The sequence below is a fragment of the Vineibacter terrae genome (assembly GCF_008039615.1).
In the GTDB taxonomy this organism is placed as follows: domain Bacteria; phylum Pseudomonadota; class Alphaproteobacteria; order Reyranellales; family Reyranellaceae; genus Vineibacter; species Vineibacter terrae.
In genome coordinates, this window is record NZ_VDUZ01000003.1 from 112183 (window position 1) to 224138 (window position 111956).

103 protein-coding genes (2 of these 103 only partly in view) are annotated in these 111956 nt (G+C 68.6%); 50 read left to right on the forward strand and 53 right to left on the reverse strand.

All coding sequences use genetic code 11. The features are described 5' to 3' along the window. The 3 genes from FHP25_RS03600 to FHP25_RS03610 form a co-directional block, all read right to left on the reverse strand. On the reverse strand, positions 1 to 141 hold the 5' end (the start) of the coding sequence (locus tag FHP25_RS03600) for a flavin-containing monooxygenase (protein WP_147845531.1). 1380 nt of this gene lie to the left of the window's left edge; the window shows 141 of its 1521 coding nt (coding positions 1-141); its start codon is at positions 139 to 141; its stop codon lies off the left edge, out of view. Between the two features lie 137 nt (positions 142 to 278). Continuing rightward, positions 279 to 1700: an amidase gene (locus FHP25_RS03605; protein WP_147845532.1), complete on the reverse strand. Its 1422-nt coding sequence runs from the start codon at positions 1698 to 1700 to the stop codon at positions 279 to 281. Between the two features lie 22 nt (positions 1701 to 1722). Beyond that, entirely contained in the window at positions 1723 to 2916 is a 1194-nt protein-coding gene (locus FHP25_RS03610; protein ID WP_147845533.1) for a fumarylacetoacetate hydrolase family protein, read from the reverse strand. A gap of 75 nt (positions 2917 to 2991) precedes the next feature. On the opposite strand from FHP25_RS03610, the gene FHP25_RS03615 reads away from it, so the two are divergent. The 4 genes from FHP25_RS03615 to FHP25_RS03630 all read left to right on the forward strand — a co-directional run bounded on the left by FHP25_RS03615 (position 2992) and on the right by FHP25_RS03630 (position 8319). Continuing rightward, on the forward strand, positions 2992 to 3933 hold the full coding sequence (locus tag FHP25_RS03615; protein WP_147845534.1) for a dihydrodipicolinate synthase family protein: 942 nt from the start codon (positions 2992 to 2994) through the stop codon (positions 3931 to 3933). A gap of 394 nt (positions 3934 to 4327) precedes the next feature. Next, on the forward strand, positions 4328 to 4852 hold the full coding sequence (locus FHP25_RS03620) for a GNAT family N-acetyltransferase (RefSeq protein WP_147845535.1): 525 nt from the start codon (positions 4328 to 4330) through the stop codon (positions 4850 to 4852). Between the two features lie 225 nt (positions 4853 to 5077). Further along, positions 5078 to 6148, forward strand: a complete 1071-nt coding sequence (locus FHP25_RS03625; RefSeq protein WP_147845536.1) for a glycosyltransferase family 4 protein — start codon at positions 5078 to 5080, stop codon at positions 6146 to 6148. Continuing rightward, positions 6145 to 8319: an amylo-alpha-1,6-glucosidase gene (locus FHP25_RS03630; protein ID WP_147845537.1), complete on the forward strand. Its 2175-nt coding sequence runs from the start codon at positions 6145 to 6147 to the stop codon at positions 8317 to 8319. The genes FHP25_RS03625 and FHP25_RS03630 overlap by 4 nt, the downstream gene beginning before the upstream one ends. A gap of 239 nt (positions 8320 to 8558) precedes the next feature. On the opposite strand, the gene FHP25_RS03635 is transcribed toward FHP25_RS03630, so the two are convergent. Continuing rightward, positions 8559 to 10109, reverse strand: coding sequence for an acyl-CoA synthetase (locus FHP25_RS03635; RefSeq protein WP_147845678.1), 1551 nt, complete (start codon positions 10107 to 10109; stop codon positions 8559 to 8561). A gap of 126 nt (positions 10110 to 10235) precedes the next feature. Between FHP25_RS03635 and FHP25_RS03640 the strand changes: the two genes are divergently transcribed. After that, positions 10236 to 10457, forward strand: coding sequence for a DUF3185 domain-containing protein (locus FHP25_RS03640; RefSeq protein WP_147845538.1), 222 nt, complete (start codon positions 10236 to 10238; stop codon positions 10455 to 10457). 149 nt (positions 10458 to 10606) lie between these two features. Here the strand turns inward: FHP25_RS03640 and FHP25_RS03645 are convergent, their stop codons facing one another. The 4 genes from FHP25_RS03645 to FHP25_RS03660 form a co-directional block, all read right to left on the reverse strand. Then, the gene (locus tag FHP25_RS03645; protein ID WP_147845539.1) at positions 10607 to 12163 is read right to left on the reverse strand and encodes an acyl-CoA synthetase; all 1557 of its coding nucleotides are present in this window, start codon (positions 12161 to 12163) and stop codon (positions 10607 to 10609) included. A 52-nt stretch (positions 12164 to 12215) separates the two neighbouring features. Beyond that, positions 12216 to 13646, reverse strand: coding sequence for an MFS transporter (locus tag FHP25_RS03650; RefSeq protein WP_147845540.1), 1431 nt, complete (start codon positions 13644 to 13646; stop codon positions 12216 to 12218). A 137-nt stretch (positions 13647 to 13783) separates the two neighbouring features. Beyond that, positions 13784 to 14560: an alpha/beta fold hydrolase gene (locus tag FHP25_RS03655; RefSeq protein WP_178133256.1), complete on the reverse strand. Its 777-nt coding sequence runs from the start codon at positions 14558 to 14560 to the stop codon at positions 13784 to 13786. A 22-nt stretch (positions 14561 to 14582) separates the two neighbouring features. Then, positions 14583 to 16187, reverse strand: a complete 1605-nt coding sequence (locus tag FHP25_RS03660; RefSeq protein ID WP_178133257.1) for an FAD-dependent monooxygenase — start codon at positions 16185 to 16187, stop codon at positions 14583 to 14585. A gap of 102 nt (positions 16188 to 16289) precedes the next feature. Here FHP25_RS03660 and FHP25_RS03665 point away from each other — a divergent pair, with 102 nt between their 5' ends. From FHP25_RS03665 to FHP25_RS03685, 5 genes are all read left to right on the forward strand, one after another. Then, positions 16290 to 17207 (forward strand): LysR family transcriptional regulator, encoded by a 918-nt coding sequence (locus FHP25_RS03665; protein WP_147845543.1) that lies wholly within the window; start codon positions 16290 to 16292, stop codon positions 17205 to 17207. A 177-nt stretch (positions 17208 to 17384) separates the two neighbouring features. After that, positions 17385 to 18614, forward strand: coding sequence for a cytochrome P450 (locus tag FHP25_RS03670; RefSeq protein WP_147845544.1), 1230 nt, complete (start codon positions 17385 to 17387; stop codon positions 18612 to 18614). Positions 18615 to 18739: 125 nt separating this feature from the next. Further along, entirely contained in the window at positions 18740 to 19756 is a 1017-nt protein-coding gene (locus FHP25_RS03675) for an asparaginase (RefSeq protein WP_231712194.1), read from the forward strand. Further along, entirely contained in the window at positions 19732 to 21072 is a 1341-nt protein-coding gene (locus FHP25_RS03680; protein ID WP_147845545.1) for a class I SAM-dependent RNA methyltransferase, read from the forward strand. Before FHP25_RS03675 ends, FHP25_RS03680 begins: the two co-directional genes overlap by 25 nt. Positions 21073 to 21193: 121 nt before the next feature. Beyond that, complete coding sequence (locus tag FHP25_RS03685; RefSeq protein ID WP_147845546.1) at positions 21194 to 21964, forward strand: SDR family NAD(P)-dependent oxidoreductase; 771 nt, start codon at positions 21194 to 21196, stop codon at positions 21962 to 21964. 143 nt (positions 21965 to 22107) lie between these two features. On the opposite strand, the gene FHP25_RS03690 is transcribed toward FHP25_RS03685, so the two are convergent. Next, positions 22108 to 23196 carry a DegT/DnrJ/EryC1/StrS family aminotransferase gene (locus FHP25_RS03690; protein WP_178133258.1) on the reverse strand — a complete coding sequence of 363 codons (1089 nt, stop codon included), beginning with the start codon at positions 23194 to 23196 and terminating at the stop codon, positions 22108 to 22110. A gap of 157 nt (positions 23197 to 23353) precedes the next feature. On the opposite strand from FHP25_RS03690, the gene FHP25_RS03695 reads away from it, so the two are divergent. Further along, positions 23354 to 24373 carry an NADP-dependent oxidoreductase gene (locus tag FHP25_RS03695; protein WP_178133259.1) on the forward strand — a complete coding sequence of 340 codons (1020 nt, stop codon included), beginning with the start codon at positions 23354 to 23356 and terminating at the stop codon, positions 24371 to 24373. Continuing rightward, positions 24370 to 25548 carry an acyl-CoA dehydrogenase family protein gene (locus FHP25_RS03700; protein ID WP_178133260.1) on the forward strand — a complete coding sequence of 393 codons (1179 nt, stop codon included), beginning with the start codon at positions 24370 to 24372 and terminating at the stop codon, positions 25546 to 25548. Before FHP25_RS03695 ends, FHP25_RS03700 begins: the two co-directional genes overlap by 4 nt. Positions 25549 to 25787: 239 nt before the next feature. Here FHP25_RS03700 and FHP25_RS03710 read toward each other — a convergent pair whose 3' ends face one another. Beyond that, positions 25788 to 26705 carry a hypothetical protein gene (locus FHP25_RS03710; protein WP_147845551.1) on the reverse strand — a complete coding sequence of 306 codons (918 nt, stop codon included), beginning with the start codon at positions 26703 to 26705 and terminating at the stop codon, positions 25788 to 25790. 194 nt (positions 26706 to 26899) lie between these two features. Between FHP25_RS03710 and FHP25_RS03715 the strand changes: the two genes are divergently transcribed. The 3 genes from FHP25_RS03715 to FHP25_RS03725 all read left to right on the forward strand — a co-directional run bounded on the left by FHP25_RS03715 (position 26900) and on the right by FHP25_RS03725 (position 28783). Further along, positions 26900 to 27370 (forward strand): hypothetical protein, encoded by a 471-nt coding sequence (locus tag FHP25_RS03715; protein WP_147845552.1) that lies wholly within the window; start codon positions 26900 to 26902, stop codon positions 27368 to 27370. 91 nt (positions 27371 to 27461) lie between these two features. Next, positions 27462 to 28331, forward strand: coding sequence for an alpha/beta fold hydrolase (locus FHP25_RS03720; RefSeq protein WP_147845553.1), 870 nt, complete (start codon positions 27462 to 27464; stop codon positions 28329 to 28331). Positions 28332 to 28378: 47 nt separating this feature from the next. Beyond that, entirely contained in the window at positions 28379 to 28783 is a 405-nt protein-coding gene (locus tag FHP25_RS03725; RefSeq protein WP_147845554.1) for a hypothetical protein, read from the forward strand. 140 nt (positions 28784 to 28923) lie between these two features. On the opposite strand, the gene FHP25_RS03730 is transcribed toward FHP25_RS03725, so the two are convergent. Together FHP25_RS03730 and recG are read right to left on the reverse strand one after the other, a co-directional pair. Next, entirely contained in the window at positions 28924 to 29910 is a 987-nt protein-coding gene (locus tag FHP25_RS03730; protein WP_147845555.1) for a diacylglycerol/lipid kinase family protein, read from the reverse strand. 19 nt (positions 29911 to 29929) lie between these two features. Beyond that, entirely contained in the window at positions 29930 to 32011 is a 2082-nt protein-coding gene (gene recG, locus FHP25_RS03735; RefSeq protein WP_147845556.1) for an ATP-dependent DNA helicase RecG, read from the reverse strand. Positions 32012 to 32146: 135 nt separating this feature from the next. Between recG and FHP25_RS03740 the strand changes: the two genes are divergently transcribed. The 5 genes from FHP25_RS03740 (at position 32147) to FHP25_RS03760 (ending at position 39551) form a co-directional block, all read left to right on the forward strand. Next, positions 32147 to 32422: a succinate dehydrogenase assembly factor 2 gene (locus FHP25_RS03740; RefSeq protein ID WP_147845557.1), complete on the forward strand. Its 276-nt coding sequence runs from the start codon at positions 32147 to 32149 to the stop codon at positions 32420 to 32422. A 250-nt stretch (positions 32423 to 32672) separates the two neighbouring features. After that, entirely contained in the window at positions 32673 to 36365 is a 3693-nt protein-coding gene (gene mfd / locus FHP25_RS03745) for a transcription-repair coupling factor (RefSeq protein ID WP_231712195.1), read from the forward strand. Between the two features lie 307 nt (positions 36366 to 36672). Beyond that, complete coding sequence (locus FHP25_RS03750; protein ID WP_178133261.1) at positions 36673 to 37908, forward strand: MFS transporter; 1236 nt, start codon at positions 36673 to 36675, stop codon at positions 37906 to 37908. Between the two features lie 60 nt (positions 37909 to 37968). Continuing rightward, entirely contained in the window at positions 37969 to 38619 is a 651-nt protein-coding gene (locus tag FHP25_RS03755; protein ID WP_178133262.1) for a nitroreductase family protein, read from the forward strand. A gap of 2 nt (positions 38620 to 38621) precedes the next feature. After that, the gene (locus FHP25_RS03760) at positions 38622 to 39551 is read left to right on the forward strand and encodes an SMP-30/gluconolactonase/LRE family protein (RefSeq protein WP_147845560.1); all 930 of its coding nucleotides are present in this window, start codon (positions 38622 to 38624) and stop codon (positions 39549 to 39551) included. Between the two features lie 325 nt (positions 39552 to 39876). Here FHP25_RS03760 and FHP25_RS03765 read toward each other — a convergent pair whose 3' ends face one another. The 5 genes from FHP25_RS03765 to FHP25_RS03785 all read right to left on the reverse strand — a co-directional run bounded on the left by FHP25_RS03765 (position 39877) and on the right by FHP25_RS03785 (position 45614). After that, positions 39877 to 40914, reverse strand: a complete 1038-nt coding sequence (locus FHP25_RS03765) for an LLM class F420-dependent oxidoreductase (protein ID WP_147845561.1) — start codon at positions 40912 to 40914, stop codon at positions 39877 to 39879. Between the two features lie 94 nt (positions 40915 to 41008). Further along, a complete protein-coding gene (locus FHP25_RS03770; protein WP_147845562.1) occupies positions 41009 to 41425 on the reverse strand; it encodes a UPF0158 family protein in 417 nt (138 codons plus the stop codon). A gap of 54 nt (positions 41426 to 41479) precedes the next feature. Next, positions 41480 to 42679, reverse strand: coding sequence for an adenylate/guanylate cyclase domain-containing protein (locus FHP25_RS03775; protein ID WP_218578155.1), 1200 nt, complete (start codon positions 42677 to 42679; stop codon positions 41480 to 41482). After that, positions 42669 to 44240, reverse strand: coding sequence for an MDR family MFS transporter (locus FHP25_RS03780; RefSeq protein WP_147845564.1), 1572 nt, complete (start codon positions 44238 to 44240; stop codon positions 42669 to 42671). Before FHP25_RS03780 ends, FHP25_RS03775 begins: the two co-directional genes overlap by 11 nt. Before the next feature lie 177 nt (positions 44241 to 44417). Continuing rightward, positions 44418 to 45614, reverse strand: coding sequence for an HlyD family secretion protein (locus FHP25_RS03785; protein WP_231712196.1), 1197 nt, complete (start codon positions 45612 to 45614; stop codon positions 44418 to 44420). 160 nt (positions 45615 to 45774) lie between these two features. Here FHP25_RS03785 and FHP25_RS03790 point away from each other — a divergent pair, with 160 nt between their 5' ends. After that, entirely contained in the window at positions 45775 to 46692 is a 918-nt protein-coding gene (locus tag FHP25_RS03790) for a LysR family transcriptional regulator (RefSeq protein ID WP_147845566.1), read from the forward strand. 42 nt (positions 46693 to 46734) lie between these two features. On the opposite strand, the gene FHP25_RS03795 is transcribed toward FHP25_RS03790, so the two are convergent. From FHP25_RS03795 to FHP25_RS03805, 3 genes are read right to left on the reverse strand one after another with little or no spacing between them, the layout of a single operon-like run. Then, positions 46735 to 47514, reverse strand: a complete 780-nt coding sequence (locus FHP25_RS03795; protein WP_147845567.1) for a glycosyltransferase family 2 protein — start codon at positions 47512 to 47514, stop codon at positions 46735 to 46737. Further along, entirely contained in the window at positions 47511 to 48446 is a 936-nt protein-coding gene (locus FHP25_RS03800) for a Gfo/Idh/MocA family protein (protein WP_178133263.1), read from the reverse strand. Before FHP25_RS03800 ends, FHP25_RS03795 begins: the two co-directional genes overlap by 4 nt. Beyond that, positions 48443 to 49000 (reverse strand): dTDP-4-dehydrorhamnose 3,5-epimerase family protein, encoded by a 558-nt coding sequence (locus tag FHP25_RS03805; RefSeq protein WP_178133264.1) that lies wholly within the window; start codon positions 48998 to 49000, stop codon positions 48443 to 48445. The genes FHP25_RS03800 and FHP25_RS03805 overlap by 4 nt, the downstream gene beginning before the upstream one ends. Positions 49001 to 49582: 582 nt before the next feature. Here FHP25_RS03805 and FHP25_RS03810 point away from each other — a divergent pair. Beyond that, a complete protein-coding gene (locus FHP25_RS03810) occupies positions 49583 to 50221 on the forward strand; it encodes a hypothetical protein (protein WP_147845570.1) in 639 nt (212 codons plus the stop codon). Between the two features lie 9 nt (positions 50222 to 50230). Here FHP25_RS03810 and FHP25_RS03815 read toward each other — a convergent pair whose 3' ends face one another. Then, entirely contained in the window at positions 50231 to 51394 is a 1164-nt protein-coding gene (locus tag FHP25_RS03815) for an alpha-D-ribose 1-methylphosphonate 5-triphosphate diphosphatase (protein WP_147845571.1), read from the reverse strand. Positions 51395 to 51486: 92 nt separating this feature from the next. After that, positions 51487 to 52644, reverse strand: coding sequence for an LLM class flavin-dependent oxidoreductase (locus tag FHP25_RS03820; RefSeq protein WP_178133265.1), 1158 nt, complete (start codon positions 52642 to 52644; stop codon positions 51487 to 51489). Positions 52645 to 53077: 433 nt separating this feature from the next. Here FHP25_RS03820 and FHP25_RS03825 point away from each other — a divergent pair, with 433 nt between their 5' ends. Together FHP25_RS03825 and FHP25_RS03830 are read left to right on the forward strand one after the other, a co-directional pair. After that, the gene (locus tag FHP25_RS03825) at positions 53078 to 53323 is read left to right on the forward strand and encodes a DUF3311 domain-containing protein (RefSeq protein ID WP_147845573.1); all 246 of its coding nucleotides are present in this window, start codon (positions 53078 to 53080) and stop codon (positions 53321 to 53323) included. 4 nt (positions 53324 to 53327) lie between these two features. Next, complete coding sequence (locus FHP25_RS03830; protein ID WP_147845574.1) at positions 53328 to 53810, forward strand: PAS domain-containing protein; 483 nt, start codon at positions 53328 to 53330, stop codon at positions 53808 to 53810. A gap of 150 nt (positions 53811 to 53960) precedes the next feature. Here the strand turns inward: FHP25_RS03830 and FHP25_RS03835 are convergent, their stop codons facing one another. Together FHP25_RS03835 and FHP25_RS03840 are read right to left on the reverse strand one after the other, a co-directional pair. Continuing rightward, positions 53961 to 54725 (reverse strand): Crp/Fnr family transcriptional regulator, encoded by a 765-nt coding sequence (locus tag FHP25_RS03835; RefSeq protein ID WP_178133266.1) that lies wholly within the window; start codon positions 54723 to 54725, stop codon positions 53961 to 53963. Between the two features lie 154 nt (positions 54726 to 54879). Continuing rightward, the gene (locus FHP25_RS03840; RefSeq protein WP_218578157.1) at positions 54880 to 55785 is read right to left on the reverse strand and encodes a TerC family protein; all 906 of its coding nucleotides are present in this window, start codon (positions 55783 to 55785) and stop codon (positions 54880 to 54882) included. A gap of 378 nt (positions 55786 to 56163) precedes the next feature. Here FHP25_RS03840 and FHP25_RS03845 point away from each other — a divergent pair, with 378 nt between their 5' ends. After that, positions 56164 to 57480 carry a hypothetical protein gene (locus tag FHP25_RS03845; RefSeq protein WP_178133267.1) on the forward strand — a complete coding sequence of 439 codons (1317 nt, stop codon included), beginning with the start codon at positions 56164 to 56166 and terminating at the stop codon, positions 57478 to 57480. A gap of 36 nt (positions 57481 to 57516) precedes the next feature. On the opposite strand, the gene FHP25_RS03850 is transcribed toward FHP25_RS03845, so the two are convergent. The 5 genes from FHP25_RS03850 to FHP25_RS03870 form a co-directional block, all read right to left on the reverse strand. Continuing rightward, on the reverse strand, positions 57517 to 58062 hold the full coding sequence (locus FHP25_RS03850; RefSeq protein ID WP_178133268.1) for an MFS transporter: 546 nt from the start codon (positions 58060 to 58062) through the stop codon (positions 57517 to 57519). A 107-nt stretch (positions 58063 to 58169) separates the two neighbouring features. Beyond that, on the reverse strand, positions 58170 to 59510 hold the full coding sequence (locus FHP25_RS03855) for an MFS transporter (protein WP_218578158.1): 1341 nt from the start codon (positions 59508 to 59510) through the stop codon (positions 58170 to 58172). A 54-nt stretch (positions 59511 to 59564) separates the two neighbouring features. Next, positions 59565 to 59966: a response regulator transcription factor gene (locus FHP25_RS03860; protein WP_147845580.1), complete on the reverse strand. Its 402-nt coding sequence runs from the start codon at positions 59964 to 59966 to the stop codon at positions 59565 to 59567. Between the two features lie 83 nt (positions 59967 to 60049). After that, positions 60050 to 60676, reverse strand: a complete 627-nt coding sequence (locus FHP25_RS03865; protein ID WP_147845581.1) for a response regulator transcription factor — start codon at positions 60674 to 60676, stop codon at positions 60050 to 60052. After that, complete coding sequence (locus FHP25_RS03870; RefSeq protein WP_147845582.1) at positions 60673 to 63159, reverse strand: sensor histidine kinase; 2487 nt, start codon at positions 63157 to 63159, stop codon at positions 60673 to 60675. The genes FHP25_RS03865 and FHP25_RS03870 overlap by 4 nt, the downstream gene beginning before the upstream one ends. 12 nt (positions 63160 to 63171) lie before the next feature. On the opposite strand from FHP25_RS03870, the gene FHP25_RS03875 reads away from it, so the two are divergent. The 7 genes from FHP25_RS03875 (at position 63172) to FHP25_RS40635 (ending at position 71148) form a co-directional block, all read left to right on the forward strand. Next, entirely contained in the window at positions 63172 to 64191 is a 1020-nt protein-coding gene (locus FHP25_RS03875; RefSeq protein ID WP_178133269.1) for an AraC family transcriptional regulator, read from the forward strand. Continuing rightward, positions 64184 to 64837, forward strand: a complete 654-nt coding sequence (locus tag FHP25_RS03880; RefSeq protein ID WP_147845584.1) for a hypothetical protein — start codon at positions 64184 to 64186, stop codon at positions 64835 to 64837. The genes FHP25_RS03875 and FHP25_RS03880 overlap by 8 nt, the downstream gene beginning before the upstream one ends. A 4-nt stretch (positions 64838 to 64841) precedes the next feature. Beyond that, positions 64842 to 65699 carry a Na+-dependent transporter gene (locus FHP25_RS03885; protein ID WP_147845585.1) on the forward strand — a complete coding sequence of 286 codons (858 nt, stop codon included), beginning with the start codon at positions 64842 to 64844 and terminating at the stop codon, positions 65697 to 65699. A gap of 352 nt (positions 65700 to 66051) precedes the next feature. After that, a complete protein-coding gene (locus FHP25_RS03890) occupies positions 66052 to 68160 on the forward strand; it encodes an adenylate/guanylate cyclase domain-containing protein (RefSeq protein ID WP_178133270.1) in 2109 nt (702 codons plus the stop codon). Positions 68161 to 68231: 71 nt separating this feature from the next. Then, positions 68232 to 69704, forward strand: a complete 1473-nt coding sequence (locus tag FHP25_RS03895; protein ID WP_218578159.1) for a DUF2252 domain-containing protein — start codon at positions 68232 to 68234, stop codon at positions 69702 to 69704. A gap of 95 nt (positions 69705 to 69799) precedes the next feature. Further along, positions 69800 to 70498 (forward strand): hypothetical protein, encoded by a 699-nt coding sequence (locus tag FHP25_RS40630; protein WP_178133271.1) that lies wholly within the window; start codon positions 69800 to 69802, stop codon positions 70496 to 70498. A gap of 152 nt (positions 70499 to 70650) precedes the next feature. Beyond that, positions 70651 to 71148: an L-2-amino-thiazoline-4-carboxylic acid hydrolase gene (locus FHP25_RS40635; RefSeq protein WP_178133272.1), complete on the forward strand. Its 498-nt coding sequence runs from the start codon at positions 70651 to 70653 to the stop codon at positions 71146 to 71148. 412 nt (positions 71149 to 71560) lie between these two features. Here the strand turns inward: FHP25_RS40635 and FHP25_RS03905 are convergent, their stop codons facing one another. Continuing rightward, a complete protein-coding gene (locus FHP25_RS03905; RefSeq protein ID WP_147845588.1) occupies positions 71561 to 72451 on the reverse strand; it encodes a TauD/TfdA dioxygenase family protein in 891 nt (296 codons plus the stop codon). 520 nt (positions 72452 to 72971) lie between these two features. Here FHP25_RS03905 and FHP25_RS42220 point away from each other — a divergent pair. Together FHP25_RS42220 and FHP25_RS03910 are read left to right on the forward strand one after the other, a co-directional pair. Further along, positions 72972 to 73103: a hypothetical protein gene (locus FHP25_RS42220; protein ID WP_269434377.1), complete on the forward strand. Its 132-nt coding sequence runs from the start codon at positions 72972 to 72974 to the stop codon at positions 73101 to 73103. 315 nt (positions 73104 to 73418) lie between these two features. Beyond that, entirely contained in the window at positions 73419 to 74399 is a 981-nt protein-coding gene (locus tag FHP25_RS03910) for a Bug family tripartite tricarboxylate transporter substrate binding protein (RefSeq protein WP_147845589.1), read from the forward strand. A gap of 133 nt (positions 74400 to 74532) precedes the next feature. On the opposite strand, the gene FHP25_RS03915 is transcribed toward FHP25_RS03910, so the two are convergent. The 8 genes from FHP25_RS03915 to FHP25_RS42225 all read right to left on the reverse strand — a co-directional run bounded on the left by FHP25_RS03915 (position 74533) and on the right by FHP25_RS42225 (position 82307). Then, positions 74533 to 75438, reverse strand: coding sequence for an SDR family oxidoreductase (locus tag FHP25_RS03915; RefSeq protein ID WP_147845590.1), 906 nt, complete (start codon positions 75436 to 75438; stop codon positions 74533 to 74535). 140 nt (positions 75439 to 75578) lie between these two features. Beyond that, positions 75579 to 76166: an adenylate/guanylate cyclase domain-containing protein gene (locus tag FHP25_RS03920; RefSeq protein ID WP_269434378.1), complete on the reverse strand. Its 588-nt coding sequence runs from the start codon at positions 76164 to 76166 to the stop codon at positions 75579 to 75581. A gap of 458 nt (positions 76167 to 76624) precedes the next feature. Continuing rightward, positions 76625 to 76933, reverse strand: a complete 309-nt coding sequence (locus FHP25_RS41720) for a TauD/TfdA dioxygenase family protein (RefSeq protein ID WP_147845592.1) — start codon at positions 76931 to 76933, stop codon at positions 76625 to 76627. A gap of 155 nt (positions 76934 to 77088) precedes the next feature. Then, complete coding sequence (locus FHP25_RS03930; protein ID WP_178133273.1) at positions 77089 to 78102, reverse strand: hypothetical protein; 1014 nt, start codon at positions 78100 to 78102, stop codon at positions 77089 to 77091. Between the two features lie 471 nt (positions 78103 to 78573). Next, entirely contained in the window at positions 78574 to 79911 is a 1338-nt protein-coding gene (locus FHP25_RS03935) for an ABC transporter substrate-binding protein (protein ID WP_147845594.1), read from the reverse strand. A gap of 160 nt (positions 79912 to 80071) precedes the next feature. Continuing rightward, positions 80072 to 80950: a carbohydrate ABC transporter permease gene (locus FHP25_RS03940; protein WP_147845595.1), complete on the reverse strand. Its 879-nt coding sequence runs from the start codon at positions 80948 to 80950 to the stop codon at positions 80072 to 80074. Continuing rightward, on the reverse strand, positions 80943 to 81890 hold the full coding sequence (locus FHP25_RS03945) for a carbohydrate ABC transporter permease (RefSeq protein ID WP_147845596.1): 948 nt from the start codon (positions 81888 to 81890) through the stop codon (positions 80943 to 80945). Before FHP25_RS03945 ends, FHP25_RS03940 begins: the two co-directional genes overlap by 8 nt. Positions 81891 to 82175: 285 nt before the next feature. Then, positions 82176 to 82307, reverse strand: a complete 132-nt coding sequence (locus tag FHP25_RS42225; RefSeq protein ID WP_269434379.1) for a hypothetical protein — start codon at positions 82305 to 82307, stop codon at positions 82176 to 82178. On the opposite strand from FHP25_RS42225, the gene FHP25_RS03950 reads away from it, so the two are divergent. Both FHP25_RS03950 and FHP25_RS40640 read left to right on the forward strand, forming a co-directional pair. Beyond that, the gene (locus FHP25_RS03950; protein ID WP_147845597.1) at positions 82306 to 83589 is read left to right on the forward strand and encodes an amidohydrolase family protein; all 1284 of its coding nucleotides are present in this window, start codon (positions 82306 to 82308) and stop codon (positions 83587 to 83589) included. The genes FHP25_RS42225 and FHP25_RS03950 overlap by 2 nt on opposite strands. A gap of 443 nt (positions 83590 to 84032) precedes the next feature. Continuing rightward, positions 84033 to 84191 carry a hypothetical protein gene (locus FHP25_RS40640; protein ID WP_178133274.1) on the forward strand — a complete coding sequence of 53 codons (159 nt, stop codon included), beginning with the start codon at positions 84033 to 84035 and terminating at the stop codon, positions 84189 to 84191. Between the two features lie 34 nt (positions 84192 to 84225). On the opposite strand, the gene uraH is transcribed toward FHP25_RS40640, so the two are convergent. The 3 genes from uraH to FHP25_RS03965 form a co-directional block, all read right to left on the reverse strand. Further along, on the reverse strand, positions 84226 to 84588 hold the full coding sequence (gene uraH / locus FHP25_RS03955) for a hydroxyisourate hydrolase (protein ID WP_147845598.1): 363 nt from the start codon (positions 84586 to 84588) through the stop codon (positions 84226 to 84228). Between the two features lie 15 nt (positions 84589 to 84603). Then, complete coding sequence (locus tag FHP25_RS03960) at positions 84604 to 88116, reverse strand: indolepyruvate ferredoxin oxidoreductase family protein (RefSeq protein ID WP_147845599.1); 3513 nt, start codon at positions 88114 to 88116, stop codon at positions 84604 to 84606. Between the two features lie 318 nt (positions 88117 to 88434). Further along, the gene (locus tag FHP25_RS03965; RefSeq protein ID WP_147845600.1) at positions 88435 to 88860 is read right to left on the reverse strand and encodes a hypothetical protein; all 426 of its coding nucleotides are present in this window, start codon (positions 88858 to 88860) and stop codon (positions 88435 to 88437) included. A 145-nt stretch (positions 88861 to 89005) separates the two neighbouring features. Between FHP25_RS03965 and FHP25_RS03970 the strand changes: the two genes are divergently transcribed. Further along, the gene (locus FHP25_RS03970) at positions 89006 to 90529 is read left to right on the forward strand and encodes a M81 family metallopeptidase (protein ID WP_147845601.1); all 1524 of its coding nucleotides are present in this window, start codon (positions 89006 to 89008) and stop codon (positions 90527 to 90529) included. An 18-nt stretch (positions 90530 to 90547) separates the two neighbouring features. After that, complete coding sequence (locus tag FHP25_RS03975; protein ID WP_147845602.1) at positions 90548 to 91183, forward strand: phosphohydrolase; 636 nt, start codon at positions 90548 to 90550, stop codon at positions 91181 to 91183. Positions 91184 to 91188: 5 nt separating this feature from the next. Here FHP25_RS03975 and FHP25_RS03980 read toward each other — a convergent pair whose 3' ends face one another. From FHP25_RS03980 to FHP25_RS03990, 3 genes are read right to left on the reverse strand one after another with little or no spacing between them, the layout of a single operon-like run. Further along, entirely contained in the window at positions 91189 to 91962 is a 774-nt protein-coding gene (locus tag FHP25_RS03980; RefSeq protein WP_147845603.1) for a VOC family protein, read from the reverse strand. Between the two features lie 22 nt (positions 91963 to 91984). Next, positions 91985 to 92515, reverse strand: a complete 531-nt coding sequence (locus FHP25_RS03985) for a hypothetical protein (protein WP_147845604.1) — start codon at positions 92513 to 92515, stop codon at positions 91985 to 91987. A gap of 41 nt (positions 92516 to 92556) precedes the next feature. Beyond that, complete coding sequence (locus tag FHP25_RS03990) at positions 92557 to 93234, reverse strand: TetR/AcrR family transcriptional regulator (RefSeq protein ID WP_178133275.1); 678 nt, start codon at positions 93232 to 93234, stop codon at positions 92557 to 92559. 183 nt (positions 93235 to 93417) lie between these two features. Between FHP25_RS03990 and FHP25_RS03995 the strand changes: the two genes are divergently transcribed. The 5 genes from FHP25_RS03995 to FHP25_RS04015 all read left to right on the forward strand — a co-directional run bounded on the left by FHP25_RS03995 (position 93418) and on the right by FHP25_RS04015 (position 98662). Continuing rightward, positions 93418 to 94533: an acyl-CoA dehydrogenase family protein gene (locus FHP25_RS03995; protein ID WP_147845606.1), complete on the forward strand. Its 1116-nt coding sequence runs from the start codon at positions 93418 to 93420 to the stop codon at positions 94531 to 94533. A gap of 10 nt (positions 94534 to 94543) precedes the next feature. After that, positions 94544 to 95764 carry an acyl-CoA dehydrogenase family protein gene (locus FHP25_RS04000; protein WP_147845607.1) on the forward strand — a complete coding sequence of 407 codons (1221 nt, stop codon included), beginning with the start codon at positions 94544 to 94546 and terminating at the stop codon, positions 95762 to 95764. 41 nt (positions 95765 to 95805) lie between these two features. Next, the gene (locus FHP25_RS04005) at positions 95806 to 96630 is read left to right on the forward strand and encodes an SDR family NAD(P)-dependent oxidoreductase (RefSeq protein WP_147845608.1); all 825 of its coding nucleotides are present in this window, start codon (positions 95806 to 95808) and stop codon (positions 96628 to 96630) included. A 211-nt stretch (positions 96631 to 96841) separates the two neighbouring features. Beyond that, positions 96842 to 97798 (forward strand): Bug family tripartite tricarboxylate transporter substrate binding protein, encoded by a 957-nt coding sequence (locus tag FHP25_RS04010; protein ID WP_218578160.1) that lies wholly within the window; start codon positions 96842 to 96844, stop codon positions 97796 to 97798. A 90-nt stretch (positions 97799 to 97888) separates the two neighbouring features. After that, positions 97889 to 98662 carry an IclR family transcriptional regulator gene (locus FHP25_RS04015; protein ID WP_147845609.1) on the forward strand — a complete coding sequence of 258 codons (774 nt, stop codon included), beginning with the start codon at positions 97889 to 97891 and terminating at the stop codon, positions 98660 to 98662. Positions 98663 to 98728: 66 nt separating this feature from the next. Here the strand turns inward: FHP25_RS04015 and FHP25_RS04020 are convergent, their stop codons facing one another. The 4 genes from FHP25_RS04020 to hisI form a co-directional block, all read right to left on the reverse strand. Continuing rightward, the gene (locus FHP25_RS04020; RefSeq protein WP_147845610.1) at positions 98729 to 99751 is read right to left on the reverse strand and encodes a TRAP transporter substrate-binding protein; all 1023 of its coding nucleotides are present in this window, start codon (positions 99749 to 99751) and stop codon (positions 98729 to 98731) included. 18 nt (positions 99752 to 99769) lie between these two features. After that, positions 99770 to 101059 carry a TRAP transporter large permease gene (locus tag FHP25_RS04025; protein ID WP_147845611.1) on the reverse strand — a complete coding sequence of 430 codons (1290 nt, stop codon included), beginning with the start codon at positions 101057 to 101059 and terminating at the stop codon, positions 99770 to 99772. Further along, positions 101056 to 101565: a TRAP transporter small permease gene (locus tag FHP25_RS04030; RefSeq protein WP_147845612.1), complete on the reverse strand. Its 510-nt coding sequence runs from the start codon at positions 101563 to 101565 to the stop codon at positions 101056 to 101058. The genes FHP25_RS04025 and FHP25_RS04030 overlap by 4 nt, the downstream gene beginning before the upstream one ends. 137 nt (positions 101566 to 101702) lie before the next feature. Further along, a complete protein-coding gene (hisI, locus tag FHP25_RS04035) occupies positions 101703 to 102122 on the reverse strand; it encodes a phosphoribosyl-AMP cyclohydrolase (protein WP_147845613.1) in 420 nt (139 codons plus the stop codon). 69 nt (positions 102123 to 102191) lie between these two features. On the opposite strand from hisI, the gene FHP25_RS04040 reads away from it, so the two are divergent. Together FHP25_RS04040 and FHP25_RS04045 are read left to right on the forward strand one after the other, a co-directional pair. After that, entirely contained in the window at positions 102192 to 102533 is a 342-nt protein-coding gene (locus FHP25_RS04040) for a hypothetical protein (RefSeq protein WP_147845614.1), read from the forward strand. Between the two features lie 7 nt (positions 102534 to 102540). Then, a complete protein-coding gene (locus FHP25_RS04045) occupies positions 102541 to 103044 on the forward strand; it encodes a Fur family transcriptional regulator (RefSeq protein ID WP_147845615.1) in 504 nt (167 codons plus the stop codon). A 98-nt stretch (positions 103045 to 103142) separates the two neighbouring features. Here FHP25_RS04045 and sseA read toward each other — a convergent pair whose 3' ends face one another. From sseA to FHP25_RS04070, 5 genes are all read right to left on the reverse strand, one after another. Continuing rightward, on the reverse strand, positions 103143 to 104000 hold the full coding sequence (sseA, locus tag FHP25_RS04050; RefSeq protein WP_147845616.1) for a 3-mercaptopyruvate sulfurtransferase: 858 nt from the start codon (positions 103998 to 104000) through the stop codon (positions 103143 to 103145). Between the two features lie 31 nt (positions 104001 to 104031). Next, positions 104032 to 104736 (reverse strand): alanyl-tRNA editing protein, encoded by a 705-nt coding sequence (locus FHP25_RS04055; protein WP_147845617.1) that lies wholly within the window; start codon positions 104734 to 104736, stop codon positions 104032 to 104034. Between the two features lie 5 nt (positions 104737 to 104741). Further along, on the reverse strand, positions 104742 to 105743 hold the full coding sequence (locus tag FHP25_RS04060) for a cysteine synthase A (RefSeq protein WP_147845683.1): 1002 nt from the start codon (positions 105741 to 105743) through the stop codon (positions 104742 to 104744). Between the two features lie 86 nt (positions 105744 to 105829). Further along, the gene (locus FHP25_RS04065) at positions 105830 to 106768 is read right to left on the reverse strand and encodes a ribokinase (protein WP_147845684.1); all 939 of its coding nucleotides are present in this window, start codon (positions 106766 to 106768) and stop codon (positions 105830 to 105832) included. Positions 106769 to 106773: 5 nt separating this feature from the next. Beyond that, positions 106774 to 107385 (reverse strand): NUDIX domain-containing protein, encoded by a 612-nt coding sequence (locus FHP25_RS04070; protein ID WP_147845618.1) that lies wholly within the window; start codon positions 107383 to 107385, stop codon positions 106774 to 106776. Positions 107386 to 107892: 507 nt separating this feature from the next. Between FHP25_RS04070 and FHP25_RS04075 the strand changes: the two genes are divergently transcribed. The 5 genes from FHP25_RS04075 to FHP25_RS04095 form a co-directional block, all read left to right on the forward strand. Further along, entirely contained in the window at positions 107893 to 108702 is an 810-nt protein-coding gene (locus FHP25_RS04075) for an ABC transporter substrate-binding protein (RefSeq protein ID WP_178133277.1), read from the forward strand. Positions 108703 to 108778: 76 nt separating this feature from the next. After that, positions 108779 to 109684: a dihydrodipicolinate synthase family protein gene (locus FHP25_RS04080; protein ID WP_147845620.1), complete on the forward strand. Its 906-nt coding sequence runs from the start codon at positions 108779 to 108781 to the stop codon at positions 109682 to 109684. A gap of 336 nt (positions 109685 to 110020) precedes the next feature. Then, a complete protein-coding gene (locus tag FHP25_RS04085) occupies positions 110021 to 110737 on the forward strand; it encodes an amino acid ABC transporter permease (RefSeq protein WP_147845621.1) in 717 nt (238 codons plus the stop codon). Between the two features lie 7 nt (positions 110738 to 110744). Beyond that, positions 110745 to 111560, forward strand: a complete 816-nt coding sequence (locus tag FHP25_RS04090) for an amino acid ABC transporter ATP-binding protein (protein ID WP_147845622.1) — start codon at positions 110745 to 110747, stop codon at positions 111558 to 111560. Further along, positions 111557 to 111956, forward strand: the 5' portion of a protein-coding gene (locus FHP25_RS04095) for an NAD(P)-binding domain-containing protein (protein WP_147845623.1). Its footprint extends 377 nt past the window's final position; the window shows 400 of its 777 coding nt (coding positions 1-400); its start codon is at positions 111557 to 111559; the stop codon falls past the right edge of the window. Before FHP25_RS04090 ends, FHP25_RS04095 begins: the two co-directional genes overlap by 4 nt.

Below are 111956 nucleotides of genomic sequence, written 5' to 3' on the forward strand. Positions count from 1 at the left end.
GGGACGCTGCGTCGCGAGGTGATAAGCGGCGCCGATGCCGGAGATGCCGGCGCCCACGATCACGACATCGAAATGCTCGGTCGCCGGACCGTCAGCGGCGTCGGCGCGGGCTGCCTGGGGCAGGGTCACTGTGTCGGGCATCGTCGCTCCCGTCCGTCAAAAGTAATCAATGAAAACGTTGGACGGCAGTGTAGTCGCCATCGTGATCCTGTCGAACCATCAAACGTCGCACTTCTGTCGTGCGAGGTGTCAAGTTCGCCTGGCGGAACAAGTGTCTGTCACAGCGCCGGCCAGCGCTGCATCCAGGCCTCGCTCGCCTCGTAGAGCGCGCCCAGGCGGATCACCGAGGCGTCGTCGCGGAAGCGGCCGACGATGTGCAGGCCGATCGGCAGGCCGTCGCTGCCGAAGCCGCAGCACAGGCTCATGGCCGGATGGCCGGTGATGTTGAACGGCATGGTGTAGGGGAAGAGGTTGCTGCGCAACTCGCCCACGACCTGTCCGTCGATGGTGATCGGGTCGAACAGGTCCTGGTCGATCGGTAGCGCCGTGCGCGTCAGGGTGGGTGTCACGAACCAGTCATGGGTCTCGAGCCAGCCCTGGATGCGACGGAAGATCTCGGCGCGCGTGAACATCGCCTTCTGGTAGTCGATGGCGCTCCAGTCCGCCGCCGACTGGACCTGCCGCACCAGAGACGGGGTCATCTGGTTGCCGTTCTTGGCGATCATGTCGGCAAACCGCGCGCGCCACGTGACGTGGTTGATCACGCGCCAGACCGGCTCCATCGGCGGCAGCGCCTCGCCCAGCTCGACCAGCTCGGCGCCCAGCGCGCGCAGCCGCTGCAGCGCCGCCTCGAACGCGGTCCGCACGTCCTGCGACACGACGGTGTTGCCCAGCGTCAGCGACCACAGGATGCGCTTGCCCTTCAGGTCGCCCTCGGGCCGGGCGGCGGCGACGTAGTCCTGCGCCGCCACGCCGATCGACCAGGGATCGCTGGCATGCGGCCCGGCCATCGCCTGCATCTGCAGCGCCGTGTCCATCACCGTGCGGGAGATCGGCGTGACATAGGTGTAGTTGCCGAACGCGTCCTGCACCTGGCTGTGCGGGATGGTGCCCAGGGTCGGCTTGATGCCGACCAGGCCGTTGCAGGCCGCCGGGATGCGCGTCGAGCCGCCGCCGTCGGTGGCGATGCCCACCGGTCCGAGGCCGGCCGCGACCGCCGCCGCCGCGCCACCGCTGGAGCCGCCGCAGCTGCGCGTCTGGTCCCAGGCGTTGCCGGAGCGGCCGAACAGCGGCGCATCGGTCAAGGCCTTGTGGCCGAACTCGGGCGTGGTGGTCTTGCCGATCAGGATGCCGCCCGCCGCCTTCATGCGCGCCGCCGCCACGGCATCCTCGGTGGGGACGTTGTCCTTGTAGAGCAGGGAGCCGAACGTGGTGCGCACGCCGGCCGTGTTGACGAGATCCTTCACGCCATAGGGCACGCCGTGCAGGACGCCCAGCGGCTCGTCCTTCATGACGGCGTCCTCGGCGCGCTGCGCCGCTGCCAGCGCCTGGTCGTGGCAGATCGTGATAAAGGCATTGAGCCTGGGCTGCAGCCGCTCGATGCGCGCCAGCACCGTCTTGGTGACCTCGACGGGCGAGACCTCCTTGCCTGCGATTTTGTCCCGCAGGTCTTGCGCCGAGAGCTGCCAGAGTTCCGTCATCGCCGTTGCCTTTCTTTCGTTGTCACAGCAGCCCGCGGGCCGCGAGGTTCTGCATCAGCGCGCCGGTGCCGAACGTCCATGGCGGGATGGCGTCGCAGCGATTGACCCGGTTCATCAGGGTGCCCAGCTTGGGCGAGCGGATCACGACATGGTCGCCCAGCACATGCGTGAAGCCGGCGCCGCCGGGCGTGCGCGGCTGGCTGGGCGCGAACAGCGTGCCGGTGTAGAGCACCATGCCGTCCGGATACTGATGGTGCTGGCCCATGGCTTGCTGCACCAGCTCGGTGGGGTCGCGGCTGATCTGGCCCAGATCGCTGCGGCCCTTGAGGTGGAACTGGTCCGGCCCCAGCACGTCGAGCTGCACCTCGGCCTTGCGCACATCGTCGATCGAGAACGTCGCGTCGAACAGCCGGATGAAGGGGCCGACGGCAGAGGAGGCGTTGTTGTCCTTGGCCTTGCCCAGCAGCAGGGCGGAGCGGCCTTCCATGTCGCGCAGGTTGACGTCGTTGCCCAGGGTCGCGCCGACGATCTGGCCCTGCGCGTTGACCACCAGCACCACCTCCGGCTCGGGGTTGCTCCAGTCCGAATCGGCACGCACGCCGACTTCGACGCCATAGCCCACCGAGGCCATCGGCGGCGCCTTGGTGAAGATCTCGGCATGCGGGCCGATGCCGACCTCCAGATAGGGCGACCACAGTCCCTTCTTGATCAGGGTCTGCTTGAGCTGCTCGGCTTGCGGCGAGCCGGGCTTCACGCGCGCGATGTCGGCGCCGACCGCGGCGCTCAGCTCCCGGCGCACGCCGTCGGCACGCGCCGGATCGCCCTTGGCCTGTTCTTCGATCAGGCGCTCCAGCAGGCTGACCGCGAAGGTCACGCCGGCCGCCTTCACCGCCTGCAGGTCGATCGGCGCCAGCAGCCAGGGCAGGGCGGTGTCGCGGGCGTCAGCCGTGGTGTTGGCCACGATATCGTCGAGCGCGCCCAGCCGCTCGCCGGCGCCGCCGCGCACCTTCGTTGCCGGGTCGGCGAGGTTGAGCAGGGCCGACGTGGTCGGCGCCACATGCGTGATGTCGAACACGCCGTCGGCGCGGATCGCAACGACGCTGGGCCCGCCGATGTCGCCGCCCCGTCCCGGCCGCCAGACGCGGCCGATCAGCGTGCCCGCCGTGCCGTCATCCGGCAGGATGGGATAGTCTTGCCAGATATGGGCGTCGGTCATGGGTTTCCTCCGGTGGCGGCACTGGACGGGTTGCCGCGTTCGTGGCATCCAGCGATGAGCCGTGCAGGAGATACCATGCCCCAGGCTCGCATCAAGGGCGTGCTTTCGCCCGTCGTCACGCCGTTCAAGGCCGATCTCAGCCCCGACACGGGCCGGTTCATCGCCCATTGCAAGTGGCTGGTCAGCCAGGACTGCGGGCTGGCGGTCTTCGGCACCAACAGCGAGGCCAACTCGATGGCCGCCGAGGAGCGCATGGACCTGCTCGAGGCGCTGGTGGCCGCGGGTGTCGATCCGGCGCGCATGATGCCCGGCACCGGCGCCTGCTCGCTGACCGAGACCGTGAAGGTGACGGCGCATGCCACCCGGCTGGGCGCCTCGGGCGTGCTGATGCTGCCGCCGTTCTACTACAAGGGCGTCAGCGACGAGGGCCTGTTCCGGCACTTCTCCGAGGTCGTGCAGCGGGTCGGCGACGCGCGCCTGCGCATCTATCTCTACCACATCCCGCCGGTCGCCCAGGTGCCGATCACGCATGCCCTGGTCGAGCGCCTGCTGAAGGCCTATCCGCAGCAGATCGCCGGCATGAAGGACAGCTCCGACGACTGGCCGCACACCAGGAGCATGATCGACGCCTTCGCCAAGGACGGCTTCGACGTGTTCTCGGGCAACGAGAAGCCGCTGGTCGACAACGTGACATCCGGCGGCGTCGGCTGCATCAGCGCCACGGCCAACATCAATCCCGGCGCGATCGCCGAGACCTTCCGCGCCGTCGGCTCGCCGCAGGCGGCGGCGCTGCAGAAGAAGATCAACGACGTGCGCGCCGTCATGCAGGGCTATGTCATGATCCCGGCGATGAAGCATGTCATCGCTCATTACGGCGCTGACCCGGCCTGGAACAAGGTGCGTCCGCCGCTGATCGAGGTCAGCGAGGCGCAGGGCCGGGAGTCGGTCAGCAAGCTCGACGCCCTGGGCTTCACCATGCCCGGCCTGCGCCAGGCCATGGCGCAGGCCGCGGAGTGAGAGGGAGCGCCTCTCGCCGCTGTCGCGGGCTACGGTGTTCACACATCTTCACTGTCATCCCGAGCGCCAGCGAGGGATCTCCCGCGAAAGGCACACGGTGCGCCATTCGCAGGAGATCCCTCGCTGGTGCTCGGGATGACGATCCTAATTTTCCGGGACGCAAGCTTTTTGTAGCCGCCGCGGGGCGAGGGGCATGACGATTGACGCGCCGAGCCTGCGCCTGTATAGAAGCCGCCATGAGCAATCGCTGCCACGCGTGTTGGTATTTTACGTCGCTCCCATAGGGCGGCGCCGATTGGTCATGACCACAGGATGCCGCCGCGGTCCGGCGGCATCATCGTTTTAGAGAAGGGCCTCCGGCCCGCGGCAGAGGAAGCTGCGAGAGGAGAGCCTGATGTTGCACACCACAGAAAGCACGATCGAAGCGTGGCCGCCGGCCGCGCTTGATATCCGCATCCGCACGGCGGCGATGCGCGATTACGGCGAGCTGTGCGGCCTGTTCGACGAGCTGGATGCGCTGCACCGCGCAGCTCGGCCGGAGATGTTCCAGGCGTTCGACGGGCCGGCACGCTCGCAGGAGCAGGTCGCCAGGCTGCTGTCCGATCGCGAATCCACCATCCTGGTGGCGGGCGCCGCCGACGGCCTGGCCGGCCTCGCGGTGCTGCTGACCCGGCCGCCATCGGCATTCGCCGGCGCCGCGCCGCGCCACGTGATCGAGCTCGACAACCTCGTGGTGCGCGAGGCCTGCCGCGGCCGCCGGGTCGGGCGCCGCCTGCTGTCGGCCGCCGTCGAATGGGCACGCCAGCGCCGCGCCACCCATGTCGAGGTGGCCGTGCACGAGTTCAACACCGACGCCATCCGCTTCTACGCTGCGTTCGGCTTCGCGCCGTCCGTCGAGCGCATGATGCTGGCGGTATAGCGTTGCTGTCGTCGGGGCCGGACCACTGGCATTGCGAGTCACCGTCATCCCGAGCGCAGCGAGGGATCTCCCGTGAATGGCGCACCGTGCGTCTCGCGGGAGATCCCTCGCTGCGCTTGGGATGACGGGTGCTGCGCCTGGGAAACCGCAAGGAGCAGCGGCCTTGAAACTGTCTCCGCGCTGGCCCAGATTTCAACGGTTCTGTCTGCGACATCGGGCGAGGCCATGCGAATTGCGCAGATCGCTCCTTTGTACGAAGCGGTGCCGCCGGCGCTCTATGGCGGCACCGAACGCATCGTGGCCCATCTGGCCGATGCGCTGGTCGAGCTCGGTCACGACGTGACGCTGTTCGCAAGCCGCGAGGCGCGCACGAAGGCGACGCTGGTGCCGATGCGCGATCAGGCGATCCGTCTCGATCCGAGCCCGCTGAAGTCGGACCTCGCCGCTCATCTCAGCATGCTGCACGAAGTTCGCCGGCGCGAGGACCTGTTCGACATCCTGCACTTCCACATCGACCTGCTGCATTTTCCGTTCTTCGAGCACCTGGCCGAGCGCACCGTGACCACCTTGCATGGCCGGCTCGATCTGAAGGACCTGCCGGCGGCCTATCGCCGCTGGCCGCGCTATCCGCTGGTGTCGATCTCGGAGCAGCAGCGCGAGCCGCTGCCTTTCGGCAACTGGACCGCGACCATCCAGCACGGCCTGCCGCCTGATCTCTATCAGCCGCCGGAGCCGTCGCAGCGCGGCTATCTCGCGTTCCTGGGCCGCATCTCGCCCGAGAAGCGGCCCGACCGGGCCATTGCGCTCGCGCGTCGCGCCGGCCTGCCGCTCAGGATCGCCGCCAAGGTCGACGCGGTCGATCGCGCCTATTTCCGCGAGACGATCGCGCCGCTGATCGATCAGCCCGGCATCGACTTCATCGGCGAGATCAGCGATGCGCAGAAGGCCGACTTCCTGGGCAATGCCCGGGCGCTGCTGTTTCCGATCGACTGGCCGGAACCTTTCGGGCTGGTGATGATCGAGGCCATGGCGTGCGGCACACCGGTGATCGCCTGGAAGGGCGGGGCGGTGACGGAGGTTGTCGACCACGGCGCCACCGGCTTCGTGGTGGCGTCCGAGGATGAGGCGATCGACGCCGTGCGTCGCCTGGACATGCTCGATCGGCGCGCCATCCGCCGCGTGTTCGAGCGGCGGTTCTCGTCGCAGGCGATGGCAGGCAAATACCTGGCGCTCTACCAGCGGTTGGCGGGCCAGGACGATCTCGACCACCCGATCATGCAGATAGCGGGCGAATGACGGAACAGGTGCTTGCTCCCGATACCGGCGCGAGCGATGGGTTGCCACCGCTCGAGGCGGTGCCGGCCCCGCGCGGCGCGGCCCATCACTTCGCGCTGAAGCATGGCGATACCTTCCTGGTGACCGATGCCTTCGGTGACATCCGCGGCGCCGGCGACGGCCTGTTCCGCGATGATACGCGCGTGCTGTCGCGCTTCGACCTGACCCTGGCCGGCCAGCCGCCGTCGCTGCTGGGCGCCGCGGTCAGCGAGGACAACGTCTTCTTCACCTCGCATGTCACCAACCGCCCGCTGCCGCCGCTGGGCGGGCGCTCGATCCCCGAAGGCGTCATCCATATCGAGCGCGCGCGCTTCCTCTGGCAGGAGCGGCTGTACGAGCGGCTGGCGGTGTCGAACTACAGCGATTTCGACACCACCGTTCCGCTCACCATCGGCTTCACCGCGGATTTCCGCGACATGTTCGAGGTGCGCGGCAGTTCGCGGCCGATGCGCGGCGATATCGCGCCGCCGCAGGTCGGCGGTGATTCGGTGCTGCTGCGCTACGAAGGGCTGGACGACCTCGTGCGCACCTCGGTGATCGCCTTTTCCGCGGCGCCGCAGAAGCTGACCGCGGGCCGCGCCGATTTCATGATCGCGGTGCGCAAGCACGATTGTGTCGAGCTCTATATCGAGGTCGGCCGCGACCGGCCGGCGCTGCCCGGGCGTGCGCGCTTCCGGGCCGCTGCAGCGCGCGCCCGCTTCAGCATGCGCGCCGGGCGCCGGCGCGGCGGGCGGCTGCGCAGCTCGGGACGGCTGTTCAACAACTGGATCGACAAGTCGCGCGCCGACCTTGCGTTGCTGACGACGGAGCTGCCGACCGGCCCGTATCCCTATGCCGGGATTCCGTGGTTCTCGACGCCGTTCGGCCGCGACGCGATCGTCACCGCGCTGCAGACCGTGTGGCTCGATCCGGCGTTGGCGCGCGGCGTGCTCACCTTCCTGTCGCAGAACCAGGCCTACGAGACCTCGCAGTTCCAGGATTCGGCGCCCGGCAAGATCATGCACGAGACGCGCAAGGGCGAGATGACCGCGCTGGGCGAGCTGCCGTTCCGCAAGTACTACGGCGGCGTCGACACCACGCCGCTCTTCGTCATGCTGGCCGGCGCCTATGCCACGCGCACCGCCGATCTTGCCTTCATCGATCAGCTCTGGCCCAGCCTGGAGGCGGCCATGGGCTGGATCGAGGACCAGAGCGGCGCCAACGGCCATGGCTTCCTCGATTACGCGCGCGGCGCCGAGACCGGCCTTGCCAACCAGGGCTGGAAGGACAGCAGCGACTCGATCTTCCATGCCGATGGCCGCACGCCCGACGGTCCGATCGCGCTGGTCGAGGTGCAGGGCTATGTCTACGCCGCGCTGCGCGCGATGGCCGACCTGGCGCGCCGTCGCAACGAGCTGGAGTCGGCGGCGCATTGGCTGGCGCGCGCGCAGGCGCTGCGGACGGCGGTGGAGGACCGGTTCTGGATGCCGGAGCTGGGCTTCTACGGCCTGGCGACGGACGGGCATGGTGAGCTGTGCCGGGTGCGGGCCTCCAATGCCGGGCACCTGCTCTTCGTTGGGCTGCCGAGCGACGACCGCGCCGCGCGCGTGGCCGAGCAGCTCATGTCGGCGCCGTTCAATACCGGCTGGGGCGTCCGCACGCTGGCGCATGGCGCGGCGCGCTTCAACCCGATGTCCTATCACAACGGCTCGGTGTGGCCGCACGATACCGCCATCTGCGCCGCCGGCCTGGCGCGCTATGGCCATCGCCGGGGCGTGGTGCGCCTGCTGAGCGAGGCGTTCGAGGCCGCGGTGCATTTCGGCATGCGCCTGCCGGAGCTGTTCTGCGGCTTCCCGCGCTCGCCCGGCGAGTCGCCGATCGCCTATCCCGTCGCCTGCCTGCCGCAGGCCTGGTCGTCGGGAGCGGTGTTCATGATCCTGCAGGCATGCCTGGGACTGCAGATCGATGCCTGGCGCCGCGAGATCCATATCGACCGCCCGTCGCTGCCCATCGGCATCGACCGGATGGCGCTGCAGGGCCTGGCCGTGGGCGACGCGCGCATCGACCTGGTCTTCCAGAGAGTGGGCGAGCGCGTCGTCGTCTTCAGCGAGGGCGGCGACCAGGACTCGGTGCGCATCCTCAGCCGGATTTGAAGTTCATGTCGTCCTGAGCGCAGCGAAGGACCTTGCGGTGGTTGGTGCGGGTTAACGACAGTCCTGGTGACGGCTGGGACCGCGCCGCTCCAGCGGCGCTCTTCTCTGAAGTTTGTCCATGAGCGTCGCTGGAGCGACGCGGTCCGACCCGTCATAATCGGCACCAGTGTCCGCACCAACCACCGCAAGGTCCTTCGCTGCGCTCAGGACGACATGAAGCACAATAGGGGCGAAAGCAGTCACGTGATCGCCGGCGCTGACGTCCCGACGAACTGCGTGCGCAGCTCGCGCTTGAGCACCTTGCCGGTGGCGTTGCGTGGCAGCGCCTCGACGAATTCCACCGTCTGCGGCACCTTGAATTTCGCCAGCCGCGCCAGGCAATGGGTGACGACGTCGGGCTCGCTCAGCGTCTCGCCGGGCTTGATGACGATCACCGCCTTGCCGACCTCGCCCCAGCGGTCGCTGGGCACGCCGATCACGGCGGCGTCGGCGACCTGCGGCAATTGGAAGATCACGTTCTCGACCTCGGCCGGATAGACGTTCTCGCCGCCCGAGATGTACATGTCCTTCCAGCGGTCGACGATGTAGACGAAGCCTTCGTCGTCCCGGCGCGCGGCGTCGCCGGTCTTCAGCCAGCCGTCGACGAATGCCTTGCGGGTCGCATCGGGGTTGTTCCAGTAGCCCGGCGTGATGTTGGGGCCGCGGGTCCACAACTCGCCGATCGCGCCCCGCGGCACGTCGCGCCCGGCCTCGTCGACGATGCGCAGCTCGGTATGCATGAACGGCTTGCCAGCCGAGCCCACCTTGCGGATGGCATCGGCCGCGTCCAGCATCGACGTGCCGGGGCTGGTCTCGGTCATGCCGTAGCCCTGCACCAGCGGCACGCCGCGCGCCGCCCAGGCCTCGAGGATGGCGAGCGCGCAGGGTGCGCCGCCGACGCCCGCCATCTGCAGGCGTGAGAAGTCGGCGTCCTGGAACTTCGGGTGCTGCATCATGAACTGGTAGGGGGCTGGCACGGCGAAGAAATGCGTGATGCCCAGCGCCTCGTCGCAGATGTGATCCAGCGCCGCGCCGGGCTCGAAGGCGCGCATGATCAGGATCGCGCCGCCGGCATGCAGCACCGGGTTGGCGTAGCAGTTCAGCCCGCCGGTATGGAACAGCGGCAGGACCACGAGCTGCACCGTGGCGGGCGAGATCATGGCCGGGATGCCGAGGTTCACCACGTTCCAGAACGTCATGCCGTGGGTGATGATCGCGCCCTTGGGATGACCCGTGGTGCCCGACGTGTACATGATGGTGCTGGTATCGTCGTGCGTCAGCGGCACCAGCGTCGGCGCCGGGCTGGCGGCCATGACGGCGCGCTCGTAGCTGCTGTCGGCGCGGTCGATGTCGATCTCTAGCAGGTGCGGGATGGTGCATTGCGCCTGCAGCGCCTGGGCCTGCGCCTTGAAGCTGGAGTCGTGGATCAGCACCTTGGGGGCGCAGTCGCCCAGGATGTAGGTCAGCTCCGGCACGGTCAGCCGCCAGTTGAGCGGCACCATCACGCTGCCGATCCGCCCGCAGGCGAATTGCAGCTCGAAATATTCCGGGCAGTTCGGTGCCAGCAGCGCCACCCGGTCGGTCTTGCCGACGCCGTTGGTCTGCAGGTGGGCGGCCAGCCGGCGGGCGCGCTCGTCGAGCTGGCGATAAGTGAGCTTGCGGCCGGTGTGCAGGTCATGGATCGCCAGCCCGGCCGGGCGACGGTCGGCGTGATGTGTGATCCAGTCGTAGTAGGGGATGGTCGCGGTCATGGTCACGGCTGCGGGGTGGTCAGGTCACCGAGAGTAGGCGGATTATGGTGCTGACGGAACCTTCGTCAGCGCCGGGCGTTGGACCGAGCGGCGGCTGATGACGCCATGGCATGACAGAGGAGCCCCATGCGCCCATTGCTCATTCTCGGCATTGTGCTGGTGGTCGCCGGCATCATCGCGCTGGTCGTGCCCTATATCGTCTTCACCGACACCAGGCAGGTGATCGATCTCGGCCCGCTGTCGGTCGAGGCCAAGGAGCAGCGCGTCATCCCGATCCCGGCCATCGCCGGCATCGCGTCGGTGGTCGCCGGCCTGGCCTGCCTGTTCATGGCCCGCCGCCGGGCATGATCCGGCATCATCTCAACGCGCTGTCATTACAACGTGCTGTCATCCCGAGCGCAGCGAGGGATCTCCTGCGAATGGCGCATCGTGCGTCTCACGCAGGAGATCCCTCGCTGCGCTCGGGATGACGGGTCGTTCGCCCGAACGACAGGCCCCTAGTTCACCCGCTTCTCGTAGCCCTTCCAGAACGGCTCGCGCAGCTCGCGCTTGAGCACCTTGCCGGCGCCGGACAACGGCAGCGAGGTATCGCGGAACTCGACCGAGCGCGGGCATTTGTAGCCGGCGATCTGGGTCCGGCAGTGCGCGATCACCGCTTCCGCCGTGAGGTTGGCGCCGCTGCGCGGCACGACGACGGCGTGGATGGTCTCGCCCCATTTGGGGTCGGGGATGCCGATCACGGCCACCTCGGCGACGCCCGGCATCAGCGAGATCGCATTCTCGACCTCGGCCGAATAGACGTTCTCGCCGCCCGAGATGATCATGTCCTTGAGGCGGTCGACGATGAAGACGAAGCCCTCGTCGTCCATGTAGGCGGCATCGCCGCTGTAGTACCAGCCGTCCTTGAGCACGGCCGCCGTCTCCTGGGGCTTGTTCCAGTAGCCCAGCATGATCATCGGCCCCTTGGCGGCGACCTCGCCGGCGGTGCCGCGCGGCACCTCCTGGCGGTTCTCGTCGACGATCTTCAGCTCGGCCGTATGCGCCGCCAGCCCGCACGACTTGATGCGGCCGGCATAGGGTCCTTCGAGCGTCGTGTAGCGCGGCGGCAGCAGGGTCAGGATCGGTGCCGCTTCGGTCATGCCGTAGGCATGGATGAACTGGCAGCCGGGGAAGACCTGCAGGGCCTTGCGCAGCACGCCTTCAGGCATCGGCGAGGCGCCGTAGAGGATGTATTTGAGGCTGGAGACGTCGAAGTCCGCCACCTTGGGATGGTTGGCCAGCATGTTGATCATGGTCGGCACGTACTGGCCGTGCGTCACCTTTTCCTGCGCGATGGTCTGCAGGCAGTCGGTGGCGTCGAAGCGCGGCACGAAAGCGTGGAAGCCGCCGCAGGCCGTGACGCCGAAGGTCGAGGCGCCGTCGGCGAGATGGAACATCGGGCCGGAATGGATGTAGGTCGTATCGTGATCGAAGTACAAGCCGGCGATGGCGTTCATCGCGTTCCACACCAGGTTGTTGTGGCTCAGCATCACGCCTTTCGACTTGCCGGTCGTGCCGCCGGTATAGAACAGCCCGGCCAGCGCCTCGCCGCCGGCGCCGGCATCCGCGATCGCCGGCGCGGCCGCGAGATCCTCGTAGGGCCGCATGCCGGCGGGCGGCGCATCATCGTCGAGGTAGTAGACCGCCGTCACCGTCGGCATGTGGCCGGCCAGCGCCTCGGCATGGGCCTTCATGGCGCCGTCGATGAACAGCAGCCGCGAGCCTGAATCCTCGAGGATGTACTGTACCTCCGGCGTCGCCAGCCGGGTGTTGACGGGCACCATGGCAGCGCCGATCCACGGGATGGCGTACATCAGCTCGAAATAGCGGTCGCTGTTGAGCGCCAGGATCGCGATCCGGTCGCCAGGCTGCACGCCCGCTGCCTTCAGGCCGCCGGCGATCCGCGCCACGCGCTCGACGGTCTGCGACCATATCCGCCGCCGTCCCCGGAACACCGTGGACTTCTCCTTGGGCCGGATCTGGCCCGCACGCCGCAACCCCTGTGTCAGATACATCGCCTGTCCTATCTGCGTTCCACTCCCCGGATATGGAGTTGCGTTTGGCGGCTCACGTCAAGGACGTTCGCGCGGGAACGGCTTGCTGGGCGGAAGCCTTGTCCGCCTCCGGCGGCGCGTCGGTGAGCGCCAGCGCCTTGCCGTGGGTCTCGACGCCCAGGAACGTGAAGGCCAGCCCCAGCAGCAGCCCGCAGCCGGCCAGGAACAGGAAGGCGGGCATCACGGCGTCGGCCGTGGCCCTGGGCGACACGAAATTGCCGGTGCCGGCGATCAGCGCCAGGCACAGCGGGCCGGCGATCTTGCCGACGCCGTTGGCGGCCTGGGCCAGGCCGACGCCGCGGGCCGCGAGGCGCACCGGGAAGATCTCGGCCGAGTAGGGGCCGATGTTCGAGAAGCCGCCGTCGAAGAACAGGGCGCCCAGCACGATCATGATCATGAACAGCGGCCAGCCGGCCGCGAACTGGTCATGGAAGAGGGCGGCGGCGCCCAGGGTCACGGCGATGCCGTAGCCCATGATCTCGCCGCTGCGCCGCCGGCCGATGCGCAGCGGCATCACCGTGAACAGGACGCGGCCCAGGATGCCGCTCAGGCTGACATAGACGAAGAGATGCGCCGCCTCCTTGGGCGCCAGTCCGAGCAGCAGGGCGACGATCGTCGGTCCCCACAGGAAGACGCCGTAGTTCGCCGTGCTGGCGCTGAACCAGACCAGCAGCGTCAGCCACAGCCGGCGCGGGTCGGCCAGCAGGTCGCGGAAGCTGGCCGAGGCGGGTGAGGCGGGCGGCGGGGCCGGCAGCGGCAGCGACTCGATGGGCAGGCCGAAGAAGCGCGCCGTCGTGGCGCGCGCTTCGGCGATACGGCCGCGCGACACCAGCCAGCGCACGGATTCGGGCATGATGAGGACGATCGCGATCGCCGGCAGGATGGGGATGAAGCCCAGCGCCGCCAGGCCGCGCCAGCCCAGCACCTGCAGCAGCGCCGCCGCCGACAGCGAGGCCGCCAGGATGCCGAACGAGACCGGGATCACGGCGGCGCTGGTGATCAGCGTGCGATGGCGCGTGGGCGTGTATTCGACGATCAGCGGCATGCCGACGGCCGCCGCGGCGCCGACGCCGAAGCCGACCACGAAGCGCAGGACCGAGAACAGCACCCAGGCGCCGTCGGGCACGAAGGCCACCGAGCCCGAGGCGACGGCGCAGAGCAGCACGCCGGCGACCAGCAGCTTCTTGCGGCCCCAGATATCGGCCAGGGCGCCCCAGCACAGCGCGCCCACGATGGCGCCGATGCCGGCGCTCATCAGCATGATCGACGACTGGCCGAAGGTGAGCTGCCATTGCGGCGCCAGCACCACCACGAGGAAGCCGACGATGAAGAAATCGAAGAAGTCGAAGATCGTGGTCGCGATGCCCAGGCCCAGGCTCACCCAATAGCGCCAGTTCAGTGGGGCTTCGTCGTAGATCGAGACCAGGTCCTTGGTTCCGGACATTGTTTCCTCCCTTCATTTCATGCGGACCGCGGGCGTCCACGCCCGCATCGGCGTGCCCGCGCCGACGTTTCGCTCTCCGCTTCGCTACGCGCGAATGCGGGCGTGGACGCCCGCGGTCCGAATGGCAGCTCCCTCGCTCAGCCCGACAGAAACCTGAGCACGGCTTGCGCCACCGCCGCCGGGTCCTGGATCGTGCCGACATGGCCGATGCCGGGGATCGTCACGGCCTGGGCGCCGGCGATGTCGCTTGCCAGCGCCAAGGTGTGGGCCGGCGGGATCAGCCGGTCCTCGGCCGCCGCCAGGACCAGGGTGGGGGCGCGGATCGCGGCGAGGTCGATCGCCACGGGATGGCGCATCAGCGCGGCGCGGCGGGCCTTCTGGGCCTCATCGCGCGTGCTGCCGGCGAAGATGGCGGCCACTTCGGGATGCGCCTGCTGATAAGGTGCGGTGAAGAACCAGGCCGCGATGCGGCCGGCGCTCGCCGGCAGCCCGGCGCGCAGGGCCGCGATGGCCTGCATCGCCTCGGGATTGAGCGCTGCCAGGTTGGCCCCGACCCGGAAGGTGCTGCTCAGCACCAGCCGGTCGACCTTGTCGGAATGCCGGGCGGCCAGGACCTGCGCGATGGCGCCGCCGAGCGACGTGCCGAAGACGTGGGCGCGGGCATGGCCCAGGCCTTCGATCACGCCGGCGACGTCGTCGGCGAGGTCGAGCAGGGAGTATTCCTGCGGCGGGTTGCGGGTGCGGCCGGAATCGCGCTGGTCGCAGGCGATCACCGTCGCATGCGGCGCCAGCAGCGGCGCGAACGCATCGAACATCGCATGGTCGGCCTCGGCGCCGTGCAGCAGCACCAGCGGCGGCCCGCTGCCGGTCTGCGCATAGGCGGTCTCCGTGCCGTTGGCCTGCACGACCTGCATCACGTTCTCCTTGTGAGAAGCGCTATCGCAACAGCGCCTGCAGCGCGTTGCCGAGCTCCTTGGCGGGATCCGACGGCAGCCATGGCATGCGCCAGGCGACATGGCCGTCGGGCCGCACCAGCGCGGCGCCGCGCAATCCCATCTGGAAGCCGTCGGCGGGATCGGCCGTCGGCAGCATGTGCAGGCCCAGCGGCTGCTTCAGTGATCTGGCCACGCTCCTGCCGGCCTCGAGCCATTCCTGGCCGAGCGGCCCGGCGACGACGGCGAAGTCACGGTCGAACCAGTCGAGCGTCGATTGCTGGCGCGCGAGGTCGAGCCACAGATGCGGGAAGCGGCCGCCGGGCCGGTCGCTGGGCGTGTAGACACGCGTGTCGTGTCCCGTGCGCACCGTGCCGTCGGCGATCACCGCGCCCTGCTCGTAGGAGAAGCCCAGCGCCTGGCCGATGCTGTGCAGGTGCTTGTCCATGTCGTTGATCCAGAAGCGGATGCGGTCGGGGGTGCCCGAGCGGATCGCGTCCTCCGTGAGCGGAAAGCGGCGCATGTTGCCGGTGCTGAAATCGGCATTGGATTCGGCGACCGGGCGGCGCTCCAGGTCGTAGCTGTCCAGCAGCCGCTCCGATGCCAGGCCCTTGAGCACATAGGCCAGCTTCCAGGCGAGGTTGTGCGCGTCCTGCACGCCCGAATTGAGGCCGAACCCGCCGGTGGGCGGGAAGCGGTGGGCGGCATCGCCCACCAGGAAGATGCGGCCGCGCCGGAACGATGCGGCGACCTGCCGTGTCATGCGCCACACCGAGCGGTTCAGCAGCGTCACCTCGAGGTCCGGCACGCCGGTCTGGGCCCGGATGATCTGGATGATCTCGGCATCGCTCCAGGGGCGCGGACGCTCATCGGTGGCGCCGCCCACCGGCAGCAGGGTCAGCCAGCGGTCACGCCCGTTGGTGTTGAGGATGGTCGAGGCGACGGTGTGCGGATCCTGCGGGATGACGCGGTAGCCCGCCGCCTCGCGTGCCAGCGGGAAGCGGGACAGGTCGCCGCGCCAGTATTCGTTGCAGATCGTGGCCATGTTGGCGGGGCCGACCATATCGATGCCGGCGGAACGCCGTGTCGCGCTGCCGGCGCCATCGGCGGCGATGAGGTAGCGGGCACGCCATGTCGTGGTCTCGCCCGACGCAGCGCGGGTCGTCGCCTCGATGCCATCCTCTGTCTGCGTGAACGATTGGAACTCGGTCGAGAACAGCACCCGCGCATGCCGCGACGCCTTGACGACGCGGTAGATCTCCTCCTCGACGGCGTCCTGCGCCACCAGGCTCTTCCAGGCCGGGGTCTGGCCCAGGTTCGGCTCGGGCCGCGTGCGGCCGATCTCGCGTCCGGCCACGCTCTCCACGAAGACGAACATGTCGGACTTGTCCTGCAGGCCGCGAGCGCGGATCGCGTCCTCGATCCCCCATTGCCGGAAGATCTCCATCGTGCGCACCCAGCAGCCGCGCGACTTGGGATGATCGGTGGTGGTGGCGCTCTTCTCGACGACGGCGCAGTCGATGCCGAAGCGATCCAGCAGCAGCGCCATGGCCAGTCCGACCGGGCCCCCACCGACGATGAGCACCGATGTCGTGTTGGCTTCCGTCATGCGTTTCCCCATTGCTTGTTGGCCCTGAGCCTGCAGTGGCGCCTTCCATCTAGCAAATATATGTTTGATATCCTTTCCATCTCGCTTTGAGATAGGTAGCGCATGGATCTGCGGCAGCTTCGCTACTTCGTCGCCATCGCCGAGCGCGGCAGCTTCAGCGCCGCGGCGAGCGCGCTCAATGTCGCGCAGTCGGCGCTCAGCCGGCACATGAAGGCGCTCGAGCAGGAGATGGGCGGACTGCTCTTCGAGCGCGGCCGGCACGGCATCGCGATCAGCGAATCGGGAAAGATCCTGCTCGACCGCGCACGCTACATGCTGGGCGAGATCGACAACATCCGGGCCGAGGTCTCGCTGGAGAACCGCGAGCCTGGCGGCACGGTGCGGCTGGCAGCGCCGTCGACCCTGGCCGACATTCTCTTCGCGCCGCTGGCGCAGCACGTCGCGCGCCGCTTTCCGCGCGTGCGGGTGCAGTTCAGCGAAGGACTGACCGAGGAGCTGTGCGGGCGCGTGCTGCGCGGCGCGCTCGATCTGGCGCTGGTGACGACGCCGCAGCGCAACGAGCATCTCGACTATGTCGAGCTGTTCACGGAAGGGGTCTACCTGATCGGCGCGCCGGATGATCCGCGCATGCGCACGCGCAGCTTCACGCCCGGCGCCGTGGCGGCGCTGCCGCTGATCCTGCCGCTCAGCGAGGTCGGGCGCGCGCTGCTGCCCGAGCGCCCGGCCTGCGCCTTCCGGGTCGACAACATGATTCCGCTGAAGCAGATGGTGATGGCCGGCCTCGGCTACGGCTTCCTGCCGTATTCCGGCATCCACCAGGAGCTGGCCGCCGGCACCCTGGCCGCCGTCGAGATCCCGTGGATCCGTGCCCGGCGCGTGCTGGCGCTGCCGCGCGACCGGCCCACCAGCCGCGCCACCCGCGAGATGGTCGCCGCCATCAAGGCCGTCAGCGCCACCCTCATCGCCGACGGCCGCATCCGGTGCGTGACAAGTCGACCCATCTCCCCGCGAAAGCGCTAGGGTGCATCTTTCCACCCTCGGAAAATCAGGACTGTCATCCCGAGCGCAGCGAGGGATGACGGTCTTGATTCCAGCCTGTGCGAAAGGAAGGCAGAGTTTCGATACAATTGTGTATCGAACTGCTTGGCGTGGCGGCCGGGTTCCGCTAGGGTGTGGCAAACTCGCGGAGGAAGTGCGATGCCCGATACCCTGACGACGGCGCCGCAGGCGCCCGTGTTCAATCCGCTGGATCCGGCCTTCATCGCCGATCCGTATCCCACGTACCGCTACCTGCGCGAGACGGCGCCGGTGTTCCGCACGCCGCTGGGGATGTGCATCGCCAGCCGCTACACCGACATCGCCCTGGTGCTGCGCGACAAGCGGTTCGGCAAGGCCTATGCCGCGGGCATCGTGCGCCGCTACGGCGAGCAGGGGCTGCAGGAGCGCGCCTTCGCCAATCTCGGCGCCACGATGCTGGTGCTGGATCCGCCCGACCACACCCGCCTGCGCGGTCTTGTGACCAAGGCGTTCACGGCCCGCCGCGTCGAGGAGATGCGCCCGCGCATCGCGGCCCTGATCGATTCCCTGATCGACCGCGTCCACGACCAGGGCAGGATGGATGTCATCTGGGACTTCGCCCACCGCCTGCCGGTGATCGTGATCTGCGACATGCTGGGCATCCCCGAGGAGGAGCGCGGCCAGTTCCTTGACCAATCCTACGTCAATGGCCGGCTGATCGATCCCGTGCCGATGAGCCGTCAGGAGATCGACGACTCCAACAAGCGCACCGAGGAGTCCGATGCCTATTTCGACAAGCTCTTCGAGCGCCGCCGGCGCGAGCCGGGCGACGACCTGACGACGCTGCTGGTGCAGGCCGAGGAGGCGGGCGACCGGCTGTCGCCCCTGGAGCTGCGCGCCAATGTCAGCCTGCTGTTCGCTGCCGGCCATGAAACCACCGCCAACCTGATCGGCAACGGCCTGCTGGCGCTGCATCGCAACCCCGAGCAGTGGCAGAAGCTCAGGGATGATCCGTCGCTGGCGGTCGGCGCCGTGGAGGAGCTGCTGCGCTACGATTCCTCGGTGCAGATGACCAGCCGCGTCGCGCACGAGGACCTCGAGCTGGGCGGCTTCCCGGTCAAGAAGGGCGAGCAGGTGGTGTGCCTGCTGGGCGGCGCCAACCGCGACCCGGCGATCTACAGCGATCCCGAGCGGCTCGACATCACGCGCCAGAACGTCCGGCCGCTGTCCTTCGGCGGCGGCATCCATCACTGCCTGGGCGCCCAGCTGGCGCGGCTCGAGGGCGAGCTGGCGTTCAAGGCGCTGGTCACGCGCCTGCCCGATCTGCGCCTGCCCGGGATCGACGCGCCGCAATGGCGCCCCAGCTTCACCCTGCGCGGCCTGAAGACGCTGCCGGCCGCGTGGGGGTGACGACAAGGGACTTGCGGCCGACCGCTTAGTCCGTCATGTCGAGCGCAGCGAGGCACCTCCCGGGAACGGCGTTCCTGTTCGCAGGAGATTCCTCGCTGCGCTCGCAATGACGGAAGGGAAAAGGCGTGAGCAGCGACAAGCCGATCGTCATCGAGGTGACGCGCGGCGCCATGATCGAGAGCCGGCATGTCGGCGCTGGCGCCGTCATGAAGATCGACGGCACGGTGGCGGCGTCATGGGGTGACATCGACTCGCCCGTCATGGCGCGGTCGGCGATCAAGCCGCTGCAGGCGATCCCGCTGGTCGAGAGCGGCGCCGCCGAGCGCTTCAGCCTTTCCGACATGCACCTGTCGCTGGCCTGCGCCTCGCACAACGGCGAGCCGCGCCATGTCGAGGCCGTGCGGGCGTGGCTGTCCCGGGTCGGGCTGTCCGAGGCTGACCTCGAATGCGGCGCCCATGCGCCGGGCCGGCTGCCGGTCTACGAAGCCTTCCTGCGCAGCGGCGCCGCGCTGACGGCGGCCTTCAACAACTGCTCGGGCAAGCACACCGGCTTTCTCACGACGGCGGTCCACAAGGGCGAGCCGACGCACGGCTATATCCGGCGCGATCATCCCGTGCAGCAGCGCCTGCTGGGCGTCTACGAGCAGCTGGCGCAATGCGATCTGTCGCGCGCGCCGATGGGCACGGACGGCTGCGGCATCCCCACCATCGGCGTGCCGCTGCGGCACATGGCGCTGGCGATGGCCAACATGGCCAACCCGGCCCGCCTGCCGGAAGCACGTGTCACGGCGATCCGGCGCATCCGCGCTGCCATGAACGCCGAGCCGTTCTACATGGCCGGCACCGGCCGCTTCTGCACCCGCATCAACGGCACGCTGGCCGGCGTGGCCCAGATCAAGACAGGCGCCGAGGGCGTCTATTGCGCCATGCTGCCGACCCTGGGGCTGGGCGTGGCGCTCAAGATCTGGGACGGCACGGCGCGCGCGTCGGAAGTGGCGCTGGCCGCCATCCTGCGCCATCTGGGCGTGCTGTCCGATGCCCAGTTCGATGCGGCGGTGACGCCGCCGGTCCTCAACGTCGTCGGCCTCAAGGTCGGCGACATCCGTCCGGCCGCCTCATGGCTCGGCGCCGCCAGCCGGTAGCGCGCACGCCGCGCCGGGCCGCCGCGGCGGCCGCGCCATCGGCGCCGATCACGGTGACGGTGGACGCGGTCGGTCCCGGCGGCACGGGGCGCGCGAGCGCGGATGTCGACGGCACGCCGCGCACGCTGTCGATTCCCTATGTGCTGGCCGGCGAGACGGTCGAGGTCCGCGCCCTGCGGTCGCGGGGTGAGCGGCTCGATACCGAGCTGGTGCGGATCCTGGCGCCAGCGCCGCAGCGGCAGCCTCCGGCGTGCCGGCATTTCGGCGCCTGTGGCGGCTGTGCTGTCCAGCACTGGCCCGACGACGCCTACGCCGCCTGGAAGGCCGAGGCGCCTGTTTCGGCATTGCGCCACCGCGGCATCACGGCGCAGCAGGTCCTGCCGCTGGTGCGCACCGGGCCCGCAACCCGGCGGCGCGCCGATATCGCTCTCAGGCGCACGGCCGACGGGGTGCGCGCCGGCTTCGCGCGTCGGGCGTCGCACGACATCGTCGATCTCGCCGAATGCCCGGTGCTGATGCCGGCCCTGGTTGCCCTGGTGCCGCCGCTGCGCACGCTGCTGGCGGCGGTGCTGCCGCGCGCCGCCGCCGCCGAGGCTGTCGTCAACTGGACGGATACCGGCGCCGATGTGCTGCTGGTCCCCGAGGACCGGCTGCCGCTGGATCTCGACCGCCGCATGGCCCTGGCCGCGTTTGCCGAGGCCACCGATGCGGCGCGCGTCGCGTGGGGCGGCCGGCGCTCGGCCGAGGTGGTGGCCGCCAGGCGCGCGCCGCGCCTGCGGCTGGGAGCCGTCGATATCGAGCCGCCGCCGGGGGCGTTCCTGCAGGCCAGCCTGGCCAGCGAAGCCGCGCTGCAGGAAGCGGTCCGCGACTGGCTGGGTCCGGCGATGCGTGTCGTGGACCTCTATGGCGGTGTCGGCACCCTGTCGCTGGGCCTCGTGCCGCAACGGCGCGTGACCGTCGTCGAGGGCGACCGTGCCGCGGTCGCCGCCGTCGAGGCCGGCCTGCGCAAGGCGGCGCTGAGCGGCGTCGCGGCGGCGCAGATGCGCGACCTGGCGCGTGACCCGCTGCCGGCCGAGGAGCTGAATGCCTTCGATGCCGCTGTCTTCGACCCGCCGCGCGCCGGCGCCGCGGCGCAGGCGGCCGAGCTGGCGCGCAGCGGCGTGCCGACCGTGATCGCGGTGTCCTGCGATCCCGTGAGCTTCGCGCGCGACGCCCAGATGCTGGTGGGTGGCGGCTACCGGCTGGAGCGTCTCATGCCTGTCGACCAGTTCCTGTGGTCCCCGCACGTCGAGCTCGCCGCCCTGTTCCGGCGATAGCGCCTCCTCGCCCCGCTGCCGCGGGGCGAACCCCAGCCTGCGCGATCGCCCCACCCCCGTGACATTCCCGCGCCACCCCGATAGATCAGTCAGGGTTCAGGATCACGCGTGGAGGGCAGCGATGTCGATGTTCGATCTGACAGGCAAGGTGGCGGTTGTGACCGGCGGCAGCCGCGGCATCGGCCGCTCCATCTGCGAGCAGATGGCGGCGCATGGCGCGAAGGTCGTGGTGTCCAGCCGCAAGCTGCCGGCCTGCGAGGAGGTCGTCGCCGGCATCAAGGCCAAGGGCGGTCAGGCGGTGGCGGTGGCCGCCAACATCTCCGACAAGACGCAGCTGGAGAACCTGGTCGCCGAGTCGCGCAAGGCCTATGGCCGCATCGACATCCTGGTCTGCAACGCCGCGGCCAACCCGTATTTCGGCCCCCTGACGGGCCTGAAGGACGACGTCTTCCACAAGATCATGCAGAACAATGTGCTCAGCAATCTGTGGCTGATGAACGCGGTCGGCCCGGAGATGGCGGAGCGGCGCGACGGCGCCGTCATCATCGTGTCCTCGATCGGCGCCCTGGTCGGCTCGGCCCATATCGCCGCCTACAACATGTCCAAGGCGGCCGACCTGTCGCTGGTGAAGTCGCTGGCCATGGAGTGGGGCAAGCACAACATCCGCATCAACGCCATCGCGCCCGGCCTGATCAAGACCGACTTCGCCCGTGCCTTGTGGGACAACCCGCAGATCCGCTCGGCGCAGGAGAACAAGGCGGCGCTCAAGCGCATCGGCGAGCCCGATGACATCGGCGGCGTCGCCGTCTTCCTGGCCTCGAAGGCGGGCGCTTTCGTCTGCGGCCAGGTGATCATCGCCGACGGCGGCGTGATCGGCTCAGGCGCGGAATAGCGCGAAGCCTCCTCCCCAGCGCAGCTGGGGAGGAGCCCGAAGGGCGGAGGGGAGGCGACGTGGTCTCTGTGACGAAGATCCCGTCGGTTCCCCCTCCGGCCTTCGGCCACCTCCCCCAACTTGCGTTGGGGGAGGCAACGCCCTCACGCGCCATAGAAATCGGCGATGGCGGCGCAGATGACGTCGACCTCCGCGATCGACAAGGTGGGGTGGATCGGCAGGCAGACACCGTGGTCCCAGCCATAGGTTGCATTGGGGAACGCGGCGTCGTCGGCCGGCGGCGCGCCGGCATGCGCGGCAAGGCCGGGCTGGCGATGCATGGGATAGAAGAACGACCGTGTCTCGACGCCGGCGGCCTCGAGGTGCGCCATCAGCGCGCGCACGTTCTGGGCCATCAGCACGCAGCGGAACGGCACATGCCCAGCATGCGGCGCCGCGCCCAGCACCCGCACCTGCGGCACGCCGGCGAGATGGTCGCGGTAGCGGCGCCACAGCCTTGCCTTGCGGCTGATCACCATGTCGAGCCGCGCCAGCTGGGCCAGCCCGATGGCGCATTGCAGGTCGGTCATGCGGAAGTTGTAGCCCACCGCCTCGTGGATGAAGGAGCCGCGCTGCAGGCGCCCCTGGTTGCGCAGCAGCCGCAGCCGCTCGTGCACGGCCGGATCGCGGCATGCGACGTAGCCGCCTTCGCCCGTCGTGATCGTCTTGTCGGCGAAGAACGAGAAGCAGCCGACGTCACCCAGGCTGCCGACATGGTGGTTCCCGAACGTGACGCCGATGCCCTGCGCGGCGTCCTCGATCACGGCCAGCTTATGCCGGCGCGCGAACTCAAGGACCGCCGTCATGTCGCAGGCGGTGCCGAACAGGTGCACCGGCATGATGGCGCGCGTGCGCGGCGACAGATGCTGGCCGGCCCGGCCCATGTCGATCTGGAACGTCTGGTCCTCGACATCGACGAAGACCGGCGCCGCGCCCACCATCAGCACCGCGGTGGCCGACCCGATGAACGTGGTGTCGGGCACCAGCACTTCATCGCCGGGGCCGATGCCCAGCGCCATCAGGCCCAGGGCCAGCGCCAGCGTGCCGTTGGGCGCCAGCACGCCATGGGTTGATCCGATCAGGCCGTTGAGCTTCTCGCAGAACGCCTGGGCGTGCCTGCCCTCGGTGATCCAGCCATCGCGCATGACATCGATGACAGCATCGATCTCGGCCTCGCCCAGCCACGGACGCACTTGCGTGATGCGCCTTGGTTCATCCGAAATGGTCGGTGCGGAAATATCAATAGCGTGAATAATGTCGGTCATTCATTCGACGTTAGCTGCAAAGCCGGTGCAGGTCTTGGTCGGTTCCCGTGATCAAGTGGTGACGCCGGCAACCATGAGGACAGCCATGCAGAACAGCCGACATGTCGTTCTCGCCCGCCAGCCGCAGGGGCAGCCCGTGCCGGCGGACTTCGCCGTGCAGGCCCGCACCTTGCCGGACCTGCCGGCGGGCCGCGTGCGGGTGGAGGTCCTCTACGCCACGGCCAATCCGGGGAGCCGCAACCGGCTGTCGGGGCAGGCGTCGTACGCCCGCGGCATGGCGCTGGGCGAGACCATGGAGGGGCCCGCCGTCGGCCGGATCGTGCAGTCGCGCAATCCCGATTTCCAGGCCGGCGAGCTGGTGTCGGGGCCGTTCGGCTGGGCGGAGCATGTCCAGGTGAGCGGCCGCGGCCTGCGCCGCGTGCCTGCCGACACACCCTCGGTCAGCGCCTGGGCCGGGATCCTCAGCATCCCCGGCCTCACCGGCTATTTCGGCCTGCGCGACACCGGCGCGGCCAAGGCAGGAGAGACCGTCCTGATATCGTCGGCGGCCGGGCCGGTCGGCGCGACGGCCGGGCAGATCGCGCGCCTAATGGGGTGCCGGGTCATCGGCATCGCATCAGGGGCGCAGAAGCTGCGATGGCTGCGCGAGGTCGCGGGCTTCGACGCGGTCGTCGATCGTGCCGGCGCCGCCACGGCCGACGACCTGGCGGCGCGCATCGCCGCTGCGGCACCCGACGGCGTCGATCTCTACTTCGACAATGTCGGCGGCCCGCTGCTCGATGCCGCGATCGCCAACCTGCGGCTCAAGGGCCGGATCGTGATCTCCGGCCAGATCTCCGACTACAACACCGCGCCGGAGCAGCGCTACGGCACGCGCCGGGTCGATTCGTTCATCAGCAAGCGGCTGCGCATGGAAGGCCTGGTGGTGTTCGATTTCGCCGACCGCTTCGACGAAGCCACGACGGCCATGACCGGCTGGATCCGCGACGGCCGGCTGAAGTTCAAGGAGCACATCGTCGACGGCCTGGAGGCGCTGCCCGCGCTGTTCTGCGCCCAGATGCGCGGCGAGATCTTCGGCCGGGCGCTGGCCCGGCTGGCGTCGTGACGGCCTCGGCGGCCGCGCCGGGCGGCCATCCCGTGCTCGATGCCCTGAACGACGTCCTGCCGGGGATCGCGGCGCGCGCCGAGGAGATCGAGCGCGCGCGGCAGCTGCCGGCGGAGATCGCCCGCATGCTGATCGAGACTGGCGTCTTCAAGCTGTGCGTGCCGGCGGCGCTGGGCGGGCATGAGGCGCATCCGCTGGTGCTGATGCGCGCCATCGAGGCGGCGTCGAGCGCCGACGGCTCGACCGGCTGGAACGTGATGATCGGCGCCACGTCGGGCACGACCGCGGCCTATCTCGCGCCCGACGCGGCGCAGCTGATTCACGGCGACGCCAAGGCCGTGACCGGTGGCATCTTCGCGCCGCGCGGCAAGGCGGTGCGCGACGGCGACAGCTGGCGCGTGTCGGGCCATTGGCAATGGGCCAGCGGCAACAGCCATTGCCGCTGGATGAAGGCGGGCTGCGTCGCGTGGGAGGAGGGCAGGCCGCGCATGGTGCGCGAGGGCGTGCCCGAGGTGCTGACCGTCTACGTGCCGCGCGAGCGCATCACGTTCGATGACAACTGGCATACGTCCGGGCTGTGCGGCACCGGCTCGTGCGACATGCGCATCGACGACGTTGTCGTGCCGGCATCGCACGCCGTGTCGTTGACCCGCGACAGGCCGCGCATCGATGGCCCTCTCTACCGCTTTCCGGTGTTCGGCCTGCTCGCCCTGGGCTGCGGCGCGGTCGCGCTGGGCATCGCGCGCGGCGCCATCGAGGATCTGCGCACCCTGGCCGGCGCCAAGGTGCCGGCGCTCAGCCGTCGGCCGCTGGCCGAGCGCGCCGGCACGCAAAGCGATATCGCGCGCGCCGAGGCGCTGGTGCGCGCGGCCCGTGCCTTCGTGGTCGAGGCCATCACCGTGGCCTGGGAGCAGGCGGCGCGCGGCACCGGGATCGGCGTCGAGGACCGCATGGCGCTGCGCCTGGCCGCCACGCACGCGACCGAGGCGGCGGCGAAGGCGGTCGACATCTGCTACACCCTGGCTGGCGGCACGTCGGTCTATCGCGCCAGCTCCCTGCAGCGCCGCTTCCGCGACGTGCACGTCGTGACCCAGCACATGATGGTGGCGCCGCCCAGCTACGAGCTGGCCGGCCGCGTCCTGGTCCGCCTGCCCACCGACGCCTCGATGTTGTGAGCCCATCCTTCCCTGCCGGGCTCTACGGTATTCACGTCATCCCGAGCGCAGCGAGCGGCCGGCGCCACCTCGATGCCGTCGACCAGATCACGCCCGAGTTCGCAGGCGTCTATCGCCGCTCCCACGCTTGCCCGATGCGCACGATCCCGCCGGGGCTGCAGCACCGGGCCCGCGGACACGCGGCCTTGGGCCAGCGCACCTCTTCGCCCGTCAACGCGTTCCGGCGGGAGTCCATCACCTCATGAGCTGAGCGTCACCAATTGATGCGCGAAGTCCTTCTGATCCGACGTGGGCACCAGGCTGGTGCTGCTGGAGGAGAGGACCTGAGCATAGATGGCGTAGATGACGGAGGCGTTGAGCGCGATCGCAGGCACGCTCGTTGGCAGCTTCTGGGTGGCGATGGCCTTCACCGCGTCGTCCGCCGTATGACCATGATTGATGTTCCACAGCGCATAGGCGACGGAGGCAGGATAATCGTAGCCGCACATGCTCTCGATCACCGCCTGATTGACGTCCGCCCCGACCAGCACCGGCGAGATGTTGCTGGCATTGCCGGTGTCGGCGATATCGTCGATGAATTTCGTGAGCGCCAGCTTGTAGCTGGCATAGGCATCGACGTTGAACTGCGATCCCGCGGTGAAGGTATCGCCAATGCTGGCGATATCGGCGGCGAGCGCCGAGCCCTCGTTGAATCCCAGCGAGGAGACGTTGGCGTAGAGCGCCGCGCCGTTCACCTCTACGTTGGCGGCGAACTCCGAGATGCTCGAGCTTGCCGAGGCGCTGGCGCTGGCGAAGGCCAGGACGATGCGGAATCCGTACCCGCCATAAAGGTTCGCCACCACGCCGTTGGGATCGAACTGCGATTGGTCGGTCATCGGCAGCGCGCTGTAGTAGATGTACTCGTAGACAAAGAACTGAAGTGTGGCAGAGGCCTTCGCCTGGAAGTAGGTGGAATAGCCCAGGCTCGCCGCCAGCGACGCGTTCAGGGAGTACACGTTGATCTGCTGGTTCTGGTAGTTGCCCCCCGAGGGCGGCGGGAACACGAGTCCCGTCGGATTGCGCACGCCATAGGAGCTCAGCGGCGAAAGCTCGGCCGGCATGGGAAGTTGCCATGGCGCCTGACTCGGTGACAGCAGAGGCAGCAGACTGACGGACATCTTTACCTCGATGGGACAGAGCGCGAAATCCCGCTTGCCGCGGACGAGGCGGCATACTGTTTCCCGTCCCTCAGCGAGCGAGGCTGGCAGCATCCCATCGTCAAGGTTGAGTCGACAAGAAAAATCGCATAGCGTATTCAAAAATATGATGACGACAGTGCCGTGCTGGAGTCAGGCCGATATGGGGAGGGGCAATGTGCGGCGGCTTCGACGTGACGCGCAGCGGATGGGTCAACAGCTGGAGCGGCCATACGACGAACTGCTATTACTGCTGTGTCGCCTACCTGCTCAACATGACGACGGAGGCGCTATTCAGGCGCAGCCAGATCATGCAGGAGGACTCCGGCACGCTGCGTGATGTCAACCTGCTGTTCGCAGAGGCGCTTTCGCCCCGTGACGCGGCGAAGGTTGTCTCGCATACATTCTTTGCGCCCGATCTTGAGGGTCAGATCGGCGTCTTCATGCGCAGCCTCACCTTCGGCGACGCTGTTGGCTTCGGCTACACCCGCCCCGATGGCACGGGGCATATGGTGGTTGTCAGTCGGCATGACCTGAACGGACACAACATCTACTTCGACGTCCAGAACAGCACGATGCCCGAGCTCTTCCCGCCCGAAGGCGGCGACTTCGTTCAGGCTACCCTCTTCTACAAGTCCCATCCCTGACGCACCGTCGGCCATAGACAGCATGCCCCGACCGGACCGCTCGCATTGGGTATGCTAAGCCTGTCCGGCCACTTGCTGCCAAGGAGTGCCCATGTTCGAAGGCTTTCAGAGCCAGACGATCGATGTCGGCGAGACCATGATCAACGCCCTGGTCGGCGGCGCGGGCGCGCCGCTGCTGCTGCTGCACGGCTATCCCCAGACGCATGTGATGTGGCACCGCATCGCGCCGGCGCTGGCCGAGCGCTTCACGGTCGTGGCCACCGACCTGCGCGGCTATGGCGACAGCGGCGTGCCGGCGTCGAGCGACGATCATTTCAGCTTCTCCAAGCGCGCCACCGCGGCCGACCAGGTGAAGGTGATGGAACGGCTCGGGCATCGCCGGTTCATGGTTGCAGGCCACGACCGCGGCGCGCGCGTCACGCACCGGCTGGTGCTCGACTGGCCTGACCGCGTCAGCCGGGCCGCGGTGCTCGACATCGTGCCCACGCCGCATGTCTTCGCCCATGTCGACAAGACGCTGGCCACGGCCTACTGGCACTGGTTCTTCCTGATCCAGAAAGCCGACCTGCCCGAGCGCATGATCGGCGCCGACCCGGACTTCTACCTGCAGCGCCTGCTGGGCGGGCTCACCCAGACCGAGGCGATCACCGCCGAGGCCTTCGCCGAGTACCGCCGCTGCTTTGCGCAGGAGGCGCGCATCCACGCCACCTGCGAGGACTACCGCGCCGGCGCCAGCATCGACCTCGAGCACCATGCAGCCGACCACGGCCGCAAGATCACCTGCCCGCTGCTGGTGCTGTGGGGCGCCAGCAGTGGCGTCGGACGCATGTACAAGCCGCTCGAGGTGTGGCGCGGCTGGGCTGACGACGTCAGCGGCCAGGCCGTGCCGGGCGGCCATTTCCTGCCCGAGGAGGCGCCGCGCGAGACGCTGGATGCCATGCTGGCGTTCTTCGGGCAGTGAGGGGCAAGACCGCAAGAACCGCTGCGCGAGGCTTGAGGGAGAGGGCGATGAAGAAGACCTGGACCGAGAAGCTGAACGCGCCGGCGCGGCATCAGGTCAAGCCGGTGCCGATCGACATCGCCGGCATGAAGAAGGGCGAGATCATGCTGGTGCCGACACCGCACATGATCGATGCCTTCATCCGCGCCATCCCGCCCGGCGCCAGCATGGATGTGAGGACGCTGCGCCATAAGCTGGCGCGGCGCTTCAAGGCGGAGGTGGCCTGCCCGATCACGACAGGCTTCCACCTGCGCACCGTGGCCGAGGCGGCCTGCGAAGCCCTGCAGCAGGGCGCCGCCATGGACACCATCACACCGTTCTGGCGCGTGCTCGACGCCGACACGCCCACCACCCGCAAGCTCGCCTGCGGCCCCGGCTTCGTGACCGCCCAGCGCACGAAGGAGGGGATATGAAGCGTGGTGGCAACCCGTCCCCCCTTCGTCATCCCGAGCGTAGCGAGGGATCTCCCGCGGAGGACGCACGGTGCGCCATGCGCGGGAGATCCCTCGCTGCGCTCGGGATGACGGTGCATTCCCGGGACAATAGGGCTGGATCAGCCGCCGTTGTCGGCGCCGCGCACGAAGGTGATCTCGGGCCCGGCGTCGAGCCGCAGCGGCCGGCCGGCCTCGAGGTCGAACATCTCGCCGTCGAGCACGAAGCCGCCGGTCATGTCGATCTCGACATGCGCGGCGTTGACGCTGTGATAGCCGTTGGCGGGCGTCAGATCGGGCGTCGTGCGGCCGCTGAGCGCCGACAGCAGCACGCGCGAGAAGCGGCGCGGCTTGGCCGTCACCGTGGTCAAGCGAATCGGGCCCGGGCCGCTCCCCCAGAACGGCGACAGGCCCAGGATCAGGCGCTCCATGGTGGTGACGGCGATCGCGATGTAGTCGCGGCGCGGCTCCGCCACCGCGTCATGCGTGATGCCGGCCGACACCGGCTTGATCGGGTTGCGGCCCAGCAGTAGCGGGCCTGCAAGGCTCAGCAGGCCGGCGAGCGGCCCGGCGGCATCGCGCATGCCCAGCCGGTTGACCGAGCGGCGGCTGATCATCGTGCCCTGGTGGACGCCGGCGCCGCCGCCGAACAGGCCGTAGGCGGGGCGGTTCTTGTTGGGGCGATGCACGGCGATCAGGCGGCGCGGCACGCGCCCTTCGTTCAGCCGGCCGGCGCGGACACGCGCCAGCACCGCCGCCAGCTCCTTGGCTGGCCTGCGCGCCACGCCGATGTCGTAGCCGATCATGTTGGTGGTGCCGCCCGGCAGCACCGCCAGCAGCGGCATCTTCTGGAAGATGCGCTCGTTGAGCATCAGGCTGAAGACGTGCTGCAGCGTGCCGTCGCCGCCGGCGATCGCCAGCACCTCCACGCCCAGGGCAGCGAACTCGCGCAGCGCCTCGACGGCCTCGGCCTGGCCCAGCGTCTCGCGCGCCACCACGCCGGGCGACTGCACGATCAGGTTCCGCAGGTCGGTCAGGTTGGCGCGGTTGCGGCCGCTCTTGCGGTTGATCAGGACGCCGACAGGGAGGGCGGACGGGGCGAGGGACATGGCGCCCTTTGCCTTGTTGTCAGCCGGAGCGCAAGGTGCGAACCGCCGCGTCGCGCGCGAACAGGTAGAGCAGGATGCGCAGCGCCTCGCCGCGCGGCGAGGCCAGCGTCGGGTCGCGCTCGACGATCAGCCGGGCATCGTCGCGCGCCGCCTGCAGCAGCTCGCCATGCAGCGACAGGTCGGCCAGGCGCATCTCCGGCAGGCCGCTCTGGCGCGTGCCCAGCAGCTCGCCGGCGCCGCGCAGCTTCAGATCCTCCTCGGCGATGCGAAAGCCGTCCTCGGTCTCGCGCATGATCGCCAGCCGCGCCCGCGCCGTCTCGCCCAGCGGCGTGGCGTAGAGCAGCAGGCAGGTCGAGGCCTCGCTGCCGCGCCCGACACGGCCGCGCAGCTGGTGCAGCTGCGCCAGGCCGAAGCGCTCGGCATGCTCGATCACCATGATGGTGGCGGCCGGCACGTCGACGCCGACCTCGATCACCGTGGTCGCCACCAGGATCTGCGCCCGACCCTCGGCGAACGCCGCCATCGCCGCGTCGCGCTCGGCGCCCTTCATCTGGCCGTGCACCAGCGCCACCTTGCCCGGGAACTGGCGGGCCAGCAGGGCGTGCCGCTCCTCGGCGGCGGCGAGGTCGCTGATCTCCGACTCGGCGATCAGCGGGCATACCCAGTAGACGCGGGCGCCGGCCGCCAGCCGGCGGCCGATTCCCGCCACCACCTCGTCGAGGCGGTCGAGCCCGATGGTGCGCGTGTCGATGGGCTTGCGGCCGGCCGGCTTCTCGGTCAGCTTCGACGTGTCGAGGTCGCCGTAGAACGCCAGCATCAGCGTGCGCGGGATCGGCGTCGCGGTCATGGCCAGCAGGTCCACGGCCTCGCCCTTGGCGGCCAGCGCCAGGCGCTGCTCGACGCCGAAGCGGTGCTGCTCGTCGATCACCGTCAGCGCCAGGTCGCGGAACACCACGTCGTCCTGCACCAGGGCATGGGTGCCCACCACGAGGCTGACGCTGCCGTCCTCGAGCCCGGCCAGCATCTCGCGCTTGCGCTTGGCGGTGTCGCGGCCGGTGAGCAGGGCCAGGCGCGCGCCTGCTGCCTCGGCCAGCGGCGCCATGGTCGCGTGATGCTGGCGCGCCAGCAGTTCGGTCGGCGCCATCAGCGCCGCCTGCGCGCCGGCCTCGACGGCATTCAGCATCGCCATCAGCGCCACGATCGTCTTGCCGCTGCCGACATCGCCCTGCAGCAGGCGCGCCATGCGCTGCGGCGTGGCCATGTCGGCCACGATCTCGCCGACCGCCGCCTGCTGGCTCGCTGTCAGCGTGAAGGGCAGGGCGGCGGTTACCTTGGCGCGCAGCCGGCCGTCGCCCCGCACGGACCGCCCCTGGGCCGTGCGCGTATGGTTGCGCACCAGCGTGATGGCGAGCTGGCTGGCCAGCAGCTCGTCGAAGGCCAGCCGCTGCCGCGCCGGTGTCGATTTGTGCAGCTCCTCCTCGGACTGCGGATGGTGCGCCGCCTTCAGCGCCGTCAGCCAGTCGGTCCAGCCCTGGCGCTTCTGCCACGCCGGGTCGAGCCATTCCGGCAGCGCCGGCGTCCGCTCCAATGCCGCCTCGATCGCCTTGCCCAGCGGCCGCGGCGAAAGGCCGGCGGTGAGGCCGTAGATGGGCTCGACCCGCGCCAGCTTGTCGCGCTCGCCTAGCGTCACGACATGGTCGGGATGGGTGATCTGCGGCTGGCCGTTGTAGAGCTCGATGCGGCCGCTCACCACGCGCTGCTGGCCGATCGGCAGCAGGCCCTGGATCCAGGCGGTGCGGGCGTGGAAGAACACCAGCGACAGGCTGCCGGTGTCGTCCTCGCACCAGACGCGGTAGGGCTGGCGCGGCGTGCGCGGCGCGGCGTGCTCGCGCACCGTCACCGTGATCGTGGCCACCGAGCCCGGCCGCGCCTCGGCGATGGTCGGCGCATAGCGCCGGTCGACGACGCCGTAGGGCAGGTGCCAGAGCAGGTCCACGACATGCGGCCCCGTCAGCTTGGTGACGAGGCGGCTCAGCTTGTCGCCGATGCCGGGCAGCGCGGTCGGGGCTGCGAACAGCGGGTTGAGGATCGGCGGACGCATCAGGATTCGCGCGTCATTTCAAGTTGTTGAAGGCGCATCGGTCCTTTATACCGCAGCCCTTGCGCGATCCCAGCCCGGGCCGCGGGGGATATCCTCCGGCCCTGGCGGGAGGGCGTCGATTCGGCCGGGAATGACATGTCACGCGACCAAGACAATCCGCTTGCCGTTCGCCGCCGGCGGCTGCTCTATCGCAGCGAGCATCGCGGCAACAAGGAGAACGACATCCTGCTCGGCCAGTTCGCGCGCGCGCACGTGATGGAATTCACCGCCGCCCAGCTCGACCAGTACGAGGCGCTGCTCGAGGAAAGCGACAACGACATTTTCGACTGGGCCGCCGGCAAGCAGGCCGTGCCGCCCGGGAAGGATACGCCCGTGCTGCGCCTGGTGCTGGCGTTCAAGGTCCGGTTCTGATGAGCATGACATTCGCCCAACGAGCATACCCTCGCCCCGCGGCAGCGGGGAGAGGGAGGGGCCCATCGTGCGCAGCACGATGGGAGGGTGAGGGGTACGGACGATCGGCCCCGATGCTTGCAGGATCCGCGCGATCGCCGGCTTTCAGTTGCAAAGGGCAGGGTGTGTCCGTTCGTACCCCTCACCTTCCCATCGCTGCGCGATGGGCCCCTTCCTCTCCCCGCGGCCGCGGGGAGAGGAGCGTGCGCCCATGACCCGCCTCGGCGACACGCTGGCGCGCATCCATGCGCGGCAGGCGCGCTGGAAGGTGTTCGGCGCCCCCGAGGGCGCCGACGCGCTGATCCTGGCCGAGCTGGCGCGCGGCTCGGGCGGACAGGACATCCTGCACGTCGTGCGCGACGGACACCGCCTGGAGCGCCTGCAGGAGGCGCTGCGCTTCTTCGCGCCCGAGCGCGAGGTGCTGGTGTTCCCGGCCTGGGACTGCCTGCCCTATGACCGCCAGTCGCCGCATCCCGACATCGTCGGCGAGCGGCTGGACACGCTCACCCGCCTGGCGGCGCCCAAGCCGGCGGCTTCGCCGGCACGCATCGTGCTGGCCTCGGTCGGCGCGCTGGTGCAGCGCGTGCCGCGGCGCGCCGGCTATGCCGATATCGGCTTCGCGCTCAAGGTTGGCGCCACGCTCGATCTCGACGCGCTGCAGCGCTTCCTCGCCGACAACGGCTATGGCCGCGGCGAGACCGTGATGGAGCCGGGCGAGTATGCCGTGCGCGGCGGCCTGGTCGACCTGTTCCCGCCCGGCGCCGGCGAGCCGCTGCGGCTCGACCTGTTCGGCGACACGCTGGAGGCGATCCGCACCTTCGACCCGATGTCGCAGCGCTCCACCGGCAGCCGCGAGCAGGTGGTGCTGAAGCCGGTGAGCGAGATCGTGCTGACGCCCGGGGCGATCGAGCGCTTCCGGGCCGGCTACCGCGAGCTGTTCGGCAATGTCGCCGGCCACGACACGCTCTACGAGGCGGTCTCGGCCGGGCAGCGGCATGCCGGCATGGAGCACTGGCTGCCGCTGTTCCATGACGGGCTGGACACATTCTTCGACTACATGCCGGGTGCGCTGGTGAGCCTGGACCAGCAGGCCGACGAGGCCCGCGACGCGCGCCTGGAGCTGATCCGCGACTACTACCAGGCGCGCCAGACGATGGACGCCAAGGGCAGCAAGGGCGGCTTCGCCGGCGCCGCCGACTACCGCCCGGTGCCGCCCGAGCGCCTCTACCTCGACGCCAAGGAATGGCGCCACCACCTGGCCGACCGCACCGTGGTCGAGCTGTCGAGCTTCGATGCGCCCCTTGAACCCTCTCCGCCCGCGCAGCGGGGGGAGAGGGGGGACCCGCGCGCAGCGCGGGTGGGTGAGGTGGGTGTTCGAGCCGGTGATGATGTGGGGGGCGACAACGCGGTTGTGCCGCCACCCACCTCACCCTCCCATCGCGCTGACGCGCGACGGGCCCCTCCCTCTCCCCCCGCTGACGCGGGCGGAGAGGGGAGATCCATCGATCTCGCGGGCCGGCGCCACGAGGGCTTCGCCGCCGCGCGCAAGGCGCAGAACGTGAACCTGTTCGACGCCGTCGCCCGGCACATCGCCGACGCCCATGGCGCCGGCCGCCGGGTGATGGTGGCCGGCTTCACCGACGGCTCGGTCGAACGTCTGCGCACCCTGCTGCGCGACCACGGCGTGGCGGCGCCGACATTGGCGCCGGACTACCGCACGGCGCAGGTCCTGCCGCCGGGCGCGGTCGGCATGATCGTGCTGCCGATCGAGAGCGGCTTCGTCCTCGGCGACCTGGAGATCATCGGCGAGGAGGACATCCTCGGCGACCGCCTGGTGCGGCCCAAGCCCAAGCGCCGCCCGTCGGAACGCTTCATCGCCGAGGCCTCGGCGCTGGCCGAGGGCGATCTCGTCGTGCACCGCGAGCATGGCATCGGCCGCTACGAAGGGCTGGTGACGATCGAGGTCGGCGGCGCCAGGCACGACTGCCTGCGGCTGGTGTACGAGGGCGGTGACAAGCTGTTCGTGCCGGTCGAGAACATCGACGTGCTGAGCCGCTACGGCTCGGCTGACGGTCCCGTGCTGCTGGACCGCCTCGGCGGCGCCGGCTGGCAGGCGCGCTCGGCGCGCATGAAGCAGCGCATCCGCGACATGGCGGAGAAGCTGATCAAGATCGCGGCCGAGCGGGCGCTGAAGCAGGGCGACCTCATGGCGCCGCCGGACGGCATGTTCGAGGAGTTCTGCGCCCGTTTTCCCTACGACGAGACCGACGACCAGCTCTCGGCCATCAGCGACGTGCTGGAGGACCTGGCCTCGGGCAAGCCGATGGACCGGCTGGTGTGCGGCGATGTCGGCTTCGGCAAGACCGAGGTGGCGCTGCGTGCCGCCTTCGTCGCGGCCATGACCGGCAAGCAGGTCGCGGTCGTGGTGCCGACCACCCTGCTGGCGCGCCAGCACCATCGCACCTTCGTCGAGCGCTTCGCGGGCCTGCCGGTGCGCATCGGCCGCCTGTCGCGGCTGGTGCCGGCCAAGGAGGCGGCCGAGACGAAGAAGGCGCTCAAGGCCGGCACGGTCGACATCGTGGTCGGCACGCATGCGCTGCTGGGCAAGAGCATCGAGTTCAGCGACCTGGGCCTGCTGATCGTCGACGAGGAGCAGCATTTCGGCGTCTCGCACAAGGAGCGGCTGAAGGAGCTGCGCGCCGACGTCCACGTGCTGACGCTCACCGCGACGCCGATCCCGCGCACCCTGCAGCTGGCGCTGACCGGCGTGCGCGACATGAGCCTGATCGCCACGCCGCCGGTCGACCGCCTGGCGGTGCGCACCTTCGTCACCGAGGTCGATCCCGTCTCCATCCGCGAGGCGCTGCTGCGCGAGCAGTATCGCGGCGGCCAGAGCTTCTATGTCTGCCCGCGCATCGAGGATCTCGACGGCGTGGCGGCGAGCCTGCGCGAGCTGGTGCCCGAGATCCGCCTCACCATGGCTCATGGCCGCCTGGCGCCGACGGCGCTGGAGGACACCATGCAGGCCTTCGTCGACGGCAAGTACGACCTGCTGCTGTCGACCAACATCGTCGAGAGCGGGCTCGACATCCGCAACGCCAACACCCTGGTCATCCACCGCGCCGACATGTTCGGCCTGTCGCAGCTCTACCAGCTGCGCGGCCGGGTGGGGCGTGCCAAGGTGCGCGCCTATTGCTATCTGACGGTGCCGCCGGGCAAGGCGTTGAACGAGACCGCGGCCAAGCGGCTGGAGGTGATGCAGACGCTCGATACCCTGGGCGCCGGCTTCCAGCTCGCCAGCCACGACCTCGACATCCGCGGCGCCGGCAACCTGCTGGGCGACGAGCAGTCCGGCCATATCCGCGAGGTCGGCATCGAGCTCTACCAGCAGCTGCTGGAGGAGGCGGTCGAGGCGGCGCGCGGCCAGGCGCGCGAGGCGGCGCGGCACGCGGCCGACTGGTCGCCGCAGATCAACCTTGGGCTGCCGGTGCTGATCCCCGAGGACTACGTCGCCGACCTCAGCGTGCGGCTGGCGCTCTACCGGCGCATCGGCAACATCCGCGATGCCGCCGAGATCGACTCCCTGGCGGCCGAGCTGGTGGACCGCTTCGGCCCGGTCCCGCCCGAGGTCGAGAACCTGATGCGCACCGTCGAGCTCAAGCTGCTGTGCCGCGCCGCCGGTGTCGAGAAGATCGATGCCGGTCCCAAGGGCATCGTCTTCGCGCTGCGCGACAACACCTTCGCGCGCCCCGACCGGCTGATCGACTACATCCAGCGGCGCGCGCCGGTGGTGAAGGTGCGCCCCGACCAGAAGCTGGTGCTGCTGCGCGCCTGGGAGGACGACCGCAAGCGTCTGGCCGGCGTCAAGACCATCGTCGGCGAGCTGGCCAAGCTCGCGGCGTAGCGGGATGTCGGCGGCAGCCACGCTGGAGGCACACCATGCCGTGGCGCGTCATGTGCCGCCGCGGAAGCCGGTGAACAGCGCTGACCTGCGGCCGTCGGCGCGACCATGACGATGACTGGCGCGTTGAAGGGCATGGTTCGATCAGCGCCGTAACATCGGCCCCATTTCCATGTCACCTTCCAGCAGCGGGCGGCGTCGACGCCGCCGCCGCAGCAGCAGCAGCAGGACTGCCATCGACCCGGCACGCCTTGCCTGGCGGAAAGACAGCCATGAGATCGGCGTTGGACAAGAGGGATCGGAGGCTGTCGTGACGAAGCGTTCATTCAGCACCTCAGCTTTCAACGTCACCGCCATCCTCTCGTTTTGTCAGGTTGCGAACCTGATCGCGCTGATGACCTTTCCGTCGGTGCTGCCGGCCGTGACCGCAGAGTGGCATCTCAGCAGCAGTGAAGCAGGCTGGATCGGCGGCATCTACTTTGCCGGCTATGCTGCCGCGGTCCCGTTTCTGTCCAGGAGCACCGACCGTATCGACGGGAGATGGATCGTGGGAGGCTCGTCCCTGCTGGGGGCGGCCGTCAGCTTCGCCTTCAGCGCTATTGCCGACGGGTTCTGGGCAGCTCTGGTGTTTCGATTTCTCGGTGGCGCGGCGCTCGCCGGCGTCGCAATGCCCGGTCTGGTGCTTCTTGCGCAGCACGTCGAGGGGCCTCGGCAGCAACGCTGTGTTTCGGTCTATTCGTCCAGCTATGCGCTCGGAAGCGCTGCTTCATTTCTTGTTGCCGGCGTCGTCGATGCGATGTTCGGCTGGCGCGCCGTGTTCGTTGCCGGCGGCCTCGGCCCTCTTCTTGCCGTCGTCGCTGTGGCTTGCTTGCCGCGGAGCTCTTCACACCCGTCATCCGTCGCCGAGCAGGGCGTGGTCGTTCCTGCGATCAGAAACCGCGCCTTCATGGCTTATGTCGTCGCCTTCGCCGGCAACACCTGGGAAGTATTCGGCATTCGCGTGTGGTTCGTTGCCTGTCTTGCTTGGACGTTACGCGTCCCGGGCAACAAGCTGGATTTGCCGAACCTGGCGCTGATCTCCGGATTGGCAGCGCTGATGGGCGTTCCGGCCAGCATCCTGGTCGCCGAGCTGGCCACGAGATGGCAGCGCCCGCATGTGATTGCGGCAACGTGCCTTGCGTCGGGAGTCGTGTGCCTTGCATTGGCGGCGACCGCAGGAGGGCCGATCATCCTCGTGCTGGTGCTTCTTATCCTGCTGCAGATCTCGAGCTTCGCGGATGTGGGAGCGCTTGGTGTCGGGGCTGTCAGCTCGGTGGACCCTCGACGGCGCGGGGCAGCGCTGGCGATCTACTCTCTCGCAGGGTACACGACCGGCCTCGCCGGTTCGGTCATGTTCGGATTCTGCCTTGACTGGTTCGGCGGGGCTGACAGTCGCAGCGGATGGGCCGCGGCGTTCACGGTCCTGGCGCTTGGTCCCGTCGTGACGGGGACGGTGCTGTGGCGGGTGCGCAAAAAAGATGACGCGGCGCTGCGCGATGCAGCCTAGCGGTGGTCGGTGAACCCTGCTTAGCTTCGCGCGACGATGCCCGTGCGCAGGAGGAACGCGATGCCCGAGGCCGGCCCCGAGACCAGCGACGTCTTCGAGATCATGCACAGCACGCGGGCGATGCGCCGGCTGCGCCCGGACCCGGTGCCCGACGAGCTGATCCGCAAGATCCTGATCGCGGGCATCTCTGCCGCCAACGGTGGCAACGCGCAGAAATGGCGCTTCCTGGTGGTCAAGGATCCGAAGGTCAAGAAGGCGGTGCAGGTGCTCTACAAGCGCGCCTACGACGAGGTGATCGGGCCGCGCTACGCCAGCGGCGAGCTGCCGCCGGGCGTGGATCGCGAGCGCTATGCGCGCCAGCACCGCGCGGTCGAGCACCTGACCGAGCATTTCCACGAGGCGCCGGTCTGGATCGTGGCCTGCCTTGAGGATGGCCTGACGCCCAACCGCTGGGCCGGCGCCTCGGTCTATCCCGCGGTGCAGAACATGCTGCTGGCGGCGCGTGCGCTGGGCCTGGGCTCGACCCTGACCACGCGTCATCTGCTGCACGAGAAGGAAGCGGAAGCCGCGCTGGGCCTGCCGCGGGGCGTGCACTCCTACGCCATCCTGCCGATCGGCTATCCGATGGGCAGGTTCGGCCCGGTGGGCCGGGCGGCGCTGTCGGAGGTCGTGTTCGAGGAGCGGTGGGGGCAGCCCTACCGCGGGGAGTAGGGATGTACGCGCCACCCAAGCCCGTGCCGGCATCCGTCTTCGCGCGCCTGCCGGACGCTTTCCGCAAGCCGCGCCGCACGGCATGGGCCGACGCCAATGCCGCCGGCGCCGCGCTCGATTGCTTCCTGGAGGGGCCCAGCTTCGATCGCGCCGGCAACCTCTATGTCACCGACATCCCGTTCGGCCGCATCTTTCGCGTCTCGCCGGCCGGCGACTGGACCCTGGTCACCGAGTATGACGGCTGGCCCAACGGCCTCAAGATCCACCGCGACGGGCGCATCTTCATCACCGACTACAAGCGCGGCATCGTGCTGCTCGATCCTGGCAGCGGTGCCGTCACGCCGCTGATCGAAACCGTGCAGTCGGAGAGCTTCAAGGGCGTCAACGACCTGTTCTTCGCCAAGAACGGCGATCTCTATTTCACCGACCAGGGGCAGACGGGCCTGCATGACCCGACCGGGCGGGTCTACCGCTACGCCGCCGACGGCCGGCTGGACCGGCTCGTGGGCACGGTGCCGAGCCCCAACGGCTTGGTGATGAACCTGCACGAGACGGTGCTCTACGTCGCCGTCACCCGCGCCAACGCCGTGTGGCGGCTGCCGTTGATGGGCGACGGCGCGGCCAGCAAGGTCGGCCTCTTCATCCAGATGAGCGGCGGCCATGCCGGCCCTGACGGCATGGCGCTGGACGCCGAGGGCGGCCTCGTCGTGGCGCATCCCAGCACCTCGGTCTGGCGCTTCGACGCGCTGGGCCGACCCACCCACGTGCTGGATGCCGGCGAGGACATCTTCTGCACCAACATCGCCTTCGGCGGCGCCGATCTGGGCTCGCTGTTCGTCGTCGTCTCGCGTCGCAGCGGCAAGGTCGACGGCGGCGTCATCCTGCGCGCCGACATGCCCGTGGCCGGCAAGCCGATATTCTCGCATGCATAATGCCCTCGCTCTCCCCGCTTGCGGCAGGGGATTCGCATATGGGAGCACCGGCGCCGTCTCCTCGCCCCGCGGCAGCGGGGAGAGGAAGGGGCCCATGCCGAAGGCATGGGAAGGTGAGGGGTAGGAACGACCAAGCCATGCAGCAAAAATGGGGACTGATCGCTCGTACCCCTCACCTTCCCATCGCTTCGCGATGGGCCCCTCCCTCTCCCCGCTACCGCGGGGCGAGGGGTAAACGACAGCATATGCGAATGCCCTGCCGCTTGCGGGGAGAGGAGACGGCATCAGTGCGTCCATATGCGATCGCGCTGGCGCGCGCGGCGTGTCAGTTCAGCCGCGCCGCCTTGGCCATCAGCTCGATGGCCTCCGGCTGGCGCGAGCGCACCGACAGCGAATCGGCGCCTGAATCCTCCCAGGGGCGGTAGCGCTGCAGGATGCGCGCCGCCGGGCCGACCAGCGATTTCATGTCGACCCATTCGTCGGGCACGGCGGCGATGGCCTCGTCCTTCCGCCCCGCGAGATAGAGCTCCTGGATGCGCGCGGCGGCATCGCCGAAGCCGTGGCGCACCATCAGGTCGTTGTGGAAGTTCTTCTTGCGGTGGCCCATGCCGCCGACATAGAGCGCCACCTCCGGCTTCAGCTTCGCCAGCCCGGCGGCGACGTCGTCGCAGACCTCGACATGCACCGAGGCATGGATGGCGAAGTTCTGCAGGCTCTTGCCGTTGCCGGCGCGCTTGAAGCCTTCCTCCAGCCACGGTTGGTATTCCGCCATCGAGCCCGGCATGAAGCCCAGCGGCAGCCAGCCGTCGGCGATCTCCGCCGTCAGCTTCACGGTCGCCTCGTTGCTGGTGGCGAGGTAGATCGGGATGTCGGGGTTCATATGCAGGATGGACTTCAGCGGCTTGCCGATGCCCATGGCGCCCTCGCCGGTGTAGGGCAGGCTGATCTCGCGGCCGTCATGGGAGACGGGCTCTTCGCGGCGGAAGATCTTGCGCATGATCGCCACGTAGTCGCGCATGCGGTAGTACGGCTTGCCCCACGGCTCGCCGTACCAGCCTTCGACGATCTGCGGGCCCGACACGCCCAGGCCGGCGATGAAGCGCCCGCCGCCGGCCAGCGCGTCGACCGTGCCGGCGCACATCGCGGCGTTGGCCGGCGTGCGTGCCGCCAGCTGCATGATGCCGGTGCCCAGCTTGATGCGGCTGGTATGGGCGGCCAGGAACGCCAGCGGCGTGACCGCGTCCGAGCCATAGGCTTCCGCCGTCCAGACGGAATCGTAGCCCAGCGCCTCGGCGCGCTGCACCAGCGCCACGGGGATATCCAGATGCGCGCGCGAGTATCCGAGCGACAGGCCAAGCTTCATGCTGTTTCCCCCTCAGGTGATCTGTTTTCCGATGTATCACGCGGCGCGATGGCACCGCCACCGGCGGCGCTTGCATGGAAGCCAGCGACAGGCGTCACCCCTCGATCTCGATGCCGCTGTCCTTGCACCATTCCCGCAACGCCGATTCCGCGGCCTCTGCCTCGAACGCCTGCCACTGCTCCAGGCGCTTGCGGCCCGTCAGCAGCCACCTGAGCCGGCGGTAGGCATTCTTCTTGCGGAAGATGTCCATCACCGCGTGGTAGTCATCCGGCATGAACTGCTCGACGAACTCCATCACCAGCGGCAAGCCGAGATGGAGGTCGTCCTTGTCGGGTATCCTGACGTAGCTCGCGTCGTCGTCGATATCGTCCGGCAGCGCGCCCAGCTCACCATCGTCGCCGTACAGGTGAATCGTGCCGGTCCGCCGGCACAGATAGGCCTCCTGTCCGTTCCTGCCGCCGAAGCTGACGAACTCATAGGCCTCGAGGATATCGTCGAACTTGACGGGCATTGCGTCCAAACCACGCGCCGGTGCGCCGGCGGGCAAGCTGACATACAAGGCCCGTCATGCCAATCGCCTACGGCACGAGCCACGCGGCGCGTGGAGCTCCTGGGGCTCGGCGAAGCCCTTCAGCGTGTGATGGCCGATCGATGTCGTCTGGCCCGACGCATGCCGCTCGGTGAAGCGCCGCGACATCAGCAGCGGATGGCCGGTCGTGCCGCAAACCGCCTGGATCCGGCTCACGAGGTTGACGTCGGGGCCGATCACGGTGAAATCGAGCCGCCGGCCCGAACCGATATTGCCGTAGCTCACCACGCCGTAGTGCAGGGCGATGCCGGCATGCAGCTCGGCATCGGGCTCGACGACCCGCTCGAGGCTGTCCAGCGCGTCGTTCGCGGCCCGCAGCGCGGCGGCGCACGCTGCCGCCGCGTCGTCGCGATGGAAGAATGCCAGCACCGCGTCGCCCATGAACTTCAGCACCTCGCCACCGGCGGCCGTGATCGGCGGCACGACGCGGTCGAAGTAGGTGTCCAGCAGCGCCAGCACGCGTGCCTCGGGCAGGCGGTTCGACAGGTCCGTGAAGCCGCGCAGGTCGCAAAGCATCAGGGCCGCCTCCAGCGATTCGACCTGGCCGCGCCGGATGCGCCCGGCGAGGATGCGCTGCGCGGTCGTCGCGCCGATATAGGTGTCCAGCAGGGTCAGCTCGGTCTGGCGCAGGGTGCGCAGCTCGCAGGCATTGCGCAGCGCCGGCACGATCCGCTCCAACGCCGCGCGCGCCGTGATGCTGAACCCGCCTGCACGCGCGGTGCAGAAGGCGGCAGCGCTGACGGGGCCGTCGGCATTGCACAGCGGTACAATGAAAATCTCGGCCAGGCGTCGTCCCCGAAAAACGTCGATCTCCGTCCAGGCCGTTCCGTCGTCCGCACCCGGCCGGACGCTGAGAGGCTCGCGGGTCTCCATCACGTGCCGCAATGGGCTGCCGAGGAACGGCGCCGCGACGACCAGCCCATGCTCGCGGTCGTGCACCTCGACCGGCTCGTTCGGCGCCCATGCCACGCTGCGCCCGAAGATTTCCGGATGAAGCGTGCGCAGGTGCAGGCTCAGCCGGTCGATCGGCAGGCCGGCCGACCGCAGGCGACGTCCCAATCCGGCAATCAGGCCGGCATCATCCAGCTCATGGCATTCGTCGCCGCTCAGCCATTCGATGATCTCCAGGATCGCGGCCGCGCCGGTGACGGGCCTCACGGCGGATTCAGTGCGCACCACCAGCCTCCATCTGGCGATCGGGTCTTTTCAGCAGCAGCACGGCGGCCAGGGCGACGAGCAGGCTGGCCCCAAGCAGGAAGAACGTGTCGCTGAAGGCCATGATGTTGGCCTGCCGGCGCACGATCTGGCCGACCGCGATCACTGCGCGGTGCCAGGCGGTGGCCTGGTCGCTGACGCCGTGGCGCAGGAAGTAGTCGGTCAATTCCGCGATGCGCGTGCGTGTCGCTTCCTCGAAAAGCGTCACCGACTGGACCAGCACGTTGGAATGGAACTGCTCGCGCTTGGTCAGGAAGGTCTGCAGCGTGGCGATGCCGACAGCGCCGCCCAGGTTGCGCATCATGTTGAAGAGCGCCGAAGCCGATCCGGCGTTGGCCGCTTCGATCCCGGCCGTGGCGATGGCGGAGAGGGGCGCGAACACCAGCGCCTGGCCGACCGCACGCACGATGTTGGGCAGCAGCAGCTGGTCGGCGGCGGTGTTGCCCGTCATGTCGACGTTCATGAAGTTGCTGGCGGCGAACAGCGCGAAGCCGACGACGATCACCAGCCGGGCGTCGAAGTGCTTCATGAGGCGCGGCACCAGCGGGATCAGCAGCAGCTGCGGCAGGCCCGTCCAGGCCAGGACCATGCCGATCTGCTCGGCGTTGTAGCCCTGGATGCGGCTCAGATAGACCGGCAGGATGAAGACCGAGCCGTAGAGCGCGATGCCGAGCAGGAAGCTGGCCACGATTCCCAGACCGAAGTTGCGGCGCAGCAGCAGGCGCAGGTTCAGCAGCGGCTGCTTCGTGGTCAGCTCGATCCACAGGAACAGCAGCAGCGCCGTCGCTGCCACGGCCGAGAGGCGCACGATATAGAGCGAGCCGAACCAGTCGTCCTTGTTGCCTTCCTCGAGCACGGTCTGCAAGGCGCCCAGGCCGATCGCCATCGTGATGATGCCCGGCCAGTCGCCCTGCCGCAGCATGGCCAGGCGCATCGGCGTCTTCTCGAGCGAGGCCCACAGCATGCCGACCATCAGCGCCCCGGGGACGAGGTTGACGTAGAAGATGTACTGCCAGCCCCAGTTCTCGGTCAGGTAGCCGCCGATGGTCGGGCCGATCGCGGGCGCGAAGGTGGCCGACAGGGCGAACAGCGCCAGGCCGATCGGCTGCTTCGGCTTGGGCAGGTAGGTGATGATGATGGTGAAGGCCATCGGGATCAGCACGCCGCCGGTGAAGCCCTGGATGGCGCGCAGCAGGATCATCTGCTGCAGGTCGTGCGCGGCGGCGCAGGCAACCGAGAACAGGAGGAACAGGACGGCATTGCACAGCAGATAGACGCGGACCGAGAAGACCTGCGCCAGCCAGGCGCTGAGCGGGATGACGATGATCTCGGCGACGAGGTAGGACGTCGAGATCCAGCCGCCGTCATCGATGCCGGCGCCGATCGCGCCCTGGATGTCGGCCAGCGAGGCATTGACGATCTGGATGTTGAGGACGGCCATGAAGGCGCCGAGCGTTGCGCCGACCACGGCGATCCAGGTCCTGGCGGAGCTTGCCTTGTCGGCAGGCGCGGATGTGCTCATGGCTGGGTTCTCCCTCCGGATAGGCAGGGCGATTGCATATGGCCCGACGCCGCGCTGCCGCCCTTTCCGTCATCCCGAGCGTAGCGAGGGATCTCCTGCGAATGGCCCACGGTGCGCCTTGCCGCAGGAGATCCCTCGCTGCGCTCGGGATGACGGAGCGGCTAGACGGCCGGGTCGTCACGATCCTGTTGCCGGGTGACCGACCGGGTTTTCACTCAGCCGATGATTTGTCGTCGGGCCCGCGGGTGGGTTCGCCGGTGGTGTCGAGCGAAGCGGCGCTCCGCGCGCGGCAAGCGCCGCGGCCTTGGTGTCGATGGTGGGCACCACCGACATGCCCGCACGCAGCAGGCCGGCCAGATCGCTGTCGTCGAGCACGATCTTGACGGGAATGCGCTGCACGATCTTGGTGAAGTTGCCGGTGGCGTTGTCCGGCGGCAGCAGCGCGAACTCCAGCCCGCTGGCGGGTGACAGGCTGTCGACGTGGCCCGTCAGCGTCGCATCCGGGAAGCCGTCGATCGCGATCTCCACGCGCTGGCCGCTGCGCACATGCGTCAGCTGCGTTTCCTTGAAATTGGCGACGACATAGACCGCGTGCAGCGGCACCACCGCCATGAGCTGCGTGCCGGCCTGGACATACTGGCCGATCCGCAGGGAGCGGGCGCCGACCGTGCCGTCGACCGGCGCGACGATCACCGTGTAGGACAGGTTCAGCTCGGCCCGGCGCTCGGCGGCCTGGTTGCGATCACGCTGCGCTATGGCCTTGCCGAGCTCGCTCACCAGCACGTCGATCTGTCTTCGCGCCGCTGCCAGCCCGGCCTGGTCGCGCTGCAGCTGCGCCGTTTTTTCCCGCAGGATCGATTCGGCCTGCTGGGCGCGCTGGATCGTGCCGGCGCCTGTCTTCATCAGATCGGCGTAGCGGGCATGGTCTTCCCGGGCATATTGCAGCGTCGCCTCGGTGGCTGCGATCGCTGCCTTCTGCTGGTCGACGATGGATTGCTGCAGCTGGATCTGGGCGTCGAGGTTGCGGATGGCGGCCTCGGCTGCCGCGACATCGGCGCGTGCCTGGTCGAGCGCGGCCCGGTAGTCGCGGTCATCGATGCGGGCCAGAACCTGTCCGCGCCTGACGCTCTCGTTGTCGCGCACCAGCACGTCGGCGATGTAGCCGGTCACCTTCGGCGCGATCGTCGTGTAGTCGGCCTTGACGTAGGCGTCGTCGGTCGACTCGAGATACCTGCCGATCGTCCAGAACTGGTGGCCATAATATCCGGTCGCGGCGATACCGACGGCCATGACCCCGCCCAGCGCGGCGCGCTTGATCGTTCTGAGCGAGGGGAGGCGGGCCTTGTCGCCCAGGAAGGCCGTGACGTTGGCCATCCGAGAAATCCCAGCCATCTGAACCCTTTCCGGCCGGGCGATCTCGGTTCATCGGGATCAGGTTACCCGTCCTTTGGCGGGTGATATATTTCCCAGGCAGTCGGATGATAATTGACCCAGAATCGGGTATATCATCCGGTCAGAGCGGATAATCGGACCCATGGATCGGCTGACCAGCTTGACGGTGTTCACCCGTGTGGTCGACAGCGGCGGCTTCTCGGCCGCGGCGCGGCGGCTGAACATGTCGGCGACGATGGTGAGCAGCCATGTGCAGGCGCTGGAGGACCACCTGGGAGCCCGGCTGCTGAATCGCACCACGCGCAAGGTGAGCCTGACCGAGGTCGGAAAGGTCTACTACGAGCGCTGCGTCCAGATCCTGGCCGAGCTCGAGGAGGCCGACCGTGTCGCCGGTGCCCTGCAGTCGATGCCGCGCGGCACGCTGCGCATCTACACCAACACGCACATCGTGCGTTTCCTGGCGCCGGTGATCACCGAGTTCTTGACGCTCTATCCTGACGTATCGATCGAGCTCGGCATGGGCGAGCGCATGGTCGACCTGGTCGAGGAGGGCATCGATCTCGCCATCCGTACGCTGCAGCCGTCGGACGCCAGCCTGATCGTCCGCCGTTTGTCGCCGTGGCAGCACTTCCTGTGCGCGGCGCCCGCCTATCTGGAGAAGCACGGGATGCCGCAGCGTCTGGAGGATCTCACGCGGCACAACTGCCTGCGCTACGCCTTCTATCCGTTCGGCGACGAGTGGCGCTTCATCGGCCCCGATGGGAAGCCCGCGGCCGTCCGGGTGTCGGGCAACCTGTTGAGCGCCAGCGGCGAGACGTTGCAGCACGTCGCGCTGGCGGGCCAGGGCCTGTTCCTGGCGCCAAGCTTCATCGCCGGCGAGGATCTGCGCGCCGGCCGCCTGGTTCACGTGTTGGAAGCCTATCGGCCCATGGAGTTCGCCATCAACGCGATCTACCCGCATCGCCACCATCTGTCGGCGAAGGTCCGCGCCTTCATCGACCTCGCGGCAGCGCGCTTCGCTGCTCATCGTCAGACACTGGCCCCCTACGTCGCGGCTTGAACGCGCCGCCTTCACGTCATTGCCGGGCGCCGCCGCTAAATCTCACGACGTCACGAACAGCGCCTTGAACATCGCCTGGAAGGCACGCGCCTGGAAATTGCGCCGCTCCGCCTCGTGGGTCATCTGCGCCGCCACGGCGCGGTGTTCGGCGGCGCGGTCCTCCAGGGGCATGCCGGCACGCGTGCCCGCCGACAGCTTGACCGCCTGCACCGAGAAGCGCGTGCCGAACGCCAGGTCCTGGCGCTGCAGGAACTTGCGCCACATATGGAGGTCGCTCCACACATCGGGCGGCGCCGGGCTCCATCCCGTCGGCAGGCAGCGATAGGCGCCGAGGCGGTATCCGGCGCAGGTCGGGCCGAAGAAGTTCCAGGCGCCTTCGCGCATGCGGCGCCGGATCTCGGGATCGGCCAGGTCGCCCATATGGATGTCGACCGCGCCCTGCGGCGACAGCTCGGCCTGCAGCAGGTTGCCGAAATCGACCTTGTCCAGCAGCAGGGCGAGCTCCGCCAGGTGATCCGGGAACCACAGATCGTCGTCGCCGATCTGGGCCACGAACCGGGATGCCGCCGCCGCCAGCACGGCATGGCGATGCGCCTCGCCATGGCGCTCGCCCTTCTCGAACGGCCGCACCACGACGCGCCGGTCGCGCGCGGCGTAGGCGCGCGCGCAATCGATGGTTTCGCGCGGCGCGCCGTCGCAGACCACGACGAGCTCGAAATCGGGCTCGGATTGCGCCAGCACGCTGTCGATCGCGAAGGGCAGCAGGTGCGGCGGCCGATGCACCGGCAGCAGCACCGTGAAGAGCGGCGCGGCTCGGCTCATGGCAGGCCGGCCAGGCGGCGCAGCGCGTGGATGCGCTCGACGATCATCAGGCCCTCGCGGGCGGAGGAGCGCGGCGGCGGTCCGCCGCGCAGATGCGCCACGAACGCCTCGAGCTCCAGCAGCAGCGGCATCTCACCGCCGACGGCGATGTCGGTCGGCTTGGACGTCATCTCGCCCGGCACGCCCGCCGCCGTCAGGATGCGGTCGTCATAGGAATCGGGAAGCTGCGCGACGCCTTTGGTCCCGACCACGACGACGGCACGGCGCGACGTCGGATGGTGCGACGAAACCTCGATGGTGACCTGCGCGCTGCCCGGCCCGTCGTGCAGCACGGCGATCAGGTCGCTGCCGGGCCTGCCCGGAACGGTGCTGAAGGCCGCCTGCGCTGCCGGCAGCGCGCCCAGGATCTCGAGCACGATGCTGAGGTCGTGCGGCAGCAGGATCCAGACGGCATCGACGTCGCGATGCGGGTTGTCCCAGCCCAGCCGCAGGGTGCGCACGGCCAGGATCTCGCCCAGCGCGCCGGAGCGGGCCTGCTGCGCCAGCGCGCGGATACCGGGATGGTAGCGCCACTTGTCCATGACGAAGAGGCGGTCCGCCGCCTGCTCAACGAGGTGCCGCGCAGCGTCGACGTCGTTGGTCAGCGGCTTCTCGACGAAGATCGGCCGGTTGCGGGCAAGCAGCGCGGCGATGACCTGCGCATGGGTTGCCGTCGGCGTTGCGACCATGTAGCCGTCGACCTCCGGCAATGCCGACAGGTTCGCCTGCACCGACGCCGCCCCGGCCTCGGCGGCTGCTTGCCGGCTGGCGTCGCCGGGAACAGCGACGTGAACGGTCGCGCCCAGCGCGCGCAGGTCGCGGAATATGTGCCGCCCCCAGCGCCCGAAGCCGACCAGGCCGATCGCGGGCTGCGCGATGCCGCCGCCGTTCACCTTGATGCTCCGGACGCCAGCGCGTCATGCCGTGCGCGATATGCTTCGCACATCTGCAGATAGCTGCCGGCCATGCGGTCACGTGCCGACAGGCGAGGGGAGCCGGTGGGCCACGCCAATTCAAGCTCCTGGCAATCGAACCGGCAGCCGAGCTCGTCCTGCGGGTTCCAATAGGCGGAAACGGCATACACATGCAGCGACGCCACCGGAAAGTAGAACCCATGGCAGATGCCGGGCGGAATGGTGATGGCGCGCGGCGCCGCGGCCTCGAGCGTCAGCAGGCGCGAGCAGCCGCGGGTCGGGCTTGACGGCCGGATGTCGTGCAGGCCCAGGACCATGACGCCGGACAGCACCACGAGGTAATCGTGATGCGTGGCATGCACGTGCACGCCGCGCAGCACACCCGCCACGCTGTGCACGGCGTTCCACTGCACGGCCGCGCAGCCGATCGACCATTCCTCGCGAAAGATCTCGGTGAAGACGCCGCGATCATCGGCATGCGGCGTCAATGGCTGGATGCGGATGCCGTCGGGCAAATCCTCGTTGCTGATCATCGGAACTGTCGATTCTCCCGCCCGGCATTCCGGGAACACAAGCAAGCTACACGCCCCGGCCGGGAACCGGCAGGGCTGCCGTTCAATGACAGCACGGCTCGCCCGAGGGAAGCGGCATGAGCGTGAGGAAAAGTCGATCGGCGTGCAGGAAACTGATCCACGATGGCCCCGATTCCAGCCCGTCATCCTACGCCCCATCTGCCATCCCGAGCACTACCTGTCATCCCGAGCGTAGCGAGGGATCTTCTGCGAATGGCGCACCGTGCGTCTTCCGCGGGAGATCTCTCGCTACGCTCGGGATGACAGCGCTCGGCTGGCAGGAACGCCGCGACACGAGTTGAGTCACCGGCCCTTGATACAGCTTTATGTACCAGCACGGATTCCTGGTGTATGATCTGCGCGCTTCGGGTGGCGCTGTCCGATGAAGCACCCGTTGCGTGCATGATGAGATTCCGAGGTTCCCGGAAGGCAAGGGCATGACCCGTGCCGGCTGCGCGATCAGCCATGTCTGACGGCTGCGATATGTCGGCTGCAGCGCCCGGACCGACGGACCTGCCGGTATCGCGATCGAGGGAGCACGCCATGGCTACGTCCTTTCCCAAACCGCCCGGACCGCAAGGGCGGCGCCCACCAACGATCATGCACAGCGCCGGCATCGCCGTGCAGATCGGCACGGTGCCGCCGGTGATCACGCGGCAGGGCCGCTTTAAGTGGCCGGTGCGCTTCAGGCTGGCCAGCGCCGCGCCGCAGGACGGATGGATCATCCAGAAGATCACCGCGACGACATGCACGTTCGTGCAGAGGAAGGAGGACGAGGTCGAAGGGCGCTTCGAAGTCTGGGACGGCCAGCAGTGGCTGCCAAGGCTGGACCCGGCCGTGCAGTACTGGGAGGCCTGGCAGGTGCGCAAGGACACCGACGTCGTCGATCATGGCAACCGGCTCACCGACTACGACGACGAGTACGAGCAGGAAGGGACCGCCAACTCGCGCGGACTGGTCAAGGTCGAAGGCTGGGCGAAGTTCTATCTCGGCAATCTGCCGGGCAATTTCCTGAGGCCCCACCCGCGCACGCGGGCATTGGCCCTCATGTCGACCGATATGCGTCCGGTCTTCTGGAGCGAAACAGGGGCCACCAAGCACGATCTGATGATCCGGTGGAGCCCTGACGGCGCGACATGCATCACCTATTCGCCCGGCAAGGGCGGTCCGTACAAGGCGTAGGGTCGCTGCTCACGCCGCCAGCGTGTCGGCGCGGCGGTCGTGATGCACGATACGGCCGGCCACGACCGTGGCGACGACCCGCGGCCATTGCCCATCGCGCGCGTCCACCAGGATGAGGTCGGCGCGCCGGCCGGGCTGCAGCGTGCCGCGGTCGCGCAGTCCCGCGGCGCGGGCCGGCTGCGCCGACACCAGCGGCCAGAACCGGCCGACATCGCTGCCATGGTCGCGCGCCAGGCGGAACGGCGCGTGCAGCAGGGCAGGGTAGTAGTAGTCCGAGGTCAGCACGTCGCAGATCCCGTCGCCGATCAGCGCCGCCGCCGACACGCCGCCCAGGTGGCTGCCGCCGCGCACGACATTGGGCGCGCCCATCAGCACGTGATCGCCGGTGGCGCGCGCGGCCTGCGCCGTTTCCCGGTTCTTGGGGAACTCGCACAGCGTGCAGCCCAGCGCGTGGAGCGCGGCGCGCTGCGCCGGCGTCTCGTCGTCATGGCTGGCCAGTGGCACACCGAGCCGGCCGGCATGCCCGGCCAGCGTCGCGATCGCCGCCGGCACCGCGCCGTGGCGCGCGCCGACCGAGCGCAGCAGGTCGCGGAACGCCGTCACGGTGGTGCCGCCGCGTTCGGCGTATTTCAGCAATGTCGCGGCATCGTCCAGCCGGGCCAGCATCGGCGGCGTGTGGTCGTTGAAGGCCAGCAGATGGATGCGGCCGGCATCGAGCCATTGCATTACGTCGGGCACGACGTCGAGATTGTAGGTCTCCCAGCGCAGGTGCAGGCGGGTGTCGCAGGCCAGCTGCGGCCGCAGCCGGTCGAGGGCCTCGGCCATGGCGTGCGCCCGCTCGGTGCCGCGCAGCCCCGGCTCCCACGACCATGTGAGCCCGTGATAGGCGGTCGTCACGCCGTTGGCGGCGAGCTGCCGGTCGGTGTCCAGCAGCGCCAGGTCGTCGGCGAAGAACACGCCCGGCCGCGGCATGAGCTGGCGCTCGAAGGCATCGCCGTGCAGGTCGATGATGCCGGGCAGGGCCAGCAGGCCATCGAAGCGCAGCTCGCGCACGCCGGCTGCCGGGGCATCGATGTCGGCGATCACGTCGCCATCGATGCCCAGCGCCGTGTCGGCGGCGAGGCCGTCGTCCACAAGGGCGTGCACGCCCACGATACGCCACCGCTGCTGCATGGCCATTGTCCTCCGCCGCGCCCACCTAGCGGCTGTCTGTGACGGATCGATGACGGCGGTGTGAAAGCCTGTGGAGAGCGGCAGCGCCGGCTCTATTCCGCCGCCATCCTGGCGCCGGCGAAGGCCGGCATCACGTCGTGGGCGAAGCGGCGCAGCTGGTCCTTGAACTCGGCCGGCGACAGGCCCTCGGCCCAATGGATCATGAAATCCTCCAGCCCGGGATATTTCGCCTCGATCGAGCGGATGCCGTCGGTCACCTCGGCAGGCGTGCCGCAGAACCAGGCCTTCTGCTTCACGCCCTCGCGGATGGTCGGGATCGATGCCGGCGCGCCCGGGGTGCCCCAGGTGCGGCCGTGCTCGTCGGCGTAGCGCACGAAGCCGAACGGCGCGAACCACTTGTAGCGTTCGTCATGCGCCGGCTCGACGCGCCGGATCGCTTCCTCCTGGCTGCCGGCAAGATAGAGGCCGGCGCCCCAGATCACGTCCTGGCCCAGCGTCTTGGGCCGGCCATGGCGGGCGCAGGCATCGTGGTAGGCGCGCACGACGTCGTCCAGGATCTTCTCGCCGTTCAGCGTCACCATGGCCTTGAGCCCGTGGCGCGCCATCATGTCGATGGTCTTGCCGCTGGCGATCGGCATCCAGACCTCGACCGGCAGGTGCTTGGGCCGCGGCACCACCGTGATCTCCTTCAGGCGGTAGCCGCGGTAGTCGACCGGCGGCGGGCACTCGAAGTACTTGCCCTTGAAGTGGAACGACTCCTCGTTGAAGCACTTCAGCAGCAGCTCGAGCTGCTCCTCGAAGTAGGCGCGGTTGGCCTCGGCATCGAGCAGAGGGGCGCCGAAGGTCTCGACCTCGCGGCTGTGGTAGCCGCGGCCGACGCCCATGATGATCCGCCCGTCGGTGACGATGTCGGCCATCGCGTAGTCCTCGGCCAGGCGGATCGGGTGCCACATCGGCAGCACGTTGAAGGCGCAGCCGAACTTCAGCCGCTTGGTCTGCGTCGCCAGCCACAGGCCGAGCTGCACCAGGTTGGGCAGGCACTCGTAACCTTCGTGCTGGAAGTGATGCTCGGCCGTCCACAGCGCGTGGTAGCCCAGCTCGTCCATGGTGCGCGCCACGTCGCGCGCGGTCTCGAAGACCTCGCTCAGGCGCTGGTTGTCATAGCGGCGGTCGTTGGCCGGCGTGCCGCCGAGGCCGACATGGTCGAGATTGACCTGGCCGACATAGAGGACATGGAAACGCTTGATCACGAGCCATCCTCCCTTTGCATGGCGGAAAATATAGGGCGCCGCTTCGACCGTCGTCGAGTGGCGCCCGCGGACCGCGATGTCCGCTTTTGTCCCGATTTGCCCTCTGCGCGACGTCCGGCTGCACGGCAAAGTCTCTCGGGATGAGCATGACACAGCGTTCACAAGGACGATTGCGGACCCGCCGCGCCGCGCCTCCAATATCTTGCAGCGCCGGCCGCTGACATATCTGTCATCCCGAGCGCAGCGAGGGATCTCCTGCGAATGGCGCACCGTGCGTCCTTCGCAAGAGATCCCTCGCTGCGCTCGGGATGACAGTCACGACTCACGACCCTCGACGGTTTGCGCCGGCGCAATGTTTCCCGGCAGGGCGGGCCGGGCGGCCCCCTCCTAGTGTGCGCAGGACGGTAAGCCGTCCTTCCTGAGGAGACATTCCATGCCGACATTCACAGGCAAAGAGCGCCGGCCGAGCGCATGGTGGCTGCTGCTGCTTCTCGTGCCGTTCGGCGTCGTGCTGTCCGGCCCGGTTTCGAACCCGGCCGATCCGGCGATGTGGGGCATCCCGGTCGCCGTCTGGCTCCAGGCCCTGTGGGTTCTTGCCACGACGCTGATGGCGGGCCTGCTCTACGCCGGGCTCAGTCCGCGACCTGTGCCGATCCGGGGACGCAAGCGCGCCCGGTGAGGCCATGACCCCCGACGTCGACCGGTTCTACCGGACCCTCGCCTGCGAGGCGGCCGATGCCATCATCTATGCCGACGCCGAAGGCCGGATCGGCTTCTGGAACAAGGGAGCGGAGCGGGTCTTCGGCTTCTCGGCAGCGGAGGCCATGGGCCAACCGCTCGACATCATCATCCCGCAGAACCTGCGGGAACGGCACCGCCTCGGCTACACCGGGACGGTGCAAAGCGGCAAGACGCGCTATGGCGCCGGCGATCTGCTCGCGGTCCCGGCCCAGCGCAAGGACGGCACGCGCATCTCGGTCGAGTTCACCATCCTGCCGTTCCGCGACCGGACCGGCCGGATACTGGGCATCGCGGCCATCCTGCGGGACGTCACCAAGCGGTTCGAGGAGATGAAGGCCTTGCGTCGGGCGGCTGCCGCCAGGCAGGCGCCGCAGCCCGATAGCCGCAGGGCCGTGGTCGCACCGTGCGAAGAGAGGGCGCGATGATGGATCTGCGCGAACCGTAAGCTGCCACTTGGCGTGGTTCCTCGCTCTCCCGAGGAGCTCGCAGCCCTGCCGGAGCGTGTCGGCCAGGCCTCACCCCGCCGCTACGCCGTGCCGCTCCGGCATTTTTTTCCGGGCTGACGCCGAGGATCGCTAGCGGCGGCGGTCCGGAACCGGTGTCCGGCCGAGATAGGCAGGGCGGAACTCGCCGAGGATCTGCAGCGCCGCCATGTCCAGGACCGTCACCTTGTGCCCGTTCACGGCGATCAATCCCTCGTTCTTGAGCTCGCCCAGCATCCGGCTGATATGGGGGGCGCTCAATCCCACGGCGTCGCCGATGCCTTCCTGCGACAGCGGCATCTCGAAGGAATTCCCCGAGGCGCAGCCCGCAGCCTGCAGGCGGGCCAGCATCTCCAGCAGGAAGTGGGCGACCCGCTCGAGCGGTTCGCGACGCCCCGTGTCGATGATGTGCTCGGCGTATATCGCGGCCTCGCGCGCCGCGAACCAGACCAGCGCCGTCGCGATGCTCGCCCGGCTCAGGCAAAGGTCGGCGAACGCTTCGAGCGGCACCTGGTGCAGGCTCATGTTGCCGATCGCGGTGACCGAGAAGACGGCGTATTCGTAGAAGCACGCCGGAAAGCCGATGATGTCGCCGGGCAGGATCACGTTCACGATCTGGCGCTTGCCGTTGTGCAGGAGCTTGTAGCGGATCGCGAAGCCGCTCTCGACCACATGCAGCACCCGGTACTCGTAGCCCTCGACGATGAGGTCCTTTGCCTTCTTCGCGATGACGTTGCGGCTGAGCAGGGCGTCGAGCGCCGTCAGGTCGGCATCGTCGAGCTGGATCGAGCGGCTGAGCTTGATGACGAAGGGATGATCCTTAATGGGTTTTGCCGCTGCCTTCCGCGAAGCCGTCATCTCCGTCCTCTCCGGGCGGGCGGCGCCATTGCCCGCCGCTAGCTGAAGCCACCTTTGCGCGCCTCCATGCATTAGTGATCGTTATCGGCCGCGATGCAATCTCGCTGAGCAGGGCGAAGTCCACCGGCGGCGGCCCTGCCGGTGGGATGTGGCCTCAGCCCTGTGCCGTTCGTCCGGGGTGCGGCGGGAAGCGCTCGCGCAGCCACAGGAAGGCGGCGGCCAGGGGCAGCCAGCCGATCCAGCGCAATCCCTCGACGACGTATTCGCCGCTGGCTGTCGCCAGCAGGTGGTCGACCTGCACGCTCCAGATGGTGGCGGCAGCCTCGAAGGTCAGCATCCAGACCAGCAGGGCCGGCAGCAGCTTCATCAGCGGCCGCACCCCGCTCGGCAGCCGCGCCATGTACCAGGGCGCCAACGACAGCGAGAAGACCAGCGTCGCAAGCACCGGCCTGGTCGCGCCGTGGCCGGCGAGCCACGGCTGCAGATGCGGCTCGCGCGCGATCATCGAGTAGGCCGTCCACGCCAGCACGGCGCCGCCCAGCAGGATCACCGACGGATAGCGGTCGACCAGCTTGATGACGAGCTGGCTGCCCCAGACCATGATCGGCACGCTGATGGCAAGGCCCAGCATGACCAGCACGACACTGCCATGCGCGGCGCCGCCGATGGCGATGACATTGTCGATGCCCATCACGGCGTCGGCGATCACGATGGTCCGCACCGCGCCGAGGAGGGATACCGTCGGCGCCTGCGCGGCATGGACGCTGCCGGCGGCAGGCTCGGGCTTGAGCAGCTTGCGCGAGATCCAGATCAGGGCGATGCCGCCGGCCAGCATGAAGCCCGGCACGTTGAGGATGTACACGACCAGGACAGCCATCACGGCGCGCACAACGATGGCGCCGAGCGTGCCGCAGACGATGGCCATGCGCTGCTTGTCCCGGGGCAGGCTGCGCGCCGTCAGGCCGATGACGAGGGCGTTGTCGCCTGCCAGCACGAGGTCCATCAGGACGATGGAGAACAAGGACGAGAAGAAGGCGGCCGACAGGAATCCGGACTCCAAGGCGATCTCCAGCGAGAGCAGGTGTGGATGCCGATCGGGCCGACCGGCGGCGTCTTCAGTGTCCTGCCTGGATGGAACGGAAGCCTTGCCGGGGCGCAATGATCGGGAGCAGCGGACCCTGCGGGCCGCGGCGATTTGACGGGCTTGCACGCTGTCATCCCGAGCGCCCTCGCAGTCATCCCGAGCGCCAGCGAGGGATCTCCTGCGGTATGGCGCACGGTGCGCCATACCGCGGGAGATCCCCCGCTGCGCTCGGGATGACGGTAGGGGCATATGCGAATGTCCTGCTGTCGCACGGGAGCATCCATCGCGCACGGCGTTTCGGTGGGCCCTGCCCGTGCGCGCCTATGGTCCAAGGGATCCTTCGCTGCGCTCACGATGACAGCGAGCGCGGCGCGGCGGGCAGGGTGCGCCCTGACTTCCGTTGTGGCCAAAGGCGGCGCGGTGCTTAAATCTCCAACCGGCCGTGCACGCTCCACCCTTGCGTCGGGATGTCCTCGCGATGCTTCCATGAACGCTTCGCCTCGTCAGGGTCCGACGGCGCTGGGCATCCTCTGCTGGATCCTCGGCATCCTCACCGTGGCCACGCCGGTCGCCGGATGGCTGCTGGGCGCGGGGGCTGGCAGGTATGGCGGATATCTGATCGCGGCAGGCGTGGTGCTGGGGGCGCTCCTCAATGTGCCCAGCCTGATCGCCAACCTCTTCTATGCCCGGCGCCGGCGATGGGCGGTCATCTGGCTCAATCTCGTGCTGCTTCTCCAGCTCGTGGCTGTCGCCACCGCGCTGTGGTTCGTGGGTAGCGCATTGACCCAATCCTCCCGGGAGTCGGACGTCTACCGGCGCACCAGCCAGGTCTACCCGGCCATCAAGACGAATGATCCCGCCGCCGTCGAAAAGGCTCTGAACGTCTGCGCCGCCGACTGCGCGGCGTTGCTGGATACGTTCCTGCTCAGCGCCACGGTCGAGGGTGCATCCCGCTCGATGGCGTATCTGCTGTCGAAAGGCGCCAACCCGACCCCGGGCCCGGTTTCCAACGCCGTCGCGAGCCTGCAGACTTGCGAAGGCGTGCGTCTGAGCGCGCTCAATAGCCTGGCCGTGAGCGTGGCCCGCGGCGATGAAGCCGCGATCGGCCTGCTGCTTGCCAAGTCCGATGACAAGGGACGGCAGAAGGCCGCCTGGGTCGCCGCCCAGCGTGACCGGCTCGACCTGCTGCAGCGGCTGCTCGAGGCGGGGGTGCCGCTGACCATGCGCGGCAGCGGTCTCGATGAGAATGCCACGCTGCTCAATGCCGCGGCCTCGGGCGCCGCCCTGCGCGTCGGGGCCTGGCTGCTGAAGGAAAAGGGCTTCGATGCCAATGGCGATCCGCAGGAGCCCGGCCGCCCGCCGGTCGACACACCGCTTCTATCGCTGATCGGCTTCGCCTGGGACGCGCGCGAGGCACCCCGGCTGCGGGCGTTCCTCGACATGCTGGCGGCGCACGGCGCGCAGCTCGACAGGACTTCGTCGATGTCCGGACAGACCCCGCTGCAAAAGGCGACGTGGGCGCGATCGCCGGTCGCCGCCGACGCGCTGATCGCCGCCGGCGCCTCGCAGGCGTCGCTGACGGCCGAGGATCGCGACCGGCTGCTCAAGCTGCGCCAGAACCCGCAAACCGGCTTCAACCCCAACATCGACAGCCGCGACTGCCTTCCTTGAACGGGCGGCGGCAGATGCGCCGCGATGGCGTGCGCGCTACAGGGCCTGACGCGCCGCGACCGTCGACCCCACGCGCCCCTGCCGCAGAAGCAGCAGCGACAGCACGAGCTGTCCGGTCGCGGTGGCGGCGCTGAGGATGCCCAGCACCAGGCCACGCCGCGCCACGAACCAGCGCGTGGCGATCGTGGTGGCCAGCACCAGCGACGTCATGCCCGAGGCGATCCCCAGGACGGTGCCCAGCGCCAGCCACAGCTCCCACAACGTCGACATCGTCATGGCGTGCAGCAGGCCGCCGATCAGCAGCACCGCCGAGGCGACGAGCACGGCCCGCGGCCCGTAGCGCAGCATCAGCGCGCCGGCGAAAGGCGCCACCAGGCCGAACAGCGTCATGCGCAGCGCCAGCGGTCCCGACAGGTCGCCGATCGACCATCCGAATTCGGCCGCCATGGGCACCAGCAGCACACCCGGTATCCCCAGCGTCGCCGAGGCGCAGACGCCATAGCCCAGGGCCAGGGCGGTCATGACCCAGCCGTAGTGAATGCCGCGCGCGGCCAGCGCGCGCGCCAGTGACGTTGCCAGCATCGAGGCCCCCAAGGTCGGCCAACCGCAGGGCGCCTCCGTAGCCCGGCGCTGCGGGAGCCGGCGTGGGAGCGGTCGTGGAAACCGCCAAGGAAACGGCGCGGCGGGCGTTACGGCCGCGGCCGTGTCGCCACCCACGCGGTCGCGGCGCATGCCAGCTGGACCGCGGCGCCCAGCAGCATCGCCAGCCGCAGGCCGGCGGTGCCGCCGCCGGCCAGGCCGTGCAGCGTGCCCAGGAGCGCCACGCCGATGGTGGCGCCGCTCATGCGGGCGACGTTGATCAGGGCGCTGGCCGTGCCGGCCCGGGCGGCGGCGACGGCGCCGACCGCCAATCCCATCAGCGGCCCCGTCGCCAGCCCCATGCCCAGCCCCGTGAGCGTCAGGCCGAGCAGGGCCGGGAGCAGGGATGGCATGCCGGCAGTGCCGGCGATGGTCAGCAGCCCGGCTGCGATCACCGCCACACCGCCGCAGCACAGCGGCCGCGGACCCAGCCGGCGTGTCAAGGCGCCCGAGAACGGCGAGCTGAGCACGAACATCAGCGCCATCGGCATCAGCGCGATGCCGGCGCCCAGCACGTCGAGCCGCTGCGTGCCCTGCCAGGTCAGCGGCAGCAGGAAGAGCACGCCGTACATGCCGAACGTCATGCCTGTCGTGGCCATCATCGCGGCGGTGAAGACCGGCGCGCGGAAGAGGTCGAGGGGAACCATCGCCGCCGCCCCGTGCGCCGCCTCGGTGCGGATGAAGACGATCAGGGCCAGCAGCGCGGCGGCGAAGGCGATGCCGGCGAGGCGCGCGTCGTCATGCAGCGCGACGGCGGCGCATGCCAGGGCGCCCAGGGCGATCGCGCCCAGGACCTGGCCGGCGGCATCGCCGTGCCGACCCTGCGGATCGGACGACTCGTCCAGGGTCCGCGGCGCCAAGGCGATGGTCGCGGCGCCGGCCGGCACCACGACGAAGAAGATGCTGCGCCAGCCGGCCCAACGCATCAGCACGCCGCCCAGCGTCGGGCCGATGGCCAGGGCAAGTCCGTTGCAGGCCGCCCACAGGCCCAGCGCCCGGGCGCGGTCGCGATCGTCGGGCCACCCGACCCGGATGATCGCCAGCGAGGCCGGCAGCAGCAGCGCCGCGCCGAGGCCTGCGACGGCCCGGGCGGCGACCAGGACGGCGATCGTCGGCGCCAGCGCGCAGCCCAGCGACGCCGCGGTGAAGATCGCGGCGCCGGTCACGAAGATGCGGCGGCGGCCGTGCAGGTCCGCCAGCAGGCCGCCGCTCAGCAGCAGGACGGCATAGACGAGGTTGTAGCTGTCGACGGTCCATTGCAGCGCCGCGGCGCCGGCCGAGAAATATTGCCCGATCGGCCGCACCGCGAGGTTCACGACGGCAGTGTCGACCTGCGCGATCAGCACCGCCAGGCACAGCGTGAGAAGGGCAGGCCATCGATGCCGTGTCACGCCGCCAGCGATAGCCGGCCGGCCGCGGCCGATGCTTCGACCCGGGCCGAAGCGTCACCCGCGCGCCTCAGGGCCGGCCGTGCCCGAAATGCCTGTCGCGGCGGTGATGGATTGCAGCAGCGTCTCTTCCCGCAACGGCTTGACCAGGTAGGCCACGGCGCCCTGCGTCAGGCATCGCTGCCGTGTGTCCGCGGCGTCATGCGCCGTGATGACGATCACCGGTATGTGGAAGCCACCGGCGGTGAGCTGCTGCTGCAGCTCCAGCCCGGTCATTTCCGGCATCTGCAGGTCCATCACCACGCAGGCGGGCACGGATCGGCCCAGCGAGTCCAGGAACGACCGCGCCGAGCCATAGGTGTCGACGGCAAGGCCGTGGGCGCGCAGCAGGCGCGCCAAAGCCCGGCACACGGATGTGTCGTCGTCGACCACGGCGACGCGCGTCGAGCTTTGCGTCATGCGCCATTGTCCGTCCGGATCGCCGCGGCAGACAGTTGGCCCAAAGGCCAATATGCCCGGGGGATGGTTGTCGGGGAACCCCTTCACGTCTCGGGCGGGCGGATCCCGGCGCGCTCGGCCATCCGGACCAGCTCGGCGACGCTGCGCACGCCCATCTTTTCCATCATGCGGCCGCGATGCACCTTGATGGTCTTCTCGACGGTCCCGAGGTCGAAGGCGATCTGCTTGTTCAGCCGCCCCGCGATCACGTGCGTCAGCACCTCGTGCTCGCGTGGCGTCAGGGTGGCGAGCCTGGAGCGGACCGCCTGCAGCTCCTGCCGCTCATGGTGCAGCAGCGCCTCGCGCTCCCTGATGCGGCTGATGGCGTCAAGCAGGTCTTCTTCCTTCACCGGCTTGGTCAGGAAATCGGCCGCGCCCGCCTTCATGGCCCGCACGCTGGTCGGGATGTCGCCGCGGCCGGTGACGAAGATGACGGGACGGCCGGCGCCGCCTTCCGCCAGCGCCTGCTGCAGCTGCAGGCCGTCGAGGTCGGGCATGGCGACGTCCAGGACGGCGCATCCCGGCAGCGCGGGGTCATGCGCGTCGAGGAAATCGCGGGCCGACGTGAAGGTCCGCGCGTCATAGCCGTGCGACGTCAGCAGCCGCGCCAGCGCCTTGAGAACGCCGGCGTCGTCGTCGACGAGATAGATCGTGAACGGCGCGGTGCTCATCCGGCCCCCGCCATCGCCGGCGCCACCGGCAGCGTGAAGCTCGCGCGCACGCCGCGGTCGGCCGCGTTGACGATGCTGAGCACGCCGCCATGGGCGTTGACGATCGACTTGCAGATCGCGAGGCCCAGGCCGAGCCCATGCTCCTTTGTCGTGAAGAACGGCTCGAGCAGCCGCGCCTGCTGATCGGCGGCGAGGCCGGGACCGCAGTCGGCGACCACGGTCTCGACATAGCCCGGCCGCGGCGCGGCCGTGGCGATCGTGATCCGCCGCCGCGCCGCGCCGGGCGACGTCACGGCATCCATCGCGTTCATCACGAGGTTGGTCAGCACCTGCTGCATCTGGACCTGGTCCGCGGCCACGACCGGCAGGTCGTCGGCGAGGTCGAGGTCGACATTGACCCGGCGATCGATCAGCTCGCTGCGCAGCAGGCGCAGCACCGACCTCACGAGATCGTTCAGCAGGACGGGCTCCGACCTGGGCTCGCCCTTCTTCAGCATGGTGCGCAGCCGCCGGATGACGTCGCCGGCCCGGTTGTCCTCCGTGATGATGTCGTCGAGCGCCTCGCTGACCTCCTCCAGCGGCGGCGGCCGAAAGCCCAGCATGCGGCGCGCCGCCTGGGCATTGGCCAGGATCGCCGTCAACGGCTGGTTGATCTCGTGCGCGATCGCGCCCGACAGCTCGCCCAGCGTCGTGACCCGCGTGATGTGAGCCAGCGTCTGGCGCTGGGAGTCAGCCTCGCTTTCGGCGGTCTTGCGCGCGGTGATGTCGCTGAAGACGCCGCTGACGCTCACGGGCCTGCCGTTGTCGTCGAGGCGGGTCGTGCTTCGCCACAAGTACCAGCGCATGTCGCCGCTCTTGAGCACGACACGGAACTCGCCCGTCAATGACGTGCTCGACTGCTCCATGTCTCCCAGCCATCGTCGGGCCGCGGCCTGGTCGTCGGGGTGGACCGCGTTCAGCAGCGCCTCGCGAGTCAGGGGGAGGCCGGCCGGAATGTCGAACATCGCACGGCAATGATCGGTGCCCCACAGCCGGCCGCTGCCCATGTCCTGCTGCCAGAGGCCGACATTGACCGATGCCGCGGCCGAGCCCATCCGCTCCTCGCTCTCCCGCAGCGAGCCTTCGGCGTGGAGGCGGCGGCGCCGCTCGACCAGCAGGAACATCACCACCGCGGTCTGCAGGGCGAAGGCGGCCGCGGTCGCTATGATGACATCATGATACCGCTCCCAGAACGAAGGATCCTTGTTCAGGATGACGGTGCCGGCCGGGAGATTGGTCTCGGACAGGCCCCAGCGCTGCAGCTGTCGCCAGTCGACCCTGTACGAGCGGGTCGAGTTCGGCCGGACGGTGAGCTTTCCACCGGCCATCGCCTCGAGCGCCAGGTCCGCGATCGCGATGCCGGTCGCTTCGAAGGTGTCCATGTGGCCGCCGACGATGCCGAGATCCAGGTAGCTGTCGTAAGGACTGTAGACCGGTGCGCGTGACGCCTCCGAGACTGCCGGCACGATGTCACGCGGACTTGGGAAGGGCCGGCCGGCACCATCGGCAAACATCGTCGTGTAGATGACGATTGTGTTGCGAGGCAGCCTTCTGAGCTCGTCCAGAAGCTGCGCGATCGGTAGCCCGGTCAGATACCGGAAAGTATAGCGCGGCTCGAAAGCCGCCAGCTGGCGCCGCGCGGTTTCCGCCCATTGCTTGTCGAACGCCGTCGACCCGGCAATGACGGCCACGTTGCGCGCGTCAGGTTGCAGGCTCGCCGCGAGCTCCATGGTCTTGGCGAGATCGAAGTCGCTGATGATGCCGCCGGCGTTGGCAGGCAGCTCGACGGAGGCAAGGGTCGTGGGCGAGATGCAGCAGAAGACCAGCGGCGTGGCGGGGCCGATCCGGCTGCGCTGGCCGATGACGAACCGCAATGACTGCGGACCCAGAGCGAGAATCACGTCGGGCGGGGTCGCCGCATATTTCTCGCTCAGGTAGGTTGCGATCGTCTGTTCGAAGCGCTGCCCGGAAAACCGGCTTGAATCGAGGAACTCGGTGAAGACCTCGACCTTTCCTGGCCAGCTCTCCGCGAGCCGCTTGCTGGCCGCGCTGGTGACGATCGCGCTGGCGGCCAGTTCATATGTGTTGGGGCCGATGATCAGCACGTGCTTCACCTGCGCCCGTGCTGGCGCGAGGCAGATCGCACAACACAGCAGCAACGCCAGAGCGACGGCCCGGAGGGGCTGGCAGAACGCCAGCATTCTTCCCCCAAGAGTGGATCCTGGAGGGCGCGATCCTAGCACGGTGCCGCAATAATCTTGGTGCAAATACTCGTGCGCCGAGTTGGAAACCCTTAAGTAGAAACGGCATGTTGGACTTCGGTCCAATGTTAGGTCAATGCTGTTTCGCCGATGGTCTCCTGAGAGTTCAGGGGAGAGGCGATGAGTCACCACGTCGCTCGGCATAGTTTCAGTGATTTCGGCCAGTGCCGCGAGCAGCTGCAAGGCATCTGGGACATGGATGCCACGCAGCTCTCTGCCGGTCGCCTGTCGCTCACGCTCGATTGCCTCGATGTCGGTGATGTCGTTCTCTCACATCTGCGCTTCGATCGCGCCGCCGCCGTCCGATCGATGGAGGCGCCCGGCTGGCGCGCGCTCATCGTGCACGTGTCACCTAAACGGTGGTGCGGGATTGACCTGCCGGCGGGCGCGTTCGTGGCGGTTCCATCGGGCCGCGAGGCCTGCGTGCTGTCGCACGAACCCTGGGAATCGATCGGCGTCTTCGTCCGCCATGAAACGTTGGCGGCGTGGGAGGCGCCGCTCGCGAATCTTGCCGATGCCGATCCTGAGTGTCGTGTCCTGGTCGCGCAGCCGGCTACCGTCCGACGCTATCGCGACTGGGTACGGATGGTATTCGAGGCGGCGTTGTCGGAGGGCGCGCAGGACGGCGCCGCGACGCGACCCGATGCCATTCTGGATGCCTTGAGGGAGCGCCTGGCCGAAGTGCTGAGCTGTCCGCGGCATCTCGAGGCGCAGCCGCCGCTCGTGCGTGTCGCGCGCTACGAGCTCGCGGTGGCCGCCATGAGGATGGTGCAGCAGGAGATGGAGCGGCGCATCACGGTGCGCGACCTGTCCCGGGGCCTGGGGGTGACGGAGCGGTCGTTGCAATACGCATTCATCAGGGTGATTGGTGTCACGCCCGCGCAATACATCCTGGCCGATCGCCTCAATCGCGCGCGCCGGCATCTGCTGCTGGGCCGCTCCGGCGCGACGGTGACGGCGGCCGCCTACGATCATCAGTTCGAGAATCTCAGCCGGTTCGCCCTGCAGTATGCGCGCCTGTTCGGCGAGCGCCCATCCGACACGCTGCACGGGGCGCGCGCGGCCATGCACCACGCCGGGGCATCGCAACCATCCCAGGTTCCGGTCCAGCTGCCGAAGACCTGGCGCGATCCCTTGCCGCCCGGTGTCGCGGCCCATCATGTCGTGCCGTGCGGCTGCAGCCCGGCACCCGCTGCCGGAGGCTCCCGTGCCTGAGACCGATCCTGCCGCAACGGAGATGGCGCGCAGCGACTTCTGGCGCGAGATGCTGATCGCCGTCGTGATGGGGGTGGCGACGCTGGCAACCGGGTGGAGCAGCTATCAAAGCTCGCTGTGGGGCGGCATCCAGACCTTTCGCCTCGCCGACATGGGCAGCATCGGCCGGCAGGCGGCGGTGAAGGAGGTCGAGCTCGGGCAGCAGCATGTGCTCGAGCTCTTCATGCTCGAACGCTTCCTGGATGCGCATGAGGACGGCGACGAGCGCCGTGCCGGCTTCCTGCTCGGGCGGCTGTCGCCCGAGCTGCAGGCGGCGACGCGGGCCTGGCTGGAGAGCCACCCAAAGGACAATCCCAAAGCCGCACGCTCGCCGTTCCAGGTCGAGGGGTATGTGCAGCCCGGCGCGGACGCGCTCGCCGAGCTGCGCCGCAAGCAGGCCGCCGCCTATGCCGCGGCCGACAACGCCAACAGGACCTCGGACAGCTATGTGCGGATCACCGTGTTCTTCGGGCTGGTGCTGTTCCTGGCCGGCATCAGCGCCGTCCTGAAGGGCCGTTGGCCGCGCCGCGGGCTGGTTGCCGCCAGCGTCGTGATCCTCGTGGTCACGTTGTTCTTCCTGGCCCGAATGCCCCTGGCCGCCGGGTGACGCCATGACGCTTGCCAGCCTGCTGCCCATCGCATTGCAGTCGAGCATCTTCCTGCTCGTCCTCAGCCTCGGCCTGCAGGCCGACATCCGCTCGGCGTTGCACCTGTTCATGCGGCCGGCCGACTTGCTGCGCGCCATCGTCGCCATGAACGTGCTGGTGCCGGCATTCGCGCTGGCGGTGATCCTGGTGTTCCAGCTGCCGCACGCGGTGGAGGTCGCCCTTGTCGCGATCGCGCTCTCGCCGGTGCCGCCGTTCCTGCCGCTCAAGGCGATGAAGGCAGGCGGGCAGCACGCCTACACCATCGGCCTGCTGGTGGCCGCCGCACTCCTGTCGATCGTGCTGATTCCGCTGGTCCTGCGGCTGATCGACCCCCTGTTTCCGGCGCGTCTGGCGATGCCGTCCGCCGCGATCGCCAAGGTCGTCGCGCTGAGCGTCCTTCTGCCCCTGGACATCGGCATCCTCGTGCGCGCTGTCGCGCCGGCAATCGCCGGGAAGGCCGCACGGCCGGTCATTGTGACGGCGGCCGTCGTGCTGGTGGTGGCCCTCGTGCCGGTGCTGATCACGGCATGGCCCGCGATCCTGTCGCTGATCGGCAATGGCACGGTGCTGGCGCTGGCAGCGCTCGTGGCGGTTGGTCTTGCCGCGGGCCATGCGCTGGCGGGCCCGGCGTCGGGCGAGAGCACCGTGCTGGCGCTCGCCAGCGGCGCCCGTCATCCCGGCGTCGCCATTGCGCTCGCCCATGCCAACTTCCCCGACGACACGCTCGTCCTGCCGGCGATGCTGCTCTACCTGGTGGTCGGGGCGCTGGTCGCGATGCCTTACGTGCAGTGGGCGAAGCGCAGCAGCGTCGTGCCGGGCTGACCGCAGTCGGCGCCAGCTGGGCCGTCGGACATCGCATCGCCGGCCGGCGCAGGGCGATCGCATATGGCCCTCCTGTCATCCCGAGCGCAGCGAGGGATCTCCTGCGGCAAGACGCACGGTGCGCTATTCGCAGGAGATCCCTCGCTGCGCTCGGGATGACGGAAAGGCGCCAGCGCGGCGTCGCGCCATATGCGATCGCCCGGCCGGCCGGCGGACGTGCCGTGCCTGGCAGCCGGGTTCGGCTTTCGGATAGCGGCGGCGCCAGCTTCTGCCTAACGCTCACCCCAGTCCGTCGCTGCGGTCTGGCGACGGGAATGCTTGTTGCCGGCCCGTGGACCGGATGGGAGCCTTGATGATGCGAAGGCCGTTCGCCATTCCGTTCGGCGTTGGCCTTCTGTGCCTCCTGGCGGTCATCCTGCTGCCCCTCGTGGGGACGCTGCTGGGCATCGGACGGTACACCTCGTCGCAGCTCGAGCAAGCCGTGCTCGCGGCGCGCAGCCAGGCGCTGGAATCGACCATATCCACCCTGGCCGATCAGGGCTTCCAACGCTTCGCCAACACGCAGCAGGCGCTGGCCGACAGCGGGGTCTACGCCGACGCTGCTGCGGTCATGACCAGGCACGACGCGCCGGGCCGCCTGGCGCTCGTCAACATGCTGAAGCGCCACCCCAACATGGCCGCGGGCTATGTCGGGTTCGGGGACGGCGGCTTCCTCTACGCCGCCCAGCTTGACCGGCTGGCCGACGTGCGGCGGCAAGAGATCGGTGCTCCGCAGAACGCCGTCACCGGCATCCGTACCATTGAAGGCGACGGCGACGGGCGCGTCGATCGCTGGGCGTTCCTCGATGCGAACGGGGCGGAGGTCGTCGGCACGCCGTGGCACCCGCAGGACTATGATCCACGTGAGCGGAGCTGGTTCACCGAGGCGCTCGGCAGCGGCAGGCCGGTCATCACCGAGCCCTACACGTTCGCCGGGGCCGGCGGGATCGGCGTCACCATCGCGACACCCTTGCCGGACGGATCGGCGGTCATCGGCGCCGACCTGACGCTCGCCGCCGTGTCGCGGCTGCTGGTCGCCCACAAGGTCACGCCATCGAGCCTGATCGTGGTCGCGACTGACAGCGGCGGCGTGCTGGCGCGGACCGACCTGCAGTCCGCATCCATGCGGGGCGATGTCGTGGGCTGGGCGCTGGCCGAGGTCCGGGCGCTGGCCGGACGCGGCGGCGAGGCCGCGACGGTCACGCGGTCGATGGCGGGCACGGAGATCCGCCTGGAGGCCCGCGCCCTGGCGCCCGCGCTGGGCCGGCGGCTCTATCTCGCGGTCGCGGCGCCGGTCGCGGAGCTCACGGCGGAGACCGGCGCGCTGATCCGGCGCTCCGCGATCGTCGCCGCCGTGGCCGTGCTGCTGGCGCTGGCCGGCGGCGCGTTCGCGGCCCGGCAGATGTCGGCGCCATTGTCGCGGATCGCCAACAAGACCGACCATTTCCGCCGCCTCGATTTTTCCGACGCCAGCCGGGTCGCCAGCCGCGTCAGCGAGATCGACCGCCTCGACCAGGCCGTCGAGCAGATGCGGGGCGGCCTCGAGCAGTTCGGCCGCTACGTGCCGCGCCAGCTGGTGCAGCGCGTCATCGAATCGCCGGCCGGCGCGGTGATCGGCGGCGCCCGCCAGCCGGTGACGGTACTGATCACCGACATCGCGGGCTTCTCGCAGACCGCCGAGGCGATGGAGCCGGAGCAGCTCGTCGAGCGGCTGTCGAAGTACCTCGAAAGCCTCGGCGGCGTGGTCATGGACCATGGCGGCACGATCGACAAGTATATCGGCGACAGCATCATGGCGATCTGGAACGCGCCCAGCGACGATGCGGACCACGTCGGGCGCGCCTGCCGGGCGGCGCTGGCGGCGGCGCATGCCAGCGAGCGGTTGGAATCGAAATGGACGCAGCGCGGACGCGCCGTGTTCCGCACGCGCTGCGGCTTGCACACCGGCATGGCGATCGTCGGCAATATCGGCTCGCTGGACCGGATGAACTACACTGTCGTCGGCGCGGTGCCGAACGTCGCCTCGCGCATCGAAGCCCTGAACAAGGTCTACGGCACGCAGATCCTGGCCAGCGGCCAGGTGGCGGAGGCGGCCCGCGATGCGTTCATTTGGCGGGAGGTCGACATGGTCGTGCCGGCGGGCATGACGCGCATGCTGCAGGTCTACGAGCCGATGGCCGCGCGCTCGCCGGAAGCGGCCGCCGACCAGGCGCTCATCGAGGCGTTCGTCGAGCGCTGGCGTGTCGCGCTGGCGGCCTACCGGCGCGGCGACGTGGCGGTGGCAGGCGAGGCCTTCCGGGCGCTCGCTGCTGAGGACCCCAACGACGGTCCGTGCCGGACGTTCGTCGCCCGCTGCGAGATGCTGCTGAAGGACGGCGTGCCCGACGACTGGGACGGTGTCACGGTCTTTCGGGAGAAGTAGCGCCGCGGCCGGATGGCGGTGGCGTGTGGTGTGCCTGTCGCGCCGTGCTGCGGCGCCTGGAGGAGGCGATCATGGGCAACGTCGTGAGTCTGGGGGGCAATATCGATCACAGCTATTACCGCCTGGTCCGGGCGCGCGAAGCGGGCTCGGTGGCGGACAGCTTCATGGCCAGGCGCCCGTCGGTCGCGGAGCGCATGGCCGCCGGCAAGGCCCTGCGCGAGAAGACGCCGCGCGCCAGTCATGCCCGGTATGAGCCGCGCGCCGACCGGCCCGACCCGGTGGCGATCCTGGAGAAGCAGAACGAGACGCGCGTGCCGAAGCTGGTGCCGGTGCGCTATGCCCGCATGCTCGTCTCGCCCTTCACGTTCCTGCGTGGATCGGCGGCGGTGATGGCCGACGACCTGTCGGGCACGCCGGTCACCGGCATGATCGTCGCGGCCTGCGGCGACATGCACGTCTCCAATTTCGGTGTCTACGCCTCGGCCGAGCGCAACCTGGTCTTCTCGATCAACGATTTCGACGAGGTCCATCCCGGCCCCTGGGAATGGGATCTCAAGCGCCTGGCGGCCAGCGCTGCAGTGGCCGCTCGTTTCATGGGCGGCGACAAGAAGAAGGCCGAGGAGGCGGCGCAGGAGATCGTGCGCAGCTATCGCAAGCGCATGCGCCGCTACGCCCAGATGGGCTACCTGCAGATCTGGTACGACTATATCGACGAGCGCGCGGTGCTCGACGCCATCTCGCCGCGGCTGCGGCGCGGTGCGGAACGGGTGCTGGACAAGGCGCGCCAGAAGGGCCATGTGCAGGCGCTCGACAAGCTCACGGAGCAGGTCGACGGCGAGCATCGCCTGATCGAGGATCTGCCGCTGATCGTGCGCGAGACCCATTCTGACGGCGGCCTGCCGGCCAATGTCGCTATCGACCAGATGCTGCGTGCATATATCGACTCCCTCGGCGAGGACCGCCGGGTGCTGCTGTCGCGCTACCGTATCGTCGACGTGGCGCGCAAGGTGGTGGGCGTGGGCAGCGTCGGCACGAGCTGCTGGGTGCTGCTGCTGCAGGGTGTCGACGGCGACGACCCGCTGTTCCTGCAGGTCAAGCAGGCGCAGGAATCCGTCCTTGCGCCCTATGTCGACATCAAGCTTCCGTTCGCCGACCACGGCCATCGCGTCGTGACCGGCCAGCGCCTGACCCAGGGCTCGCCCGACATCTTCCTCGGCTGGGGCCAGATCGACGGGCGGCACTTCTATGTGCGCCAGCTCGCCGACATGAAGGGCAGCGTCAAGTTCGGCGACCACGACGAGGCCGGCCTCGAGAGCTTCAACGACTATTGCAGCCTGTGCGGCTGGGCGCTGGCGCTGGCCCACGCCAAGAGCGGCGATGCGGCGATGATCGCCGGCTATTGCGGCAGCTCGGCCGCGCTCGACGAGGCGATCGGCAAGTTCGCCATGGCTTATCTGAAGCAGACCGAGCAGGATCACGAGACGCTCGACAAGGCGCGGCGCTCGGGCCGCATCAAGGTGGCATCGTCGGCGCTCGTCAAGTGACGCTGCGCACGCATCAACCGCAGGGGGAACGGATGCTGGTCGTTTCAAATCGTCTTCGGGGCTTCTTGGGCCGCGGCGTGGCAATGCTGGCCGCGATGGCTGTGGTCTGGCCGATGCCGTCGGCAGCTCAGGGGGAGCCGTGGCAGTTCACCGTGACGCCCTATCTCTGGGTCGCCGGCATCAAGGGAAATACCGACAACCCGGCCTCCAGGGTCCACTTCGATCGGGATTTCAGCGACCTGTTCAGCAACCTGTCGGGCTTTCCGGTCATGCTCGGCGGCGAGGTGCGCAAGGGCAGGGTGGCGCTGGCCCTGGACATGATCTGGCTCAAGGTCTCGAGCCCGATCGAGACCCGCAATGTCCTGTTCAACGACGGAAAGGGCGATCTGTCGACATTCCAGTTCTCCGCGGTCGGCTTCTTCCGCGCGCTCGACCGGCCCGGGGGCTCGATCGAGATCGGCGGCGGCTTCAGGTTGTGGTCGGTGTCGAGCAAGGCATCCCTCAACGCCGGCCTCCTGCCGGCCAGGTCGACGAAGCTCGACACGACCTTCGCCGATCCCATCATCGCGGCCCGCTTCGAATGGCGCGTGTTCGACCGCTGGAGCCTTGCCGGCTACGGCGATGCCGGCCTCGGGGTCAGCGCCAACGTCACCTGGCAGGCGCTGGGCACCGTGAACTACCGGGCCGCGGACTGGCTCGACGTGAAGGTCGGGTGGCGCTACCTGTTTGTCGAGAAGAAGAAGCTCGACCTGGCGTTCAACGGCCCGATGCTGGCCCTGTCGTTCCGCTTCTGAGGGCAGGCGCACCTCGCGATCGGACCGGGCCCTTCGTCCAGCATGCGGCAAAGGCCGGCGCGGTCGATATTGCCATTTGGGAATGGCGGGCGCATGCATGGCCATGCCAGAGCTGGTTCCTTGCCCCACCGTTTCTGTCGACAGGTGACGTGATGAGCACGTTCGACGATTACATGGTTGTTCCCGAGATGTCGCTCCTGGACAAGACACGCATCCAGGCCCAGGTCCTCGTGCCGGTGCTGCGGGCGTTGCGCGCGGAATTCGGCAAGGACAAAGTCGATGCCGTGGCCAGGAAAGCGTTGCGCGACTGGTCGCGCGAGGTTTTTGCCGCGATCGGCGCCGGGATCGACGGCAGCCAGCGGCGCAAATGGGCCACCATGCAGGACGCCTTGTTCCAGGTGACCGGCCGGGAAGTGAGCGTCGAGGAGCGCCGCCACGACAAGGAGGCGTTCGAGTTCGACGTGACGCACTGCCGCTTCGCCGAGTTCTTCCGCGCCCTCGACGAGCCCGAGCTTGGCGCGCTGCTGGTGTGCGCCACCGATATCGACATCACCGCGGCCGGCGGCGGCGAGGTCAGCCTGGAGCGTGCCCAGACCATCATGAACGGCGCCCCCAGCTGCACGTTCCGCTACCGGTTCGCGCCGCGCTGACGCGCATCTTCACTGTCATCCCGAGCGTTCACTGTCATCCCGGGCGCAGCGAGGGATCTCCTGCGGTAGGGCGCACCGTGCGCCATTCACAGGAGATCCCTCGCTGCGCTCGGAGCTTGTGACTTAATCCTTTCCCGCGGAGGGGTAGGGCTATCGCATGTGGGGTTTCGACTACCTTCCCCAGCTTGCGGGGGAAGGTGCCCGAAGGGCGGATGGGGGGTGGTGCAACGCCGCGGGTGCTTGATGGGATGCACCATTTGCGTTGAAGCGCCCCCCATCTGGCGCTTCGCGCCACCTTCCCCCGCAAGCGGGGGAAGGTAGTCAAAAACCGACGCTCCCATCCATATGCGATATCCCTGCCCATCCGGGGGAAGATCAAGATCACAAACGCTCGGGATGACAGGCGGTGCGATCAGGCGCGCGGGGCGGCAGGCGCGGCGCCGACCGGGATCGGCGCCTCGCCCAGCACCGTGGTGCGGCGCAGCTCGCGGCGATGGCCTGAATAGTCGTTGATGGCGAAGTGCTGCAGGCAGCGGTTGTCCCACATCGCCAGCGCCCCGGGCGACCAGGCGAAGCGGCAGGTGAACTCGGGCCGCACGGCGTGGCCGTAGAGGAATTCCAGCAGCGGCAGGCTCTCGCGCTCGCTCATGCCTTCGAAGCGCACGGTGTAGGCGGTGTTGACGTAGAGCGCCCGGCGTCCCGATTCGGGGTGCACCCGCACGACAGGGTGCAGCGTCTCCACCATGTCGGACGGGTCGTGCCGCACCTTCATGCTGCGGGCGTTGCTGTTGTCGTGGAAGGCGCCGCCCCGGGCATAGGCCTTGGCCCAGTACACCGCGCGCAGGCCGTCGAGCGTGCGGCGCAGCCCGTCCGACAGCGTCTCGTAGGCCAGGTACTGGTTCGCGAACAGCGTGTCGCCGCCATGGGGCGGCAGCTCGCGGGCGTGCAGCAGGGTGAAGGCGGGCGGTGTCGGCAGGAAGCTCCAGTCGGAGTGCCAGTTGCCGCCGAAGGTCGGCTTGGCGCCCTCGTCGGCTTCCTTGGCGACCTTGATGACGTTGGGATGCGTCTCCTCGCCCTCGACGAAGGGATCGCGGCCGAAGCTGCCGAAATATGATGCGAACCGCACCTGGTCGGCGTCGCGCATGCCGGCCTGGCCGCGGAAGAAAAGGACCAGGTTGTCGACGATGGCACGGCGGATCTCGCCGACCACGGCCGCGTCCAGCGGCTGCGCCAGGTCGACGCCCGCGACCTCCGCGCCGCAGCCGCCGGCCAGGCGTGTAACCTCGATATGCCGGTACGCCATCGCTTCCTCCCGTTCCGCCGGCTTCCGTCGTGCAGGACCGGGCCAGCATGCCATCGTCAGTCGGCGCAGGCGATGGCCTGCCGCGTGCTCAGGAACCTTTTTCCGCAGGTGACCGCCGGACGTACCAGCTCATGGCCGGCGAGGCGAGTGCTGGGACCGCAGGTCGCTGATGCATCCGTCATCCCGAGCGTGGCGAGGGATCTCCCGCGAATAGCCCACCGTACTACTGACCTCAAGAATCTTCGCGAGCCGCGGCGATTTGGGTCTGCTCGCTGTCATCCTGAGCGCAGCGAAAGGTCTTTTGAGCGGTTCCATCGCACGGGAACGATGATGGCGTAGGGCGCCTCGACGGGGCGGACCCGTGCGCAACGACGGTCTAAAAGATCCTTCGCTGCCCTCAGGATGACAGCGAGCGTGTGGCAGGCCCTGTCTTTGGTTGCGGCGGCCCAAGGCTGCGCTGTGCGTCTTCCCGCAGGAGACGGAAGGGCCATATGCGATCGTGTGGAGAGAGAGAGGCGCCGTGACACCAATCGAGCGAACCGATCGTGCGCTTGCCCTGGCGGTGGATCAATTTGCCGGCCGCAGCATCGTGCTCGACACGTTGGTGCACGACATCATCACCACACAGCCAATCGCCATCCGATTTGCATGAGCGTCGCCGCGCAGCGATCAACGCCTGTCGTATTGATGGACGCCGCGATGCCGCGCGATGCCTCTCGATCGACAAGCGATTCCGCTCGTTGCACAACGCGATTCGCAACCCTATAACCGCCGCCAAGCGACAGTGTCCGTCCTGCCGACAACTCGATCCGATGCGTGCATCGGCAAAGAGATCGCCAGGTGGGCTCCGTCATGGAAGACATCCGGCGCGTCCATCGAGCGGGGCGCGTTCACTGGGTGAGAGCTCCTTCGTCGTCAAACGAGCGAAGCGGCGCACAAAACCGTCAAGGGAAAGCGATATAGCGATATGAAGAGTATGGTTCGTGGCATGCGTTTCTGTGCCATCTTGTCGATTGTGCTGGCGATGCTCGGCCCGGCTCATGCGCAATCGTATCCGGAACGCCCCATCCGTCTGGTCGTCCCGTTTCCTCCAGGCGGTTCCACGGACGTCGTCGCGCGCATCCTGGCCCAGGACTTGTCGACAACCTTGAAGCAGAACGTGATCGTCGAGAACAAGGCTGGCGCTGCCGGCACGATCGGGATTCAGGTGGTGGCCCAAGCGAAGCCGGACGGCTACACCTTCGGTGTATCTGGTGTCGGTCCGGTGGCTCTCATTCCGCTGATCGACAAGAAGCTGGCCTACGATCCGGTCAAGGACCTGGATGTGGTCGCAATCATCAGCACGATCGATCTGATGTTTGCCGCCAAGCCGGGTGGAAAGAAGTCCCTCAAGGAGATCCTCGAGTTTGCGAAGAACAACCCGGAGAAGGTCGCTTACGGCTCGGCAGGAGCCGCCGGGCCGATTCACGTTCAGTTCGAGTATCTGGCGAAGTTGTCCGGTGCAAGCATGCTGGACGTGCAGTATCCGGGAGATGCACCGCAGCTGTTCGCGCTGATGTCCGGCCAGATCGACGTAGGGCTGCTGTCGCTCTCGTCCGCGACCGGCGCAGCCAGGGATGGAAAGATCATTCCGCTTGCCGTCGGCAGCCCCAGTCGCGTGAGCTCATTTCCCGACCTGCCGACGGTCGTCGAGGCGACCGGCCTGAAGGACTACTCCGCCTATGTCTGGACCGCTCTCGTTGCGCCGAAAGGAACCCCAAAGGAGGCGCTCGACAAGGTGAACGCTGCCTTGAACGCGGCCCTGAACAAGCCCGAGATCAAGGAGCGGCTCGACCAGATCGGCATGCAACCGCTCGGAGGCGACGTCAAGGCGGCAAACGAATTCATCGACAAGGAGATCGCCCGCTACAAGACGATGGTTGCGGTGACGGGCGTCAAGCGGGAGTAGGCGGCTCACCACCAGCGTCGGGAGCTGGCGGCAGTGGCGAGCGCGGCAACGCGCTCGCCTGGGCCGGAACGGGAGACACATCAACGGAAGACGAAGCTCCCATTGACGGTCCCTGCGCGGCAGGCCGACCAGCCTAGACGGCGATGCCGAGCCGCTTGCGGACGTCCTCGTCGAGCGTCTTGGCGTAAGGCGCCGAGCCCGTCATGTCGAAGATCTGATCCTTGGCGGCGGCGAAGTCCTCGATCGTGTTGATCTTGTCGACGTTCAACACCGCGCCTTTTGTCTTCACGAGCTTGATGCGCGAATACCAGCCGGCGCCGGCGGCGACGATCTCACCCGTCACGTCGCATTGCTCCGCGCAGAGCCAGGCGACTGCCGGCGCGATCTGTTCCGGTGCAAGCCGCTTCAGCAGCTCTTCCGGCATCACGCCCTGCGTCATGCGGGTGGCGGCAACCGGCGAAATGCAGTTGATCTTGATGTCGTGCTTGGCGCCTTCCATCATGAGATTGTGCATGAGGCCGACCATGGCGGCCTTGGCTGCTCCGTAGTTCGATTGCCCATAGTTGCCGGCAAGACCCGATCCTGACGTGGTCAGGACCACGCGCCCGTATTTCTGATCGATCATGTGTTGCCAGGCGGCTTTGGTGACATAAACGGACCCGAGCAGGTGAACCTTGATCACCGCGTCGAAGTCGTCCAGCTCCATCTTGGCGAAAGTCTTGTCCCGCAGGATGCCGGCATTGTTGATGACGACGTCGAGCTTGCCGAATGTATCGATGGCCGTTTTCACCATGCGGGCGGCGCCTTCGCGATCGGCGACGCTGTCGTAGTTCGCGACCGCCGTTCCACCCGCCGCCTTGATCTCCTCGACGACCTTGTCCGCTACGGCATTCGAGCCACCCTTGCCGTCCGTCGAGCCACCCGGGTCGTTGACGACGATGCGGGCGCCACGCGAGGCAAGCAGGAGCGCATACGATCGCCCGAGGCCGGCGCCAGCGCCGGTCACGAGAGCAACACGATTGTCGAAACGAATGGTCACTTTGACTCCTCCAATTGACGCCCTGATCGGCAGCCGATCAGCGCTCAAGGTGATACCGCGGTCTTAGGCCGGCGTGCCGCCACGGTGCAAGCATGCGATCGCAGGTTCGCACATGCTGGTGCGCAGAGGACCAGGGCACCTCATCTGAGGCCGATCAGGTCGATGACCGGGACCGGACGGCTCATGCCGCGCAAGGTCAGCTCGCCCAGCGGTTCGACCTTGGCGAGGCCGTCGACCGCGGCCGCCAATCGGCCGCTGGCCAGCACCTGCCCGTGGCTCGCCTGGGCGCACAAGCGCGCCGCCAGGTTGATGACGGCGCCGATCGCCGTGTAGTCGATGCGATCCTCGAAGCCGATGCGCCCGAGCGTTGCGTAGCCTTGCGCCATGCCGATGCCGCAACCCAGATTGTGCCCGCGCTTCGCCCAGCCGCGTGCCAGGTGCGCGACCGCGTCACGCATCTCGATCGCCAGCTGAACGGCGCGCTGTGGTGCGTCCGGGCAGGGCAGCGGATCATTGAAGAACACCATCATGCCGTCGCCGGTGAAGCGATCCAGTGTGCCCTCGTGCTTGCGGATCAAGGGCCCGACCGCGCCATGATACTCCGCGAGCAGCGCCATGATGTCTTCGGGCTCAGCGGAGGACCGGGGCGAACTACCAAAGCGCGTACAACATCTCCTATCTGGCGCTGGCGCATGCCCAGGCCGGCGAGGGCGCGCGCGCCCTTGCAATTGCTGAACAGGCCATCGGCGAGGTCGAGCGGAGCGGCAAGCGCTGGTGGCAGGCAGAGGCCTACCGGATCAAAGGCCAGCTGCTTCTGGCCGAGGGACGTCGTAAGGAAGCCGAAGACTGCTTCGAGACCGCGCTCGCCTGCGCGCGCCGTCATGAGGCGAGGTTCTGGGAGCTGCAGGCCGCGCACAGCCTCGCGCAACTGTGGTCGGAGCGCGGCGCTCGAGCACGTGGCCGCGACTTGCTCGGGGCGGTCTATGCCGGCTTCTCGGACGGCTTCGAGACGCCTGCACTGCAGGACGCCAAGCGAATGCTGGACCTGCTGAGCTAGCAAGTCGCGACTGTCATCCCGAGCGCCCCTTCGACAGGCTCAGGAGAGGGATCTCCTGCGAATGGCGCACCGCGCGTCGCCTGCCGGAGATCCCTGTCGAAGGGGCGCTCGGGATGACAGGCGGTGCGATCAGGCGCGCACCGCGGCAGGCTCGGCGCCGACTGGGATGGGCGCCTCGCCCAGCACCGTGGTGCGGCGCAGCTCGCGGCGATGGCCGGCATAGTCGTTGATGGCGAAGTGCTGCAGGCAGCGATTGTCCCACATCGCGAGCGCACCGGGCGACCATACGAAGCGGCAGGTGAACTCCGGCCGCACGGCATGGCTGTAGAGGAACGCCAGCAGCTGCCGGCGATGCGCGTCACCTCGATATGCCGATACGCCACGCCCGCCTCCTGCGTTCAGGTGTCCCGGACACGACGCATTATGTGCGAGCTGAATCCGATCAGATACTGCGCAAGGTGCTCGCCGGCGCGATTCCTGTGACCGCCTCTTCGGAAGGAACTGCTGGCTGAGGAGGCACCACCGTGCTCAATGCTGCGATCGGCAGCCTGATGAAACATCTCGCCGGGGTCATCGGCGAATCCATGCCCGTCTCAGATTCCGTCTGGCTCCAGATATTCCCAATAGGAAGGCTGCTGATAGGCCGGCGAGTTCGCGAGCCTGGTCCACATGCGGATGTAGGGATTGTCGTCCGCCATGATGGCGGGGTTGTAGTAGGTAGCGTCAAGCGCGTCGATGTCGATCACGGGGTCGTCGTGATGCCACGTCCAGATGACGTAGCTCATGAATGCCGCCGCGTGAGCAGCTTCGCCCTTGCGTGCTGCTTCGATCAGCCGCGTCGCCAGCATCTCCTGCGAGAAGCGCCGGCGCGAGAAGCGGTAGACGCCCTCCATGACGCGGCACATCATCTCGTGGTGGAAGAGGATCTCAGGATGCGCGTGCAGATCGTAGACGGCGTGGGTCAGCTCATGGACCAGCGTCTCCTTGTCGCTCCGGCGCCCGGGCATGTAGGACCTGAGGCGGAGCAGATTCTTCTTCGACGTGTACAGTCCGTTCAGCGCGTGGCCACCCGAATCCTTGAGATCGGTGACCAGCTTTACGGTCACGCGCCCGTCGCGGATCGCCGTTTGCAGATCGCGGTAGTCTTGCGGTTCGACGGTGAATCCGCGGTACCGCAGCGCTTTGAGGACCGGGATGATGGCATCGAGGTCTCGCAGCACGGACTGACGCAGCAGGCGATAGCTGAATGATCCGCGGCGAAACTCGCGGTCGGGAATCCAGTCGGCGGGTGGGATGAACAAGCGCCCGCGCTCAGCGCCGCGGAAGGAAAAATTCTTGCCGTCGTTGGACTCGGTGCAGCCGAGCAACTGGTGCATGTACCAGTTCACTTCCTCGGGAACATCCGTTCGGAAGTTGAAGATAATGATGTCCCAGGGGTCGAAGAAGCCGTGCCTGACGGCAACCGATTGCCAGTTGTCCGAGTCGATGATGTCATACGGCTTGGCTGCATCCGGCGGCGGCCAGACCGTGATCAACGTCTTAGGCGCACGCCATACAGGTTTGAATTTTAAAGGCTTCTTTGGCACTGCAAACGGGACCGAGGGCATGAACTCTCTCCCATATGCGATATTCTGACCATACAGAAAGTGAGCGCCCACGTCAATCTAATGTCAGCTTCCGCGATATGTGCCGTACCCGCCCGGTGCCAGCGGCAGCGGCACGTGGTGATCGCTGGCCGTTTCGGTGATCTCGACGTGGATGGGATCCTGGTCCGGATGCTCGCCATCGGAGCGCCCGTGGCCCGGAGTCCGGCCGCCGCGTCGAGCTCCAGCGCGCAGGGGGCGGCGCGGAACGTATCGCGCGACAACAATGGCGGATCGATGCGCCCGTCGCTGTTGGTGCGGCCCTGGGTCAGTAGGGTACGCCGATCACCGACAACGTGATCGGGCCGATGGCCATGCCGGCTCCGGGTCTCGCGGTCTCGGCGCAAGTCTCGGCTTCACCGAAAAATTGCGCCTCTCCAAGCACCACGAAGCCCCTTGTCAGGAGCCGGTGCGCCACCTCGGGCGCCGTCGCGGTTACGTGCGCCGCCTGCGATAGATCTCCGTGATCTCCTTCTCGCCCCAGCTGATCGCCTGATCGAGCGTCATGCGGCCCGTCGCATACTGCGCGAACATGTCGGGGATGATGTAGAGGTCCAGCACCTGCTGCGAGGCGGCGGTGGTGGGGCCGGGCCAGGAGGGCGGGACCGTGACCTTGGCCACGTCCGGGATGTGCCGGTACTGCGGGTCGCTCTCGTAGACCGGATGCCGCGTGAGGTTGTTGAGGAACGGCATGTTGAAGCCGTGGCCGGCCTCCACCCATTTGTCCAGGTTCTCGGGCCGGAAGTGGAAGCGCAGGAAATCCTTGGCCAGCTCGGCGTTCTTCGCGAAGTTCCAGATCCCGACGCACCAGAACCCGGTCGTCGCCTTGCGGCCCTTGGGCCCCCGGGGCGTGTTCAGATGGTCGATCACCTCGGCGATCGGCTGCTGTGTGCCGGGTACCCGCACCTTGTCCTTCTTCGCCGATTCGAAGGCGCTGATGGGGTTGTGAATGCCGATGCACTTGCCGGCGTTGAGGCAGCGGTTGTTGCTGGCGTCGTCCCATGCCAGCACCTCAGGGTCCATGGCCTCGGTGTAGAGCCGCTTCACGAACTCCATCGCCTCGCGGGTCTCGGGCGAGTTGATGGTCACGGTCTCGCCGTCCTTCGCGACGTAGGAGCCGCCGTAGGACCACAGGATCGACAGCAGCGTGACGTTGGCGTCGCCGCTGTGGCCCAGCGCGATGCCGAAGGGATGGCCGATCGCCTTGCCCTTCTTGCCGATCCGCAGCCAGTCCTCCCAGGTGTCGGGATTCTCCTCGCCGAGCTTCTTGAGCAGGTCGGTCCTGACTGCCATGGGGAAGGGCGGCTGCCACCACGGCAGCAGGGTCCAGGTGCCGCGGATCAGGTAGTCGTCGGGGTTGAGCCAGCCGCCGTTCTTCCGCCCGATCTCGGCCGCGACGTCGTTCAGGCCGACGAGGTGGTCGAAATAGAGCTCGGCGTCGCCCAGTCCGGGACCGAGCGCTGTCAGGTCATGCCCGGACCGTGCCTGCACCTCCGCCGCCTTCTTGGCCTGCAGCTGCAGGTGCGCGATGATGTCGAGCCTGACCTTCACCTTGTTCAGCGCCCCCCATTCCTCGAGCTGCCGCTTCAGCTCCTTGTCCGTCTCGGGCACGAAGCTGGCGACGGTGAGGAAGGTGAGCTCGCGGGCCTGCGCGTAGGCCGGCGGCTGGCGCGAGGCGAGCACGCCGGCGAGGCCGGCGGCGCTGCCGGCCGCGGTGCGCAGGAACTGCCGCCGGCGCTGCCGGCGAGGCTGTCCGATGCTGGATGTCGCCATCTCGTTTCCTCCCTGGCGCCAGGCTATGGTGGTGCCGCTGCAGCCTCTGTCATCCCTCGCTTCGCTCGGGATGACAGATCGGCCCTACCGAGAGCCCTCTGCTTGTGTGGCGGGTGCCGGACCCTCCGGCGTGCGGCCCCCGCTCGATTGGCAATCGCCGTCACTTGATGGCCCCGGAGGTCAGGCCGGAGACGTAGTAGTCGAGGAAGAGCACATAGGCGATCACGATCGGGATCGAGCCGATGCAGGCCCCGGCCATGAGCGAGCCCCAGTAGTAGATGTCGCCGCGGATCAGCTCCGAGAAAACGCCGACAGTCATTGTCTTGAGCTCGGCCGGCGACACGAACACCAAGGCGTAGAGGAACTCGTTCCATGACAGCGTGAAGGCAAACAGCGCCGCGCAGATCAGGCCCGGCACCGCGGCCGGCAGCAGGATGCGCAGCATGCTCTGGAAGCGGCTGCAGCCGTCGAGCATGGCGCATTCCTCGATCTCCTTGGGCACCGTGCGGAAATAGCCCATCAGGAGCCAGGTGCAGAACGGGACGAGGAAGGTCGGGTAGGTCACGACCAGCGACCAGAGGCTGTCGGACAGCCCGAGCCAGTTCACGACCGAGCTGAGCGGCAGGAACAGAAGGGACGGCGGCACCAGGTAGGTGATGAACACCGCCACGCCGAAGGAATCGGCGCCAGGGAAGCGCAGCCGCGCCAGCGGATAGGCGGCCAGCACGCTGAGCACGACCGAGATCGCGGTCGCGGTCACGCTGACGATGAGGCTGTTGGCGAACCAATCCCAGAACGGCGTTTCCGCCGACAGCAGCGTGTAGTGACTGGCGGTGATGCCTTCCGCGATCCAGAACGGCACGGAATGGACGTCGTAGAGCTCGGCGTTGCTCTTGAGCGAGGTCACCAGCATGAAGTAGAGCGGGAACAGCGCGAAGAGGACGTAAGGCAGCACCGGCAGGTAGATGGTAAACAGGGCGCGCAGGGCACGCCTGCGGCGCGTCCGCCTCACCCTGCCGATCGCGATCGCGTTATTCATAGAGCGCCGCCTTGCGCACCAGGCGCAGCTGCAGGAACACCACGGCGAGCAGGATGGGGAACAGGAACAGCGAGACCGCGGCGCCTTGCCCGATCTCGCCGCCCTGCAGGCCCAGTGCGAAGGAATAGGTGGCGAAGAGGTGTGTCATGTTCATCGGCCCGCCCTTGGTCAGGACGTAGACGATGTTGAAGTCCGACAGGGTGAAGATCGCCGAGAACAGGATCACCACGGCCAGCACCGGCGTCAGCAGGGGCAGGGTGATGTGCCAGAAGCGTCCGACCGGGCCGGCGCCATCGGCCTCCGCCGCTTCGTAGAGCTCGCGCGGAATCGCCACCAGGCCGGCCAGCAGAGTGATCGCGAAGAACGGCAGGCCGCGCCAGACATTGACCAGGATCACGACGAACATCGCGAGATACGGATCGGGCAGCCAGGGGATGTCGTGATCGGCCAGGCGCAGGCTCTTCAGCGTCCAGTTAACGACGCTGTAGAGCGGCTCGAACATCCACCACCAGACCAGGGTGCTGAGCGCGGTGGGCACGATGAACGGCAGCAGCACGGCGCCGCGGATCAGGCGCTTGAAGTGCTTGATGCGGAAAAGAAGCAGGGCCAGCGCCATGCCGAGCACGATCTTGGCGGTGAGGGCCGCGGCCGTGAACAGGATGGAGTTCTGGAGCGTCTGCACGAAGATCGAGCTGGAGAACAATCGCCCGAAATTGCCGAGCCCCACGAAGCTCCCGGTTGTGCCGACACGCGCGTCGCTCAGGCTGAACCACACCGAGAGCACGAACGGATAGGCGACCAGGAAGGTGAGCAGGAAGAACGCCGGCGCGATGAACGCGTAGGCGGTGCGCGACTCACGCGTCAGCACGCCAGCCCGGCGGCATGGCGCCTCGCCCGTGACAGGCACGGCCAGGTCGAGATCGGCGGTTTTCAGCGTCATGGGCGTGTCTCCGCCCACCGGTTTCGGATGCACGCACCCTACGCGACCGCACCCACCACCCGCTCTGCGAGGGCAATCATAGCACACGAATGATCGACCAGCTTGCCAAGTTTGCCGCTGGCACCGCCGCGCCGGCAGCGATGCTTGCAGAAACTATTGGCGATGCGGCGCAAATTCTCGTTTCATCAGGCCCGGGTCAGAACCGAGCCTCCGCTCGTGCGAGCGATGACCAGAGAGCTCGCTAAAGCGCGCAACACAAATCGCGACTGTAATGCTGGTCTTAATCTAAAAGCGCAGGGTGAGGCTGCCCGTGATGGCGTGGTCCTGCGCGCTGCCGGCGAACTGGCCGCTATAGGCGACGCCGAACCTGGCGTAGCGGGTGACGTCGATGTCGATGCGGGGGGAGGAGACGTTCATGCTCGACCTGATCATGCGCGACGCCAGGCTGGCGGACGGAAGGCGTGGCGTCGATATCGGCGTGCGGGGCGGCCGCATCGCGGCGGTCGAGCCCAGCCTGAAGGCCGAGGCCGGGCAGGTCATCGACGCCCAGGGCCGGCTGGTCACGGCGCCCTTCGTCGATTCCCACTTCCACATGGATGCGACGCTGTCGGTCGGGCTGCCGCGGCGCAACCGCTCCGGCACGCTGCTGGAGGGGATCGCGCTATGGGGCGAGCTGAAGCCGATCCTGACCCAGGAGGCCATCGTCGAGCGGGCGCTGGCCTATTGCGACTGGGCGGTGGCGCGCGGCCTGCTGGCGATCCGCAGCCATGTCGATATCTGCGATCCACGCCTGCTGGCCGTCGATGCGCTGCTGGAGGTCAAGAAGAAGGTGGCGCCCTACCTCGACCTGCAGCTCGTGGCCTTCCCGCAGGATGGCGTCTATCGCTCGGCCGGCGCCATAGCGCTGCTGCAGGAGGCGCTGCGGCGCGGCGTCGACGTGGTGGGCGGCATTCCCCACTTCGAGCGCACGATGGAGGAGGGGCGCGCCTCGGTGCGCGCCCTGTGCGAGATCGCGGCGGCGCAAGGCCGGCTGGTCGACATGCATTGCGACGAGACCGACGATCCGATGTCGCGCCATGTCGAGACCCTGGCCGCCGAGACGGTGCGCCTGGGCCTGCAGGGGCGGGTGGTCGGATCGCATCTCACCTCGATGCACAGCATGGACAACTACTATGTGTCGAAGCTCATTCCCCTGATGGCGGAGGCCGATCTCGGCGTGATCGCCAATCCCTTCGCCAACATGGTGCTGCAGGGCCGGCACGACACCTATCCCAAGCGCCGCGGCATGACCCGCGTGCCCGAGCTGATGGCGGCCGGGCTGACGGTGGCGCTGGGCCACGACAGCGTCATGGACCCCTGGTACGGCCTGGGCAGCGGCGACATGCTGGACGTGGCCCACATGGCCGTCCACGTGGCGCAGATGACCGGCCTGGAGGCGATGGCCGCCTGCTTCACGGCAGTCACCGACAACGCCGCCCGGCTGCTGCATCTGGACGGCTACGGCCTGACGCCCGGCTGCCACGCCGACATGGTGCTGCTCGACGCCCACGACCCGGTCGAGGCCATCCGCCTGCGCGCCACGCGCCTGAAGGTGATCCGCCGCGGCCAGGTCATCGCGCAAGCCCCGGCGCAGCAATCCACGCTGACGCTGCCGGGACGCCCCGCCAGCGTCTCGTTCCGCCGCCCGCCGTTGGCGTGAGCATACATGAGCTTTCGACCACCTTCCCCCGCAAGCGCAGGGCTGTCCGGGGAAAAAGCCTTCATGGTGAGCTTGTCGAACCATGAAGGCCACGCACGACGGCTGGTGCGAGACGCTTCATGGTTCGACAAGCTCACCATGAAGCGTTGCTGCAGCGAAAAGTGCCAGATTCTACCAGACATTTTCCCCGGACAGCCCTGCAAGCGGGGCAGGGATTCGCATATGGGAGCGCCGTCTCCTCTCCCCGCTGCCGCGGGGCGAGGGGTGGCTGTGTGGTTCCCGGCAGCCGCAGCAAAAGTGATTGATCTTTGGAGAAGAACAATATATCAAGGCTCTCGGGGAGCAGCTTCGCGAAGAACCTGCATCGCAGCGAAGACCGACCGGCGGCAGCTTGCTTGCTGCCTGTGGCGTTGCTCCCATTCATCCAGCCGGGGGAAGTGCGCATGCCTGTCGGCTATTCGCGCCGCGTAGGGAATATGTCGTCGCCCGCGGCATCCAGCCAGGATCGCGTCGCTCAAGCGGTGGCGGCGAAAGCGAGTTTCAGTATTTTTCGACGTTTCCGTCACGGGGTTTTCCGGATGAAAAACGGCAACCCCTTGTAATAGCTGGATAATCCGGTCGATGTCCCGGCCCCGGTCAACTGCCGCGATAGGTGCTGTAGCCGCCCGGCGCCAGCAGCAGGGGCACGTGGTAGTGGCCGCCCTCGTCGCTGATCTCGAAGCGGATCGGGATGGTCGTCCATATGCTGCCGGTGGGGCCGCCGGCATCGTGGAAATAGGCGGCGGCGTCGAACTCCAGCTCGTACAGGCCGGCGCGCAGCGTGTCGCCCTGCAGCAGCGGCTGATCGGTGCGGCCGTCGGCGTTGGTGCGGCCCTGCGCCAGCAGGGCGCGGCGGTCGTTGACCACGCGGTAGAGGCGCCAGGCCATGCCAGCGCCGGGCCGGCCGCGCACGAGATCGAGCACGTGCGTGGTGAGGCCCGGCGGCCTGACGGCGGCCATGGTGCCGGCCGCCCGCTACTCGGCCGCCAGCGCCGGCGGCGCCGCGGGCTTGCGGAAGGCGGCCAGCAGGTTGGCCTCGCGCTCCTTGACCTTGGCCAGGTTCTTCTCCTTGACATGGCCGAAGCCGCGGATCTGGTCGGGCAGGGCGGCGATCTGCACCGCCATGGCGTGGTTCTGTGGCGACAGCGCGCCGATCACGTCGCTGATCGTGGCCATGTACTCCTCGATCAGGCGGCGCTCGGTCTTGCGCTCCTCGGTGCGGCCGAAGATGTCCAGCCGGGTGCCGCGCAGGCCCTTGAGCTTGGCCAGCACCTTGAACATCGTGAACACCCAGGGCCCGTACTCGCCCTTGATGAGGTGGCCGGTGGCGGGATCGCGGTCGGCCAGCAGCGGCGGCGCGAGGTTGAACTTCAGCTTGAAGTCGCCTTCGAACTGCTGGCGCAGCTTCTTCAGGAACTCGCCGTCGGTGTAGAGCCGCGCCACCTCGTACTCGTCCTTGTAGGCCATGAGCTTGTAGAGCGACTTCGCCACCGCCTCGGCAAAGCCGTTGCGGCCCTTGGTCTTCTCCTGCTCGGCCGCGATCGCCTTGCCGACGAAGGCGCGATAGCGCTCGGCATAGGCCGCGTCCTGGTACTGCGTCAGCAGCTCGACGCGCCGCTTGACGAGCTCGTCGAGGGTCGGCTGCGGCAGCTTCTCCTCGCGCATCTGCGGGCGCGCCACGGCCTCGACCGCCTCGGGGTCGTGCGCCGCCAGCCGGCCCCAGTTCAGGGTGCGGATGTTGGCCTCGACGGCGACGCCGTTGAGCTCGATGGCGCGGTGCAGGGCGGCCAGGCTGAGCGGCACCAGGCCCTTCTGCCAGGCATAGCCCAGCATGAAGAGGTTGGTGGCGATCGAGTCGCCCAGGATCGCCGTGGCGAGCCCCGTGGCGTCCACGAACTCGGTCGCCGGCGTGCCCGCCGCCTCGCGGATCGAGCGCATCATCACCTGCTGCTCGAAGTCGATGTCGTTGTTGAGCACGAACGAGGCGGTGGGCTGCACATAGGCGTTGATCACCGCCTTGGTGACGCCCTGCTCGATGCGCGACAGCGCGCCGGGCGAGGCCGCCACCACCATGTCGCAGCCCAGCACCAGGTTGGCGCCGCCGGCGGCGATGCGCACGGCATGCAGGTCGGCCGGCGCCGGCGCCAGGCGGATATGACTCATCACGGCGCCGTTCTTCTGCGCCAGGCCGGTGAAGTCGAGCACGGTGCAGCCGCGGCCCTCGAGATGCGCTGCCATGCCGATCAGCGCGCCCACGGTGATCACGCCGGTGCCGCCGATGCCGGTCACCAGGATGCCGTAGGGCTCGCTGAGCGGCCGCAGCGTGGGCATCGGCAGGTTGGCGAAGGGATCGGCAGCCGCGTCGCCGGCCGCCTTGCGGTTGCGCTTCAGCCTGCCGCCATGCACGGTCACGAAGCTGGGGCAGAAGCCGTTCACGCAGGAGAAGTCCTTGTTGCAATTGGACTGGTCGATCTGGCGCTTGCGCCCCAGCTCGGTCTCCAGCGGCTTCACCGACACGCAGTTGGACTTCTCGGAGCAGTCGCCGCAGCCCTCGCACACGGCGTCGTTGATGAAGGCGCGCTTCTGCGGGTCGGGGAAGGTGCCGCGCTTGCGCCGGCGGCGCTTCTCGGCGGCGCAGGTCTGGTCGTAGACGATCACGGTCAGGCCCGGCACCTCGCGCAGCTCGCGCTGGATGGCGTCGAGCTCGTCGCGGTGGCGGATGGTGACGCCGGGCGCGAAATTGGTGCCGGCCGGATACTTGTCGGGCTCGTCGGTGACGACCACGATGCGGTTGGCGCCCTCGGCCGCGACCTGCTGCGTGATCTGCGGCACCGTGAGCGGGCCGTCATGCGGCTGGCCGCCGGTCATGGCCACGGCATCATTGAAGAGGATCTTGTAGGTGATGTTGACGCCGGCCGCCGCCGCGGCGCGGATCGCCATCAGGCCGGAGTGGTGGTAGGTGCCGTCGCCCAGGTTCTGGAAGACGTGCTTCTCGGACGTGAACGGCGCCGTGCCGATCCAGGTGACGCCTTCGCCGCCCATATGGCTGATCAGCGATGTGCGCCGGTCGGGCATCCACACCGCCATGCCGTGGCAGCCGATGCCGGCCAGCGCGCGGCTGCCCTCGGGCACGCGCGTGGACGTGTTGTGCGGGCAGCCGGAGCAGAAGAAGGGCGTGCGCACGGTCTTCGACGCCGGCGCCGCCAGCAGCTTCTCCTTGGCCTCGACGCGCGCCAGGCGCTGGCGCATCTCGGGGCTGTCGCCGCCATGCTTCATCAGCCGGTCGGCGATCACGCGCGCCACGCCGGTCGGCGACAGCTCGCCTTCGGTGGGCTGGATGCGCCTGCCGTCCTCGTCCTCCTTGCCGATCACGATGGGGCGGCGATCGCCCGGCAGGTTGTAGAGCAGCTTGACGAGCTGATCCTCGAGGTTGGAGCGCTTCTCCTCGACGACGATGATCTCCTCCAGCCCGTCGGCGAAGGCGCGGGCGCCGGCCGGCTCCAGCGGCCAGGTCATGCCGACCTTGTAGAGGCGGATGCCCAGTGCCTGCGCCTTGGCCTCGGTGATGCCGAGATCCTCCAGCGCCTGGCGCGTGTCGAGATAGGCCTTGCCCGTGGTCATGACACCGAGCCGCGCCTTGGGTGCGTCGAGCACGACGCGGTCGATGCCGTTGGCGCGCGCGAAGGCCTTGACGGCCTCCATCTTGGGGCCGTGCAGGCGCCTCTCCTGGTCCAGCGGCGGGTCGGGGTTGCGGATGTTCAGCCCGCCCTCGGGTATGTCGAAGTCGGTCGGGATGACGATCTTGATGCGCTCGGGATCGACGTCGACCGAGGCGCCGCTCTCGACCGTCTCGGAGATCGCCTTGAAGCCGATCCAGCAGCCCGAGTAGCGCGACATCGCGAAGCCCAGGATGCCGAAATCGATATACTCCTGCACCGTCGCCGGATTGAGCACCGGGATCATGGCCGCGGTGAACACCTGCTCGGACTGGTGCGGCAGGGTCGAGGACTGGCAGCCATGGTCGTCGCCGGCATAGACCAGCACGCCGCCGTTCTTCGAGCTGCCGGCGGCGTTGCCGTGCTTGAGCACGTCCATCGAGCGGTCGACGCCGGGGCCCTTGCCGTACCAGATCGCGAACACGCCATCGACGGTGGCGGTGGGGAAGAGGTTGGTCTGCTGCGTGCCCCACACCGCGGTGGCGGCGAGGTCCTCGTTCAGCCCGGGCTGGAAGTGGATGTTGTGCCTGGCCAGGTGCTTCTTGGCGCCCCACAGGGCGTTGTCGTACATGCCCAGCGGCGAGCCGCGGTAGCCGGAGATGAAGCCGCCGGTGTTCAGCCCGGCCTTCTGGTCGCGCTGCTTCTGCATCATCGGCAGCCGCACCAGGGCCTGGATGCCGGTCAGGTAGACGCGCCCGCGCTCGCGGATGTAGCGGTCCTCGAGCGTGTAGTTGTCCAGCGTCACGTCCGCGATACGAGCGGGGGCATTCATGTGCTTCACTCCCAAGCGGCACCGGCCTTGCAGCCGCCGTCCGCGCGGCGGCCGCCGGTTGATTGCGGCTTCGAGGCCGACGTTATCGCACCGCGGCAGAGGGATGCAAACGACCGTTCACATGGCTGGAATACCCGCCATGGCGTTCCAGGGGCCCCAGCAGCCTTCATGGTGAGCACAGGTGAATGCTTCGCATTCACCGAGTCGAACCATGAAGGCATCGCACGAGCGGTGGCGCGGCGCTTCATGGTTCGACTCGGCGGATGCAAGGCATCCGCCTGTGCTCACCATGAAGCTCTCCCCATTTTCCATCAGGCTCTAGCGTCGGGGCGGCGGCGTGTTGGTGACCGGCGGCGGTGCGGCGGGCGGCCCCACCGGCGTGCGGTTGGCGGGCGGGACGGCCTGGACGTCGTCTTCCACCTTCACCAGCGTGTAGCCCTTGTTGCGCATGCAGAAGTTGGTGAGCCGGTTCTCGTAGAAGAAGCGGTCGCTCTCCAGGCGCTGGCGCCAGAGCCAGTAGTCGGGCTGGTAGCGGTAGCCCCAGTAGCCGGGGCCCATGATCGGGAAGCCGCTGTAGAAGGCATAGGAGCGGAATGCCTCCTGCTGCGCCTGCTGCCGGCAGTCGCGCCGATCGGCTTCGGTCACGGCGTCGGTCGTGCCGGGGCGCTCCCAGGTGTACTGCTCGCAGCCGCCCAGCAGCAGGGTGACGGTGGCGGCGACGGCGGCAATGGACGAACGGCGCATGACGAAGCCCCATGGTCGGGACGGCTGATGCATCAACACTGCCGGACGCTAGCACATCCTGCATGCTGGTGACATGTGAAGCCGGTGGCGCCGGGTCAAGGCGCCGGGGTATAGGCGGGGGCTGTCCCTTGGAGCGGAGCGTGACATGGCGCGTATCGCCGTCGGTGGTTTCCAGCACGAGACCAACACCTTCTCGCCGCAGCTTGCGACATGGGAGGAGTTCGAGCGCGCCGATGCCTGGCCGCCGTTTCTGCGTGGCGCGGCGATGGTGCCGGGCGTCGAGGGCTTCAACATCCCGATCGCCGGCGCGATCAAGACGCTGATGGCGCTGGGCCACGAGGTCGTGCCGCTGTGCTGGTGCGCGGCGCCGCCCAGCTCCTATGTCACGCGCGATGCCTACGAGAAGGTGGCCGGCTGGATGATCGAGGACCTGCAGGCGCTGGGGCCGTTCGATGCGGTCTATCTCGACCTGCACGGCGCCATGGTGGCCGAGCATCACCAGGACGGCGAGGGCGAGCTGATGCGCCGCGTGCGCGCCGTCGTGGGCGACGCCATCCCGCTGGCCGCCAGCCTCGACTACCACACCAACATGACGCCGGAGATGGTGCACCACGCCACGGCGATGATCGGCTATCGCACCTACCCGCATGTCGACATGGCCGACACCGGCAGCCGCGCGGCCGAGCTGCTGGACCGGCTGCTGAAGGACAAGCGGCCGCTCCACAAGGCCTATCGCCAGTTCGACTTCCTGATCCCGCTGGTCTGGCAATGCACCCTGCAGGAGCCGGCGCGCAGCATCTTCGCGCTGCTCGATGACATCGAGCGCGGCGCCGGCGGCGCCCACAACCAGGGCATCGTGAGCCTCACCCATACGCCCGGCTTCCCGCCGGCCGACATCGCGCAATGCGGTCCGGCGCTGGTGGTCTACGGCCACGACAAGGCCGCGACGGAGGCGGCGGCCGACCGGCTGGCCGATGCCGTGCGCAGCCGCGAGGCGGCCTTCGCCGGCAAGCTCTACACGCCCGACGAGGCGGCGGTCGAGGCGATCCGGCTGGCCAGGACGGCGAGCAGGCCGATCGTGCTGGCCGACGTGCAGGACAACCCCGGCGCCGGCGGCACGTCCGACACCGTGGGCCTGCTGCGGGCCCTGGTGGCGCATCGCGCGCAGGGGGCGGTGATCGGCATGATGGTCGACCCGGCGGCGGCGCAGGCGGCGGCCGAGGCCGGCGAGGGCGCCGTGCTGCGCCGCGGCATCGGCGCCGCCGTCGGCTATGCCGGCGAGACGCCGGTCGAGGCGCGCTGGCGCGTGGTCAAGGTCGGCAGCGGCGTCTTCACCGGCGCCGGCCCGTTCTACGGCGGCGCGCGCTTCCAGATCGGCCCGATGGCGCTGGTGACGGACGAGGATAGCGGCGTCTCGGCGGTGCTGGCCTGCAAGCGCATCCAGGCGGCCGACCAGGAGATGTTCCGCCATGTCGGCGTCGAGCCCAGCCGCACGCCGATCCTGGGGCTGAAGTCGACGGTGCATTTCCGCGCCGACTTCCAGCCCATCGCCGAGACCATCCTCGTGGTCCAGTCGCCCGGCGCGCATGTCACCGACCCGGTGGAGCTGCCCTACACGCATCTGCGCCAGGGCATCCGCCTGCGGCCGCTGGGGCCGGTGCGCGCCTGAGCGGTGAGGGCGCCGGCCATGCCGTCGATCAGGTCCTCGATGGCACCGCGCGCCTGGGTGCGCCTGGCTTCGGGCCGGCGCATCGACCTGCTCAATCCCTCGCCGCTCGACTTCGAGGACGAGGACATCGCCATCGGCCTGTCGCGCACGCCGCGTTGGGGCGGCCATTCGGTCTGGGAGTGGCCGCTGTCGGTGGCGCAGCATTCCATCCAGGTGCTGGAGCTGGCCAAGGCCAGGAGCCCGCAGGGGCTGGCCGTGCCGCTGCAGCGTGCGGCGCTGCTGCACGACGCGTCGGAGGGGCTGATGGCCTTCGACCCGATCTCGCCGGTGAAGCCGTTCCTGGGGCCGGGCTACCAGGCGCTGGATGCGCGCCTGCAGGCGGCGATCCATGTCCGCTATGGGCTGCCGGCGAGCCTGCCGGCGGACTGGATCGCCATGATCAAGGACGCCGACAAGGCCTCGGCCGCGGCCGAGGCGCGCCATGTCGCGGGCTGGACGGTGCAGGAGATCCGCCAGGCGCTGGGCATCACGGCGCGGCCGCCGGCCGAGGATCCGCTGGCGCGCCGCTACGGCTGCACGCCCTGGGAGCCATGGCCGGCGCGCACCGCCGCCGAGCATTTCCGCGCCGCGCTGGCGGCCCTGGGGCCGCCATGAGCCGGCTAGGGCTTGCTGCCGACCAGGGCGAACATCGCGCCCTGCGGGTCCATGCCCTGGATGATCCAGTCGCCGCCCGGGACCTGCATCGGCCCCATCAGGATCTGGCCGCCGGCATCCTTGACGCGCCCGCCGGCGGCGTCGATGTCGCCGACGTTGAAGTAGTACAGCCAGAACGGGAAGGGCATCTCGGCCGGCTTGTTGAACATGCCGCCGGTCGGCTCGCCGCCTTTGCCGAACAGCTGGTAGGTGCCCATCGGGCCGATGTCGACGGCGTCGAGCTTCTGCCAGCCGAACAGCGCGCTGTAGAAGGTGAGCGCCTTCTGCCAGTCGACGGCGAGCAGCTCATGCCAGCCGGTGCGGCCGGGCGTGCCCGGCGCCGGTGGCGCCGACGCGTCGGACGTCTTCGACTTGAAGAGCGCGATCGTCGCCGCCTGCGGATCACTGATGATCGCGAAGCGGCCGACCTCGGGGATGTCCGTGGGCGGAACGATCACGCTGCCGCCCAGCTGCCCGGCCCGGCTGGCGCTGGCATCGACGTCGTCGACCGCGACGTAGCCGATCCAGTGCGGCGGCGCGCCCATCTTGCGCGCTTCCTCGGGCAGGGTCAGCAGGCCGCCCATCGGCGTCTCGCCGGCGGTGAACATGGTGTAGGTCATGCCGGGCATCGGCATGTCCTGCGTGCCCCAGCCCACGACCTTGCCGTAGAAGGCCTTGGCGGCTTCCGTGTCGGTCGTCATCAGCTCGTACCAGACGAAACGGCCTTGCGTGTCGGTCATGGCTTGCCTCCGTTGCTGCGGTTCAGACGGCGCGCCGCTCGGCCTGCTCCAGCCAGTAGCTGGCCTGCGCCGGGTAGTCGGTCGACGCGAGCGACTCGATCATGCGGCCCGGCGCACCTTGGCGCGGGTAGGTGGCGCTGGCCTGACGCACGAGGTTGGCCGAGGCCAGGTGGAAGTAGAGGTAGTCGCCCTCGCGGCGATGGAAGATCAGCTCCTGCCGGCCGCGCAGCACGGTGAGGCTGAGCGTGTGGCGGCCGTTGGGCGTGTTCTCGGCCAGCTGCTTGACCGGGATGTCGCGCTGGCCGTTGTCCATGCCCATGATCCGCGGCGCCCGCGGATCGAGCACCGAATCGCGGCCGGAATCGCGGACCCAGCCCACCAGCCGCGCGGCCTGCGGCGACAGCTTCTCCGGCCCGCCGCGGTTCTGGCAGGCGGCCAGGCCGAGGGGCAGCGCGGTCAGCAGCAGCCGGCGAGAAATCGACAGCAGGCCGTCGCGGCCGGCTGCCGGGGCGATGCGAAGGGGGGCGCATCGCACGTCGAGAGATTGCTTCATTCATTTCCTGCGCGAATTGAGTCGTGGCGCTTCGCGGCCGATCATACCCGCAAAGCGCGCTCGCCGCGCGCTTGTTTCTGGTCCTTGCGCACAGTCTGGGCGGCCTGGCGCGGCACCAGGCCGGACAGGAACGTGCTCAGGAACGCCTCGCCGACCGCGCGCGGCGTGAGCTCGCCGTCACGGGAATACCAGTGGGCCGTCCAGTTGACCGCGCCGAACAACGCGCTCGTCACGAGCTTGGGATTGCACGGCGCGATCGATCCTTCGGCGATGCCCTGGGCGATCAGGTTGCGCACGTCATTGTCGAGCCGCCGCCGCGCCGCTGCCATCTTCGCCCGGTTCTTCGGCTGCAGCGCCTTGTGCGAGGAAAGCACCAGGCAGCGCCCGAAATCCTCCGCCACCAGCTCGGTGTAGCGAACCAGGAACAGGCTCAGCTTCTCCAGGGCCGGCTTGTCGCTGCTTCGGATCTGGTCGAGCGTGAGCCTCATGTGCTCCACGGCCTGCTTCTGGCACTCGAACAGGATCTCGTCCTTGCTCTTGATGTAATAGTAGAGCGTGGGCTTCGTGACGTTGAGGCGCCTGGCCAGATCGTCGAGCGACGCCCGGTCGAACCCGAGCTCGTTGAAAGCCCGTGCCGCCGTCTGGAGCAAGGCTTGGCGCTTGAGTTGATATTGCTCGTCACGCTTCTGAAGCGCTTCGGTCCAGGCGGCTTTCTTCACTGATATCCCTCTTCAGCACGGGCGGCTCCCGCGCGATCTGTGCCGCCAATCCTAGCATCTCCTCGTCCCTCGCTCGACTGCTTGACATTGTTACCTACTGGTCGGTAGATAGATCGACCAAGCGGTATAAAAGGCCCTGATGCCACGCGGGAGCGTGGGCACTCTTTGAAGGCACGCAGGACGATGAACTTCGACTTTTCGCCTGAGCAGAAGGCATTCGCCGAGCAGCTGCGCCGCGCGCTTCAGAAGGCGTCGCCGCTCCGGGAGGCACGGGCTTGCCTGGAGGGAAGCAGCCGCTATTCCGAACCGATCTGGCGCGAGCTCTCGGAGCTTGGAGCACTCGGAGCAGCTGTGCCCGAGGCATTCGGCGGGTCGGGGCTGTCCTCCTTCGAGCTTTGTGTCGTTGCCCATGAGATCGGTCGGGCGCTGGCGCCGGTGCCGTTCGTGTCCTCGATCGGCTTGTGCGCGCAAGCACTGATGCGGTTCGGCAGCGATGCGCAGAAGCAGAGGTGGATTCCCGGTCTGGCCGCCGGCCGGCTGATCGGCACCGCCGCCTGCGCCGAAGGCAAGGGCGAGCTCACGCCGGAGCGTCTGCAGACCGAGCTCCGGGCCGGCCAGCTTCACGGCCGCAAGCTCAGCGTCCTCGACGGGTTGAGCGCCGATCTGGCCATTGTCGTGGCGAAAGATCCGGCGAAGGAACCTGTCCTCTGTCTCGTCGATCTGCACGCGCCTGGCGTCGTGCGGCGGCCGGTCGAGAGTGTCGATCCGTCCCGACCGCTCGCGGAGCTGGTGTTCTCGGGCGTCGCGGCGGAGCCTCTTGGACGCGTCGGCGAGGGGTGGGAGGCGTTCGACGATCTGCTCAAGCGTGCCGCGGTCCTGATCGCGTTCGAGCAGCTCGGCGGTGCCGAGCGGGCGCTTGAGATGGCACGCGACTACGCCCTGCAGCGTCATTCGTTCGGCCGGGCCATCGGTGGCCACCAGGCCATCAAGCACAAGCTGGCGAACGTCTTTACCCGTAACGAAGTGGCGCGCGTCCACGCCTACTGGGCTGCCTGGGCACTGGCGACCGATGCGGGTGAGCTGACACTGGCAGCCGCAAGCGCCCGGGTCGCGGCGACCGACGCGTTTGCGTTCGCGGCGCAGGAGAACCTGCAGGTCCATGGCGGCATCGGCTACACGTGGGAGTCCGATTGCCAACTCCTTTATCGGCGCGCCCGGCTCTATGCGCTCGTGATCGGCTCGCAGTTCGCCTGGAAGGAGAAGATCGTCCGGGCGCTCGAGACCGCGAATGCTGCCTGAGGAGAGGACCATGGATTTCGAGGACAGCCAGGAAGAAGCAGCGTATCGGGCCGAGGCGCGGGGCTGGCTCGAGGCGAACGCCGCTCCGTTCGCCCGCAGGAACGCCGAGCTGAAGGCCGACCCATGCGCCCGGCTGCAGGTGGGCAAGGCCTGGCAGGCGCTCAAGGCAAGAGCGGGCTATGCATCGATCACGCTGCCACGGGAAGTGGGCGGTGGCGGCGGAACACCCCTGCACGAGGTGATCTATCGCCAGGAAGAAGGGCGCTACGGCCTGCCGACCGATTTCTTCGGCATCGGCCTGGGCATGTGCATCCCCACCATCGTCCACCGTGGAACCGAAGCACAGCGGCAGCGCTATGTGACCAACGCCATCCGGGGCGAGACGGTCTGGTGCCAGCTGTTCTCCGAGCCGGCCGCGGGATCCGACCTGGCGGGATTGAGGACGCGCGCGACCCGGGGCGGCGAAGGCTGGGTCATCGAGGGGCAGAAGGTGTGGACCACCGTTGCCCATCTCGCCGATTTCGGAATCGTGCTGACACGAACCGACCCGACCGTGCCGAAGCACAGGGGCCTGACGATGTTCATCGTCGACATGAAGACGCCCGGCGTCGACGTGCGCCCGATCAGGCAATTGTCGGGCGAAACCGAATTCAACGAGGTTTTTTTCCAGGCGGTTCGGGTTCCCGACGAGAACCGGATCGGCAATGTCGGTGACGGATGGAATGTCGCCCTGACGACCCTGATGTTCGAGCGGGCCTCGGCCGGCAAGGGGCTTGGCTTTGCCGGGTCGCCCGAGATCCTTCGCCTGGCCCGCCAGGTCGACCTCGGGAGCGGCCCGGCGATTGATGATCAGCGCGTCCGCGAGCGGATCGCCGACATGTGGATCAACGAGCAGGCGCTGAGGCTGCTCTCCGCCCGCGCGTTGACGGCGTTGTCCAAGGGCGAGGTGCCCGGACCGGAGCAGTCCATCAACAAGCTGGTCGAGGCGAGCCACGGCCAGCAGGCCGCCTATATCGCCATGGACCTTCTTGGCGAAGCAGGCGCGCTGACCCACGCGGAGCTCGGCGATGACTGGCGCAAGATCGAGCGCAGCTGGACGTGGGGCGCCGCGATGCGGATCGCCGGCGGATCGGACGAGATTCTGCGCAACATCATCGCCGAGCGCGTGCTGGGCCTGCCGGGCGACATCCGGCCGGACAAGGACATCGCCTTCAATCAGCTCAGCGGGTGAGCGGATCTTCGACAACAGGATGCATCGAGCAGGAGGATGTAGTGGGACAACTTGATGGACGCGTGGCGATCGTCACCGGGTCCGGCCGCGGGATCGGACAGCAGCTCGCGCTGCGGCTTGCGCGCGAAGGCGCGAAGATCGTGGTGAACGACCTGGACGATGCGCCGGCCCGCGAGACGATCGGCCTCATCGAGAAGCTTGGCGGAACGGCCGTGGCCTGCAACGGCGATGTTGCGGACAAGGACTTCGGCAAGCGCATCGTCAAGACGGCGGTGGACAGCTTCGGCGATTGCCACATCGTCGTGAACAATGCCGGCTACACGTGGGACAGCGTCATCCAGAAGATGGGCGACGATCAGTGGTATGCGATCGTCGACGTGCACCTGACGGCGCCGTTCCGCGTCCTGCGCGGGTTCTTCGACCATCTGAAGCCCGCCTTCGAGGCCGAGAAGGCGCAGGGCCGCCGTATCGTCCGCAAGGTGGTGAACGTCTCGTCGGTCTCGGGCGTGAACGGCAACGCCGGACAGTCCAACTACTCCGCGGCAAAGGCCGGCATCGTCGGTCTGACCAAGGCCGTTTCCAAGGAGTGGGGACGCTATGCGACCACCGTCAACTCGGTGGCGTTCGGCTATATCCAGACGCGCCTGACGATGCCGCTGAAGGACGGCGAGGATGGCTCGATCGACGTGCAGGGTCGGAAGGTCAAGGTCGGCGTGCAGGGTGGCCGCATCGCTGCGATGAACCAGATGATCCCCCTCGGCCGGGGCGGCACGCCCGAGGAAGCGGCCGGATCCATCTATCTCTTCTGCAGCCCCGACAGCGACTACGTCAGCGGCCAGTGCCTGGTCGTGAACGGCGGGCTCTGACACCACGAGACGCTCCAGGACGCGACCCCGGGGCAGCGGCACATCAACGACGCCCGCCGTCAGTACCGGCGACAGCCGGACTGACGGCGCGGCCTGGGTCAATCTGGTGCGCGAGCTCGGCGCCAAGGTCGAATAGCGGCATAGCAACTCGGGAGAAGACGTGATGCAACGGGATCCATCGCGGCGCGGCTTTCTGCGCCGGAGCCTGGCCATGAGCGCCGCTGTCGCCGGCGCGCCGGTGCTGATCAGCGGCACGGCGCAGGCGCAGGCCTGGCCCAGCAAGCCGATCCGGATCGTGGTGAGCGCCCCTGCGGGCGGCCTCACCGATGCCTTTGCGCGTGCCTACGGCGACTACATTGCCCAGAAGGTCGGCCAGCCGGTGGTGGTCGAGAACAAGGCGGGCGCCAGCGGCATCATCGCCGCCGAGATGGTGGCCAAGTCGCCGGCCGACGGCTACACGCTGCTGTTCTCGATCACGAGCTTCATGGTGCTGACCCGCGTGCTCTTCAAGAGCCTGCCCTTCGATCCCGACAAGGACTTCGTCTACATCGCCTTCATGGACGGCGGCCACTTGCCCTTCCTGGTCCACAAGTCGGTGCCTGCGACCAACATCAAGGAGTTTGTCGCCTGGGCGCGGGGCAACAAGGTCAGCGTCGGCTCGTATTCGCAGGGGTCGTACTCGCACATGCTCGTGGCCGAGCTCAACAAGGCCTTCGGGCTCAGCATGGAACCCGTGCACTACCGCGGCGAAACGCCGATGTGGCAGGATTTCTCGGCGGGTGCGCTGCACGCCGCGACCGGCAGCTACCAGGCCTGCGCCAGCATCCTTGCCTCCGGCACGGGGCGTGCCATCGCCGTGCCGCAGACCACGCGCATGAAGAAGCTGCCGGACGTGCCGACCTTCCTCGAGCAGGGCGTCACCGCCAAGCTGTTCCAGATCCGTGGCTGGGCGGGGCTGCTGGCGCCGGCCGGCGTGCCCGGCGAGATTGTCGAGCGCCTCTCGGCGCTGGCGGTCGAGGCCGGCCAGACGGAGCGGATGCGCCAGATGCTCGACACGTTCGGCATCGACGGCGCGGCCTCCGGCCACAAGGCGTTCGCGCAGCTCCTCAAGGACGAGAACCCGGTGTGGATCGACGTCCTGAAGCAACTCGCGCTGGCGCCTCAGTGAGGCGCCGGGCGACGCGAGGCACATGTCAAGCAGGGTGACATTGTCTGATATAGTGCCTGCCCCAGCCCGGCAGCGCATTCGAGGTCGCCGTTGAAGGAACCGAAAGGGGACAAGGAAGAAAGGGGAAGCGGCATCAACGTGCGGGCCGCTTCCCGGACCCTCGATCTGTTCGAGGCATTCGCGACCATACGCCGTCCCATGACCGTGTCGGAGCTGGCGCGGGTCCTGAAGGTGCCGGTGTCGAGCTGCTTCGCCATCATCCGCACGCTCGAGGGGCGCGGCTACCTCTTCAGCATGGCACCGGGCAACAGCTTCTACCCCACAAGCCGATTGAGCAACGCGGCGGAGGAGATCATCCGGGCCGACCCGGTCCTCTCGGTGGTCGGCGATGCCGTGCGGCAACTGCGGGACGAGGCCGGCGAGACCGCCATGTTCGGCAAGCTGTGCCGCAACCGGGTCATCCTGCTGGCCGTGGAGATCTCGGCGCGGCCGTCGCGCTACATGCCACAGGTAGGCGACCTGCGGCCCGTGCATGCGACGGCCATCGGCAAGGCATTGCTGGGCTCGCTGCCCGACGACGAGCTCGACAAGACGCTCTCGCGGCTGGCGCTGGAAAAGCTCACCAGGCACACCATTGCCGATGTCGGACAGCTCAAGAGGGATCTGGCCGCCAGCCGCCGGCGGGGCTGGTACGTGAATGCGGAGGAGACGGTCGCCGACATGACGTCGCTATGCGTGCCGCTGCGGCTGCGGGGTGAGCACTATGCGCTGGCGATCGCGGGCCCCAGCGTGCGCATCAAGGCGAACCTGGAGGATAACCTCGATCGCCTGGCCACGACGGCCAAGGCGATCAGCAGCAACTAATTCCGGAGCTAGCCAGCCGGCTTGCCGGAGATGCGCTCATAGGCGGCCCGCATCGCCGCGGCGAGCTCAGTTCTTCGCCAGCTCGTCGCGATACTCCTTCAGGACCGCGCTGCCCGGCCGGCCGCGCTTGTCCAGGTCAGCCGCCCATTGCTCGGCGACGGTGCGGGTCCGCTGCGCGAAGTCGGCCTTCTCGGCGTCGGACAGCCGCAGCAGCGACACGCCGCCCTGCACCAGCCGCTCGCGGTCGCGCAGATCGTCGGCCATCACCTTCTCGCAGCCTTCGCGGTTGTACTTGTCGGCGAGCGTCGTCATGGCGCCCTGCACGCCGGCGGGCAGCGACTTCCATTTACGGTCGCTGATCACGTAGCTCGAGATCCAGCCGCCGAAGTTGACTTCGGTCGTGGCCGACTTCACCAGCGGGTGCAGGTCGTAGGGAAACAGGCTGGTGTAGACGAACATCATGCCGTCCACGGTGCCGCGCGAGAGCGCCTCACGCACTTCCGGCGTCGGGATCTGGACGGGAACGGCGCCCACCCGCTGCATCACGGCGGCCTTGGCCGAGCCGGTGACGCGGATCTTCATGCCCTCCAGCTCCTTGAGCGAGGAGATCTTCCTGGCCGTGAAGATCTGGTAGGGCGGCAGGCTCTGCACCAGCAGCGGCCGGACTCGGTTGGCGTCGAAGTCGAGCTTGCGCAGCTGGCTGTCGCGGTTGACCAGGCGCGTGTAGGCCTCGGCGCCCCTGCAGCCGATCGCCTCGGCCAAGGGCAGCTCGGCCACCGGCGACATCGGCATCTTCTCGGGGACGAAGGAGGGGACGACATAGGCGATGTCCGCCACGCCGCTCTGCGTGAGCGCGAGCATGTCCTTGGCCTTGCCGAGCTGCTCGGCCGGGTAGTACTCGAAGGTCACCTTGCCGTTGGTCTGCTTGGTGACCGCTTCCATCCACGGCTTGGTGAAGTACTGCGAGACGTAGTGCCCGACCGGCAGCGAGTCGGCGATCTTGATGGTGATCTGGGCCACGGCCGCCGGCGCGATCGCGAGGATGGCCGCGAGCGCCGCGCCCGCCAGCGATGCCTGTCCGAGTTTCATATCCGCTTCTCCGGTTGGTTACTGCATGTTCGACGGCAGCCAGGTGACGAGGCCTGGCGCGACGGTGAGCAGGATCAGGACGAGAATGTGCGCGACCACGTGCGGCCAGATGCCATGGAACACGGTGCCCAGCGGCATGCCGGTGGTCTTGGACACGACGAAGACATTGAGGCCCACTGGCGGCGTCACCATGCCGAGCTCGGCCGTCACCACTACGATGACGCCGAACCAGACCGGGTCGAACCCCAGCGCCTTCACCACGGGCAGCACGACCGGCACGGTGAGGATCAGGATCGCCGCCTGATCCATGACGCAGCCGAGAACGATGTAGCCGAACAGGATGATGGCGAGGATGGTGTAGGGATCGAGCGGCAGCGCCGACACCCAGGCCACGATCGCGTGCGTGGTGCGGGTGAGCGTGAAGAAGTAGCCGAAGATGTGCGCACCGACGATGATCATCAGGATCATGCAGGTGGTCCGCATCGCCCGCGAGCAGGCCGTGACGAAGCCGGCACGACTGAACTTGGGGCTGCGCACGGCCAGCAGCAGGGCGCCCAGCGCGCCGATGGCCGACGCCTCCGTGGGCGTGGAGAGCCCGGTGTAGATGCACGTCGTGATCAGGCCGAACAGCAGGAGCATCGGCCCCATTTCCTTCAGCACGGCGAGCTTGACGCGCCAGGAGGCAGCCGCCGCAACCGGCGCGGCCTTCTTGTCCACGACCACGATCACATAGACGGTGAGGAGGATGGCCAGGGTGACGATCACGCCCGGAATGACGCCGGCGATCAGAAGCTTGCCGACGCTGATGTCGGCGATCACCCCGAACAGGACCAGCGCGACGCTGGGCGGGATCAGCATCGCCAGCGTGCCGGAGATCGCGACCACGCCGCTGGCGAGCTTGGGATCGTAGCCCTGGCGCAGCATGGCGGGCAGGCTGGTCGAGGCCAGCGTGGCCGCCGAGGCGGTGCTGGAGCCGGAGATCGCGCCGAACCCGGCGCCCGCCAGCGCCGTGGCCATGGCGAGGCCGCCGCGCACGCGCCCGACCCATAATGCCGCCGCCTCGAACAGTCCGTTGGCGATGCCGCTGAGGATGACGAACTCCGCCATCAGGATGAACATCGGCACCGCCACCAGCTCGTAGGAGCTGACGCTCGAGAGCGTGGTGGTCTGCAGGATGCCGATCACGCTGTCCCAGCCGCCGATCATGAACAGGCCGACGACCCCAGCGATCGCCAGCGAGAAGGCGACGGGCACACCGAAGAAGAGCAGGGCGGCGAGCAGCAGGCAGCAGGCGAGGACGGGGCTCATTCGCCGTGGGCCTCCTCGGCCGCGTCGCGCTGCAGAGTCGTGGCGGACTGGCCGACCTGGTACAGCGCGCGCAGGACGAACTGCACGAGGCCCAGAGTGACCACAGCGTAGATCGGCCACGTGGTCCAGACATACGGGCCGATGATCTCCTCGCCGCTGGCGGCGGCGTCCCAGGCCTTCTCGGCAAAGACCATGCCGGTGACCGCGAAGGTGGCGGCGGCAAGAAGGTTGCCGACCCGGAAGAGCCAGGATCGGATCGTGGCCGGCAGCACGCGCACGAAGAGGTCGACGGCGACATTGCCCTGGCAGCGCTGCACATAGCCCAGGGGCAGGAAGAACAGGGCTGCCATCAGGTACAGGGCAATGAACTCGTAGGCCCAGGCGAGCGGGGCGTTGAACGCGTAGCGGAAGAGCACGTCGCAGGCGATGATCGCCATGATCGCCAGGGTCGCGGCGATGCCGGCATACCTCGTGGCGTCCTCGCAGACGCGGATGATCTTGCCCATGCCACCTCCCTGGCGGCCACCGGCCCGGCCGGCAGCAATTTTCCGGGTATAGCCGGACCTTTCAGAATACTGAAAGGTCTTTCTGGCCACGGATGTACCGCATTGCGAACGCAAGCCGCATTCGCCGTGGCCGGGGATCAGCCGCCGTACATCGTCTTGGGGTCGACCAGGACGGGCGCGATCTCGGTCAGCGCATCGTCGCGCAGGGCCCGGAAGAAGCAGTTGCGCCGGCCGGTGTGGCAGGCGACGCCGGCCTGGTCGACCAGGGCCAGCAGCGTGTCGCCGTCGCAGTCGATGCGCAGGTCGACCAGGCGCTGGCCGTGCCCGGAGGTCTCGCCCTTGCGCCACAGCGCCTGACGCGAGCGCGACCAGTAGCAGACCCGGCCGGTGCGCATGGTCTCGGCGACGGCGTCGCGGTTCATCCACGCCATCATCAGGATCTCGCCGCTGTCATGCTGCTGGGCGATGCAGGGCACCAGCCCGTCGGCATCGAAGGCGATGGCCGCCATCGCCTCGGCGATCGCAGCAGAAGTGTACATTGTCCCTGCGACAGACATGGGCAGACTCCGGCTTGCTCCCGGCGTATAGTTTCCGCGAGTCAGGATGACAACGGAAAGAGGCGCGCCATGCGGCGGGACCATCGGCCCAAGGCCATCGCCACCACCGAGACCGTGTCGCGCCGGCATGCCCTGGTCTGGGCCGGTGGTGCGCTGCTCGCGGTCGCCGGCACGGCGCTGCTCGCGCGCAAGGCCGCGGCGATCACGCTGGTCGAGGCCGACGCCAGGACGCAGGCGCTCTACCACTCGGTCTGCGGTCCGGTCGCCTACCACGAGCAGCTGATCGCCGATGCGCGCGCCGCGCTGGAGGGCACGCGTCCCGGACCGCGCGCCGAGCTGGCGAGGCTGGACTGCCCGGTCTGCGGCTGCCACCTGCGGCTCGACGATCCCAAGGTCGACGCGCCACGCTGACGCGACGATGGCCCCCCACACGCAGGCCGCGGCGCCGCGGCTGCAGCCCGGTGCGCAGCACGACCATGCGCACTGCGTCGAGGACGCGCTGGCGCTGGCCGAGCGCGTCTGCCGCCAGCGCGGCGCGCGCTTCACGGAGCTGCGCCGCCGCGTCTTCGAGCTGGTATGGGCCAGCCACAAGCCGGTCGGCGCCTACGCCATCCTCGAGTCGCTGCGCACCGAGGGCCTGGGCTCGGCGCCGCCGACGGTCTACCGCGCGCTCGACTTCCTGCTCGAGCAGGGCCTGGTCCACCGCGTCGAATCGCTGAACGCCTTCATCGGCTGCGCCCATCCTGGTGAGAGTCATCGCGGCTTCTTCCTGATCTGCCATCGCTGCGGCAACGCCGAGGAGCTGCAGGACCCGGGGCTGGCCGACGCCATCGCGCGCAGCGCCGGCGAGCGCGGCTTCGCCACCCGGCACATGACGCTGGAGGTCAACGGCATCTGCGCCGTGTGCAGCGGCCGGACGTGATACAAGCCGCGATGGCGGGGACGACCGGTCGGGCCGCGCCGCTCCAGCGGCGCTCATGACGGGAAGAGCGTCGCTGGAGCGACGCGGCCCGACCATTCCTATGGTCCGGTGACGATCGGGGTGTCCTCGCGGCTGCCCCATTCGGCCCAGGAGCCGTCGTAGATCGCGGCTTCCCTGGCGCCGGTAAGGTACAGGCCCAGCGCCACGACGCAGGCGCTGACTCCCGAGCCACAGCTTGCGGTCACCTTGCGCGCCGGGTCGATGCCGGCGGCGGCGAGGCGCTGCTTCAGCGCCTCCTGCGGCAGCATGGTGCCGCTCCTGGCATCGATCAGGTCGGCATAGGGCAGGTTGAGCGCGCCCGGCATGTGGCCCAGCCGCAGGCCCGGCCGCGGCTCGGGCGCCTCGCCGCGGAAGCGCGGCGCGGCGCGCGCGTCGACCACCTGCTCGGCCTTGCCGTCCAGCAGCCGCTTTACCTGCGCTGCGTCGCGGACCAGGGTCGAGTCCAGGCGCGCCGTGAAATGCCGCTCGCGCGGCATCGTGGGCTCGTCGGTCACCGGCCGGCCCTCGCGCTGCCATTTCGGCAGGCCGCCGTCGAGCACGGCGACATCCTTGTGGCCGAAGGCGCGGAACATCCACCACACGCGGCAGGCGCCCATCATCGGGTTGCCGTCGTAGACCACGACGCGCACGCCGTCGCCCAGGCCCAGCCGGCGCACGCGCGAGGAGAACTTCTCCGGCGACGGCATCATGTGCGGCAGCGGATTGTCGCTGTCGGCGATCTCGTCGATGTCGAAGAACACCGCGCCGGGGATGTGCTGCGCGGCGTACTCGGCCTTGGCATCGCGGTTCTGCGCCGGCAGGTAGAACGAGCCGTCGACGACGCGCACGTCCGGGGCGTCGAGATGCGAAGCGAGCCACTCGGTGCTGACCAGGGCATCGGGGCGGGCGTAGGGCATGGATTGTTCCTTGGTGCTTGTTCGAGGGCCGTCAGTCGGCGAGCGCGATGATGAAGCGGCGGTTCATCTTGCCCTTGTTCTCCACCTTCACGCACTCGACCGAACCGATCTCCGACGTGCGCGCCACATGCGTGCCACCGCAGGCCTGCAGGTCGATGCCGTCGATCTCCAGCAGCCGCACCTGGCCGGCGCCGCTGGGCGGCCGCACGCTCATGGTCTTCACCAGCTCGGGCCGCGCCGCCAGCTCCTCGTCCGAGATCCAGCGCGGCGTCACCGGCCGGTCGAGCCCGATCAGGCGGTTGACCTCCTGGGTGACGTGCTCCCTGGTCGGCACCTCGGCGCCGAGATTGAAGTCGAGCCGGCTCTTGTCGGCGCTGACCTGGCCACCGGTAACGTTGCCCTTGATGACGGCCGACATCACGTGCAGCGCCGTGTGCATGCGCATGTGGCGGTAGCGGCGCTGCCAGTCGACGGTGACGGTCACTGTGTCGCCGACCGCGGGCGGCGCGGCGCCTTGTGCCGGCACATGCGCGATGTCGCCGTCGGCCTTGACCGCGTCGGCAATTGCCACACTGCGTCCGTCGACCAGGGTCAGGGTACCGCAATCGCCGGGCTGGCCGCCGCCGGTCGGATAGAACACGGTGCGGTCGAGCCGAATGCCCTTGTCGTCGACGGCCACGACCGTGGCCTCGCAGCTCTTCAGGTAGGCATCCTGTCGGAACAGTTCTTCAGCCATGCGACTCACGCCATCCATTTCGGCACAGGGAGGTTCTTCTCGCGCAGGAAGGCGGGGTTGAACAGCTTGGACTGGTAGCGCTGGCCGCCGTCGGCGAGGATGGTGACGATGACCTTGCCCGGCCCCAGCTCCTTGGCCAGCCGCACCGCGCCGGCGATGTTGATGGCCGACGAGCTGCCCAGCACCAGGCCCTCGTGCTGCACGAGGTCGAAGATGTAGGGCAGGGCCTCCTCGTCGGTGATCTGGTAGGCGAGGTCGACGGCCACGCCCTCGAGGTTGGCGGTCACGCGGCCCTGGCCGATGCCTTCGGTGATCGAGCTGCCCTCGGCCTTCAGCTCCTGGCGCGTGTACCAGCTGTAGAGCGCCGCGCCCATCGGATCGGCAAGCGCGATCTTGATCTTGGGGTTGCGCTCCTTGAGCGCCAGCGACACGCCGCCCAGGGTGCCGCCGCTGCCCACGGCGCAGGTGAAGCCGTCGACCTTGCCGTCGGTCTGGTCCCAGATCTCGGGCCCGGTGGTGGCGAAGTGGCCGTCGCGGTTGGCGACGTTGTCGAACTGGTTGGCCCAGATCGCGCCGTTGGCCTCGGTGCGGGCCAGCTCCTCGGCCAGCCGCCCGGAGTATTTCACATAGTTGTTGGGATCCTTGTACGGCACCGCCGGCACCAGCCGCAGGTCGGCGCCGCACAGAAGCAGCATGTCCTTCTTCTCCTGGCTCTGCGTCTCGGGCATCACGATGACTGTGCGATAGCCCTTGGCGTTGCCCACCAGCGCCAGCCCGATGCCGGTGTTGCCGGCGGTGCCCTCGACGATGGTGCCGCCCGGCCGCAGCAGGCCGCGGCGCTCGGCGTCCTGCACGATGGCGAGCGCAGCGCGGTCCTTGACCGAGCCGCCGGGGTTGAGGAACTCGGCCTTGCCGTAGATCTCGCAGCCCGTGGCCTCGGAGACCGCCTTGAGCCGGATCAGCGGCGTGTTGCCGATGCTGTCGAGAAAGCCCGAGCGGACGTCCATCACGATTGCCTCATAGCCATGACCGATACTGCCTCCACCCTAGGCGACCGCGGGCGGGGCCTGCAACAGATGCGCGCCGCTATCCGTTAATGCGGGCATAAGCCGCTCTCATGCAGCTCGGCCGTGGTCGGCATCGACGGGGCGGCGCCCAGGCGCTGCACCGACAGCGCCGCGGCGGCGCAGGCGCGCGCCAGGGCAGGGCGCAGCCCGCTGCCGGCGGCCAGGGACGCGGCCAGAGCACCCACGAAGCAGTCGCCGGCGCCTGTGGTGTCCACGACCGCGACCGCATGCCCGGCGACCACATGGACGCCGTCGCGGTCGACGGCCAGCGCGCCGCGGGCGCCCAGCGTCGCGATGACGGCGCGGCCGTCGCGCGCCAGGAGGCGCGCGGCCGCGGCGATGTCGTCGGCGATGCTGGCGGCGCCGACCGCCGCACCGGAGATCGCCGCCAGCTCGGTCTCGTTGACGACCAGGATGTCGGTGACCGCGAGCAGGGACGGCGGCAGGGCCTGCGCCGGCGCGGCGTTGAGGATGGTGACGGCGCCGGCGTCGCGGGCGCGGCGGAACGCCGCCTCGGTCGCCGCCGTCGGTACCTCGAGCTGGCCGATGCAGATGTCGCCCGGCGCCACCGGCAGGTCGGCGGCCTCTGCGGGCGTCAGCCGCATGTTGGCGCCGGGCGCCACGATGATGGCGTTGTCGCCGCCGGCCAGGGTCACGACGGCCGCGCCGGTCGGCGCATCGGCCGTGGCGCGCACGCCGTCGCTGCCGATACCCTCGGCGGCCAGGAAAGCCAGGAAGCGGCGGCCGAAATCATCCTCGCCGACGCGGCCCACCATTTGGGTCGACACGCCCAGCCGGGCGGCGGCGACGGCCTGGTTGAGGCCCTTGCCGCCGGGCAGGACCTGCAGGTCCTCGCCCATCACCGTCTCGCCCGTCTCCGGCCGGCGCGGCGTGCGCACGATGAGATCCATGTTGAGGCTGCCGACGACGATGATCTTGGGTGCGGGGACCTTGGGCGCGGACATGGTGGTCACGTCCAGCTGCTGCGCACGAAATCCCGGTTCAGCAGCAGCCACTGCAGGATCACGATGCCGGTGGCGCTGCCGACCTCGCCGCTGGCCAGCAGCGCCTTCGCCTCGTCCAGGGTGAAGCTGCGCACCAGGATGTCCTCGCCCTCGTCGGGCAGCCCATGGACGCCGCCGGCGCCGCGCGCGTCGACCCGGCCGCAGAAGCCGGCGGTGGTCTCCGACGCGCCGCCGGGGCTGTTGAGCCAGGTATGGACGGGCAGCAGCGCGCCCAGCTCGAGGCCGGCCTCCTCCTGCGCTTCGCGGCGCACCACGTCCTCGGCCGTCTCGCCTTCCTCGATGATGCCGGCCACGGTCTCCCACAGCCAGGGGTGCCGGCCGGCGGCATACGCGCCGGCGCGGAACTGGCGCACCAGCACCACGCGGTCCAGCACCGGGTCGTAGGGCAGCACGGCCGCGGCGTGGCCGCGCTCGAACACCTCGCGCTTGATCTCGCCGCTGACGCCGCCCTGGAACAGGGAATGGCGGAAGCGGTACTCGCCGATCCGGAAATAGCCCTGGAACGCCACCCGGCGCGTCACGGAGACAACCTTTTCGTCAGGCGGGGCATCGGCCATGGCAGCTTCTCTCCGAGGGCAGATGAACGGAATGGGGGCCCTGGCTATCGGCCGCGAGGAACGCGGTCAACATGCGCGGTGCCGCCGGTGTCCCGATTATTCGGCGCGGAAATCGGGGACACCATCGCAATTCCGCCTGCGCCAATTGCGCGGAAGGGTTTTCTCAATCCGAACAAGGGGTTCTGGTGCGCAGATAGAGGCTGCGCGAAGCGCGCTCAGATGCGCGGAAGGGTGTGGTCATGTGGTGGATCCTGTGATGGGGGCAGTAGGGCCGTCAGGGACGGCACGGCATCGCTTTTATATATTATTCTCCATAAGAAAACAAGAAAATTGCAACCCGACGATCACCAGGATGGCTCTGGGTCGAGGTCCGGTGCGACCGGGCGCTTCGGCGACGACGATGACGCGCCGGCACGGATATTGAGGCTTGACAGCGTATGCCTCGTCAGTAATTTTTATGAAATGATTTCTATTGTATTGCGATAGTTCTGCGGGGAGATGGCTGTCATGGCGAGCAAGGCAAGGCGGTTCGGGGCGCTTCTTTTCGGGGCGGCATTGGCATGGGGGCCGACGATGGCCCTGCCGACGACGGCGCTGGCGCAGGCGGCGCCGAAGAAGATCACGATCGGCAGCTCCTTCAGCCAGACGCCCTGGGGCTTCTACGACGCCAACCAGAACCCGACCGGAATCGACGTGTCGCTCTGCGGCGGGCTGGCGAAGGAGATGGGCGCCACGGCCGAGTTCGTGAACCTCGACTTCAAGGGCCTCATCCCGGCGTTGCAGGCCGATCGTTTCGATATGATCTGCGCCGCCGTCTACATCACGCCGGAGCGCGCCCAGGTCGTCACGCTGATCCCCTACATCACCACCAGCCAGGCGATCCTTGCCAAGGCCGGCACGCCGATCAAGGCGCTCGGCGACCTGTGCGGCCGCAAGGTCAGCGTGCTGCAAGGGTCGGCGCAGCTCAAGGTCGTGGCGGCGCAGAGCGAGCAGTGCGCCAAGGACGGCAAGGCGGAGATCCAGATCCAGGCCTTCGACACCCAGCCCATCGCGGTCCGGGCGCTCGAGAACGGCAATGTCGAAGCCTTCGTCGCCTCCGACCAGCTCGTCTCGTTCTATCTGTCGAAGAACCCGGCCCTGACGAAGGCCGCCTGGGGCATCAATCCGGTCACGCTCGGCATTGCGGTCAAGAAGGACAACAAGGTGCTGGCGGACGCCATCCGTGCCGGCCTGAAGCAGATGAAGGAAAAGGGCCGATACGCCGCGGCGCTGAAGGAGTGGGGCATCGAAAACGCCGGCGTGGCGAGCTTCGACTGAGGCGCGCCGCACCGGCCCGCCCGGGCCATGGCCCGTCCTTCCCGGCATTCAAAGTCCCGAGCAAACGAGTGAGTGTATGCAAACCGATCTTTCCGGAATCCTGAGCGCCGTCTTCACGCCCATGAATGGCGACGGCACGGCGATCGACACGGCCGCCTATGCCCGGCTCCTGAAATCGCAGGTTGCGCTGGGCGTGCACGGCGTCGTCGTCGCCGGCTCGACCGGCGAGCACTCGACCCTGACCACCGCCGAACGCAAGAGCCTGTGCGAGGCGGCCGTCGCGACCGTGAAGGGCAAGACCACGATCATCGTGCAGGTCGGCGCCACGAGCACGCGCGACTCGCTCGATCTTGCCCGCCATGCGATGGCGACCGGCGCCGATCGGCTGATGGCGGTCGCGCCGTACTATGACCGGCTGCGCTGGCCGGACCTGCAGCACTATCTCTCGCAGGTCGCGGCCATCGCGGACGGCCCGATCGTCTACTACCACACGCCCCGTGTCACCGGCCTTGACCTGACCGAGGAGCAGCTCGTCAGCCTGACGCAGTCGGGCTTCATCTCGCACATCAAGGACAGCGCCGCCGACTTCACGCGCAGCGTCCGCCTGATGCTCAACCCCGGGGCGCCGAAGGTCATCGCCGGCACCGATCCGGGCATGATGGCCTTGCTTGCCAGCGGTGCGGTCGGCTCGATACTCGGCGCCTCCACGTTCATCCCCGAGATCTGCGTCGAGCTCTACCAGGCGGTTTGCGAGAAGCGCGACCTCGCCGCGGCGCAGGCGGTCTGGAAGCGGCTCTGGCCGATCCTCAACGCCCTGCTGCTGAACGGCTACGTCGCCATGACCAAGGCCGGCGCCGAGCTTCGCGGCATGCCCGTTGGCGCCCCCCGGGAGCCGTTGCTGCCTGCCGACGACGAAGCGCGCGCAACCCTCAAGCGCCTGCTTGCCGAGGCCGGCATCGGACGCCTCCCGGCGGTCGACTGAGGCTGAGCGCCAGTCTTGGAGCGCGTTCCGTTCGAACTGAATCGCGTTGCTGGTCCTTCCGCTGAGGGCAGGGCGATCGCGTAGGGACGCCTCGCTGCCGTCTCCTCTCCCCGCGAGCGGGGAGGGGAAGGGGCCCATGCCGAAGGCATGGGAAGGTGAGGGGTAGGAACGATCAAGCCATACGGCAGGAACAGGGACTGTTCGCGCGTACCCCTCACCCTCCCATCGCTTCGCGATGGGCCCCTCCCTCTCCCCGCTCCCGCGGGGCGAGGGGATTAGGGGGAAGGGTTAATTTGCGTCGGATCGGAATGTGCCTGGAAACTCAAGGGGCCGCGGATGGCGATCTGGGATTGGTCCGTCTTTTTTCATGACCTTGTTCATCCCGCGATACTGCGTGGCCTGTGGACGACCGTCTGGCTGACATTCGTCACGCTCGCGCTGGCCATCGTGGTCGGGACGGCGGTCGCGCTGATCAGCCGGTCGCGCTTCGCGCCGGCGCAGTGGTTCTACCAAGGCTATGTCGCCTTCTTTCGCGCCACCCCGCTGCTCGTCCAGCTCGTGTTCCTCTACAGCGCCTTGCCGCAGATGGGCATCCGCCTCTCTGTCGTCGAGGCGGCCATCATCGGCCTGACGCTGTCCGAAAGCCCCTACGTTGCCGAGATCGTGCGTTCGGCGATCTCGGCCGTGCCGGTCGCCCAGTGGGAGGCGGCAAGGGCGATCGGCATCCGTCCCCTGACGGCCATGCGGGCGATCATCTTCCCGCAAGCCTTGCGCATCGCCGTGCCGCCGATGGGCAACGAGTTCGTGCGCCAGCTCAAGAACACATCGCTCGTCTCGGTGATCTCGATGACCGAGCTGTTCCGCGCCACCGACAACCTCATCCAGGGCAGCTTCCGCGTGCTGGAGGCCCTGACCGTCGCCACCATCTACTACCTGCTGCTAACGGCGGCATGGACGCTGCTGCAGCAGCTCGTCGAGCGGCGCAACGGCCATTGGTTCGCCGATACGAGCGCGCCGAAGGCCAAGGTGGCCGCCGCCAAGGTCGAGGCGTGAGGCCGCGATGACCACTTCCCCAAAGCCCCAGGACGCCTTCGTGCGGCTCGACAACATCGTGAAGTCCTATGGCGCGTACGTCGCGCTGAAGGGCGTCTCGCTCGAGATCGCCAAGGGCCAGTCGGTCGCCCTGATCGGGCCGAGCGGCTCGGGCAAGAGCACGGTGCTGCGCTGCATCAACACGCTCGAGGTCATCGATTCGGGCGCCATCTTCGTCGGCGACCTGCGCATGGGCATGCAGGCGACGCCGCGTGGCCTGAGGCAAGCCACCGCGGTCGAGGCCGCGCGCCAGCGCGAGAGCGTCGGCATGGTGTTCCAGAGCTTCAACCTGTTCCCGCACATGACCGCCCTGGAGAATGTCGCGTCCGGTCCGAGGCTCGTGAAGAACGTGAGCAAGCCGCAGGCGCAAAGCCAGGCGATGGAGCTGCTGGACAGGGTCAAGCTCGGCGACAAGGCGAACGCCTATCCGCGGCAGCTTTCGGGCGGCCAGCAGCAGCGCGTGGCGATCGCGCGCGCGCTCGCGATGCAGCCGAGCGTCATGCTGTTCGACGAGCCGACATCGGCCCTCGATCCCGAGACCGTGCAGGAGGTGCTCAATGTCATCCGCGAGGTCCGGGACTCGCACATGACGATGCTGATCGCGACCCACGAGATGGAGTTCGCCCGCCATGCGTCCGACATGACGATCTTCATGGAGGCCGGGCAGATCGTCGAGAGCGGCCCGTCAGCGGAGGTTCTCGGTTCCCCGAAAACGGAGCGCTGCCGCCGTTTCCTGGCCGGCCTCACGGGCGTCGCGGCCCAGCCGCAGGCGAGGCCGGCATGACGCGTTGCCTGGGGTTCATCGGCGTCGGCACCATCGCATCCGCCTTTGTCGCCGGCCTGCGGCATGCCGGCGTCGCCGACGCCATCGTGCTGTCGCCGCGCTCGGAAGCGACGTCGCGCGATCTGGCCGGGCGCTTTTCCGGCGTCACGCGCGCAGCATCCAATGCCGAGGTGGCCGAAGCCAGCGACATCGTCTTCCTGGCGATGCGCCCGGCTCAGGTCGAGGAGGCCCTCGAGGGCGTGACCTTCCGCGCCGGCCAGACCGTCGCGAGCTTCGTGACCGGCCTGTCCGTCCCGGACCTGGCCGCGATCGCCCCTTTGTCGACCGTGGCTCGCGTGCTGCCGTTGCCGATGATCAGCAAGGGCAGGGGACCCGTGATCTGCTTCCCGGCCGTCG

Excerpts from the sequence above, each read along its gene's own strand:
- FHP25_RS04000 (WP_147845607.1), top strand. The coding sequence starts at position 94,544 with ATGGATTTCGAGGACAGCCAGGAAGAAGCAGCGTATCGGGCCGAGGCG.
- FHP25_RS04070 (WP_147845618.1), bottom strand. The coding sequence starts at position 107,385 with ATGGCCGATGCCCCGCCTGACGAAAAGGTTGTCTCCGTGACGCGCCGG.
- FHP25_RS03945 (WP_147845596.1), bottom strand. The coding sequence starts at position 81,890 with ATGACGCTGAAAACCGCCGATCTCGACCTGGCCGTGCCTGTCACGGGC.
- FHP25_RS40640 (WP_178133274.1), top strand. The coding sequence starts at position 84,033 with ATGCCTGTCGGCTATTCGCGCCGCGTAGGGAATATGTCGTCGCCCGCG.
- FHP25_RS03765 (WP_147845561.1), bottom strand. The coding sequence starts at position 40,914 with ATGAAGCTTGGCCTGTCGCTCGGATACTCGCGCGCGCATCTGGATATC.
- FHP25_RS03680 (WP_147845545.1), top strand. The coding sequence starts at position 19,732 with ATGGCTCGGCGCCGCCAGCCGGTAGCGCGCACGCCGCGCCGGGCCGCC.
- FHP25_RS03655 (WP_178133256.1), bottom strand. The coding sequence starts at position 14,560 with ATGCAGGTCGTGCAGGCCAACGGCACGGAGACCGCCTATGCGCAGACC.
- FHP25_RS03760 (WP_147845560.1), top strand. The coding sequence starts at position 38,622 with ATGTACGCGCCACCCAAGCCCGTGCCGGCATCCGTCTTCGCGCGCCTG.
- FHP25_RS04020 (WP_147845610.1), bottom strand. The coding sequence starts at position 99,751 with ATGAAACTCGGACAGGCATCGCTGGCGGGCGCGGCGCTCGCGGCCATC.
- FHP25_RS03795 (WP_147845567.1), bottom strand. The coding sequence starts at position 47,514 with ATGAGCCGAGCCGCGCCGCTCTTCACGGTGCTGCTGCCGGTGCATCGG.
- FHP25_RS03695 (WP_178133259.1), top strand. The coding sequence starts at position 23,354 with ATGCAGAACAGCCGACATGTCGTTCTCGCCCGCCAGCCGCAGGGGCAG.
- FHP25_RS03685 (WP_147845546.1), top strand. The coding sequence starts at position 21,194 with ATGTCGATGTTCGATCTGACAGGCAAGGTGGCGGTTGTGACCGGCGGC.
- FHP25_RS04045 (WP_147845615.1), top strand. The coding sequence starts at position 102,541 with ATGGCCCCCCACACGCAGGCCGCGGCGCCGCGGCTGCAGCCCGGTGCG.
- FHP25_RS03740 (WP_147845557.1), top strand. The coding sequence starts at position 32,147 with ATGTCACGCGACCAAGACAATCCGCTTGCCGTTCGCCGCCGGCGGCTG.
- FHP25_RS03985 (WP_147845604.1), bottom strand. The coding sequence starts at position 92,515 with ATGAAGCAATCTCTCGACGTGCGATGCGCCCCCCTTCGCATCGCCCCG.
- FHP25_RS03785 (WP_231712196.1), bottom strand. The coding sequence starts at position 45,614 with ATGGCCAACGTCACGGCCTTCCTGGGCGACAAGGCCCGCCTCCCCTCG.
- FHP25_RS04055 (WP_147845617.1), bottom strand. The coding sequence starts at position 104,736 with ATGGCTGAAGAACTGTTCCGACAGGATGCCTACCTGAAGAGCTGCGAG.
- FHP25_RS03860 (WP_147845580.1), bottom strand. The coding sequence starts at position 59,966 with ATGACGCAAAGCTCGACGCGCGTCGCCGTGGTCGACGACGACACATCC.
- FHP25_RS42225 (WP_269434379.1), bottom strand. The coding sequence starts at position 82,307 with ATGAACGTCTCCTCCCCCCGCATCGACATCGACGTCACCCGCTACGCC.
- FHP25_RS03970 (WP_147845601.1), top strand. The coding sequence starts at position 89,006 with ATGGCGCGTATCGCCGTCGGTGGTTTCCAGCACGAGACCAACACCTTC.
- FHP25_RS03665 (WP_147845543.1), top strand. The coding sequence starts at position 16,290 with ATGGATCTGCGGCAGCTTCGCTACTTCGTCGCCATCGCCGAGCGCGGC.
- FHP25_RS03730 (WP_147845555.1), bottom strand. The coding sequence starts at position 29,910 with ATGTCCCTCGCCCCGTCCGCCCTCCCTGTCGGCGTCCTGATCAACCGC.
- FHP25_RS04075 (WP_178133277.1), top strand. The coding sequence starts at position 107,893 with ATGGCGAGCAAGGCAAGGCGGTTCGGGGCGCTTCTTTTCGGGGCGGCA.
- FHP25_RS03610 (WP_147845533.1), bottom strand. The coding sequence starts at position 2,916 with ATGACCGACGCCCATATCTGGCAAGACTATCCCATCCTGCCGGATGAC.
- FHP25_RS03885 (WP_147845585.1), top strand. The coding sequence starts at position 64,842 with ATGACGCTTGCCAGCCTGCTGCCCATCGCATTGCAGTCGAGCATCTTC.
- FHP25_RS03635 (WP_147845678.1), bottom strand. The coding sequence starts at position 10,109 with ATGACCGCGACCATCCCCTACTACGACTGGATCACACATCACGCCGAC.
- FHP25_RS03825 (WP_147845573.1), top strand. The coding sequence starts at position 53,078 with ATGCCGACATTCACAGGCAAAGAGCGCCGGCCGAGCGCATGGTGGCTG.
- FHP25_RS03725 (WP_147845554.1), top strand. The coding sequence starts at position 28,379 with ATGAAGAAGACCTGGACCGAGAAGCTGAACGCGCCGGCGCGGCATCAG.
- FHP25_RS03960 (WP_147845599.1), bottom strand. The coding sequence starts at position 88,116 with ATGAATGCCCCCGCTCGTATCGCGGACGTGACGCTGGACAACTACACG.
- FHP25_RS03830 (WP_147845574.1), top strand. The coding sequence starts at position 53,328 with ATGACCCCCGACGTCGACCGGTTCTACCGGACCCTCGCCTGCGAGGCG.
- FHP25_RS03980 (WP_147845603.1), bottom strand. The coding sequence starts at position 91,962 with ATGACCGACACGCAAGGCCGTTTCGTCTGGTACGAGCTGATGACGACC.
- FHP25_RS03615 (WP_147845534.1), top strand. The coding sequence starts at position 2,992 with ATGCCCCAGGCTCGCATCAAGGGCGTGCTTTCGCCCGTCGTCACGCCG.
- FHP25_RS04065 (WP_147845684.1), bottom strand. The coding sequence starts at position 106,768 with ATGTCCGCGCCCAAGGTCCCCGCACCCAAGATCATCGTCGTCGGCAGC.
- FHP25_RS03965 (WP_147845600.1), bottom strand. The coding sequence starts at position 88,860 with ATGCGCCGTTCGTCCATTGCCGCCGTCGCCGCCACCGTCACCCTGCTG.
- FHP25_RS03865 (WP_147845581.1), bottom strand. The coding sequence starts at position 60,676 with ATGAGCACCGCGCCGTTCACGATCTATCTCGTCGACGACGACGCCGGC.
- FHP25_RS03790 (WP_147845566.1), top strand. The coding sequence starts at position 45,775 with ATGGATCGGCTGACCAGCTTGACGGTGTTCACCCGTGTGGTCGACAGC.
- hisI (WP_147845613.1), bottom strand. The coding sequence starts at position 102,122 with ATGTCTGTCGCAGGGACAATGTACACTTCTGCTGCGATCGCCGAGGCG.
- sseA (WP_147845616.1), bottom strand. The coding sequence starts at position 104,000 with ATGCCCTACGCCCGCCCCGATGCCCTGGTCAGCACCGAGTGGCTCGCT.
- FHP25_RS03815 (WP_147845571.1), bottom strand. The coding sequence starts at position 51,394 with ATGCAGCAGCGGTGGCGTATCGTGGGCGTGCACGCCCTTGTGGACGAC.
- uraH (WP_147845598.1), bottom strand. The coding sequence starts at position 84,588 with ATGGCCGCCGTCAGGCCGCCGGGCCTCACCACGCACGTGCTCGATCTC.
- FHP25_RS40630 (WP_178133271.1), top strand. The coding sequence starts at position 69,800 with ATGGCTGTGGTCTGGCCGATGCCGTCGGCAGCTCAGGGGGAGCCGTGG.
- FHP25_RS04010 (WP_218578160.1), top strand. The coding sequence starts at position 96,842 with ATGAGCGCCGCTGTCGCCGGCGCGCCGGTGCTGATCAGCGGCACGGCG.
- FHP25_RS04025 (WP_147845611.1), bottom strand. The coding sequence starts at position 101,059 with ATGAGCCCCGTCCTCGCCTGCTGCCTGCTGCTCGCCGCCCTGCTCTTC.
- FHP25_RS03895 (WP_218578159.1), top strand. The coding sequence starts at position 68,232 with ATGGGCAACGTCGTGAGTCTGGGGGGCAATATCGATCACAGCTATTAC.
- FHP25_RS03630 (WP_147845537.1), top strand. The coding sequence starts at position 6,145 with ATGACGGAACAGGTGCTTGCTCCCGATACCGGCGCGAGCGATGGGTTG.
- recG (WP_147845556.1), bottom strand. The coding sequence starts at position 32,011 with ATGCGTCCGCCGATCCTCAACCCGCTGTTCGCAGCCCCGACCGCGCTG.
- FHP25_RS04090 (WP_147845622.1), top strand. The coding sequence starts at position 110,745 with ATGACCACTTCCCCAAAGCCCCAGGACGCCTTCGTGCGGCTCGACAAC.
- FHP25_RS03715 (WP_147845552.1), top strand. The coding sequence starts at position 26,900 with ATGTGCGGCGGCTTCGACGTGACGCGCAGCGGATGGGTCAACAGCTGG.
- FHP25_RS03650 (WP_147845540.1), bottom strand. The coding sequence starts at position 13,646 with ATGTCCGGAACCAAGGACCTGGTCTCGATCTACGACGAAGCCCCACTG.
- FHP25_RS03645 (WP_147845539.1), bottom strand. The coding sequence starts at position 12,163 with ATGTATCTGACACAGGGGTTGCGGCGTGCGGGCCAGATCCGGCCCAAG.
- FHP25_RS03810 (WP_147845570.1), top strand. The coding sequence starts at position 49,583 with ATGGCTACGTCCTTTCCCAAACCGCCCGGACCGCAAGGGCGGCGCCCA.
- FHP25_RS03805 (WP_178133264.1), bottom strand. The coding sequence starts at position 49,000 with ATGATCAGCAACGAGGATTTGCCCGACGGCATCCGCATCCAGCCATTG.
- FHP25_RS03670 (WP_147845544.1), top strand. The coding sequence starts at position 17,385 with ATGCCCGATACCCTGACGACGGCGCCGCAGGCGCCCGTGTTCAATCCG.
- FHP25_RS04080 (WP_147845620.1), top strand. The coding sequence starts at position 108,779 with ATGCAAACCGATCTTTCCGGAATCCTGAGCGCCGTCTTCACGCCCATG.
- FHP25_RS03930 (WP_178133273.1), bottom strand. The coding sequence starts at position 78,102 with ATGCCCTCGGTCCCGTTTGCAGTGCCAAAGAAGCCTTTAAAATTCAAA.
- FHP25_RS03905 (WP_147845588.1), bottom strand. The coding sequence starts at position 72,451 with ATGGCGTACCGGCATATCGAGGTTACACGCCTGGCCGGCGGCTGCGGC.
- mfd (WP_231712195.1), top strand. The coding sequence starts at position 32,673 with ATGACCCGCCTCGGCGACACGCTGGCGCGCATCCATGCGCGGCAGGCG.
- FHP25_RS03975 (WP_147845602.1), top strand. The coding sequence starts at position 90,548 with ATGCCGTCGATCAGGTCCTCGATGGCACCGCGCGCCTGGGTGCGCCTG.
- FHP25_RS04085 (WP_147845621.1), top strand. The coding sequence starts at position 110,021 with ATGGCGATCTGGGATTGGTCCGTCTTTTTTCATGACCTTGTTCATCCC.
- FHP25_RS04040 (WP_147845614.1), top strand. The coding sequence starts at position 102,192 with ATGCGGCGGGACCATCGGCCCAAGGCCATCGCCACCACCGAGACCGTG.
- FHP25_RS03620 (WP_147845535.1), top strand. The coding sequence starts at position 4,328 with ATGTTGCACACCACAGAAAGCACGATCGAAGCGTGGCCGCCGGCCGCG.
- FHP25_RS03950 (WP_147845597.1), top strand. The coding sequence starts at position 82,306 with ATGCTCGACCTGATCATGCGCGACGCCAGGCTGGCGGACGGAAGGCGT.
- FHP25_RS03940 (WP_147845595.1), bottom strand. The coding sequence starts at position 80,950 with ATGAATAACGCGATCGCGATCGGCAGGGTGAGGCGGACGCGCCGCAGG.
- FHP25_RS03640 (WP_147845538.1), top strand. The coding sequence starts at position 10,236 with ATGCGCCCATTGCTCATTCTCGGCATTGTGCTGGTGGTCGCCGGCATC.
- FHP25_RS03910 (WP_147845589.1), top strand. The coding sequence starts at position 73,419 with ATGAAGAGTATGGTTCGTGGCATGCGTTTCTGTGCCATCTTGTCGATT.
- FHP25_RS03660 (WP_178133257.1), bottom strand. The coding sequence starts at position 16,187 with ATGACGGAAGCCAACACGACATCGGTGCTCATCGTCGGTGGGGGCCCG.
- FHP25_RS03850 (WP_178133268.1), bottom strand. The coding sequence starts at position 58,062 with ATGCTGGCAACGTCACTGGCGCGCGCGCTGGCCGCGCGCGGCATTCAC.
- FHP25_RS40635 (WP_178133272.1), top strand. The coding sequence starts at position 70,651 with ATGAGCACGTTCGACGATTACATGGTTGTTCCCGAGATGTCGCTCCTG.
- FHP25_RS03835 (WP_178133266.1), bottom strand. The coding sequence starts at position 54,725 with ATGACGGCTTCGCGGAAGGCAGCGGCAAAACCCATTAAGGATCATCCC.
- FHP25_RS03770 (WP_147845562.1), bottom strand. The coding sequence starts at position 41,425 with ATGCCCGTCAAGTTCGACGATATCCTCGAGGCCTATGAGTTCGTCAGC.
- FHP25_RS03710 (WP_147845551.1), bottom strand. The coding sequence starts at position 26,705 with ATGTCCGTCAGTCTGCTGCCTCTGCTGTCACCGAGTCAGGCGCCATGG.
- FHP25_RS03995 (WP_147845606.1), top strand. The coding sequence starts at position 93,418 with ATGAACTTCGACTTTTCGCCTGAGCAGAAGGCATTCGCCGAGCAGCTG.
- FHP25_RS03780 (WP_147845564.1), bottom strand. The coding sequence starts at position 44,240 with ATGAGCACATCCGCGCCTGCCGACAAGGCAAGCTCCGCCAGGACCTGG.
- FHP25_RS03845 (WP_178133267.1), top strand. The coding sequence starts at position 56,164 with ATGACAGCGAGCGCGGCGCGGCGGGCAGGGTGCGCCCTGACTTCCGTT.
- FHP25_RS03935 (WP_147845594.1), bottom strand. The coding sequence starts at position 79,911 with ATGGCGACATCCAGCATCGGACAGCCTCGCCGGCAGCGCCGGCGGCAG.
- FHP25_RS03720 (WP_147845553.1), top strand. The coding sequence starts at position 27,462 with ATGTTCGAAGGCTTTCAGAGCCAGACGATCGATGTCGGCGAGACCATG.
- FHP25_RS03755 (WP_178133262.1), top strand. The coding sequence starts at position 37,969 with ATGCCCGAGGCCGGCCCCGAGACCAGCGACGTCTTCGAGATCATGCAC.
- FHP25_RS03890 (WP_178133270.1), top strand. The coding sequence starts at position 66,052 with ATGATGCGAAGGCCGTTCGCCATTCCGTTCGGCGTTGGCCTTCTGTGC.
- FHP25_RS04030 (WP_147845612.1), bottom strand. The coding sequence starts at position 101,565 with ATGGGCAAGATCATCCGCGTCTGCGAGGACGCCACGAGGTATGCCGGC.
- FHP25_RS03605 (WP_147845532.1), bottom strand. The coding sequence starts at position 1,700 with ATGACGGAACTCTGGCAGCTCTCGGCGCAAGACCTGCGGGACAAAATC.
- FHP25_RS03625 (WP_147845536.1), top strand. The coding sequence starts at position 5,078 with ATGCGAATTGCGCAGATCGCTCCTTTGTACGAAGCGGTGCCGCCGGCG.
- FHP25_RS03875 (WP_178133269.1), top strand. The coding sequence starts at position 63,172 with ATGGATGCCACGCAGCTCTCTGCCGGTCGCCTGTCGCTCACGCTCGAT.
- FHP25_RS04060 (WP_147845683.1), bottom strand. The coding sequence starts at position 105,743 with ATGGACGTCCGCTCGGGCTTTCTCGACAGCATCGGCAACACGCCGCTG.